Raw genomic sequence first — 115,343 nt, 5'->3', positions numbered from 1 at the left:
ACGAACTTCGCCTTCACCTTCTACGTTAGTCACACAACGACCACAAATTTCTTCGTGACCTTCAATCGTGCCAACATCAGGCGTGTGGTGCCAGCAGCGGTCACATTTCTTAGCTTCCGTTGCCGCGACTTCAACGAACAAACCTTCAACGTCTGTGCTGTGTGCAACCTCAGTTTTATCACTCAACGGCTTCACTTGTGCCTTCGACGTAAGAAGAACGAATCGTAGTTCATCTTCTAGTTTGTTGATCGTCGCAGCCAGAGTATCATCAGCAAAAATTGTTACTTCCGCTTGCAATGAACCGCCAATGGTTTTCTCTTTTCGAGCGTCTTCCAACAGCTTGTTCACACTGCCACGAACCGCTTGAATTTGAGTCCAAAACTCATTGTTTAGCTCTTCACCCTCTGCAAGGTCAAACAGACCTTCATACCACTCACCAGTGAAAACAAACTTATCACGAGCACCAGGCATTTCGTTCCAGATTTCATCCGCAGTAAATGACATGATTGGAGCCATCCAACGAACCAGCGCTTCAACAATGTAGTAAAGTGCACTTTGACAGCTACGTTGAGCGTGACCGCCCTTCTTCGCTGTGTATTGGCGATCTTTAATGACATCTAGGTAGAAAGAACCCATTTCGATAGAGCAGAACTGCATTAGACGCTGAGTTACGCCGTGCGTATTGTACTCACCGTATGCTTTAACAATCTCTTCTTGCGCCGCAAATGCGCGACCCACAGCCCAACGATCTAATGCCACCATTTCATCAGCAGGAACTAAATCGGTCTCTGGATTAAAGCCGTTTAGGTTCGCTAGGAAGAAACGTGCTGTATTACGAATACGACGGTACGCATCGGCTGAACGCTTAAGGATCTCATCAGAAACCGCAACTTCACCCGTGTAATCGGTTGAAGCAACCCATAGGCGTAAGATATCTGCGCCTAGCTTGTTGGTGACATCTTTTGGTGCGACAACGTTACCGATGGATTTAGACATCTTACGTCCATTACCATCAACAACGAAACCGTGTGTCAGCACTTCTTTGTAAGGTGCTTCGTCTTTCATCGCAATAGATGAAATCAATGAAGACTGGAACCAACCGCGGTGTTGATCTGAACCTTCTAGGTAAAGATCGGCACTATGACCGTTGTACTCTTCGCGAGAGTCCACGACCGAGTAGTGCGTCACGCCCGAGTCAAACCATACGTCTAGCGTATCCAATACCTTCTCGTATTTTTCAGCATCTTCAGCGCCCATCAACTCTGCAGGATCAACATCCCACCACGCTTGAATGCCTTTTTCTTCAACCAGCTTAGCGACTTTCTCGATAAGAGCTGGGCTCTCTGGGTGTAGTTCTGCTGTTTCTTTGTGAACAAACAGAGCAATTGGAACACCCCACGTACGCTGACGAGAAATACACCACTCAGGGCGACCTTCAATCATACCCTCAATACGGCTTTGACCCCATTCAGGCATCCACTCAACACTCTTAATCGATTCTAGTGCCTTAGCACGCAGACCCGCTTGATCCATCGAGATGAACCACTGTGGTGTTGCACGGAAAATGATTGGCGTTTTATGTCTCCAACAATGCGGGTAGCTATGCTCATACGCGTGATGGTGTAATAACGCCCCTTTCTCTTTTAGTACTTCTAAAACAGAATCGTTCGCTTTGAAAACGTGCTGGCCAGCAAACAGCTCAGTATCTGGCAGGTAAACACCATTAGAACCAACAGGGTTCGCAACTTCCAAACCGTATTTTTTACCAACAATAAAGTCTTCTTGACCATGACCAGGCGCGGTATGAACAACACCAGTACCAGAGTCTGTTGTCACGTGGTCACCAAGAATTGCCGGTACAGTAAAATCATAAAACGGGTGATTAAACTGTACTAATTCGAGTTCCTCACCTTTTGCGAAACCAAGGTTATGGAAGTGCTCAATACCCGCACGGTCCATCACATCTTTCGCAAGTTCAGATGCCACGATAATACGTTGCTCTTGCTGATCACCTTTGGCTTCAACTTGAATCAATACATACTCTAAATCGTCGCGTAAACATACTGCGCGGTTAGCAGGCAATGTCCAAGGCGTCGTTGTCCAAATAACAATCGACAGCTCACCTTGACCAGCATGACCTTCAGCTAGAGTAAACTTCTCTAGTACGGCTGCTTCATCTGCGGCAGTAAATTTAACATCGATAGATGGCGACACTTTATCTTTATATTCTACTTCGGCTTCAGCCAGTGCAGACCCACAATCAGTACACCAATGAACGGGTTTAAAACCTTTTAGCAAGTGACCGTTGTCGGCGATCTTGCCTAGTGCGCGAATGATGTTAGCTTCGGTACCAAAGTCCATTGTGCGGTAAGGTTTATCCCACTCGCCCATGATACCAAGACGCTTAAAGCTCTCTTTTTGACCTTCTACTTGCCCTGCCGCATATTTACGACATTCTTCACGGAATTCCGCTGCAGTGATCTTCTGTCCAGGCTTGCCTTTTTTCTTCTCTACCATCAATTCGATAGGAAGACCGTGACAATCCCAGCCAGGAATGTAAGGCGCATCAAAACCAGAAAGGGTTTTGGATTTAATAATAATGTCTTTAAGAATCTTGTTCAGTGCGTGGCCGATATGAATATCACCGTTCGCGTATGGAGGGCCATCATGTAAAACAAATGACTTTTTGCCTTTTTTAGCCTTACGGATTTCACCGTAAAGATCTTCTTTATACCAACGCTTCAGCATCTCTGGCTCACGATTAGCCAAATTACCGCGCATAGGAAACCCTGTTTCAGGTAGGTTCAGGGTATCTTTATACTCACTCATCGATTCTTAATTCCGTTGTATTGGGCGACAGTTAGACATTATGTTAGCGGTGGAATCTTCCACTAACCCATACACTGAAGTAGCCACACCCTTGCGACTTCAGCATCCAATTCTATTTGCTGTTTTAACAGCTGTAATGAGCCAAATTTCTTCTCATTACGTATTTTGTGAAGTAATGCGACTTCAATTTGCTTTCCGTAAAGATCGCCTTCAAAGTCAAATACATGCACTTCTAAGTCTTGCTTAGTACCATTGACGGTTGGTTTATTTCCGATGTTGGCTATGCCGCCTCGTGGTATGGAGTCGACCCCCATTACCTGCACTGCATAGACACCACTTACGGGTGAAACATGGCGTTTCAAAGAAACATTAGCCGTTGGAAACCCAAAGTCTCGGGCTAATTTTTGCCCGTGAGCAACCCGGCCCGATAAGGTATAGTTTCGCCCCAGCATTTTTGCACTTGCATCAAGTTCATCATTCGCTAATGCGTGACGAATTGCTGTACTGCTGACCCGTGCCTCACCGACACGAAAACTATGTGTATTGACAACCTCAAAGCCAAACTGCTCTCCAGCTTGCTTAAGCATGTCAAAGTTACCTAATCGGCCTTTACCAAACCGAAAGTCATCACCAATTACCAAGTATTTAACACCGAGTTTATCCACCAATAAATCACGTACGAATGATTCTGGTGATAGATCCGCAAAGTGACGATTGAAGTTAACACAAAGCAAACGGTCTATGTCCATGTGCCCTAGTAGTTCAAACTTATCACGTAAGCGTGTTAAACGTGCCGGTGCCTTATCTTTGGCAAATAACTCCATCGGTTGCGGTTCAAATGTCATTACCACAGAAGGTAAATTCAAAAGCTGTGCTTTCTTTTTTACCTGTTCGAGTACACGTTGGTGACCTAAATGTACACCATCGAAATTACCAATCGTCAACACACAGCCATGATGTTGATCTTTTAGGTTGTGGATGCCTCGAATAAGTTCCATGAAACGACTAAACCACCTGTTGAAGTTAATAATAGCAGTGTGAAACCGACGGATTATAACGAAACATTGCTAATCTGTCGCTGCTTTTAAATCCTTCACTCTAATGCCAAGTAGCAAGAGTGTAAATAGGTAGCTTGCCCCACCAAGTACAATCAACATTGTTAGCGTGGTTACGCGCTGTGGGAGCCCCCAAGATAACCACTGTTGCATGTCATCTAAACGCCATACAACCACCGCAACCATCACGATGGCGCTGAGCGCTAGTTTGGCTATAAAAATCAGCGTTTGTTTGGTTACTCGGTATACCTGTTGAATATGCAGACCTCGATACAACAGCACCATATTGACCAATGCCGATAAGGCTGTCGCCATCGCAAGACCAACATAACCATAGAAATACGCGAATATCGCGTTAAACACCATATTAGAGGCCATTGCGATAATGCCATACTTAACCGGTGTTCTCGTGTCCTGTCGCGAGAAATAGCCCGGTGCCAACACTTTAATTAACATGAAGTTGAGCAGCCCTGACGCATAAGCCAGTAAAGACATCGACGCTTGCTCGACATCATGAGGGGTAAACTCACCACGCATGAATAACACCATCAACATTGGCTTCGCAAGCACCATTAAACCGAGCATAGCGGGTAACCCAAGCAGCACGACCATTCTCACCCCCCAATCCATCGTCGACGCAAAGCCTTGGCTGTGGGCATCAACGTGTTTTCGAGATAACGCGGGAAGAATAACGGTGGCAATCGCAATCCCAAACAACCCTAACGGGAACTCTAGTAAACGATCAGAATAATACAACCAGCTGATGGAGCCAGTAGCAAGGAAGCTGGCAATAAAGGTGTCAAACAACAAATTAATTTGGCTTACCGACACACCGAATAAAGCAGGAATCATGAGGGTGCGAATTTTAACAACGCCAGGATCACGCCACCCCCATTTAGGTTTCACTAATACGCCCGCCTTCATCAGGAAAGGAATTTGAAACACAAACTGCACAAAGCCACCGAGAAAAACACCAATTGCCAAACCAATTTCAGGCTGTTCAAGACCAGGGGCTATAAACCAAGCACTACCAATAATCATCACATTGAGAAAAACAGGCGTAAACGATGACACCGCAAATTTCCCTAAGGTATTAAGAATGGCACCGGATAAGGCGACAAAAGTAATAAACCATAGATAGGGGAAAGTGATCTTCAGCATTAAGCTGGCCAGCTCAAACTTAGGCGCAGCGGGTCCATCATTAAGCCAATCTAGAAACCAACCAAAACCGAATAACGCGGTCACGACACCCGAGCCCAGGACACCAAACAATGTCACTATCGAAACGAGCACGCCCAGTGTCCCTGACGCCTTAGCGATTAGGTCTCGAGTTTTATCTTTGTCACCAGCGGCATGGTACTCTGTCAATACCGGTACAAAAGCTTGCGAAAACGCACCTTCAGCAAACAGGCGACGTAAAAAGTTAGGTATTTTATTGGCAAAAAAGAACACATCCGCACTGGCGCCAGCTCCCATTAAATTTGCCACGACCACATCGCGAACCAGTCCCAATACTCGGGACACAAGTGTCATTGCACTCACAATCATGCCTGACTTAAGAAGCCTCTTACTCACTTGAACCCCTAATTACCTTGCTAATACCTTGTCACAGAAAGGTTTCTATCGTCTTTGTTATTGAAGAGCGGATTAGTATTAGCATTGGTTGAAAAATACTGTTAGAATCCCCGCCATCTTAACCGCGAAGACCTCCAGATATCAAAACTTGTTTTATATCGTTGGGTTTTTGCACAAATCAGTTGACATTTAAGTTCAAATAGAGGATATTCCTCGCCCTTAAATTGTCACCGAACTAAGTTTTTGGGAGTTAGACCCTTGGCAAACAGTAAATCTGCTAAGAAGCGCGCTATCCAAGCTGAGAAACGTCGTCAGCACAATGCTAGCCGTCGTTCTATGATGCGCACTTACATGAAAAAAACTATCGCTGCTATTGAAGCAGGCGATAAAGAAGCAGCAACAGCGGCACTAGTTGAAGTTACACCTCTTCTAGACCGTATGGCGACTAAAGGCCTTATTCATAAGAATAAAGCAGCTCGTCATAAGTCTCGCTTCACTGCAGCAATCAAAGCTCTTTAATTAGAATTTGATTTGCATTAAAAAACCGGCCTTGGCCGGTTTTTTTGTATCTATCGTTTTTCTATTGGCTTACTCATGAAGAACTATGTTCACTTTACAATAACCCTTCACACCGCGCTGCTTTAGTCTTCTTTACAATACAAGCCATGTAATAGCTCTATCATTTGACGAACTTCGGCGCTGCTCAAGGTGTAGTATACCGTCTGAGCCTCTTTTCGAGTCGAGACCAGCCCATCCCGACGCAACCATGCCAAATGCTGTGAGAGTGCAGATTGGCTCAGCTTTAAGTCATCACATAGCTCACCAACCGATAACTCCGTATTATGCAGCATACAAAGTATTTGCAGACGACGCTCGTTGGCCATCGCTTTTAGGAGAACAACCGCTTGCGGTGCGTTTTTTTCCATCTCCTGCAAATTCATATTTAACCTCTTTATTTTCAGCGACATCAGACACGAGCTTTTGTCTTTATAGCCATGCCTTGTTGATTAATACAATTCATCACATTTTACATGGCTATAATCAAACTGCGTAACAGTTTTTAAACAAATTCATTATCCTTAACGATAGGCAACCTACTTCCGTCACTAAACATTCCGTCGCTTACTAAACATTCAGTAGCTCACTAAAGTCCGCCTCGCATACGCCTTTAACCGCAGGGTGCTGAATCATCCGCTCTGCGAAAATGACATAATATTCTTCTTTAAGGTCATCGATATCGCCAATATGCTGAAGTGGACGCCGATCGGAGATCTCAGACATGTACAAGCTCGGTGCTAAAAAAATGACATCTTCTTTGTACATGGAGAAGGCTTTCATCAAGGCGACATCATCAAATTCACCTAAAATGTTAGGCTGAATACCTTGTCGATCAAACCATTGGTGAATTTTTCGTCCCATCGATGTTCGGCTGCCAGGAATAAGCAGCTTCCTTTGTTCTAATATTTCAGGAAAGTGTCCGCTCTCAACATGACCGGAAGTAAAAAAGCTCATCCGGCTTTCTCCAAGCTTCTTACTAAACAGGCCTGGGCTTTGACTGGAGTCTACGGGGCAGTCCGACAAAATCATATCGAGCTTATGTTGAGAAAGCTGTTCCAATAACATTTCATGAGTCGACTCAAAACACCTTAAATGAATACTGTTATCATCAGGAATTGTGGTCATAAGTATTTTGCTCACTAAACGTTTTGATAACGCGTCTGCGACGCCCACATCAAAAAGAATATTCGAACGCTGACTATAATTGACAATATCGAGCATTTCATAACTCAAGCCAAACATACGATCCGCATATTTATAAACAAGTTGGCCTAACTCTGTCGGCTCTACGCTTCTTCCATTGCGCTTCGTTAACTTGCCATCCATTCTTTCTTCTAGCGCTTTAATCTGCCCGGTTACTGTTTGAGGCGTTAAAAACAGTGCATCTGCCGCCTTCGTTACTGACCCTTGTTTACACACCATCCAAAAATAGTACACGTGGTTATAATTTAAATGTGACATGACTTACCGCCTTAAAGTTATCTCCTCTTTTATAACAAAATCTCTCCAACCCATCAATTATCGATAAAACCGCAGTAAACAACAAAAGACATCGTTTTTGCCGAAGTTATAACTGTCATACTTGTCATATTCATATCGGCAAAGAACGATAAAATCGAATTTTTTCATTAAAAAACCTCTATTTATCTACTTTTCTCGATATAAATTTAACCATTAAAAATCAAATATTTAAGATTACATATTGCGATTTTTAAATTTAAAAAACAACAAATATCGCAGTAATTGATGAGTGACATAATATCGTCATATTACTGTCATAATTCAGATCTACTATCGCTGCAGATTCAACAACAGACCTACAACAAACTTATTAAGGTCACACGGAGAAAACTATGATTAACCAAGCAACGACAGCTGCAACACCTATGTCGAACTCGACACGTTGGCTACGCTGGGCTAACTTGGCATTCATGCTGTACTTACTACTTCTCGCTGTATCTATGGTAGGCAGCGGGTTTAAGATCGCAACGGGTGAACAAGCGAAAGTGTTGTTTGAGTTTGCATCTCATCCTGTCGCCGGGTTAATGATTGGTCTCGTCGCTACGGCTTTGATCCAGTCATCAAGTACCGTCACTTCAATCATTGTTGGTCTTGTTGCGGGCGGCTTGCCGGTCACCGTCGCTATTCCTATGATCATGGGCGCAAACATTGGTACCACGGTAACCAACACATTGGTTAGTCTTGGTCACGTGCGCTGTAATACTGAATTTAAACGTGCCTTTGCAAGCGCCACTATTCATGACTTCTTTAACCTATTAGCGGTACTTATTTTCTTACCATTGGAAATGATGTTTGGCATTTTCGAAAAAGTATCCCACTGGTTAGTTTCACCAATGCTTGCAACAGGTGATGTCAGCATGGGTGGTTTGAATTTCATCAAGCCAATTACCAAACCTGTTGTCTCGGCTATCCAAGATCCATTGATGCAATTTGGTAACGTAACCGGTGGTGTTCTACTGATTGTTCTTGGTATCGCAACCATCTTTGTCGCTATCACCGTGATGGGTAAGCTGATGAAGAGCCTGATGGTAGGCCGTGCTCGTGAAATTTTGAAGAATGCAATTGGTCGTGGTCCTATCCACGGTATCGTTTCTGGCTCTATCGTAACGGTCTTAGTTCAATCTTCTTCAACAACAACAAGCTTAATGGTTCCCCTAGTTGGTACTGGTACGTTGAAAGTACGCGATGTTTACCCATTTACATTGGGTGCAAATATCGGCACGTGTATTACAGGTCTACTCGCTGCAACGGCGGTTTCTGGCGAATACGCTGTTTTTGCCCTGCAGATCGCACTGGTACACTTAGTCTTTAACGTATTCTCAACCATCTTTATTTTTGGTATCCCTTTCTTAAGAGAGCTGCCAATTAAAGGGGCTGACTACCTTTCAGAGATGGCAATCAAAAACAAAGCTGTTGTTGCTGGATACTTGGCTTCGATATTTGTTGTTATTCCGGGAACAATCCTCGCGCTAACCGCTTAAACACGGTAAAAACACAACATCGCTGCACTCACGCGATAAAGAATAAACAAAGCCCAACTCGATGAGTTGGGCTTTTTCGTTACATCTGATGACGGAAGTGATGAACGCTAGTAAGCATCTTAATCATAGGCATCGTAATCATAGGCATCGTATGCGTCATAATGCTCTATCAAATCCGCCTCATCCACATAGTCCCAGTAATAGTTACGGTCATAATAATAGTCGTAATAGGGATCACCGATATAGTACGTTTTAATGCGTTTGTCGTCCGTCCAGAGATAGTAATTCGACGCATTGAGCACCGGTACTTGCAACACTTGCTGACCAACCTTAATCGTCTCGCTTGCTGCAATAACACCAACGAATGTCATTGGTTTTCCTTGCACAAACACCGACGGCTCTAAAAATCGCTCAACCTTAACAACAAAGCGCGAAGAACCTTGCTGTGTTTCATCAGGTCTACCCTTTTCATCAAGTTCAAATTGACTGATTTCTAAGATACTGGAACTTGCTGTAGGGTTGCTGATTTTCGCGATAACCCCTCCCCATCTAGCTGGTTGTCCGACAACGCTATTTGCATCACGCACAGCCGTTTGATAAGCCACTAATAACTTTTCATCCGCGACTTTTATTTCTGAGGGTGCACTACTACAACCTGCCAACATCACTAATAGTAAAACGCCAAACCATCGCATCGTATGCTCCTTCCTAAATGCTTATGTTTTCATTATGGGCGACATTGGCCATCACTCGCAAGGTTCCTCGACTATTCAGCCCGTTAATATCATCGCCCTCGGTAACGGGCAGTGATGCAAATACCCGATACAGATCAGCTAATTATCATCAACAGCAATAAACACACAGGATGCTGACTAAACGTTTACCTGTGATGGGTTATGTTTTTTTCAGCGGTTATTTACTCTACTATCAAAATCCAATAACAATGTGAATTCCTTATGAAAATCAAAACTCTCCTTCTTATCGCTATGCTTAGCTCACCTTCTTATGCCTATTACTGTGATCAAACGTCAGATGGCGCCATTGACGGCGCTGTTGATGGAGCAATTACTGGTGCCGTCGTAGGGGGCATCGTCGATGGGAGTTCGGGCGCAGCAGCTGGTGCCGCGATTGGTGGCGGTGCGGGCGCTGTAGGCGGTGCTATTGACGGCGCTTACGATGAAGAAGCCTGTGAAGTAGTAGGCGATGTCGTGGAAGAAGATGTGATTGAGGAAGAGATCGTAGAAGAAGAGATCATTGAAGACGAATACTACGACTAGCTGTTACCTATGTAACTAAAGTAACCTTGCGTTTGTTACTGACCGAAACAAGATATTTATTTTACACTCTCTGTTAATCAAAATGGGAGTAGGGTCATAATGAAAAAGATTGCTTTAGTTACTGGTGCTTACCAAGGTCTTGGGCTCGCCACATCGCAGCTATTAATGGAACAAGACTACCATGTCATTATGGCCGATGTGCAATCTTGTAGCACACTTGCCAATCAGTTTAGGCGACAAGGCTACTCAGCCTCGCATTTAAAACTTGACCTAGCGATGTCATCGATATTCCCTGCTATTGCCAACCTAATCAATGAACAATTTGGTCAGTTGGACGTGCTGATCAATAATGCTGCTATCTTAGTCGACATGGGGCAACACCCTTCGCAGCTAGATGAAGACACCTACCGAAGAGTGCTCGAAATCAACCAAATTGGTCCATTCTTATTGACGAAAGCACTCACGCCTTTGCTAAAGAACGCCAAACACGCACGCATCGTAAATGTGTCCAGCCAGGTTGGTCAACTCGCACAACTTTCGGATATGAACTCCCCCATCAAAGAGGATATTTGCGCCGCCTACCAAGCATCGAAGATTGGCATTAATGCCAACACGGTGCTGTTTGCTAAAGAGCTCGAGCCCTATGGTATTAAAGTCAATTCTTGCTGCCCTGGATGGGTTGACTCCGCAATGAATAGCGATGACTTGCCCGACTACGGCAATGACGCAAGACCAAAGACACCACGAGAAGGTGCTGATACTGCTGTTTGGCTAGCGACCCTCAACGAAGAGGGCCCAACGGCGGGGTTCTTTACCGATCGTACTCAAATTGATTGGTAATCCCTACCCTAGACACCTATAAAAATGGCCGAGCAATGCTCGGCCATTTTTATTACACAGAAAACGGATATTTTATTGGCTCATGACACTGATAGTCACGTACCTCAAAATCATCGACCGTCACCCACGTTTCTAAATCTTTTAATGATTTGATCTTTGGATTGATATGGAATGTTGCTGGAGCCAATGGCTCTCGAGTCAGTTGCACATCACGCATAAGCTCAAGTTGATCTTCATAAATATGTCCGTTAACAATTTTATGATAAGCCTTACCAGGCTTCTTACCAGTGATCTGCGCCATGATCGCTAAAAATACGTAGACCTGAACCATGTTAAAGTTAAGCCCAAGAGGGACATCACATGAACGCTGCGTACTGTTTAAGTACAACGTATCACCGAGCAGTGAGAAGTGGTGACTGTACATACACGGACGTAAACAACCCATATGGAACTCACCTGGATTATAAAAGTTTAAGATTTCACCACGATCATCCACACCGTGCGTTAAGTCATCCACTATTTTGCCAAGTTGGTCGATATGCCCACCATCGGGTTTCGCCCAGGCACGCCCTTGAACACCATACACACGTCCCATATCGTCTTCGCCCTTACGATATGAGTTCTTCAACCAAGCTTCATTAAGGTTCGCATTGGCGTCCCATGTTTTGGTACCCAGCTTACGAAAATCCTCTGCGTTATCATAACCGCGAATATAACCAAGCAATTCGGCAACCGCAGACTTCCAGAAACTTTTACGTGTCGTGACTAAAGGAAACGCATTACCAGCAACATCATAAGTAAGATCGGCGTTGATAACGGTTAAACAGCGCTTACCGGTACGTTCATTCTCAACCCACACGCCTTCATCGACGATGCGCTGACATAAATCCAAATACTGCTTCATAACAATTCCTACTACTTTGCTGTGTTATGTGTCGTGTTGCCATTGACCTTGTATGCCCATGCCACCATTAACGCACCTAGGATAACCATCGGTAACGATAAAATCTGTCCCATTGAAATAAAGCCGCCAAATAGGCCTAAATGCGCATCAGGTTCACGAACATATTCAATAAGGAACCGGAAAGACCCGTACCCTAGTAAGAACAAGCCAGATACCGCACCTTCAGGGCGTGAACGTTTGATAAACCAATTAAGAATAAGAAAGAGTACCACGCCTTCTAAGGCGAATTCATACAGCTGAGAGGGGTGCCTTGGAAGCGGACCACCGTTCGGGAATACGATCGCCCAAGGCACGTCGGTTACACGGCCCCAAAGTTCACTATTCATGAAGTTGCCAATGCGTCCCATCCCTAAGCCAAACGGCACAAGTGGCGCAATAAAATCAGCCACATTGAAGAAGGTACGACCATTTTTATGGGCATACCACAGCATAGCGGTAATCACACCAAGTAGACCACCATGAAAAGACATGCCACCTGTCCAGACTTTGAACAGATATAAAGGATCTTGTATTAACGTATCAAATCCATAAAACAACACATAACCCACACGGCCGCCAATCACTACGCCTAAAAAGCCTGCGAAAAGTAAATCTGACACCTGCTCGCGAGTCCAGCCTGAACCTGGCTTATCTGCACGCCTATTCGCCAACCACATCGCGAAAGCAAAACCAACTAAATACATCAAGCCGTACCAGCGAACTGAAATAGGGCCAATCTCAAATAAAACGGGGTCAATACTAGGAAATTCAATAAATCCCTGAGACATAAACTGCTCTCTTAAGTTTGGGTAATAAAGACTAAAACATCATTGAAAATGATACGAATACTAAGAAGACCGCGAAAATCTTTTTAAGTTTCGGAGTTGGCATTGTTGTTGCCAACTTAGCGCCAAATCGCGTCGTTAGCATCGACGTCATCGCGATAGCTAACAATGCAGGAACATACACATAACCAAGGCTATATTCTGGTAACCCATCAGCCTTAGAACCATGGAAGATGAAGCCTATCATACCTGCGATCGCAATCACACAACCACACACAGAGGATGAACCAACGGCTCGGCGCATTTCCACACCATGCTTACTTAAAAACGGCACAGACATCGAACCGCCGCCAATGCCCGCTAAGCTTGACACCATACCGATTACTGCCCCATAGCAACTGGTCACTCCTGGGGAAGGCAGTGGCCGTGAGGATGACGAAGATATAGACAAAATCATCTGTATCGCTAACGCCAATACAATCAAAGCGAAGAGTTTAGGTAGGTATTGAAACGGAATCCAATCCGCGACGAACGAGCCAACCAAGCCGCCAACAATAACACCGGGTAATAACCATTTGATAACGAAGATATCCACATTGCCAAGTTTAAGGTGATTCAGGGCTGATGAGCCGGAGGTAATAATGATAGATGCAAGTGATGTCGCCAACGCGATTTGCATCACCAGCTCCGCAGAAATGCCAAACATCGGCAATAGATAAGCGAGCGCAGGTACGACGATCAAGCCACCACCAATACCCAGCAAACCTGACATAGTACCAACAACCGCACCTAAAACGAGCAGCATCAAAAGAAGTTCAACGTTCATAATTTTTCCAATAGGCGGGCACTAAGATTTACCGGCACGAATAAAGCCAGCTAAGCCTTTTTCCTCAAAATAGTTTCGCATCTGATTATAAATAGCATCGCCATACGGTTGCAGCAATGCTTGATTGGCTAAGTGTTTCAATTCTTCCATTGTGGTTTGACGAAGAAGGTACTTCACTTTAGCGACATTCGAAGTATTCATACTCAAGGTGTCATATCCTAAACCCACTAACAATAATGCGCCTAGCGGGTCGCCGGCTAATTCGCCACAGATACAAACGGGTAATTGGTGAGACTGACACGTTTGAAAGATATGCTTCATCGCAGCTAACACTGATGGATGTAATGTCTCATAGATATCAGCAACCTGTGCATTATTTCGATCAACCGCCAGCAAATATTGTGTTAAGTCATTGGTTCCCACGGAAACAAAATCAACTTTTTCCGCCATAAATGGCAGTAGATAAAGCATGGAAGGAACTTCGATCATCACACCGATCTGCGGTGGAAGAATATCGAGCTGTAATTGAGCGACTTCATCATACGCTTGATTAATCAACGCAATCGCACCATCTAACTCCTGAACCGAAGAAACCATTGGCAACAGGATACTTAAATTGTCGAGCCCTTGACTTGCTCTTAGCATCGCTCGTAATTGAATAAGAAAAATATCAGGATGGTCAAGGGTAAATCGAATACCGCGCCACCCAAGGAATGGGTTATCCTCTTCAATCGGTAGGTATGGCAGCGCCTTATCTCCCCCGATATCCAGCGTTCGCATCACAACACGTTTGGTTGGATAAGCTTGCAATACCGCGCGATATTGCTGAACCTGCTCTTCCTCTGAAGGAAATTGCTGCTGTAACAGGAAGGATATTTCTGTTCGATACAGCCCTACACCATCAACACCTTTGTTCAATGAAATACTGGTATCAGCACTTAATCCAGCATTAAGTAACACCTGAATTCGTTGGCCATCTTTCGTTGCCGCATCTAGATCAAGCGTCTGCTCAACCATATGAGACAACTCGCTCTCTTCCGTCACGAGCTCACGGTATTCAGTCAACAGCTCTGCAGCTGGGTCTGGAAATATCTCACCGCTGTAACCATCAACAATAGAAAGCTTGCCATTTAACAGCTCAGGGTTAATGCTCACACCCATGACAGCAGGTATTCCCATCGCTCGAGATAAAATAGCCGCATGAGAATTCGCGGCCCCTTCAAGCGACACAACCGCAAGTAACTTATCTTTTGGCACCGATGCTAAGATGGATGCCGTTAACTCTCTCACAACCAAAATTATCGGTTCGGCAAAGTCATGTACTGGCTGTTCAGAATTATGGAGGAAAAATAGTAATCGCTGACCGAGTTCCCGCACATCTTGAGCTCGCTCACGAAGATAAATGTCGGACATTTTGGCAAATCGGTTTGCATAACTCTCAACGACTTGGCGAAGTGCCCAGTCAGCCCTATCCCCTTTTGCTATCTGCGCTTTCAGATCTTTTCGCAACATCGGATCATTCAGTAAATGGGTGAATAGATCGAATATCGCGAGCGCATCTTTGTTGAGCTCTAGATCCAATTTTTTACGCATTCGCTTAAAATCCGCCAAGGCGTTATCAATCGCAAGCGAAAGGAGTTCTTGTTCACGTTTGATATCTAGCGCAGAGGCGGGAAACACATCGCTCAACTCTGGCTGAGTGTTATCCCACCACATTGGACCAATGGCAACCCCAGAGGACGCTGCAATCCCCTTAACCACCGTTAGCTGATTATCGTCGAAAAAGCTAAGTCCTTGTGATTTAGCGTGAGCAATAAGTACTGCAACTTGAGCAGCAAGTGTCACTAAAAATGATTCTTCTGTTTCACTAAATTGGCGAGATTGTTTTTGTTGGATAACCAGTACCCCAAGCACCTGCTTGCGGTGAATAATCGGGGTACCTAAAAAGGCATTGTAGGTATCCTCCCCCAACTGAGGGAAAAATTTAAACGCGGAGTGCTTAGCGGCTTGCGCGATATTGATTGGTTCAGCGGTGCGCTTTACTAACCCTACCAAGCCCTCATCAAAATTGATATGAATCGTATCACCTTGAAAGGTTAGGCCTTGGGTCGCCATAAGCTCTAAGCGCTGCTGCTGCTCATTCGCCAAATAAATTGTGCAGCACTCCGTATGTATGGCTGCACAAGTCTGTTTAACTAAAATCTCGAGGGCCACATGCACGTTATCTTCTTTAGACACGTGCTCAACTATTTCCCTTAGTTGCGAAAGCATACTTACCCTCTTCGGTGTTTTCTTTTGCCTTTAAACTTACGTTCCTTAAAAGGCATTGCGAGAGAAGCAAATTCTTTCATCGCACGACGATACACATCACGCTTAAAAGAGACAACTTGCCTAACAGGATACCAATAACTTACCCAACGCCAACCATCAAACTCAGGGGTACTACCACGCTGCATATTGATTTTAGATTCATCACAATCTAAACGCAGTAAGAACCATTTCTGTTTTTGTCCAATACAAACAGGTTTCGAGTCCCAACGAACCAATCGCTTCGGTAACTTATACCTTAGCCAATGGCGGCTAACACCGACAATTTTAACATCGTCTTTTGTTAACCCGACTTCCTCGTATAATTCTCGGAACATGGCCTGCTCAGGGGATTCACCTTCGTCAATACCGCCCTGAGGAAACTGCCATGAGTGTTGCCCGTATCGTTTAGCCCAGAAGACCTGACCATGGTTGTTACAGATTACAATACCCACATTTAGTCGGTAACCATCGCCATCTATCACTGGCCAACCTCAATTAAATTTTCATTACCTTGATTTTTCCACATATCCCCAAGTTGAGCAAATGTAGACATCCGTAAATTTGAACATTTACCAGTTAATCGAACATCTATGGATAAGTTTTGCTCACTATATAACTTATCAACACAGCAATGAGACATAGACCACATTTATTCACCTTTTCTGTGAATAACCATGTGAAGAATCTTTGATCTTCTACTCTAACTCGTCAGTGCTTTCTTACTTACTGTAATATTAAAAATCACCAGTAATAAATAAAACATTTAATAACAACACCTTAAGTTTATTCCAATTAAGCGCTAGCGTTTATAGATCAGATTTTTTAAGCAAGATCTTAGATCGGTCAAAGATCGACCAAAGGCGAATTTATCCACACCACGCACGCTAACAATTTTGTCAATCACGAATAATCAAGCACTAATTTCCATAACATACCTGTTTATTCATACAGAAAATCAAGAGTAAAAGAAATATAAAATCAAGCTGTGGATAACTAATACATTGATCTAAATGGCTACTCTTGTGATCTTTTTTTGTACAGGTACTCTCCAAACTCCATGGTAAACTACACTGGTCATTTATCTTTATTACGTTCGTTACTATGAAAACAACCCCGACATCTGAAGCCGAATTAATGGCTCGAGCCCGAAATATTGCGGGCCTCACATTTGGTAAACTCGCACAAGAAGCGAAAATGAATGTTCCAGAAACGCTAAAGCGGGATAAGGGTTGGGTTGGACAATTATTAGAATGGCATCTTGGCGCCAAAGCTGGGAGCAAGCCAACCCAAGATTTTCCAGAGATCGGCATAGAGCTTAAAAGCATTCCAATTAGTTATACAGGATCACCATTAGAATCGACATTTGTCTGTGTCGCCCCACTCGTTGGTGTGCATGGATTGACATGGGAACGTAGCCATATTCGCAATAAATTATCGCGCGTGCTTTGGTTACCTGTAGAAGGCGAAAGAGAAATTCCAGTTGCAGACCGACGCGTGGGATCCCCACTCATTTGGAGCCCATCATCAGAAGAAGAGTTAATGCTAAAAAATGACTGGGAAGAGTTGATGGAACACATCACGCTTGGGCAAATCAATCAATTGACCGCTCATAATGGTGAAATTCTGCAGATACGACCGAAAGCCGCCAACAGCCGTGTAACGACTGGCGCTTATGGCGTAAACGGGCAACCTATCAAAACCTTACCGCGTGGTTTCTATCTAAGAGCCAAGTTTACCGCGTATATTCTTGAAACCTACTTTAGTCATTCAGTGTAGTTTCAGTTCAATGTCGCAATAGCGATTCATCTCACCCGCACTACCACATTCGTCGTAGGCGTTATGTAAACGAAGATAAGCCTTCTCAACGCCCAATTTTTGCAGCACCTCTTTAACAGAGTCTAGGGACTCAAAGTGAATGGGCTCATCGTCTTCCTTAATAGGTTCTAGTTTATGTTTATATTCCACTGCTAATAAATAATGTGAAATATCAGCACAACCAATTACAAAGACTTTAGGTGGGGTATAGCTGTCTTTGTGATACCCATGTAACCACCGATCGAGCTGATGTTTTTGCATATTCCACCTCCTGTAGTCATCTATGTGGACAATGCTTTATGAATTTATTAATAATTTACAGTTTAGTAAAAGAAATTAAGAAGTGTCGGAATTAAACTGAAGTTTTAAATAAAAGCGGTATAGTGAAAGAAAATCATCGTAACAAGGAAGGCTCAATGAAATATCGATTACTCCCTCATTCCTCTCTTGAAGTTAGCAAAATCGCCTTGGGTACAATGACGTTTGGTGAACAAAATACTAAAAAAGACGCATTTGACCAGCTTGATTTTGCTCTAGAGCGCGGCGTCAACTTCATCGATACTGCCGAAATGTACCCAGTTCCCCCCAAATCAGCAACACAGGGGCTAACTGAAAGCTACATCGGTGATTGGCTATCGCAATCAGATAAAAGACAAAAGGTGGTACTTGCAACGAAGGTAGCTGGTCCAAGAACCTTACCTTATATTAGAGATAATATAAGTTTAGATCGCCGTAATATCCATCAAGCTATCGATGATAGTCTCACTCGGCTCAAAACTGACTATATCGATCTCTATCAGCTTCATTGGCCTCAAAGACAAACGAATTGCTTTGGTCAATTAAATTACCCGTACCCAGATGGGAATGACGACGTCTCGCTGATCGAGACATTAGAAGCACTGAATGAATTAATTAATGCTGGAAAGATCCGCTATATTGGCGTTTCTAATGAAACCCCTTGGGGCGTAATGTCCTTATTAAAATTAGCAGAAAAGCACAACTTACCGAGAATTGTATCCATACAAAACCCTTATAACTTGCTCAATCGTAGCTTTGAAGTCGGTTTGTCTGAAATAAGCCATCATGAGGGCGTTGAACTGCTCGCTTATTCCCCTCTTGCCTTTGGATGCTTAAGCGGAAAGTACCTCAATGGTCAAAGACCAAAAGGCGCTCGTTGTAGTGAGTTCGAACGCTTTGTTCGTTATTTCACACCACTCGGTATTGAAGCGACACAAGCGTATATCGATATCGCTAATAAACATAATATTGATCCTTCACAAATGGCGCTAGCATTTGTGAATCAACGCCCTTTTGTCGCGTCAAATATTATTGGAGCTACAAACTTATCTCAACTTGAAGCCAATATTAATAGCATTAATATTACGCTTTCTGATGAACTAATGAGAGATATTCAAGAAGTAGGGACACGTTATTCTAACCCGTGCCCCTAATTGACGTTAACATTTGAACGTAAGCTCATGCTCTGTTAACCAAGCAAACGGTATTTTTAGGCGGGCAGCATAACAACCCGCCTAAGATTACGTCGCTATTGTAGATCGCAACATCCTTCGAAGATGACGAGTCTTACGTTTGGCAACAATCGCTGGCGCAACCGTCACTGTTCCTAGCGGGCGACCTTGGCTATCTAAACCAATATCTCGAAGCAAATGCTCATTATGCAGAGGAAGCTGATAAGCATTGCGGCGATAGCGACGCTTCCATTCTCTTTCTTCATGGTGAAGATCCGCTTTAATTAACCAAGTAGCAAGAGTTAGATAAACAGATGTACGCATAGTAGTGTCTCCTAATTTTACAAATATATGAGGAGAGAAATAGCGATCTAAAGAAAACTTCTGTGACTTTGGAGACTGCTATTTCCGCAGCCTCTAGAGGTACGGGTATTAAAGTTTATTGGTATCAAACATAAATGCAGGGCTGGCTGAAAACAGCGCAATATGCATCCCTTGTCGTTTCATACACTCACGTGAAAGTGCGATAGTTTTGATAGTAATGTTACGATTCATCATTTACGCCTCCACGTTAACTTAATAATCCGAAATAATTTGAATGGTTTGAGCTCGAAGTTCATGGTTAATATTCAACCAAAGCGGTGTTATTTTCAACAAATTTGTTACAAAGAAAAACAATAACATAAATTATTCTATATTCTCACGGCTTCACCACGTAAACATGAAGTAATAAATTGAATATGTAACTCTTAATAGTGATTCATTTCAAATAAACAGATAACAACCGGATCAATAAATTAATTCTCTTGTTAAAACACAGTTCACAAAAATAATGCAATCTAAAGTGAAACTGGTACCAATATCTATACGACACACTTAAAAACTGCAGGCTCGTTACAGGTTAGCACCAACTTGTAGATGGGAATAAACTTGTAGATGGGAATAAATTTGTAGGAGGGAATAAAAAGACGACTGCGCATAATCCTGAATCGTGGCCAAAAAAAACCACCGCGACAAGCAGTGGTTGATAAGCTAAACGAATAACGAGTTACGATGTTTCTTCCGTGATTAAGCTGTGCTTATTTAGCAAGCGATACATTGTCGCTCGAGATATGCCTAATTCCTTTGCTGCGAGGGTTACCTGACCATTGTGGCTGTCGAGTACCAATATTAGTGCATCTCGCTCGGAGCGCTCTCGGATGCTCTTTAAACTACGTTTGCCAGAGTATGTGCCAGGCAATTCAAAATGCTTCTTAGACAACACTTCTTCTTCTGTCATCAACACTGCTCGTTTAACCTGATTCAATAACTCTTTTACGTTACCGGGCCAATGATAGTAAGTCAGTGTCTTAAGCGCATCATCGTCAATAGATTTTACTGGGGAATTAAATTCTTTGGAAAACTGGCCAATATAATGATTCACCAAAACCCCAATATCCGTTGCCCGCTCTTTTAAACTCGGAACATTAATCCTAAGAACATTGATACAGTGGTATAATTCATCATTAAATAAGCCATCCCCTAGCGCTTTTTCTATATCAGATGAGTCAGCAGCTAACACTCGAATGTCATATTCTTTCCACCCGTTAATCGTCTCCACTTTGCCTTCTTGATAAAATTTCAATAAGTTCATTTGCTGTTTTGGCTGCAAAGTAAATATGTCTTTGAGAAGGATCGTGCCTCCCGCCGCTTGCTCAAGCAAGGAAATTTGATCCGGATTATGCAAACCGAAAAATTCATTTTCAAAACGAGCATCGGAAAAGGCTCGACAATTCAACGAGATAAAAGGTTTCTGTGAACGAGAAGAACAGCGATGAATCGCTTTCGCGACCGTTTCCTTTCCACACCCAACCTCTCCATGAATCATAATACTGACATCTGTTGGGCCAATACGTTTAATCTGGTCTCTCAGCCGTCTTACCGGTAAGGATTGCCCAACAAGACCAAGGTCGTGATTATTGCCATTATGCGGCCAAACCTTTTGTTCAAGTTTAAGCATTCCAAGTTGGTGGCCAATCGTGCCCATTAAGCGTGAATCAGGAATAGGTACCGTAAAAAAGTCGATACAGAAATTCACTATGAATTGGCATATAGTGTCTGAACTTAATTGAGATTCTCTGATAAAAGCAATCCATCTCACCTGTTTATGGGTGCTCACCAATTTCGCAATCCCATTTAGGCTAAAGTCATCTCGTGTTAAATCCACAATACCAATACAAGGACCTATTTCAGAAAATATGGCATCGGCTTTACGCAAATCAGAACATTGCGTACATCGCCAGCCCGCTTGTTCTAAAACAGATAACCATGGCTCGTAGGTTCCCCCCACTACCACTAAAGCGCCGGGGATGGAATCCATCTTAAACTCGGTTCCCATTACATCATTCCTTATTATTACTTTTAGGATTCAACTGGTTAATTCTATTGAATAGGACTATTCTCACAAGGTAACTCTTACATTATTGCCGACTTTACCTGTCTCATATTTAAGACTAGTGCACAGTTTTTTATTTTTCTACAAAAGTTATTGATTTTTCTACAACAGTTTTTGTTTTTTGGCATAAAAAAAGCCTCTCAATAGAGAGGCTTTAGGTATTTATTGATCCGCTAATTACTGCTGAGGACGCATTGCTGGGAACAAAATAACGTCACGAATAGTGTGAGTATTGGTAAACAGCATTGCTAAACGATCAATACCAATACCTTGACCAGCCGTTGGCGGTAAACCGTGCTCTAACGCAGTAATGTAATCAGCATCGTAGTACATCGCTTCATCATCACCCGCGTCTTTTGCATTCACTTGCGCTTTAAAGCGAGCATCTTGATCTTCTGCATCATTAAGCTCAGAGAAACCATTTGCCACTTCACGACCACCGATAAAGAACTCAAAGCGGTCAGTAAAGAATGGGTTGTCGTCGCTACGACGAGCCAATGGTGAGATATCTGCAGGGTAGCCAGTGATAAACGTTGGTTGCATCAACTGAGGCTCAGCCGTTTCACCAAAGATTTCTTCTAGTAGCTGACCACATGTCCAGAATGTTTCTACATCAACATGGACAGATTTTGCAATAGAGACCATAAGCTCACGGTCTTGTAAGTCAGCTTCCGTTAGCGCTTGGATCTGTGCGTGATCTGGGTTGTACTGCTTAATCGCGTCAAACATACTTAGACGAGCATACGTGCCGCCAAACTCAACCGTTTCATCACCGTATGGCATTGATGTAGAGCCCAGCACATCCATTGCTGCCGTGCTTAGCATCTCTTCAGTCAGATCCATAAGATCTTTGTAGTCGGCATACGCTTGGTAGAATTCCATCATGGTGAATTCAGGGTTATGACGCGGAGACAATCCTTCGTTACGGAAGTTACGGTTGATTTCGAATACACGATCAAAACCACCCACCACCAAACGCTTCAGGTACAACTCTGGCGCGACACGCAGATACATGTCGATATCCAGCGCGTTGTGATGAGTCACGAATGGACGAGCCGTTGCACCACCAGGGATAACATGCATCATCGGGGTTTCAACTTCCAAGTAACCTTTTGAGCTCATGAAGTTACGGATAGAAGAAACCAATTTAGAGCGAATGATAAATGCGCTACGAGAATCTTCGTTAACGATTAAGTCAACATAACGCTGACGGTAACGCATTTCTTGATCCGTTAGACCGTGGAATTTCTCAGGTAGCGGACGAAGTGCTTTGGTTAGCAGTTCAAACTTTTCCATATTCACGTAAAGATCGCCTTTACCTGACTTATGAAGTGCCCCTGTTACACCAATGATGTCACCAATATCAAGGCCTTGATATTGTTCTTTTAGGATCTTCTGAACATCTTTTGCTGCGTATGCTTGGATACGACCAGACGTCTCTTGAATCGCTAGGAACGGACCACGTTTTGCCATTACACGACCGGCAATAGACACAATATGGTTTAGCTCTTCTAGCTCTTCTTTCGATTTTTCACCGAACTCAGCTTGTAGATCGCCAGCTAAATGCTCACGACGGAAATCATTTGGGTGGCCATTCGCTTTGCAGCTTTTGCGGATGTGATCCAGCTTGCTACGACGCTCAGCAATTAACTTGTTTTCTTCTTGTAGGTTTTCATTTTGAACAGCATCAGTCATTTGGATGTACCCTGTTAAGTTGCTAAAAGCTTACAGACCTGATTTCAGGCTAGCTTCGATAAATTTGTCTAAATCACCATCAAGTACCGCCTGCGTATTGCGGTTCTCAACGCCTGTTCTTAAATCTTTGATTCGTGAGTCGTCTAATACGTATGAACGTATTTGGCTGCCCCAACCGATATCCGATTTCGCATCTTCGTTCGCTTGTTTTTCAGCGTTCTGCTTGTGGACTTCTAACTCAAACAGTTTAGCTCGAAGCTGCTTCATCGCCTGATCTTTGTTCTTATGCTGAGAACGATCGTTTTGGCACTGAACCACGGTATTAGTTGGTACGTGTGTAATACGAACCGCAGATTCTGTGGTATTGACGTGCTGACCGCCCGCGCCAGAAGCACGGTATACGTCGATGCGCAGATCAGAAGGATTGATATCAATCTGAATGTTGTCATCAATCTCAGGATAGATAAACGCAGAAGCAAAAGAGGTATGGCGTCGACCACTTGAGTCAAATGGTGATTTACGAACAAGACGATGGACACCAGTTTCTGTCCGCAGCCAGCCGTAAGCATATTCGCCGCTAATTCGGACCGTCGCGCCTTTCAAACCAGCGACATCACCGTCAGACACTTCAATGACTTCTGTCTTAAAGCCTTTCGCTTCAGCCCAGCGCAAATACATGCGCAGTAACATGGACGTCCAGTCTTGAGCTTCTGTACCGCCAGAACCAGATTGCAAATCGATATAACAATCTGATGCATCGTGATCACCGGCAAACATACGACGAAATTCTAGCTTTTCTAGCTTCGCTTCTAGCTCTACCAGTTCTGGTTCAATTTCGTCAAAGGTTTCTTGGTCTTCTTCTTCAACTGCAAGCTCAAGCAAACCAGCCACATCTTCAACACCTTGGTCAAGTATATCGATGGTCTCAACGATCGCTTCAAGAGATGAACGTTCTTTGCCCAACGCTTGTGCGCGCTCTGGCTCATTCCATACATCCGGTTGTTCTAATTCTGCGTTGACTTCTTCTAGACGCTCTTTCTTAGCATCATAGTCAAAGATACCCCCTCAGGATATTCGTGCGCTCGGTCACGTCCTGTAGGCGGTTTTTAATAGGATTGATTTCAAACATATTCGCTCAGCATTTATGAGTAGAATTTAACCGGAGAATTCTACTCAAAAATGTGATGAAGATACAGAAAAATATCGATTTAGCTTGCGGTTTTAAAAGCGTCTCTATCGAGGCTCAATATGATCCACCATGAGCTGCAGAGATTGATTTCCGCGGAACTCATTAATGTCCAATTTGTACGCGAGTGTCACCGTTTTTACTGACGCATCGGGCCAGCGACGTAAATCCACATTAAAAGCTATCGCATCCAGCATAATATTGGTGCCAAACCCTTTATGCATCGGCTCAACCATTAACTTCAGGTGCTTCTCGCCCACCAGTTTTTGATGCAGTACCTTAAACTCTCCATCAAAAATAGGCTCTGGGAAAGCTTGCCCCCACGGTCCACCAGCACGCAATGTTTCTGCGGTGTGCATGGAGAATTCTTCAGGTGATAATTCACCATCCGATAAAACCACCCCCTTTAACGCCGTTTCTCCCAGCTCATCACGTACAATCTGGTCAAAGAGCAGGCTAAACCGTTCAAAGTCTTTCTCTTGAATCGTTAAACCTGCCGCCATCGCGTGGCCGCCAAATTTCGCTATTAACCCAGGGTTTTGCGTATCGATACGATCAAGTGCGTCACGCATGTGCAATCCTGGGATTGAACGACAAGAGCCTTTAATGCTTCCCTCACCACCATCAGCAAACGCAATCACAGGGCGATGAAATTTATCTTTTATCCGTGACGCCAAAATACCTATTACGCCCTGATGCCAATCTCTTTGAAATAGTGCTAAGCCATAAGGCATGGTGGTTTTATCACTGATCTGTAGACGCTCACAAAAAGCCAATGCCTCTTGTTTCATGCCCTCTTCTATTTCTTTTCGAGTTTGGTTCAATCCGTCCAATTCACTGGCCATGCGCCTCGCCGCATGAATGTTGTCACTCATTAAGAGCTCAACACCAAATGACATATCATCAAGCCGACCAGCAGCATTAATTCTAGGGCCAAGAGCAAAACCAAAATCGGTTGCCACTAACTTTCGAGGATCTCGCTTAGCAATTTCAATCAACGCTTGAATCCCTGGCCTTGCTTTGCCGGCGCGGATGCGCTGTAAGCCCTGATGAACGAGTATTCGATTATTTTTATCCAGCGGTACCACATCAGCCACCGTGCCCAACGCGACCAGATCAATCAGCTCCATCAATTTAGGCTCAGCCATGCCTTGTGAGGCAAACCAATTTTGCTTTCTCATCGCCACGCATAGCGCCATCATCAGATAAAAAGCAACACCCACCCCCGCTAACGCCTTAGAAGGAAAGTTACATTCATTAAGATTGGGGTTAACCATTGCGTCGACTTCAGGAAGCTCACCGCCAGGAAGGTGGTGATCGGTAACAATCACTTGTAACCCTTTCTCTTTTGCGTACTTCACGCCCGAGATCGAAGAAACGCCGTTATCCACCGTCATGATGACTTCGGCACCAATATCTAACACTTGGTCAACGACTTCTGGACTCAAACCATAGCCATCTTCAAATCGGTTCGGTACTAGGTAGTCCACATTACGGCTACCCAGCATGCGCAACGCTAATACTGATAACGCCGAGCTGGTTGCACCATCAGCATCGAAATCTCCCACGACGATAATACGTTTTTGCTCGCGAATCGCTTGAAACAAAAGCTCTACAGCCTTATCAATACCAGCTAATTCAGTATAAGAATGCAAACCCTTGGCCGCTTTTTCTAATTCTTCAAGGCTAGAAATACCACGAGAAAGATATAAGCGTCTTAGGATTTCAGGGATCGTCTCCGGTAATGCAGAGACATCGACAGGATCACGGCGTTGAATTTCTATCATAAAATCAAAAGGGCCCAATAATGAGCCCATGTCCTATTTATTTTTTAATGCTATCAAGGCGTTTGAGAAGATCAGCCGGTGGTAAGTACCCTCCGACCATTTCACCATTTGGTAAGAAAATAGCCGGCGTACCGCTAATCCCTAACTCACGACCTAAATTATAATGTGTCGCGATTGTTGCTTTGCATTGCGCTAAATCCCCATCAAAGCTTGGCTGCTTGCGGTTAACCTTTGCGTCATGCATAGCGGTATTTGGATCCTCATCACACCAGATCTTTGCCATATTTTCAGCCACCTGACCATTTGCCCCTTCACGAGGGTAGGCTAAATAACGGACAGTAATGCCAAGATCATTGTAGCCCTGCATTTGACTATGTAGTCGCACACAATACCCACAAGTAATATCGGTAAAGATGGTTACCGCGTATTTCTCGTCATCCGCTTTATATTCAATCATGCTATCGCGATATTGGGTGATTTTCTCTGCATTCAGCGGGGCTTGGCGCTCGGCAATGATGTCTTTGTAATTGCCATCTTTATCTAATGCGTACAAAGTCCCTGCGATAAAGTGGTCACCATTAGGTGAGGTAAATAGAACCCCTCCTTCTGTGCGTACTTCCATCAAGCCCTGAATATCAGAGGGTACAACTTCAAGCACTTCGATGCCTATTTTGGCAAAGCGAGACACAATTTCAGTCTCATCGGCAGACACCGGTGCCGCGACTTCAACCTTCGCAGGCTGGGAGGTGGGTTGAGATTCTTCCGCACCACACGCAGTGACAAAGAAAGGAAGAGAAAAAAGAGTCAAACAGCGCATTACGCTCATTAAAGTCACCATGAATTCAAAAATATCGATTTTTATACGGTTTCCGAACGAATAAAGCGTTCAAAAAGGTAAAATTAAGCCCTTGGATGATGCTGGCTATGAATGTTTTTCAACCTTTCAGTTGCAACATGAGTATAAATTTGTGTCGTTGATAAGTCACTATGTCCTAACAACATCTGTACGACACGTAAATCGGCCCCATAGTTCAATAGGTGTGTCGCAAACGCATGTCTCAGCACATGCGGCGAGAGCAGCTCAGTATCAATACCCGCTAATACAGCATAGTACTTAATGCGATGCCAAAATGTTTGCCGCGTCATTTGTTTCGCTCGCTTACTGGGGAAAACCACATCTGAGGTTTTCTCCCCCAATAAGTCTGGTCGTCCATTTTCAATAAATTCACCAATCCAATCAATAGCATTTTCACCCATTGGCACCAATCTTTCTTTATTTCCCTTACCGACAACACGAACCACCCCTTGTCTAAGGCTGATATTCTCCATGGTAAGGCTAACCAGCTCTGTAACACGGAGACCCGTGGCGTACAGCAACTCCAGCATGGCTTTGTCACGAAGCTCAAGTGGATTATTCAGGTCAGGCGCATCGAGAAGAGCCATCACTTGATCTTCCGACAAATCTTTAGGAAGCCGTTTGGGCAGTTTAGGACTAATAAGTAGCGCGGTAGGATCATCAGCACGCACTTTTTCACGATGGATATATTGAAAGAGACGACGAATGGCTGACAGCATACGAGCTCGAGAGCTTTGATGATAGTCTTGGTCTACCAACCAAGTTTGGTATTCTTGTAAGCCCGAAAAGCTGATAAATTGCAGTTTATAATGGTGTTTATTCATCCAAACCAGCAGTTTAATGAGGTCATTTCGATACGACGACAGCGTATTCTCTGCTAACCCTCTCTCCATCCACATTGAGTCCAAAAATTGTTCGACTAACCCTTGGTCTTGGATATTGACGTCACTCACTGTAACCTCTTGTATGTTTATACAGTACTAAAAACAGAATATTCGACTTAAGGTGAGAATGCCAATAAAACTCAATAAATCCTCGATAACCGCTGCAACGCTAAGCAAATTAAAGGTAGAATCCGATACCATAGACTCACAACCATGCGAACGATTATGAAAATAGGATTATTTTACGGCTCATCGACGTGCTACACAGAGATGGCATCAGAGAAAATACGCGATATTATTGGCCCAGATATCGTTGATATATTTAATGTAAAAGATACCCCTATTTCGCAAATGAGCGACTATGATTTACTTATCTTAGGGATCTCTACATGGGATTTTGGTGAACTCCAAGAAGACTGGGGCGGGATATGGGATCAAATCGCTGGCGTACCACTAAAAGGCAAGTACGTCGCGCTGTTCGGACTCGGCGATCAAGAAGGCTATGGCGAGTGGTATCTGGATGCGATGGGAATGCTTCATGATGAACTCAAACCCACTGGCGCTAACTTTATCGGTTATTGGCCCAATGTGGGTTATGAATTCGAAGCATCCAAAGCGCTCATTGACAATAACAGTAAGTTTGTTGGCTTAGCACTCGATGAAGATTCACAATATGAACTAAGCGAAGAGCGCATTGCTGCATGGTGCGAACAGATCCTTGTTGAATATCAAGCCTCGCTGTAAACATAGTGCCTATCTAGTCCAGCTTCGGTTCAATTCTGAATTCAAGTACTGCAGGCTAGTCAAGTAAATAGAGACACAAAAAAACGGCACCCTAGGTGCCGTTTTATTCATCAATACTCATCGCGACTCAATCTCGGTTCTACATAGTCTCGATTCTACATAGTCTCGAATCTAATTAGTCTCGAGCGATGTCATAGATTCGATGATATCAATCTAAAGCCTTCCACTAAGCCGCTTCTTCAGTAAGTTCATCTGCATTACGGCCAATAAAGCCCATACAAATAATCGCCGTTGTTGTTGGCAACACCCAACCCATACCAACGCTAAACAGTGGTAAGAAATTAAAGAATGATACATCTAGACCCGCGACTTTAGCTGCATCGATTAATGCGAATGCCAACGACACTAAGATCACCACGCGGTATGCTAGCTTAGGGTTTGGTAAGAACTTGCGAACAAACGTCAACGCCACGAGGGCAATCGCAACAGGATAAAGGGCAAATAGTACCGGAACCGACAACGAAATCAGTTGAGCAAGACCAATATTAGCAACCGTTGCACAAGCTGCGCCAAGAATCACAACCCACTTTTTATAGCTTACTGAAGTAATGGTACTGAAGTAGTCAGAGCAAGCTGAAATAAGACCAATCGCGGTAGTCAAACAAGCCAGTAATACGATTACAGACAGGACAACTTGCCCATAAGGTCCGAATAAGGCTTGAACGTACTGGCTTAACACCGCACCACCATTATCCGCTCCCGCGGCAACGGTTGCGCTTGTTGCACCAAGGTAAAACAGCGAAATGTACACAAATGCTAAACCTGCAGCAGCAATGAAGGCAGCGTTAATCAAGTACTTCGTTGTTGCACTTTGCTCAGTAATACCCTTCTTACGTAACGCATCAACAATCAGCATACCAAACATCAAAGAACCAAAGGTATCCATGGTGTTATAACCTTCAAGGAATCCGGTTGTTAATGGTTGTGTCGCGTAATCACCAACAGGCGCTATCATGTCACCTTGCGGGTCAACAAATACCGCAACAGCAAGAATAATCAGACCGACAAAAAGCGCTGGCGTCAGTACTTTACCGATGACATCAATCAACTTACCTTGAGACCATGCAAAACACATGGCAACCGCAAAAAACAAAATAGAGAAAACCGTTAGGTGTATTTGCGTCGCTTCCAAAAAGAATGGACGAATCGCCATTTCATACGCTACTAGGCCGGTACGCGGCGCAGCAAATGCAGGACCAATAATGATAAAGATAAGCACTGCAATTAACATAGCTGCACGCTTTGGCAGATCTTTAGTCAGGTGCTCCCAAGAGCCCCCTGCCACCGCGACAGCAATAATGGTAATAAGAGGAAGACCTACCGCAGTGAGAAGAAAGCCTGTCATTGCAGGTAACAAGTTTTCACCCGCTAGTTGGCCCGCTAGAGGGGGAAATATAATGTTGCCCGCACCTAGAAAAAATGCAAACAGCATAAAGCCGACTGCTATAATATCTGTTGTTTTTAAGCTCTGATTCACAGATATACCCCTATAAGTTAATGTTGTGTGTTATCGAGAAAATCGTTGTTTACCCGTATAATTTAGGGCGGCATGATGACGAATAGACTTAGGATTAGCAATAGAGTCAGAAAAAAACACTATATTAATTTATACAAGCAAGCTAAAAGCAGTTTGTTTAACCAGTTTAATCAAAAAAACTGGAATATAATCTCGATCATTTATCAAAACAATATACATACAATCAGAACATACACCCATACAATTAATTAACAATAGATTAATTCACTCAATAGCAAACGATTAACCATATAATCATGACCTCTAGAACCGGTAAAATAAAAAGCTTTGCATTCAAACAGTTCAAAATCCACTCCGGTGGAGCAGGGATGCCAGTCAGCACTGATGGTGTTATGTTGGGTGCTTGGGCAACGTTCCAACATACTGACCCAATCCTTGATATTGGCGTCGGTACTGGGTTACTGACATTAATGCTGGCTCAGCGTTATCCTGATGGGGTGATCCACGCCATTGACATCGAAGACAGCGCCATCGAAGACACAAACAACAACGTTGCGCACTCACAATGGCAAAACCGAATTCATGTCTTTAAAGGGGACATTCTTAGCCATAATTTTGAACATACCTTTTCTGGCATTATCTGTAATCCCCCTTACTTTAATTCAGGCGAGCAAGCGACACTTAAGCAAAGGGCAACCGCTCGACATACCTCGAGCCTGGATCATCGCGATCTTCTGTCGCGCTGCTATCGCCTGCTCAACAACGACGGAGAAGCCAGCTTTATCCTTCCGCTGACAGAGGGGGAGCATTTCATCAAGATTGCTCAAAGTGAAGGGTGGTTTATTGGCCGGCGCTGCTTAGTTCGCCCAACACTGGCGAAACCGGTCAACCGAATTCTTTTCACATTACGTAAGCAACAAACCACGACCATCGAAGAGCAATTAGTCATTCATAGTCCTAATGGCGGCTATTCTGACGCCTTTATTCAGCTAACTGGTGACTTTTACCTTAAAATGTAAGTGCGCTTAGCGAGCGTTTGAGTATAATAGCCGCCCTACTTTTCCTGTGTCGTTTTTTTGTGCAGGTACACCCTCAGTCTTGTGGAGACACGATAGTGATCAGAACATTCGCCGAATTAGATTTAGACCCAATCCTTTTAGAAGCGATTGAAGACATGGGCTATGAACGCCCTACTCAGGTTCAGGCAGAAGCCATTCCACAAGCTTTAGAGGCGAAAGATATCCTAGCATCCGCGCCAACCGGAACGGGTAAAACCGCTTCGTTTGCGATCCCTGCTATCCAGTACCTGCTTGACTTCCCAAGAAAAAAAGCCGGCCCTGCGCGTATCCTTGTGTTAACGCCGACTCGTGAACTTGCGATGCAAGTTGCCGAACACACCAAAGCACTGGCAAAGAATACCCACTTAAAGGTTGCAACCATCACTGGTGGTGTAACGTACGACACGCACGCCGATACATTGGCACAAACACAAGACATCGTGGTCGCGACTCCAGGCCGTCTGATGGAATATATCGAAGCAGAACGCTTTGATTGCCGTGCTATTGAGTGGCTAGTCCTTGACGAAGCAGATCGCATGCTCGATATGGGCTTTGGACCAACCGTTGACCGTCTATCAGCAGAATGTCGCTGGCGTAAACAAACACTGCTATTTTCAGCGACACTGGAAGGCAGTGGTGTGGAAGGGTTCACTACCGACCTTTTAAAAAACCCAGCAGAAATTAAAGCTGAGCCGTCATTACGTGAGCGTAAAAAAATCACGCAATGGTACCACCGTGCCGACACAGCAGAGCACAAACTTACCTTGCTTAAGCATATTTTAACCGAGCAAGCTGAACGTACGATTGTCTTTTTGAAAACGCGTGAGCGTCTTGCCGATCTTCGTCAACAACTTGATAGCGCTCAAATACCTTGTGCATGGATTCAGGGTGAAATGCCCCAAGATCGCCGCAATAACGCGATAAGCCGATTCAAGGATGGCTCAGTTAACGTACTACTCGCGACGGATGTTGCGGCTCGCGGCATTGATCTTCCCGATGTATCACACGTGATTAACTATGATTTACCTCGCACCGCGGATGTGTACTTACACCGCATCGGTCGTACCGCTCGCGCAGGTAAAAAAGGCATCGCGATTTCTATTGTTGAAGCACACGACCAGCCAATGATAGAGCGCGTGGCACGTTACACGAGTGAAACGATCAAAGAGCGCTTTATCGAAGGGCTTCGTCCTACGCATAAAAAACCAACGTTCAAGAAAAAGAAGAAAGTGAAAAAAGACGACAAGAAAAAGACCGTCAAGAAAAAAGCTGCGAAAAAGAAGTAACGCGCGCTTAGAACCTTACTCTTTCAAACGAATCGTATTTTTCCAACGAACAGTACTTGTGAAAAAATGCCCCACTCTGTGAGTGGGGCATTTTTTATAATCGGACTCAACGTGGTTTAAATCACTGTTCCTCGCGCTTAAATACCAGTTCACTCGCCGTCGATTCATCTGCAACAAAATAATAGCCAGCGGTGTCAAATTGCTGCAACGCTTCCACAGAATCAATTTGGTTATCAATAATATATCGAGCCATCATTCCACGCGCTTTTTTAGCGTAAAAGCTGATCACTTTGTATTGGCCATTTTTGCAATCTTTAAACACAGGGGTGACCACCTGGCTGTTTAATTGCTTTACTTTGACAGCTTTGAAATACTCATTGGACGCTAAGTTAACTAAAATGTCACTCTCGTGATCCGCCAGAACGTCATTCAATTTATCCGTAATGAGATTCCCCCAAAACTGATATAAATTGCTACCGCGATCATTCGCAAGCTTCGTTCCCATCTCTAGGCGATAAGGCTGCATTAGATCCAAAGGTTTCAATAATCCATATAGACCCGATAGCATACGCAAGTGCTGTTGAGCGTAGTCAAAATCAGCGTCAGACATACTTTCTGCGTCTAGCCCGGTATACACATCCCCTTTAAATGCAAGAATAGCTTGGCGCGCATTCTCGGTGGTAAAGCTTGTATCCCACTCTTCAAAGCGCGCGACGTTCAGTCCCGCAATCTTGTCACTCACCTTCATCAACGCCGATACATCAGCTGGTGTCAGCTTACGACACACTTCAATCAGTTCCGCTGACTGCTCAATAAATTCAGGCTGGGTGAAACGTTCTGTTGCCAAAGGAGATTCATAGTCCAGCGTTTTGGCAGGTGAGACAACAATTAGCATAACTTTACTCTTATCATGATTATTTGTGACCAGTATAAAAAAAGCCACGCATGAACTTCAATGAAATCCTGCATGGCTTCGTCTATTTCTGAGATAGGAAGTGGCTATTGAGACTATTTAGCCTTATCAGTTCCCTCTCTATCATCCCAAATTCCTGGTTCGAGTTGAGATTTCAGTTCAGGGTAATCATTGGCATCAAAGGTTGGGACTTTACCCGCTTTTAGCTGCTGGTTGTAATCCTTAGCCAATTTGACCACGATGCCCGACAGCAGAATAATCGCAACCAAGTTAACCAGCGCCATCAAGCCCATTGAGACGTCCGCTAACGCCCAAATCATAGGTAGTGTAGCGACTGAACCAAACAGCACCATGCCTAGCACGACAAGACGGAATAGACCCAGTCCAGCTTTATGGTTGTGCTCTAGGAAAATTAGATTCGTCTCTGCATACGAATAGTTAGCAATGATTGAAGTAAACGCGAAGAAGAAAATCGCTACAGCAATGAAAATACCGCCCCAATCACCCACTTGGGAACTTAAAGCACGCTGCGTCAATTCAATCCCCGTCACTTCACCATGAGGGACGTATTCACCAGACATCAAAATAATCGCAACCGTCGCAGAACAAATAACGACAGTATCAACAAAGACACCTAGCATTTGTACGTAACCTTGCGATGCAGGATGTGGTGGATATGGCGTCGCTGATGCCGCTGCATTAGGTGCAGAACCCATACCAGCTTCGTTAGAGAACAAGCCACGTTTAATACCTTGGATCATCGCTTGTGCAATGGCATAACCTACACCACCAGCGGCCGCTTCTTGTAGACCAAACGCACTCTTAAAGATATACGCTAGGATCTCTGGCACTTTTTCGATGTTCATGAAAACAACGTATAACGCCAGTACAAGGTAAGCCAGTGCCATAATTGGGACAATCAGCTCAGCTGTGCGAGCAATCTTACGAATTCCACCAAAGATGACAAACGCAGAAATCAACGCAATGGCAATACCTACGTACAATGGCTCAAAGCCAAACGCCGTTTGCATTGCGTTGGCAATGGCGTTAGCTTGCACGGCATTGAACACTAAACCAAACGCGATGATAAGAAAGACGGAGAACAATACCCCCATCCAACGCATGCCTAGACCTTTTTCCATATAGTACGCCGGACCACCACGGTAGTTTCCGTCGTCATCGCGTGTCTTGTATAGTTGTGCCAACGTGCTCTCTGCAAATGACGTTGCCATGCCAAGCATTGCAATCAGCCACATCCAGAAAATGGCACCCGGTCCACCAAATGTCAGAGCAACGGCAACACCTGCCATGTTACCTGTTCCCACACGTGCCGCTAAACTGGTACAAAGTGCTTGAAAAGATGAGATACCAGCAGCGTCAGATTTACGACTGTTTTTCAGTACACTGAACATGTGACCGAAGTGGCGGAACTGAATAAACCCAAGGCGAACTGTAAAATAAATCCCTACGCCTACGAGCAGATAAACCAGAATCGATCCCCAAAGAAGATCGTTCATTAAACTAATAATGTCTGTCACTTTAAAACCTCTTTTATAATTAGAGCGCCGCTAGCACATCCCGTGCTCACTAAGTTACTGAGGTTATACCCATCCGTGTGGTTTTGATTAATTCACTGTTTTTCACGGCAACTTAGCTTGTATTTCCCACCTATTGGGAACGGAATACAAATCGACATATCATTTGACGCAGCGGATTCTGCAGGGATGCTCGAGAAAAATCAATACGCAACTGCACTGATAACAAAGTAATTTTTCACTATACCATCACGTTCCCTTAACACTAACCGCAACATTACCATTACTAAACATCATCAATTCCCCTTCCTATCGGTAACAACTAGTAAGCATAGCAATGAAAACTGATCGCACCATGCGACTCTCGAATAAACCTTTATTCATCAGAGGTCGAGGCACATTTATAGAATGGCATGCTTTTTAATCATTCTTGTCGAATGAGAATGTTTCTCGCACAAGCTTATATCTCTCAATTTGCCTGATAGGGGCTCGCGTTAACAAACATTGCCAAGTATTTCTTTTTCATCATTTGATTCAAACGGTTACTTTTTAATCTAACGATATCGATAAAACTGTGAGATTGAGTTCAATTTGGCATAAAACATTCATACTAAAGAAACAAATGAGAAATAAATCAAAGTTATCCTATCGAGGAGTATGGTACTTAAAAGTCTCCGCAAGGAGATAAATACTAAGAGGTAGCTTATGGATGGCTTTGAACTAAACGATATTATGGAAATGGATGCTCCCCGGACTCGAGCATCTCGATCAAAACCACTAAAACGTAAATGGCGCGAAATAGAAGCAATAAAAGACAAACGACGTTTACAAAAAGAACTCAATGATATGGACATCGGGCTGGATTTCGCTTACGAAGACATCAAGCTTTAACTCACCTAATCTTCAGAGTTGGAGGAGCCTGAATCCTTTTCTCTGAACTTGAATAGCGCCCTCAATCGAGGGCGTTACCTTATTTGACTCTCGTATCGACGCTTCGATCAGCAAAACACAGCGAATGAATGAAGCTTGTCAACGTCGTACAATTATTCGACGACTCACATCAAAAATGCCAGAATACTCGTTTCTAGCCACCGAGTAAGCACGTACTATGGTCTCCAAACGAAAGCCCATTCATCTCAATCGAGTTGAAAAAGTGGTTGAATACATCAATAACAACTTGGATAAGCCATTAACCGTCGCAGAACTTGCTAGCATTAGCTGCTGGTCTCGCTGGCAACTCCAACGCGTCTTTCAAGAACAAACAAAACAGAACATCGCTCAATACGTGCGCCAACAGAAGCTTAGCCGAGCCGCTGAACATCTTCTTTCCAACGAAAGTAAAATCACAGATATCGCATTAGAATTTGGCTTTAATTCTGAAGTCAGCTTCAGTCGCGCTTTTAAGCAACTTTTTTCGGTGTCGCCACGACAATACAAACAACAAGGTATGCTAAAAGGTATCCGTCTGCCCTTGGTCATGAGCCCTGAACTTCCGCTGGAGCAAAGCGCCAGTCAGGTAGTTCGCATCGAAACACGCACGGCCAGTACTTTTTTCGGTGTGCATGCCCCCATCGATACCCTTTACACAATTAATCCCCAATATAGTACTCAAGCGGCACGTATTTGGCGCCAATTCACCCAAGCAACGCATGGACAGCGCCAAGACTCTGAACCTGTATTTGGTGTTATTGATACTATCCACCCTCTTCCCGACACTCAGCTCATTTACTGGGCCAGCTGTGAGCACACAAACCTCGATAGCCAGCAAGTAGAGTACGCAAAGTCGCATCTAGATTGCTTGACTGTCCCTGAACAAACCTATGCCGTCATCACGCATGTCGGTCCCATTGCAAACTTCCCCAAAACATTGGAATGGGTGCTTAACCACTGGTTACCACTCTCAGGATTCTACGGCGAAGAAGGCTATGAACTGGAGCGCTACCCAAGCCACTATAATCCGTTGAGCAGCGACGCTTGTATGGAGTTCTGGCTTCCAATTCGCTCCGCAGACACCAAATAACATCACCAACTATTAGGGGTGCTATAAAAAACTTGCACCAAATTGTTAAGTATCACAAAATCATAATCAGTAGAATGAAAATGAAATTAATTATCAATCACATTCAAAACTCGTTAAATAAACTCTCTGATTATGTTAAAAACAAAAGTATCCCCAATAGCAGTAATGGTATCTATATTGTTGTCTTCAGTAAGCGCGCTGTCTTCATCAAACGTATTGGCAGCATCTAATGCTGAAGAACCATCGTCAACAGATGAACAGATGACCGTTTTAGGGAAAACGTATCGTAATACGGCAACCAAAACCTCTCTAGCGCCTGAAGAAACACCACAAACACTCAATATAATCACAAGCGAAGAAATGGAGCAACGCGGAGCTAAATCCGTAATGCAGGCATTGCGTTATGCACCTGGTGTTGCTACAGAAAACAAAGGTGGTGCCGTCGTATTCAATGACTTCGTCACAATTCGTGGTTTTGGTTCTTCTCAGAATTACTATGATGGTCTGATGCTACCTGAGTTACCGGGCTGGAATGCGAAACCGCAGATCGACCCTATTGCTATGGAGCGCTTAGAGATATTTAAAGGCCCTACATCAGTATTGTATGGCTCTATGCCTCCTGGTGGCATGGTAAACATCATTGCAAAAGCCCCCAGTTTTGAAGAAAACACTAAGGTCAATGTAGCGACAGGCTTAAACAACCTAATGGAAGCATCCATTGATAAAACGGGCGCGCTGAGCGACAACGTTTCTTACCGCTTGATCGCTCTGGGACGAAAGAAAGACAGCACAATCGATCATGTGAAAGAAGAGCGCTACGTCTTTGCGCCATCAGTGAACTGGAACGTTTCAGATAGCACACTCGTCAACTTCAATCTTTACTATCAAAATGACCCGAATCTGGGTCAAAACGTTTCAGTGCCTATCGAAGCGATTGAATCAGGAAAAATGTCTGCTTCAACCTTTGCTGGAGACACAAATTTCAACGAAATTAAACGAGAGTTTGTTGTTGCTGGCTATAAGATTAACCATGAATTCAACAACGATTGGACCTTCTTACAAAACTTCCGTTACATGGAAACTAAGTTCGATCAAAAAACCACTCAAAGTGCGGGCAGCGATGGCTTTAACGCTGAGACAGGTGAATTACAACGTACCGCTTACACAACGGATGAGCAATCCAAAGGTTTAAGTATTGATAACCAGCTTTCCGGTTTTGTGAATACCGGCAGTGTTGATCATTACCTTTTGTTTGGTATCGACTATCGCTCTGTAGAAGGTGACTCGGCGTACAACAGCTTTACTGGCGTAGACAGCATCAATCTTTACAACCCTGATAATAGTAAGCTTGATCCAAATAACTTCACACCCGGCTACTACTCTAATACGGATGTCTCTATTAAACAGCTTGGTGGTTACTTCCAAGACCAAATGTTGGTTGATAACTGGGTATTAATGGCTGGCGGCCGTTATGATTTAGTGGAATCTAGTACCGATAAATCAGAAAACGGCGGCACAACAAATAACACGACCTCTCGAGCCAGTAACTTTTCCTACCGGTTAGGCGCATTATATCAATTCGACAATGGCCTTTCTCCGTTTGCAAATTTTGCAACCAGCTTTGAACCTAACGCAAAGGTTGACGCTTCAGGCAAGAACCTTGATCCAGAAACAGGTGAGCAGATTGAAGCCGGTGTTAAGTACACATCGTTCGATTCGACAACCAGCGCTTCAGCCGCTCTATTCCATATTAAAAAGCAAAACGTAGGGGTTCGTCGAGACGGTAATGCACCGTGGGAGGCTGTCGGCGAAGTTCGCTCTCAAGGTTTAGAACTAGAAGGACACTCTGCAGTCACAGAAAGTCTCGATATCATTGCTAATTACACATATACCGATATGGAAATCACCAAAGACGATAACCAAGCCAACGTGGGACAGAAAGCGATCTATGTTCCTGACCACGCCGCAAACCTTTGGGCAAACTACACCATGCATCAAGGTGTGATGCAGGGGTTACGTGTAGGCGGTGGTGTACGCTACGTCGGAAACGCAGCACTGAATAATGGTACAACCAACCTAAACACGGGCACGGTTCCTTCCTATACCTTGGTGGATTTATCCATTGGCTACGACCTAGGTCAAGTCAGCGATAGCATGAAAGGGGCAACCGCAAACGTCATCGCCAACAACCTCTTTAACCAAGAATACTACAGTTGCTACAGCCAAAGTTATTGCTGGGTTGGACAACAACAAACGGTCGAACTCAACATCAAATTTGACCTTTAGTGTAGTGCGTCATCATTAGCTCAGTCATGCAGCGCAAGCATCGCGCTGCATGACCTTTTTATTTAAGTTCAAACGTTATGACCCATACATGTAATCTGCAAACGCTCACCAACATTACTACACAAGTTTCCCCACTGTTACGTTCGTTACCAGAAAACTCATGTGTCATTAATCCAACGATAAACACCAATAATCACATCGATACTCTCTACCAATTTTGGAAAACTACCCACCCTGAAGCGGGGCGCATTTACTGGCTCACTCGGGCTTGGACAATGCTCATTTGGCAACCTGTCACCATCGCACTGATCGCGAGTTACTACTCAGATCAAGTACCAACGCTGAGCTCCATGATACAGGGGCTGAATCGACAAACAGGTGTGGTGGGCAATTTTGATTTTCGTGAGCATCAGTGGCAGTCAGGCAATCAACATGAACGTCAACGTTTTGTCGCTCAAGAGCTCAACATACTGTTAGATGACTTGGCTAACCAATTCGACAACGTTTGCAGGATAAGCCCATCAACTCGTGAAAAACTGCTTGCTGACACCGTCATGGAAATGTTACTCCGTGGCTTAAAACAAATGGTCTTAACTCAGCAATTAACAAGAGAAAATATCGAACTCGCCTTCTCTCATGAACTCCACCATTGGCAACAAGCACTTAAACTCCCTGTTAAACGTTTTGGCCAGCTGAATGTGGCCAGTGATGGAGAGTTCTTCATACAAAAACGTGTGTGTTGCATGCACTACCGAAGATCCGATGGCAATTACTGCCAAGGCTGCCCGCAAAAAAAGTAGCCTTTTCTTCATTAAAGTTATCTTATTTCATGCACTTATTAAAATAAGCAACGAAAATCATAACGTTTTTTTACATCAAGTTGATTAAGAGATAACAAATGATAACTCATATCAATATCATTTAGACTGTATTTCTGACATGAGTTGCAATACAATAAGTGCGCTTAAAAAATAGCATAAAGGCAACAGAACATCTCTAACGCGCCGTGCTTAATGCCACAATGCAATAGGCTGATTCACTAAGCCTATAGAGGCGATTTGCCATCAGAATTCACCCCAACAACTGGTACTTTCTAGTAAAAGAAGGCTCTTGAAATGAACAAAACGCTCGTTCGCGCTGCATTGTGCACCCTCCCTCTGCTCCTTAGCAGTGGGCAGACGATCGCCAATGATCTCAACAACGCAAGAAATGTTGAGGCTCAGACCATTACCCAAGGCGCGCAAAGCCAACAGCGAATCAACAAAAGTAGTGATAAAGCGTTTGAACTGAAATCCGAGATCGCAGCACTGGAACAAGAAGTCGCAAACTTAGAAGTCTATCAGAGTCACCTGCAATCTGTGGTGGATAATCAACAGCAAGAGCTATCTAGCATCGAAACACAACTCGCTCAAATCAACGATACTCGTCAAGGTGTTGTCCCTTTAATGTATAAAATGCTCACAGGCCTTGAACAGCATATTAAGCAAGACAAACCAATTCGTATCGACGCCCGCCTCGCCCGCTTAGATGAACTCAAATCTCTGATGCCGCAAGCCGATGTCAGTGATGCTGAAAAATACCGTCGTATCTTAGAAGCTTACCAAATTGAAATGGATTACGGCATCAAGCTAGGCCGCTACCGTTCACGAATCGATGTAGGCAGTGGTATAGAAGCAGAACAGCTGTACCTTGGACGCCTATCGTTAGTCGCCCGTAGCCTAGACAGAAACCAGTATTGGTCATGGGATCACGACAAAAAAACGTGGGTGAATGTTGACGCATCGCTCTCGTCCCATATCGACCAAGCGTTTGCGATTGCAAACAAACAAACGTCACCAACCTTAATGACGCTTCCTGTTTCTCTTGCTAAGGATCCGAGCTAATGCGTTACCTAACTTTATTGATCGCCCTATTCACGGTTAGCTTCTCGCCGCTTACCCTTGCTGCAGACTCACTGACCAGCGAAGCAAAAACCGCGCAGCAACAAGAGAAACAACATAACGCCTCGCGCGAAGCTACATTTAAGCAAGAACAACAAACACTGTTGGCCAAGAAAACGCAACTTGCCGAACGTAAAGCACAGCTCGATGCATCAATTGCCTCGCTCAGCGAGCAGTTTTCAGCTAATGAAAAAACATTAGCTGAACAACAAAAGCAACTTCACCTGCAAACAGGCAGTCTAGGTGAACTTTTTGGTGTCGTCCGTCAGTCGGCTAAAGAGCTTCAAGTCGAGCTAAACAGCTCTGTAGCCAACACAGAACAAACCCAACAAAGCGCTGATATCGACACCATTGTGGCGGCGAAAACCTTACCATCCATTCAAGAGCTAACCACGTTATGGCAAGCTTTTAACGCTCAAATCCGTAGTAGTGGCACTTATGCAACGATCACGGTTCCATTTGTAACAGGCGCGGGTGAAGTCACCACTATTGACGCAGTACGACTCGGTAACTTTGCGCTACTTGCCAAGCAAGGGCCTATTAATTGGGACGGGCAACTCGCCAGCGACTTCCCTCGCCTACCTGATAATGTTTCTCGCGTTGAAGACGCCAATAGCATCGTCACGGGACAGACGGCCGTTATTATTGACCCTAGCCGTGGGGATATTTACCACCAACTGGCTGAAAACCCAACGCTTACCCAACGCTTTGAGCACGGTGGTATCGTGGGTAAGATCATTGCAGGTCTATTCCTGATTGGTCTTGTGATTGCGCTTTATCGTGCCGTAATACTCCTGCGCATTAAGCAACAAATTGGCAAGCAGTTACAAACACCTGAAACGCCAACAGATAACCCATTAGGTCGCGTACTTAGCGTATATAACCGCGATAAAAACATGAATGTTGAAGCCCTTGAGTTACGTCTTCTTGAATCGATAATGGACGAACAACAACACCTAGAGCGCGGTTTAAGTATGCTCAAATTAATTGCTGCACTCGCACCGATGCTTGGATTACTAGGTACGGTCACCGGCATGATTGAAACTTTCCAAGTTATTACACAGTTTGGTAATGCCGAACCTCGCGTCATGGCTGGAGGCATTTCCATGGCATTGGTGACAACCGTTCTCGGTTTGATTACCGCGATGCCACTACTGCTAGCCCATAACTTATTGAGTTCAAAAGCTGACGAGATTCGCAATGTTCTAGAGCGCCAAAGTGTTGGCCTAGTTGCTGAGCAAGCAGAAGTGCACTCGACCGAGCAGAGAGCGAGCTATGCTGCATAATTTAGCCCAATGGCTACCGGGCTCGGATCACCTGAGCCAGTTTATGAATCAAGGCGGGCCTATCCTTTGGTGGCTCGCCGCGGTTGTAATCGTTTTTTGGATGGTCGCGTTTGAACGCGTCCTCTACTTTTATCGTTACTTCCCGCAGCAAAGGCGTGTTTGGACACAAAAGTGGTCTCAACGTAATGACCACTTTTCATGGTACGCCCGTGCTCAACGTGACGCCATTCTTAGCGATGCTGAGAATCAATTAAAACAGAACCTTAACTTACTAAAGTGCCTATTGGCGCTGTGCCCAATGCTTGGATTACTGGGAACCGTGACCGGTATGATCACCGTATTTGATACCTTAGCAGCCCAAGGAAGCGCTCAGCCTCGCCTTATGGCTGCCGGCATTTCCATGGCAACCATTCCTACCATGGCGGGTATGGTCGCAGCACTTTCCGGAATGCTTGCTTTTTCCCGCATTCAAAAGTGGAGCAATAAGCATTTGTTCCAATTAGAACAATTACTGAGAAGTGACCAAGGCAAAGAAAGTGATTTGCATGTGGCCACAGATAATCGTATAGGAAATAAATAATGAGACTTGGCCACCGTAAAAAACAGCAAGAAGAAGCCAATATCGACATGACCTCAATGCTCGATATCGTTTTCATTATGCTGATCTTTTTTATTGTCACCAGTTCCTTCGTTCGAGAATCTGGTGTCGATGTTAATCGCCCACAAGCCAGCCACGCTGTGAGTCAAAAAGATGCGGGGATTTTTGTTGCAATCACCGCAAATAACGACGTATTTATCGATAAACGTCGTGTCGACGTTGAACGTGTACAGGCCACAATCGAAAAGCTCCTTCTCGAACAACCTAGTGCTTCCATGGTCATTCAAGCAGACAAGCATGCCTTCAACGGTACCGTTGTACAGGTGATGGACAGTGCAAAAGGAGCTGGAGTCACCAAAATCGCTTTAGCTACGGAGAGCCAATAATGGTGCGCTTTTTATTAAGCATTCCTTTTGCTATCGCTTTCGCGTTCACGCTGTTTTCTTTTATGAGCTGGATGATCGACATCGGTCCTAAATCCAAACCAGAAGAATCTGCTCGCCTTAGCTATGACTTAGTAATGATTGAGCCTGAAAGTGAGACAGCACGACGTACTCGCGTACTTCCTGAACCACCAAAAATGCCAGCAACGCCACCAGCGGCAGCCGCCGTCGAGCAGAGTTCGCAGGCCTCGTCTGTACAGACACCTAGCACACCACAACTACCGAATATTGCAATATCAACACAAGTTGCTGGTGTGGCGATGAATGCGCCAAGTGTGCCCGATATTGGGCGCAACCAACAAGTCATGCCACTTCACCGCAAAGAGCCTCGCTACCCGCGCCGTGCTATCCAGCGTAATATGGAAGGCTATGTCGTGATGTCGTTTACCATTGATGTTAATGGCCGCCCAACCGAAATTAAAGTGGTTGAAGCTCAACCCAAACGCATCTTTGAACGCGAAGCCATGGTGGCCCTCAAGCAGTGGAAATATCAGCCAATGGTTGTCAATGGCACCGCGCAACCACGAGTGGGTCAAACGGTTAAATTGGAGTTTAAATTAAACCAATGAACAAACTAATCTCGCATATTGGGTTGGTATTGGTTTGCAGCCTTTGGTTTGCGCCATCTGCCATCGCCAAACAAGAACTAGGGATGCGTACCGCAACGCAAGTCTCAAAAGCCTATTCGTTAGAGCAGGAAGACAAACTGGCGGATGCTATTGCCTTACTAGAAAAGCTCAAGCCAACAGCCAGCTATGACCAAGCCTACGTAGCAAGAATGCTCGGCATCTATTACTGGCAAGCAGAGCAAACAGAACAGGCGATTAAGCAGTTACAAATTGCCGTCAGTACTGCTGCCTTTACTGGTGAGCAAGGCTGGCAAACAGAACGCATGTTGGCTGAACTGTTATTATCGGAAGCAAAAGCTGAACAAGCATTGGTCCATTTTAACGTTCTCGGGAAATCGGCCGGCAGTCTTGATATTCCTCAAGAACAGGTAACAAACGTCTGGCTTAATACCGCTCGAAGCCATTACCTATTGCAGCAATGGAAACCATTGCTAACCGCGATTAAGCAATACCATAAGCTGGATAGCACGCCTAAGTTACAGCCACTCAGCTTACAACTCAGTGCAGAACTGCAGTTGTCTCACTTAAAAAGCGCTATCATTACCAGTCAAAAGCTACTTGCTCTTCAGCCGAAAAACACCATGTGGTGGCAGCAACTCAGTGCCCTCTATATGCAGACTAAGCAGTATAAATTGGCACTAGCGACACTGGTATCAGCGCAACGAGCAGGTATTGAAATGCCGGAGTCGATGCAAGTAAGCATGGCGCAACTGTATGCCCAACAAGGCATTCCAGAAAAATCCGCTCACCTCTACTCTGAACTGCAAGTTAATGACGCGGATATTGATACTATCATCAAACAAGCGACACATTGGCAGATGGCAAGAGAGTGGAACAGCGCCCAACGTTCATGGCAAGCTGCAGCGCGTTTGAATGCAAAATATTACGAGCAAGTGTCGCGACTTGAACTTCAGCAAGGGGCGTTTGATGCAGCCTTGATGTCACTAAGTAAAGTGAAAGGTATAAGCCTGCAAGAAAAACAGATTTTGCAAATACGAGCGTATGTTGGCTTGAAGCAATATGAAGCCGCTAAAAAGCTCGCACAAGCGGCGCACAGAGAAAAACCTAGCTCTCAGACCTCCGATTGGCTTGATTATCTCGACCAAATGACAAAGTCTCATAAGCGACTGTAAGTGATAAAAAATGGCACCATCTGGTGCCATTTTCATGAGAGTTCTACCGTCGATTACACGCTCTCATACTCATTTTGTCTGACCCTTTCAGCAAGCAGCTTGTACTGATCAGCGATGGTTTTACCAAATACAGGATCGTCATCTACTTCAGTCCACAATTCTTCGACCGCTTGCCAATCTGCCGTGGTAAATGTTTTTTCTATCAACGGCAGTACTGACTGCTCTTCAAGATCAAGGTGTTGTTTTTGATTGCGGATGAACTCGGCTAGCTTCGTGGAAAAAATCTCATGAGGCACGACCGCGTCTTGTAAAATCATGTCAACGATAGCGAGAAAATCATGGGTTTTATCCGACAAATCATGATGCTCTAATTCAAGATTTGAAATCGTACTTTGCTGACCGTAATGATCAATAAAGTAGCGATAAAGAATGTCTTCTTTTGGGTGGTGTATCTTTTCAGAATGCAGCGTCAGATAGTCTACGATCTCTTTAATAAGTGAATAATTCACTGACTCCTCACGCTCCAGCAGGTGCAACTTACGATTAAGTATCGCAAGTAAACGAACCATATAGCCATGCTCGCGCCTTATTCTTTCGATCATCATCTTCCTATCTCCCTTAAATCCCTTTTCTTTATAAGTGTATAAGAGATCTCGCAAGCGCGCTTTGACTATGCTCGAAAAACAAACAATCAATCTTCACTGCAAATAAGTGGTGGCTGCCAATCAATCGCAGGTTTAGCCATGCTCTGTAGCAGTATATTGGTTTGAGAAAAGTGCTGGCAACCAAAAAAGCCTCGCCTTGCCGAGAGAGGGGAAGGGTGTGGAGCCGTCAGCACATGATGACGTTGGCGATCAATCATCATACCTTTTTTCTGCGCATGCGCTCCCCAGAGTAGGAAGACAACACCTTCACACTGTTGGTTAAGAGTTTCGATAATATGATCAGTAAATAATTCCCAACCGGCTTTGGCATGAGAATGAGCAGCGCCTTGCTCAACGGTTAACACCGTATTTAGCAGCAGCACGCCTTGTTGTGCCCAACTATTTAAATAACCATGTGCAGGAATTTGAAACCCAGAGATATCCTCAGCCAGTTCTTTGTATATATTGACCAGCGAAGGGGGCGTTTTCACACCAGGTAACACCGAGAAACACAAACCATGAGCTTGCCCCTCTCCATGATAAGGATCTTGTCCTAATATGACGACTTTGACCTGGTTAAGCTCAGTTAGATCGAAAGCATTAAATACGTCTTCTTCAGCGGGGTAAATCACCTTTCCCGCCTGTCTTTCTTGCGCAACGAAAGATAACGTCTGCTTGAAGTACGCTTGCTGATGTTGGCTCTCTATAACATCACGCCATGTAAGTGTCGTCATTCTTATTCCCCAGAATTTAAAACTCTGGGGAGTTTATCATTCCAAAAGTCACCCTCACTACTAATTTAATGTAGCAGGCGCATACGTCGTGATTAATGACCTTTTTGTTGTGGGGTTCGAAAATGTCCCTGACCCGTCACATGACGGTTTGGAACTGGATAGCGACTTGCGCGCATGGCGCGGGGTTGGGAAGCAACAGATCGAGACATAATGGCACCTACCTATTCACACTACTTAAATTCACACTATTATTGTTGATGATTCATTTTCCAGAATCACACTTTTATGCAACGTGCATGAAACTAAGTATGAAAGAAAGATGCCAAAGATCCATGTAGTGACAAAAAAAATTAGTTTTTAATAGCAAAGTGTCTCAATTGTTGGATCTCATCTTTCCAGATTCCAGGCTCAATCGTTTCTAAAATCAATGGGATAGAATCAAATCGTTCATCTTGCATAATATACTCAAAACATGCCCAACCGATCTCACCTTGACCTAACGATTGGTGACGATCAACCCGCCCCCCTAACTCTATCTTTGAATCATTAAGGTGCATCGCGCGTAAATAGTGCATGCCAACCACGCGATCAAATTCAGAAAATGTTGAATGGCACGCGTGCTTGGTTCGCAAATCATAGCCCGCTGTAAAGGTATGACAGGTATCAAGACAAACCCCAACACGGCTTTTATCTTCTACTTTATCAATAATGTGGGCGAGGTGTTCAAAGCGCCACCCTAAGTTGGTTCCTTGACCGGCGGTATTTTCGATCACTGCAACGACGTTAGGAATACGCCTATGGGCAATATTTATCGATTCGGCTATTCGATCTAAACACTCGTCCTCTGCAATCTTTTTCAAATGACTACCGGGATGGAAGTTCAGCAGCGTTAAGCCTAACTGCTCGCAGCGTGCCATCTCATCAACAAAGGCGTCTCGAGATTTTTCCAACTTATCCAGCTCAGGTGCCCCTAAATTTATCAGATAAGAGTCATGAGGCAGTATTTGCTCAGGAAGAAAACCATATTTACGACACTCAAGCTTAAAACGGTTAATCGTTTCTTCAGTTAACGGCTTTGCCACCCACTGCCTTTGATTCTTAGTAAAAAGAGCAAAAGCATTCGCGCCAATTTCCGCCGCCCTCTGTGGCACATTATCCACTCCACCAGCCGCCGACAAGTGCGCCCCGATAAATTTATTCATACTTTAACAACCTGATCTATGTCACATACTTAAAACTGTTATTTAGCGATCTTATACTTTCAAATATAACTATTGAAGCCCTTGTTTTTCGGTCATTTCACGTCTTAAACTTTTCCAAATGTAGTTTTATTACTACATTTAGCGTTTAAAATAATTTTTAATGTATAAAATATTATTTTAAACGTCGCTTTTAAGAGGGTTTGTTGATATAGGTCAACAAATCAACCTTACAATTATTAATGCTTTTTGTTGTAATTTGATCTAAATCAATACTAGAATACCTATAATTAGGTATATATAGCTCAGCTCAACAAAATTTGAAAATTAACACCACAACAATACCGCTTTAAAGTGGTTCAGGAGATAGTGATGATTCAAGGTATCCAAATTACTCAAGCTGCAAACGACGATCTACTAAATTCAATCTGGTTGCTTGACGGTGAAAAGAACGAAGCTCGCTGTGTTGCCGCTAACACTGGTTTTGAAGCAGACCAAGTCATTGCAATCAGTGACCTTGGCGAATACGAAAGCCGTGAAGTCGCGATCGAAACAGCACCTCGCATTGAAGGTGGTCAACACCTTAACGTCAACGTTCTTAAACGTGAAACGCTAGAAGACGCAGTTGCACACCCAGAGAACTACCCACAGCTAACGATTCGTGTATCAGGTTACGCTGTACGTTTTAACTCTCTCACGGTAGAGCAGCAACGTGACGTTATCGCTCGTACCTTTACTGAGTCTCTATAATTAAAGACGCACAGTAATCGAATATTGAAAACAGACGCTGCGGCGTCTGTTTTTTTATGCCTGTAGATAAACGACTCCCAATACAAAAAAACCTCCCGAAGGAGGTTTAATAAGCACTCTGAACTAAACATTAGAGTCTTAGCAATGTCCCCCCTGCACAGGCAGGAGTGACAGGTATTAAATACCGTTGCGATTACTTCAACGTCACTCGCGCAAACTTACGTTTACCTACTTGGTAAACCGCTTGACCCGCTGCTGGCACCAATTTGGTATCTTCTACTTTTTCGCCATCGATCTTCACCGCGCCTTGACGAATCATGCGCATTGCATCTGAAGTTGACCCCACCAAGCCTGCATCTTTTAACAAGTTGTTGATCGCAATTCCTGCTTCTAGCTCAAATTCTGGCATTTCATCTGGCATCGCGCCTTTCTGAAAACGATTAATGAACTCTTGCTCAGCAGCATCTGCGTCAGCTTGTGAGTGGAAGCGTGCGATAATTTCTTTAGCTAGCAGTATCTTAACATCACGTGGGTTCTTACCCGCTTCGACATCAGCTTTAAACTGCGCAATCTCTTCTAGAGGACGGAAAGACAGTAGCTCGTAGTAGCTCCACATCAATACATCTGAAATTGACATGATTTTGCCAAACATTTCAGTTGGGACTTCACTCACACCAATGTAGTTGTGAGCTGACTTAGACATTTTCTTCTCGCCATCCAGTCCAACAAGCAGTGGCATAGTCAGCACAGCCTGTGGCTTTTGACCATGTGCTTTTTGCAGCTCACGTCCCATTAGTAGGTTGAACTTTTGATCAGTACCACCAAGCTCAACATCCGTTTCCATTGCCACTGAGTCATAGCCTTGTAGCAAAGGATACATAAATTCATGAATCGCGATCGGCTGGCCATTGTTATAACGCTTTTTAAAATCATCACGCTCAAGCATACGTGCAACCGTCTGATTTGCGGCTAAACGAATCATGCCTTCCGCGCCAAGTTCAGACAGCCACTCAGAGTTGAACTGAATTTTTGTTTTCGCTGGATCCAAAATTTTGAAGACTTGCTCTTTATACGTTTCGGCGTTGCGAAGCACATCTTCACGAGTCAGCGGTGGTCGAGTTGTGTTTTTACCCGTCGGATCACCGACCATGCCCGTAAAGTCACCAATAAGGAATGTAACGTCATGACCTAAATCTTGGAACGTACGCAGTTTGTTCAGAATTACTGTATGTCCCAAGTGGATATCCGGTGCTGTAGGATCGGCACCTAGCTTAATACGTAGAGGACGGTTCTCTTTAAGCTTTGCAATGAGCTCTTCTTCTGGAATTAGCTCATCAACACCACGTTTAATTTCAGCCAATGCTGTTTCTAGGTTCGCCATTCTTGTTCACTCCCACAGATTTGGCAAAAATATAATAGTTGAACATCTTACTTGAATAGCGATGTTTTTTGAAACCAGTTAGACTAAATGGTTCAGGAAATTTAGAAAATAATGTTGAATTAATCCTCATGGTATCTGTTTTTAAGCGCCTCCCTTGGCTTCATCGAGCTCTTATCGCTTTTTTTACGGCGCTAATTGTTGTGGCACTATTTCTGCCCGACGCCGCCGATCTCCACGACGACCCCAATAAATTGGAGGTTGGGAAATACTACCCTCTGAAAATTAAAGCGTCGGCGTTGAGTATCGTCAACGAACAACCCCCTACCGTCGTCCTCAATTGGGAAGAACATTCCGTTCGCTCGGGAGAAAGCGCAGCCATACTTTTTCAACGAGTTGGTTTGTCCGCTCGGCTGCTTTACGATCTTGTGAATACCAACAAGGATATTGAAAAACAGTTATCTCGGCTTAGACCCGGCAACAAGCTAATCTTTGGCTTTGATGAAAACAATGAGTTGCTGCAGCTAAAACGAAAGATCAGTGACTACGAAACGTTTGTTATCACTCGCACTGACAATGGCTTTCACTCTGAACTCAGCAAGAAAGAAATCGATTACCAATATAACTATGCCGAGGCAGAGATCACCTCAAACTTCTGGAATGCAGGTATGGGGGCAGGACTAACGGCCAATCAAATTATGGAGCTGGCCGGTATATTTGGTTGGGACATCGACTTCGCATTAGACATTCGCTCAGGTGATCATTTTGAGCTGCTGTATCAAGAGAAAGTGGTGGAAGGTGAAGTGATTGGGCGAGGTAAAATTATCGCCGCTGTATTTAAGAACCAAGGCGACACATTTAAAGCGATCCTCGATGACAATACTGGCAGCTACTATGATGAAAATGGACGCGCCATGAAGAAAGCCTTTTTGCGTTCTCCGCTTGATTTCCGTCGTGTGACGTCCAACTTCAACCCTACACGTCGCCATCCGGTAACAGGAAAAGTCAGGGCACACAGAGGAACGGATTACGCAGCACCAGTAGGCACACCGATTTGGGCTGCCGGAGACGGGGTGGTACAAAAGTCGAGTTATAACCAATTTAATGGCAACTACGTCTTTATTAAGCACAGCAATACCTACATCACTAAGTACCTTCACTTAACCAAGCGTACGGTGAAAACAGGACAAAGAGTTAAGCAGGGACAAACCATTGGTACACTGGGTGGCACAGGACGGGTTACTGGACCTCATTTACACTATGAGTTTTTAGTCAACGGCGTGCACAAAAACGCTAGGACAGTCAAGCTGCCTCAATCGAAATCGCTAGCAGGCAAAGCCAAGCAAACCTTCCTAGCCAATGCAGAAGTTCGCTTAAACAAGATGGAACGTTACAGTAACTTATTATTAGCTAAGCCATAATTTGGTTCTATGGTTCTATGGTTCTATGGTTCTATGGTTCTATGGTTCTATTAGATATAGATACAGATATAGAACATGACCTAATCACTCCCTGTAAGGTACAGGGGGCGTACTTTACGCACTCACTGACCCTGACATCATAAAAACAAAAAGCCCCCAGAACAGAGTTCTGAGGGCTTTTTGTTATCGACCGATTACTTGTCTTTTTTATCGTGCTTATGAGGATGATCGTTGTACATCTCTTCAATTTCGTCCTGGTAGCGATCATTGATCACTTTACGACGTAATTTTTGAGTCGGTGTTAATTCACCTTTATCCATCGAGAAGCCACGTGGCAGCAATTTGAATTTCTTCACTTGTTCAAATTTAGCCAAGCCCTTTTGCAACTCAAAAACACGCTTTTCGAACATCTCAACCACTTCGTTGTGCTTAATCAACTCAATACGATCGTGGTATTTGATATTAAGTTCCTTGGCGTATTCTTCAAGCGTATCAAAACAAGGGACAATAAGCGCAGAAACAAACTTTCTGGTATCAGCGATCACGGCGATTTGTTCAATGTAATGATCTTTACCGATAGCGCCCTCAATGGCTTGAGGAGCAATATATTTACCATTCGAGGTTTTCATCAGTTCTTTGATTCGATCAGTAATAAACAGATTACCATTATCGTCAAACTCGCCAGCATCACCGGTTTTTAAGAACCCATCGGCATCAAAGGTTTTCGCCGTTTCTTCTGGCATTTTGTAATAGCCACGCATCACCATAGGGCCACGAACTAAGATCTCGTTGTTGTCACCAATCTTTACTTCCGCTCCTGGCATCGGCATGCCAATCGAATCTGGGTTGTAACAAGTATCATCCCAGCATGAGACCGTTGCCGTGGTTTCAGTCATACCATAACCAAGCTTCACGTTAATCCCAATCGCTTGGAAAAAACGGCCAATGGTTGCATCAAGTTTCGCACCACCACATGGCATAAAGTTAATTTGACCACCGAGCAATTCACGTAGCTTATTCAGTACAATTTTATCCGCTAATGCATGGCTCTTCTTTAACATAAAGGAAGGCTGAACATTATCTTGACGGCATTGCGCCATTTTAGCGCCCATATTCACCGCCCAAGTGAACAATACCTTGCGATGAACTGGAGCCTTCGAAACACGCTCATGAATAGCCGAGAAGATTTTCTCATAGAAACGTGGAACAGCACTCATCACCGTTGGTCGGATCTCACCTAGCGCATCCCTAACTTGCATCGTATCTTGCAAATAACAGTTGGTTCCCCCTTTGTATAAAACATAGAAGGTCCAGGCACGCTCAAAGACATGAGATAACGGTAAAAAACACAACGACACATCGTCTTCTGACAGGCTCAAACGCTCATCGTGCCCTTTTAATTGAGCACCGATATTTTGGTAGTCCAACATCACGCCTTTTGGCTGCCCTGTTGTTCCTGATGTGTAGATAAGCGTCAAAAGATCATCAAAATTAGCCTGTTCAATGCGCGCTTGTAGCGTTTGCTCAAGATGTTCTGGTTGAACACTCGGCGTAGCGACAAAGTCATCCCAACGTGTCACATACGTATCATCAGTCATCTCGATGTCGTCGCTCATTGCGACAATCCACTCGAGTTGTGGGCACTCTTCATAAATAGAAAGCGCCGCGTCAAACTGTTCTTGTTCGCCTACAAATAGAATGCGCACATCGGAATTTTGAAGAATATAACTGGTTTGAGCAGGGGTATTGGTTGGGTAAATGGGTACCGTCACCGCCCGCAGTTGTAGCGAGGCGAAGTCAGCGATTGTCCATTTCGGCATATTATTGGCAATAATACCGATCTTATCTTGAGGTTGGATTCCTTTATTCAGCAAAGCGAGAGACAGCGCGTCAATACTAGCGCCAAACTCTTTCCAACTGATCCCTTGCCACACATTGTTAATTTTGTGTTTTAAGGCGATCTTGTCGCCACCTTGCGTGATCCTGTCGCGAATCTTTTTTACAATATGGAATTCTAAATTAGCCATGTTCTATCTTACCTTTAAGCGTACACATGTAAGCCTTTTCAGCGAACAAGTGTACCTATGATGATAAAAAAGGCAACTGACTCAAATCAAAGTTATTAATAAATAATGTAACGAAAAAAGCCCCTGATACTAGGCTTCAAAGCTAATATCAAGGGCTTATTCTCATTGGGTGTGAATTACGCTAGTGCGACAACTTCACCACAAATCATCATCAGTTGATCACGTAACCAGATGTGACCTTTATCTTTTTCGCTTGATTCATGCCAGCTTAGGTAGCCGCTAATCATCGCATTATCAAATGGTAATGCAATCACTTGTAACTGGTCTTTATTGACCGCGTTTTCTACCATCCAGCGCGGTGCAATTGTCACAAGCTCTGATTGTCCCACAACGTACAGAACGTTGCTTAGGCTAGTGCCTTCATAAGAGGCTTGGCAATCTAAATCTTTATAAGCATGCTCAGAGAAGCTACGAACGCCGTGTACTTTTGACAGTTTCGCGTGCTTTTCATTGCTTAATTGAGCAACGCTCACTGCGTTATGAATACGTGGGTGATTTTTCGACGCCACAACCACTAGCTCATCTTGGAAAATTTCAGTGCTTGAAAAGCCTTGCGCATCATAGCGTGCGTAATCGATAACAAAATCGATTTCTTGATAACGCATACGGTCAGCCAATTGACGGTCCGCTTCCGCATCTAAATGCAACTGTACGTATGGCGCCTGCTCACCAATATTTTTCATGATTCTTGGCGCAAAACGCATATCGCACGGAGAACATATCGCCATCTTAAATAAACGTGTCGAGGTCTCAGGCGTAAAAATTGAACTTGGTAGCTCATTACGAATCAACTGTAATGCTTGACGAACCGGACCAAACAACTGACGAGCGCGCTGAGTTGGCTGAATACCGCGACCTTGGCGCATAAACAATTCGTCATTGAACATCACTTTTAGACGCGCTACGGCGTTACTAACTGCTGGTTGTGACATTCCTAAGTTGTGCGCGGCACGAGTAATGTTCTGTTCCTGCATTACTGCGTCAAATACAGTTAATAGGTTTAGATCTACGCCACGTAATGTGCTTTCCATGCGGTAGCTAGCGATTGCGCTCATAGCATCTTTTTTGTCTAACATTTAGTAAGCCTCGTTAAATTTCAATCTCGAATATGTGGGTAAGGATTAAGCAGAAAAGAGTGTCGTTCATTTCTGTACCCTACAATGTTCCATTAATCCTCTGCATAGTTCGAGGACGAAGCAAACTATCCACTAATAATAACTTCAACACCAACTAGATTGAGAAAGAATCATCATATTTTACCGTCGTCAATACAATAACCATAAACAACAATAGCTTACATGTATTATAAAAAAAGATAAATTACATTTTTGATAAGCTTTGTTGCAAATAACCTCTAAAATGATAAATGAAAGCTATATGAGTGTAATTTAACGATAGAAACCCTGCATCGAAAAACCCTATAGGTCGGCACTCAACCTGCCATCAAAAGAGATAGATGAGGTGAATGCCAATCTCACCATTCATTCCCCCTCCAAATGACTGGCCATCATTCAGACGAAAAAAAAGCGACAATACGTCGCTTTCTCTGCTGTTCAATACCTTTAAACGAGAGGCAATACCTAATGGCTAGGTATCGAATTAGTGTCCCTACGATTCGTACTCACATTGAAACATAGCTCGGGAAGTCCACTTTCTCCCACAAGCGTTGGCGCAACGACTGACTGCAATGCCACTCCCCCGACATTAACCACTGTGCTATCTCGCTCGCAACATCCGGGTAAACCACTCGCTCTGCTTGTTGCTCATCTAACCAATCTCTAACGACAGACGCATTTAATGTATCCATACTATGAGCCAATCCAAGGCTTTCTAGTGTCGCGGCATTGCTTTGTTGTTCGAACTGCCCTTCTAAGGGCTTTACCAGTAACTTCTTGCCTAAGCTCAATGCTTCAGAAGGCAATTCGAAACCACCATTTGCAATGACACCATTACATCGATGTAAGTCAATTTGGAACGTCTGGTGACTCAATGGCTTCATCGTCAAATTTTCTATGGTCTCCATTTCAACAATATCAGGGTGATAACAAACAAATGGCTGATTAACAAAGCGCACTAAAAGATCAATGATGACATCGAGACTTTCGAACGGCAGATACACTAGAACCATCTCATCTGACGTTACCTCATGGGATTGAGTATGCACAATCGGTGGTAAAATGGGCTGATCAAAGTGGTACCAATGCAAACCTAATTGGTGATCCGAAGGCGCAAAATGTTGAATAATTTGGCTGTCCAACCAATTTGACCCTTTTTGTGGTACGTCGAAGCGAAAAGCATTCTGATGACTGATGCTCACCGTGGGCACCTTTTGACGCTTCGCCGCCCAAGCAGAGATAGGCTCAAAGTCGTTCACGACTAAATCATAGTGGCTGACATCCAACGATCGCGTTTCCTGCATGAAATGGAGTATGTTGTTGTCCGTTGCCGTTTGCAGATAATCAACCTTGCCATTTTTCGTTACGAAGCTGAATCCGCGTCGAGTCTCGTATTGACCAAATTGCTCCATCGAGAAATACTTTTCTTTGTCACGGCCAGAGAATAAAAAATCCACCTCGACGTCATGGGTGCGTAGTGCTTCACTCATGGCTCTCGCTCTGGCGATATGACCATTTCCTGTTCCTTGAACTCCATATAGAATCTTCACGCACATCCCCTCAAGCCAGTAATTCGACGTAACCCAGTACGATCGAGTTTGACGTTATATAATTTGCAGTAACCCAATTCAGTGCAAACATCGCGCACAAAACGCCTAGCACCGCCCCAATCACAACATCCGTTAAAAAGTGCACGCCGAGTAACACTCGCGACACACCAATCAAAGTCGCCCAAACCAGACAAACAAAGAAAAACTCTGGATAAAAATGGCCAATAACGGTCGCCATAAGAAATGCAGCCGCGGTATGCCCGGAAGGTAAGCTATAGCGATCGGATGGGGTGATGAAGGGCTGAACGTACTGACAAAGCTCTTGTGGACGACGGCGTTTAAAACTATTTTTCGCCACCCAATAAATAGGGAGTTCAACGGCAAAAGCGAGTAAAGCAACGGCAAGAAAGGCCTCGCCTACACGCTCATCAATACACCAAACAAAGGCTGCTATGCAGGCATAAAGAGGCCCATCACCACTTCTAGAAATTAGCCGACTCAGTTGTGCGACTTGCGCATTAAAACGGTGATCCAAACAAAATAATGAAAACGCCAGGTCGAAACGAGCAATCGGTTCAATAGTACGCATGACCTACTCCTTGTCATAGATAATCTCGTATGATCAAAAAATAGTCAGGTTGCATGACAGTTAGGTGACGAATTGTTGGAGTTATGATGAAGGTTAGTGAGGTAACGACTTACCTCACTAATTTTTACGGTCCTGCTTACGAAGGAAAGAGCGCGACTAACGGTTAAATTTCTTCGTGTTTATGTACTAGCCCCCAGTCCGCTAATATGGCGTAAGCTGATGGAATCATAAACAAAACAAGTAATGTGGAAGCAAAAATACCAAATACGATAGAGATCACTAACGGCTGAATAACCTGAGCTTGCATGCTGGTTTCCATTAGCAGTGGCAGTAACCCTGCCGCTGTTGTCATCGACGTTAGGAATACCGCTCTAAAGCGCTCTCGACTGGCTTTCACTACCGAGTCATGAACCGACTCCCCCTCATCAACGTGATGACGTATGTATTGCACCAGTAAGATGGAGTCATTAACAACAATGCCAGCTAACGACACAAACCCCATAATGCTTGGCATACTCAAGGAGTGTCCCAGTAACAAGTGCCCCCAAACCACACCAATGAAAGCGAGTGGAATGGCCAACATGACCACAAACGGCTCTAAGTAACTACGGAACTGATAGCTTAGAATACAAAACACACCAAACAGTCCGAGTAAGAACCCTTTACCCATTGAGGAACCCGTTTTTTCGGTATCTTTTGCTGACCCTTCAAAATCAAAGCGAAGTCCTGGATAAGCTTGCTTAAGGATTGGGACTTCCTCATTCTGGAATTGGCGAATGATTTCAGATGAGCTGACTTTACTACTATCGGTATCCCCAAATACACTGATGGTTCGTAGACCATCGATTCGCTGGATCCTGACATAATTACGCTGAAAATCCATAGTCGCGATGGCACCTAACGGCAATTGTGCCCCATCAGGGAGAATGATCGGGAAATTGGCCAATTGCTGAACATCAGCGATATCGTGCTTGTTGAGTTTCACCTCGATTTTAATGTTCTCGACACCAAGCTGAATTTCATCAGCCGTTTGACCAAAGAAAGCCGCTCGTAATTGATTGGCGATCAGTTGTCCATCTACCCCGTATGTCTCTGCTCCAGGACGCAACTTAACTAGAATTTCTTCTTTACCCAATCGCATGTCATCAAGAACACCATGCACACCATCAAATTCATTGAGATACTGCTGAATATCGATAGACGCGGCTTTAAGTTGCTCAAGATTGTCATGCTTAATACGAATTTCAATCGCTCGACCACCTGGCCCCATCGTTGGTTGTTTAAATACCAGCGAGATAGGATCCGCTAACTCACCAACATCTTCACGCCACGCATCGACAAAGTCATCGATGAGGGTATTTCGCTGTTCCGCCCCTAATAGATCCAGTCGAACGGTGGCAAGGTGAGGCCCTGATTCGTTGGCATCTTGATTGGTATTAAACTGGCTGGTGATCTGCTGAACTAACGTTCGTCCCCCTTCATTGTTCTCACTCCACTCGACATTTAACTTTTTAGCCGAGGCGACAACGCGATCGACCACTCTTTCTGTTTGCGCTAGCGACGCACCGGGCGGCAAAATAATACGAACTTCCGCGGTATCACCATCAAGCTCTGGAAATGGTACAAACTTCACCGCGCCACCCGCAATTAACGCAACAGAAACTAGGAGTAATGACAGCACTCCCCCCATAAAGGCATAGCGCTGCGATACGACCCGATCGACGGCATTAACTAACGTAGTATTTCTAAAGTTCTCAAAGCGCTCTAACAAAACACGCTTAAATTTAATCGGCGGTTTTTCTTTTTTCTGTTTATGTAACGAGTGAGATAGGTGGCTCGGCAGAATTAAAAATGCCTCGATGAGACTCAACGACAATACCAAAATCAGTACCTGGGGCACGGCCTTCAATACCGCTCCCATTTCGCCATCAAGGAACAACAAGCTGCCAAAAATACACACGGTGGTTAAGAATGAGGAAATCACACCGGGTAGGACTTTCTTAACGCCATTAATGACCGCGTCATCAATTTTTTGTCCACGATCAAGATGCGAGGCGATCGACTCAGCAATCACGATGGCATCATCCATCATGATCCCTATCGCCATTAACAGCCCAACTAACGACATAATATTGATGGATAACCCAAGACTCGCCATTAAGAACAAGCCACCTAAAAAGGCGACGGGCAAACCTGCCGCCACCCAAAATGAGTAACGGAAGCTAAAGAATAGCCACATGGTAGCAAATACTAAAACGATCCCTTGCCAGCCATTTTTCACCATCATGGTCAAACGATCCCACAACACAGATGAGATATCGTTGGTCATTTCTAGCGTCACGCCGTCCGGGGCTATAGCGCGTTGTTCTTCAACAAATTGCACCACATTGTCTTTAATTCGAAGTGCATCGTCTTCTTTGTTTTTGCTGATTTTAAGCACTGCCGAAGGCTTGTCATTAAACAACACTTTCTGCTCATCCAACTCAAATCTGTCGGTAATCGTCGCAACATCATTAAGACGAATCAACGCACCTGAAGAACTTGAGCCAATAACCAAAGAAGCAAGCTCTTGCGGCGATACTCGACGCTCATCAAAACGAATAAGGAAGTTTTTATCCTCTGTCTCAACATTACCACTTGGCAACTTAACGTTCTGTTTACCAATTTTAGCTGCAATATCGTTCACACTAAGCCCAAGTTGTCGCATCACTTGGGTATTGAGTTCAACACGATACTGATGATCAGAGAAGCCACTGACCTCAACCAATGACACACCGTAGTCAAGTTTCAATGTTCTCTTGAGTTGTTCGGCGTAGGCTTTGAGTTCTGGCCATCCGGTATCCGCGGTAATCGCAATATCGACCACAGGTTCGTTCCAATCTAATTCTTGGACAATCGGGGACTCGATCTCATCAGGAAAATCATTGATGGAATTAATCTGAGTCTGAACATCCACCAGCATACGACCGATATCCGCTTTCTCAGATAGCTTTAATGTCAGACGGGCTGAACCTTCAATCGCCTCACACTTGGTCTCTTCAATGTTCGCTAAGCCATCAACGGCGTCTTCCATTCGGATACATAGACTCTCTTCCACTTCTTGAGGCGAAGCGCCAGGATAGGTGATCGCCGCCATGATGTAAGGAGGACTGAACTCGGGAAACGTCTCACGTTTGATCGTCGATAATGAAGATAGACCCAGTATCACGAGGGCCAGCATCAACAAGTTGGCAGCAGTAGGGTGCTTTGCGAAGAAACGAATCATGACTCAGGTTCCTCCTGCTTCACGCTTGAATCTCTAAGCAGCATGCCCTCGATCGCAGGCAATAAGTCATTCAGGATCAGTTTCTCTCCCCCTTGAAATGCCCCTTTCACTGATACCTGATTATCACGGCGATACACAACCGTAACCGGCATGATAGCGAGACGCTGCTCTGCATCCATGAGGTAGACTTTATCACCATGTAAAGCTCGCTCTGGAATGAGCCACGCTTGCTGCGGCTTACCTTCAATGATCGCCTTAACAAACATTCCATTGACCAACAGCGGTGTATCAGACAAACCATTTCCTGTTGTCGCTTGTGGGATCTCTAAGATCACACCTGCCGTTGCTTGGTTAGGATCCACCGTTTCACTCACACGAACCACTTTTGCTGGCCATGTTGATAACAGGTTACCGCTACTTAACTCAACGACCGCGTTCAGGCTTTGTAGCGGATTTTTTTCATCGCCATTAAGCGTAGTCGCAATCAATTGAAGATCGTGTATGGATAACTGAGCTTCCACTTCCATCATGTCAGTACCGTGTGCCGTGACCATGGCTTGCTGCTGATTGACCACTTGATTGACCTCGGCATCCACTTCGGCAATTCGCAATGTCTGTGGTAAGTAAATGCGTGTTTTGGCGAGCAGTCGCTGCGCTTCTTGCTCTTTCGCGTTATTCACATTGACCACCGCAAGCGCCACCTCTCTTTCGTCCGGTAGCAACGCAAGCTGGTTTTGTAGCTCTTGCACCAGTTTTTGTTGTGACAGCATGTTTTGCTTCTGGGTATCCACATCCGACTGCGAGCTTAGGCCTCGCTTATTAAGATCGACTCGTCGCTGGTACTCATTCTTTGTTAACGTCAGGCGATTAAGCTCAATGGTTAGCGTTTGCTTTAAATTAATTTCTTCTTGATCAATACGCGCGAGCTGCGTCTGACTGGATTTCACATCGGCAATCGCCTGTGACAACCTGAGTTCGTAATCGAGTGGATCAATACGCAGTACTTCCGTACCCGCAGCAACGATGTTGCCCTTTTCTAACGCAGGGTGTTTGTACACTACTTCACCCGATACTTCTGATATAGCCTTCCATTCAAGCTTTGGCGTCACACGACCAAAACCCACCGCTAAAGGAGAAGAAGTTTTCGGCTGCATGGTAAGGATATCCACCACTCTGGCTCGATCACCAGCAGGCTTTGTTGGAATATCGGGTCTTAAATTAATCGCGGCAATCAATACGACGACCCCAACAGCAAGCGCAGGAAAAAACAGTAATTTCTTATTCATAGACTTCATCGTTAACATTCTGATTTTCATTAATTAGTACGTAGCAAGCCACGCGTAAGAAGTTGGATATTGTGGTCGAGTAACTCATCGAGAAAGGTTTCCGTTAGCTCAATACCATGCAGTTGCAACATCGCAGGGGGGGCAAGGAAAGGGAAAACCATGAGGGCAATAAAGGAGACTTTACATAACTTAGGATCCACTCCATCTCGTAAATAGCCCGCGGATTGTAATTTGCCAAAGATTAAGTCGTGATCAGGCCGACCAATATCGCTAAAGACTTTCTCAAACAGGCGTCGCTGTGTGGCCGATGGCGGCATATGCATAACTTGAGAGAGCAACCTTGGAAACTGTGGCACCTTATTCATCTCGTGATAATAGATTCGCATAAACTCAAAGATGTTTTTGTGATCATCCGAGATAAAGGTTGCTTCCATTTGTTGCTTCATCGGTTGAATCGTCTCTCGAATCATTGCCTCAAACAGCCCCTCTTTATTACCAAAATAGTAACGAATCATCGCGATATTGACACCGGCCCGCTGGGCGATAAGGCGAGTAGAAACCTTGTCATAAGGCATCACGACAAACAAATCACGAGCATGACTTAACAGTTTTTCTCTGGTGTCAGTTTGCTTACTAGGTCGTCCAACCTTTCTTTTTATCGCCACATCGCTCTCTTGCATCTCTGATCTCTGATCTCTGATCTCTGATCTCTATAATTAATCAATCGATTAATTATAGAGCAATTAGTTAACACATCGAGAGCGTTTAAATTCATCACTATTTAATCAATTGATTAAATAGTGATGACAGCATCTAATTTTCATCTTACTCCTCCGATAACTAGAAAAAAGAGAGGAAAGACTTGACGATGAACGGTGAGTGCGGTACTAATTTGTTAACCAAATTTCGTGGAATGTATAACAATGACATTACGTTTTTCTCTCCTGCTGAGCCTCCTCCTTATCGTGAACAAAACGCGCGGGTAGCCAGTGTCTGAAAAACACCACTAAGAATTTTCTTAAAGCCCGCATCGAGATGCGGGCTTTTTTATATCAATCGAACAGGACGTAAACGATTAACCTGTACAAAGAGGAAGCAAATATGAATGACCAGGTAATTATCTTTGACACCACGTTGCGTGACGGCGAGCAGGCTCTTTCAGCAAGTTTGACAGTAAAAGAAAAACTGCAGATTGCTTTTGCTCTCGAACGCTTAGGTGTGGATGTTATCGAGGCTGGCTTCCCAATTTCATCGCCAGGTGATTTTGAGTCTGTACAGGCCATTGCTAAGAACATCAAAAATAGTCGAGTTTGTGCTTTGTCTCGAGCGGTAGCCAAAGACATCGATGCGGCAGCAGAAGCCCTGAAAGTTGCCGATGCTTTTCGTATCCACACGTTTATTTCTACTTCGACGGTACACGTACAAGATAAATTGCGCCGCAGTTACGACGATGTAGTCGAAATGGCAGTAAAAGCAGTCAAACATGCCCGTAACTATACTGACGATGTCGAATTTTCTTGTGAAGATGCGGGCCGAACGCCTATCGATAACCTGTGCCGCATGGTGGAAGCCGCCATCAACGCTGGCGCAAAAACCATCAATATTCCGGACACCGTCGGCTACACCGTGCCTAATGAATTTGGTGGCATTATCCAAACCTTGTTTGACCGAGTTCCTAACATCGACAAAGCCATCATTTCTGTGCACTGCCACGATGACTTAGGCATGTCGGTTGCTAACTCGATTGCTGCCGTCCAAGCGGGCGCACGTCAAATTGAAGGCACCATTAACGGCATTGGTGAACGTGCGGGTAACTGTTCGCTAGAAGAAATTGCCATGATCATCAAAACTCGCCAAGAGTTATTGGGCGTGCAAACAGGTCTAAATCATCAAGAACTGCACCGCACCAGTAAATTGGTCAGCCAGCTTTGTAATATGCCTATTCAAGATAATAAAGCTATTGTTGGTGCCAATGCATTTAGCCACTCTTCAGGCATCCACCAAGATGGCATGATCAAAAATAAAAACACCTATGAAATCATGACTCCTGAGTCAATTGGTCTTAAAAACAAAGCGTTGAATCTTACCAGCCGTAGCGGCCGTGCGGCCGTGAAGAGCCATATGGACTCAATGGGTTACAACGAAGCTGAATATAACCTAGATGCATTGTATGACGACTTTTTGAAACTGGCGGATCGCAAAGGGCAAGTCTTTGACTACGACCTAGAAGCCTTGATGTATTTCTCAAATCTTCGCGAAGAAGACGACTTCTATAAACTCAACTACTTGAGCGTTCAGTCTGGTAGCATCATGGCAACAACCAGCATCAAAATTCAATGTGGTGATGAAGAGCGTTGCGAAGCGGCAGTAGGTAATGGCCCGGTTGACGCGCTTTATCAATGTATTTACCGTGTAACAGGGTACGACATTGTTCTAGATAAATTCGATCTGACTGCAAAAGGTGAAGGCGAGGATGGTTTAGGTCAAGCCGACATTATCGCCAACTACAAAGGACGTAAATACCACGGGACCGGTGTTTCAACTGATATTGTCGAAGCCTCTGGTCAAGCACTACTGCACGTGATCAACAGCATTCACCGTGCCAATCAAGTAGAAGAAATAAAACAGAAAAAGGTAGAGACCGTTTAAGTCTTTATCAAGCATTTTAAAAATTAACGCAAATACAACAAGTAAGGAACAGGACACCATGGCAGGCACATATAAAATTGCAGTATTACCAGGCGACGGCATTGGACCAGAAGTAATGGCTCAAGCACACAAAGTATTGGATGCAATTGAAACGAAACATGGCATCACATTTGATTGCGAAGAATTTGATGTGGGTGGTATCGCCATTGATAACCATGGTTGTCCGCTTCCAGACAGCACAGTCAAAGGCTGTGAAGACTCCAATGCGATTCTATTTGGTTCCGTTGGCGGTCCTAAATGGGAACATCTAGCACCCAATGACCAACCAGAGCGTGGCGCCCTACTTCCTTTGCGTAAACACTTCCAACTGTTTTGTAATTTGCGTCCCGCGCAGATTCACAGCGGCTTAGAAGACTTTTCTCCACTGCGCGCTGACATCTCAGCTAAAGGCTTTGACATTGTCGTGGTTCGCGAGCTGACCGGCGGCATCTATTTTGGGCAGCCGAAAGGACGTGAAGGTGAAGGTCCAACAGAAAAAGCATTTGATACCGAAGTGTATCACCGCTACGAAATTGAACGCATTGCCAAAATAGCCTTTGAGTCTGCTCGCCTGCGTAATAAGAACGTTTACTCCATCGATAAAGCTAACGTACTACAAAGCTCTATCTTATGGCGTGAAGTGGTTGAAGAAGTGGCAAAAGACTACCCAGATGTCACGCTTAACCATATGTATATCGACAATGCGACGATGCAACTGATTAAAGACCCATCTCAGTTCGATATCATGCTTTGCTCAAACATCTTCGGCGACATCATCTCTGATGAATGTGCCATGATCACGGGTTCAATGGGCATGTTGCCATCAGCAAGCCTAAATGAAAGTCAGTTTGGTTTGTATGAACCTGCAGGTGGTTCTGCGCCAGATATTGCGGGTAAGAACATTGCTAACCCTGTCGCGCAAATCCTCTCTGCGGCACTGATGCTTCGTTACAGCTTAGGTGAAGAAGCCGCGGCTCAAGATATTGAATCTGCAGTAAGTCAGGCACTGTCTGCTGGCGAACTTACTGCAGATCTATCTGGTGATAAACCTGCTCTAAGCACATCAGAGATGGGCGATAAAATTGCTAGCTATATCGCTAATAGCTAATAGCTAATAGCGATATAGCTAATAACTAATTAGCTTGCCACAAACATGGTTGGCAATTACGCGATGACACACGATGTCATCGCGACATCATAATAAGAATACTCTGCTTGCGTGATGAAATAATTCGCGCAGACCAACAGCAAGGAATTAGCAATGTCGAAAACACTGTATGAAAAAGTCTATGATGCGCACGTCGCCGTAGAAGCCGAAGGTGAAAACCCAATTCTTTATATTGACCGTCACCTCGTCCATGAAGTGACCTCTCCACAAGCGTTTGATGGTTTGCGTGAGAAAGGTCGCCCAGTTCGCCAAGTCAATAAAACTTTCGCCACCATGGATCATAACGTATCCACGACAACGAAAGACATCAATGCGTCAGGTGAGATGGCGCGTATCCAAATGGAAACGCTATCAAAAAACTGTGAAGAGTTTGGTGTCACACTGTATGACCTTAATCATAAATATCAGGGTATTGTGCACGTCATGGGACCTGAGTTAGGTATCACACTTCCAGCAATGACCATTGTATGTGGAGACTCTCACACCGCTACCCATGGCGCATTTGGTTCACTGGCTTTCGGTATCGGTACGTCTGAGGTTGAGCACGTATTAGCGACGCAAACCCTCAAACAATCTCGTGCAAAAACCATGAAGATCGAAGTAAAAGGGAAAGTGGCGCCAGGTGTAACAGCAAAAGATATCGTGCTTGCCATTATTGGTAAAACGACAGCCGCTGGCGGTACTGGCTATGTGGTTGAGTTTTGTGGTGAAGCCATCACCGATCTTTCTATGGAAGGCCGAATGACCGTGTGCAATATGGCCATCGAACTCGGTGCTAAAGCAGGTCTAATTGCACCAGATGAAACGACATTTGACTACATTAAAGGCCGTAAGTTTGCGCCGCAAGGCAGCGACTGGGATGCAGCCGTTGAGTATTGGAACACATTTAAAACCGATGCGGATGCGACATTTGATGCGGTAGTCACGCTAAATGGTGCCGACATTAAACCTCAAGTCACATGGGGCACCAACCCGGGTCAAGTCATCGCGGTAGATCAACCTATTCCAGCACCTGAAAGCTTTGCGGATCCAGTAGAGAAGATGTCTGCAGAAAAAGCGTTGGCGTACATGGGACTTGAAGCGGGTAAATCATTGACTGATTATAACGTTGATAAAGTCTTTGTCGGCTCTTGCACAAACTCTCGTATCGAAGATATGCGTGCTGCCGCTGCTGTTGCGAAAGGTCGCACCGTCGCCTCTCACGTTCAAGCATTGATTGTTCCTGGTTCTGAGCAAGTAAAAACTCAAGCAGAAGCAGAAGGTCTAGATGTGATCTTTAAGGAAGCGGGATTTGAGTGGCGCCTACCTGGCTGCTCTATGTGTTTAGCAATGAACAATGACCGACTGGGTCCTCAAGAGCGCTGTGCGTCAACCAGTAACCGTAACTTCGAAGGTCGCCAGGGTCGTGATGGCCGAACACACTTAGTCAGCCCTGCGATGGCTGCTGCCGCTGCTATTGCTGGTCATTTTGTTGATATCAGAGAATTGGACTCATAAGGAATAACACATGTCAGGATTTAAACAACACACTGGGTTAGTCGTCCCTTTAGATATCGCTAACATCGACACTGATGCAATTATTCCTAAGCAATTTTTGCAAAAAGTCACTCGCACCGGCTTTGGTCAGCACCTGTTCAATGACTGGCGCTTTCTTGATGATGCAGGCCAACAACCTAACCCTGAATTCATCATGAATGCCCCCCGTTATCAAGGCGCGAGCATTTTGCTCGCTCGTGAGAACTTTGGCTGTGGTTCTTCACGAGAGCACGCACCTTGGGCGCTGGCTGACTATGGCATTCAAGTGATGATTGCCCCGAGCTTTGCCGATATTTTTTACGGTAACTCCATTAATAACCAAATGGTGCCAGTTCGATTAACCGAACAAGAAGTCGATGAGCTATTCCACTTTGTGAATGATAATGAAGGGGCAGAAATCACCGTCAATTTAGAGTCAATGACAGTATCGGCTAATGGTAAAGAGTATTCGTTTAAAATCGATGAATTCCGTCGCCACTGCTTGCTAAACGGCTTGGATAATATCGGTCTGACACTACAACACGCCGATAAAATAGCGGCCTATGAAGCACAGATACCAAGCTTTCTAAAATAACAATTTTTGAGTAAGCTCGACCGTGCACTCACATCAATCCCGGCTCTATCGCCGGGATTTTTTATTTATCACTCACACCTACCCTATCGGGACACGAAAGCCTACCTTGCTTTCCCGCGATCAATGACAATAATTACTTCAATATGAAAGTTTATAGCGCTGACTAAGGTCTTCTAAAACTAGTCACCATCAATACGGATATTCATTATGTTTCGACTATTATCATTTATTGCCCTTTTTCTGGCGACCAACGTGTTGGCTGCCCCAAAGTCTGAGCTCTGGAATTTTTGGAATGTGAGTGACGAGTCCAATGCACAAGTGATTTCCCATCAACCTTGGCAACAGTTTCTTGACCGCTATTTGGTGAGTGAGGGAGACAATACGTTAGTTCGCTACGTTCGCGTATCGAGCGATGACAAGCAAAACTTAAAGCGTTATCTGGAACAACTTGCTACTACCGATCCAAGAACACTGAATCGAGCAGAACAGTATGCCTACTGGGTTAATCTCTATAACGCCATCACGGTGGATCTTATTCTTGACGACTATCCGATAAAGTCCATCACCAAACTTGGCGGACTATTTAGCTTTGGTCCTTGGGGGGATGATGTCATTACCATCGCAGGTCAAACATTGACGTTAAATGATATTGAGCACCGGATCTTGCGCCCAATTTGGAACGATCCACGCACACATTACGCGGTCAACTGTGCAAGCTTGGGTTGCCCTAATTTACAACCTCAAGCCTTTAATGCTCAAAATACCCATGCGCTACTCGAACAAGCGGCGGCAACATTTATTAATAGTGACAAAGGTATTGATATGCAGACAGACAAGGCAACGCTATCTTCCATTTACGACTGGTTTGCCGAGGACTTTTCTGCGCAAGGTGGGGTGATTGCGCATATCAGCCAATATCGCCCAGAAGTTGCCCAATTTAACGGGCAACTTGACTACGATTATGACTGGGCGTTGAATTCAAAATAACGCGAGCTCTGTCGATAACGTTATTGGCGTAGGATAGGATAACCGCTGAACTAAAAGCTCGATCCTGGCTGCGTCAAAAACTCAATTTCTTCCTGCGTAGACGACCGTCCTAAAATTTCATTTCGATGTGGGTAACGCCCAAAACGCGCAATAATAACTTGATGGCGCAATTCAAAATCAAGGGTCGATTCCACGCCATTATCGGTAAATAATTTGACCGCGTGCTCATGAATCACAAACGATTCACTGTGCATGAATGGCATATATAAAAAGGTTCGCTCTTGAGTATTAAGTGCGGCATCTAACTTAAGGACAATACACTCTTGCGCTAAAACCAGCGCCATGGGATCGCAAGCAAACGCACCGACTTGACCTCGATACAGGTTTCGAGAAAACTGATCCAGCACGATCACTTCGGCTAAACGCCCTTGTGCGCTTTCCCGCCATGAAGACAATTCACCCGCAGCAGCGGCAGCATGCAATTGTGTGAATCGCTCAACAATAACCTCATCAATCGACGCCCCGCCTGAAAACCAATCACTCGGCGTCAATTCATCAAACCAAAAGGTTAATACGTCCTTGTACCCAATCATTATTTAAACCCTTTTACCTTTTTAATTAAGTCATAGGCTTTTTGAATTTCCTGCGATTTTTCTTTCGCAACATTCATCATCTCAGGAGGTAATCCCTTCGCCATTAACTTATCTGGGTGGTGCTCATTCATCAATTTACGATGGGCACGCTTGAGTGTTTTCGCATCGGCCGATTCGTCCACACCTAGTACATTATAGGCATCCGACAGCTGAGAAGCACTGCTCGCTTGCTGCCAACTTCCGCCTTGACCACCTTGATACTGCCCGCCTTCGAAACCACCGTGCTGGAAACGAAACGCGGCTTCTTGCATCCGCAGTCGTTGCTCTAGTTGCTCAGCAGAAAAACCTAGCCCCTGAGCAATGCGATGTAATACATCACGCTCACTTGGGTGAATACTGCCATCAGCAAAAGCTGCGGAAATTTGCAGCTCCAAAAAAAACTGCAGCAGATCATGGCGACCACCCGACGATATTCTTACCTTGTCGAGCGTACGTTCTAAGGGGAAATCCGCTTCTTTCCCTAATCTAAATGCGTTCTGAGCTTGTTTTTTCTGCTCACCATTAAGATTCATGCGATCCATCATGATGGTTGCAAGTTGAATTTCTTCTTGAGTCACTTGGCCTTTTGCTTTGGCCACATGCCCCATGACAGCGTAAGCGGCATTCAAAAATTCTTGCTGGCGCTCTTCTTGATTAACACCGCCAAAACCTGAGCGGTTAAACCCAGCGCGATTCAAACGTCTAGCTTTATCAAACTGGTGCCCAAGGAACAATCCAAACAAGGCACCAAGAGGCCCGCCGAAGAGTATGCCAAAGAATACACCTAAAATTTTTCCTATCATTTGTATAATGTGCTCTCTATCTATGAATTTTTGCGTTGATTCGCAGTCTACTAGTGTCTGTAAGGTCAATTTCCTTTATGATAGGAACCGTCTTATATACGATTCAATATCAATCGAATTCAATAGAATGAATCAAGTTAAACAGGATAGTACAACTCGATGTCACGTTATTCACGCTCATATCTAGCAGCTTCTGTCGCTGCTGCGCTGCTCGCGTCTTACGCACACGCCGAAGATACATCGAAAAATAATGGGCAAAGTATGCCTCCAACAGACCAGTGCTCTGTTGATACTGCACAAAGTTCTGACTCCAATCAAGAGCCAATCAATATTGAAGCCGACTCATTAGAGGCGATCAATGGCCAACGTGCGACCTATAAAGGCGATGTGGTTGTCACTCAAGGCAATAAAATCATCACCGCAGATCAAGTGACACTGCACCAAGATGAGAACGTTGTTGTCGCTGAAGGCAACGTGACCTTAGATGATGGCCAGCTAAAAACCGTTTCAGACAAAATCACCAATAATCTCAATAAAGATGAAATTACCGCAGAGAACACCAGCTATAAAATGCTATGTGGGGGCGGTCGTGGTGACGCCGTTTATGTCTCTAAGACTGGTAAGTCTATGTATCAAATCGAAGATGGTTCGATTACGACTTGCCCTGAAGATGATAACTCTTGGCGATTTCTGGCAGACGACATAAAAGTTGATCAAGAAAACGAAGTGGCAAAGCTGTATGGCAGCCGAGTCGAAGTCAAAGACGTACCCATTTTTTACATGCCCTATATGAGCATGCCGACGAGTAACAAGCGAAAAACGGGTGTTCTTTTTCCGTCGCTGTCTTTGGGGTCAAAAAACGGTCTTGAGTTACAGGTTCCGGTCTATTGGAATCTAGCACCCAACTACGACCTACTGACTACGTTCCACTATATGCAGACTCGTGGACTCCAACTAAAAGGTAACCTTCGTTACCTCACCGGAACCAGTAATGGAACACTCGATGCCGAGTATTTAGCGAACGATGACAAATACCCAGAATACGGCGATCGTTGGGCTGTTCAGTATAAAAATAACAGTCGTTTTGGTGAGCATTGGAAGCTAGACCTTGATTACTCCCAAGTTAGTGACAACGACTACTTCCAAGACTTAGACTCCAGTGTCGGTAGTCGCTCTGAAGGTCAGCTATCTCAAAAAGGTAGTCTCGGTTACCGTGACAAGTATTGGGATGCGGCGCTCACCGTGCAAGATTTCCAAATCCTGGTTGACGACACTAAGCCTTACCAGTTGATGCCTCAATTTGAATTTAACTACTATCGTCCCGACATTTATAGCACCGTCAACTTTGACATGGTGAGCCATATTTCTAGGTTTGAGACAGACGATGAAGACAAACCGTCTGCGACACGTGTGCATGTGGAGCCTGGCTTCACACTGCCTTTATCAAACACCTGGGGTACATGGACCACCGAAGCGCGTTACATGCTGACTCATTATCAACAAGATCTAGAAGGTCGTGACCCTAGTATTGTCGCGGACTTAGACGAAACAGTCACTCGGTCACTTCCTGAATTTAGAACTCACGCGGGCGTGGTGCTCGAACGTGATACGGCCTTTGTAAAAGGCTATACACAAACCCTAGAACCACAAATTCAGTACCTGTATGTACCTGAGGTTGATCAAAGCAATATCTACAACTACGATACCACTTTGCTTCAAACCGATTACTACGGCCTGTTCCGTAGCCGCCGATACAGTGGGGTCGATAAGATTGCAGCAGCCAATCAGATCAGCTACGGTGCAACGTCGCGTTTTTATGATGATGGACAAAAAGAACGTCTTGCTATCTCATTTGGTCAAATTTACTACCTAGACGTGGCTAATAAAAACCCAAACACCTCTAATGATGATGCTAATTCAAACTACTCATCTTGGGCGGTAGAAACCGACTTTATCTATAATGACCGTATTTCCTATCATGGAGGGGTTCAATACGATATCGACTCTTCGGCCATATCTCTCGCCAATAGTGCAATTGAATACCGTATCCAAGATGACTTTATTCAAGCGAACTATCGTTATGTCACCAAAGAATATATCGAGAGTGTTAATAGCTATACCACGGATGAGCTTGATAAACTGACAAGAAACGGCATCAATCAAGTCGGGTTTATGGGCGGATATCAAATAAACCAACGCTGGCTCGCTACCGGGCAGTATTACTATGACATGACTGAAAAAGTCTCAGTAGAATGGCTGGCAAAGCTCGAATACCACTCTGATTGTTGGTATCTCGGTCTTGATTACAGCCGTCAATTAAGAAGCTGGGAGTCAGGCATTGTAGGAATCGGCGCGGCAAACTTTGAAGATAATGTTCGCTTTAGCTTTGGTATTACTGGATTGGGTGGCAGCTCAAAAGCACCTGAGCCACCAAACGGTAACGCCCTTAAATATGGCCGACCTTTTATACTGAATAATTAATTCCCTGATGACACGCCTCACGGAAAGAGGTCATGTTAGGAACTTTATACGCTTGTCCAACTCTTAGTTGGACAAGTTTACACTAGGAATATCGATGAAATTTATTAGCAAAATTCTCTCTACCCTATTATGCGCGACCGTCGCGCTGCATGCGTTTGCAGCACCGGTTGAACTAGATAGAGTACGTATCGTAGTTAACGATGGTGTTATTTTACAAAGCGATATTGACGCTGCGACTAAGACACTATTCGCCAACGCAAAAAAGAACAATCAAGAATTGCCATCACAAGATATCATTCAAGAACAAATTTTTGACAAGTTAATTCTAGAAAAGCTGCAACTACAAGAAGCGGAAAGAATCGGCGTTCGTATTGATGATAATCGACTTGAAGATACGCTGAAAGACATCGCGAGCAACAATCAGCAAACCGTCGCTGAACTCCGTCAAACCGTTACTGAAGAAGGCTTAGGATGGGGCGCATTTCGTGAACAAATCCGAGACGAAATCGCCGCGAGTGAAGCTCGAAATGCCATGGTTAGACAGCGTATTAACATCCTACCCGCAGAGGTTGATAACCTAGCTGAGTTACTCGCTCAAGAAAGTAATGCCACCGTCACCTATAAAATTAGCCACATTCAATTGCGCTTTAAAGAAGGCGAGGATAAAAGTGACGTTGAGAAACAAGCAAAAGACATCGTTGCCAAACTCAATGATGGCGAAGACTTCTCAACAATGGCTTACACGTATTCTAAAGGGCCAAAAGCCTTAGAAGGTGGTGATTGGGGCTGGATGAGAAAAGAAGAAATGCCTACGATTTTTGCAGACCAAATAAAAATGCAGACTAAGGGAAGCATTATCGGTCCTTTCCGCAGCGGTGTCGGATTCCATATCCTAAAAATTGATGATGTAAAAGGGTTAGAAACCGTCTCTGTTACTGAAGTGAATGCGCGTCATATCCTCGTTAAGCCTACTGTTATCTTGAGTGATGAAGGCGTGAAGCGTGCGCTCAACAGCTACATTCAGAAAATTCAATCGGGTGACGCCACCTTCGCAGAGCTCGCCGAACAATACAGTGCGGACCCAGGCTCTGCTGCTCAAGGTGGAGAGCTTGGTTACCAAACGCCAGAGTTATATGTTCCAGAGTTTAAACATCAGGTAGAAACGTTGCCGGTTGGTCAAATTAGTGCCCCATTTAAAACCGTTCATGGCTGGCACATCGTTGAAGTGTTAGACCGACGTGATGTTGATAAGACAGGTTCAGCAATGCAAAACCGGGCGTATCGTATTTTGTTCAATCGCAAGTTTAATGAAGAGGCCTCGGCATGGATGCAAGAAATCCGCGCTAGTGCATTCGTTGAAATGATCGAAGACGAAGATACTGACAATACCAGCAACTAAAGTAGCGAAGTAATCAAGTCGCTGATTAAGTAATCAAGTAACTTAACAACCAACGGAACGAGAAGATTCTATGTTACGCAAAACAAAACGAATTCTAATCACTGCTGGAGAACCTGCTGGTATTGGACCCGATTTAGTCGTCGCATTATCGCAACGAGAATGGCCGTACCAAATCGTTGTCTGCGCCGACAAGTCACTGATTGCCGAACGAGCAAAACAACTTGGCACACCATTGACGCTTATTGATTACGACAGTGCATCTCAAGATATACACCAAGCTGGGACGCTAATTATCCTTCATGAACCTTTGAGCACACCAGTGCAAGCTGGACAGCTTGATGAGTCTAATGGTCAGTACGTATTAAATACGCTAGAAAAAGCAGCAAAGGGCTGTATGAATGGGGAATTTGATGCTATTGTCACCGGCCCTGTGCATAAAGGGGTGATCAACCGTGCTGGCGTCAGCTTTAGCGGTCATACTGAGTTCTTTGCTGAGGTGTCAAATACACCACTTGTCGTAATGATGCTGGCTACCGAAGGCCTCCGTACTGCGTTGGTGACGACCCATTTGCCTTTGACAGCCGTCTCTGCCGCAATAACCAAAGAACGTGTCGCAAGTATCGTAGAGATCCTGCACCACGACCTCGTCAGTAAATTTGGCATTGATCATCCAACCATTTATGTATGTGGGCTAAACCCCCATGCAGGAGAAGATGGGGTCCTAGGTTCTGAAGAAATCGATACGATTACGCCAACACTAGAAACCCTTCGCAGGGAAAAAGGTTATAACCTTATCGGCCCACTACCTGCCGATACGATTTTTAATGACAAATACCTGCGCGATGCAGACGCTGTTTTAGGTATGTATCACGACCAAGTTCTTCCTGTATTAAAATACAAAGGCTTTGGTCGTTCAGTAAATATCACACTTGGTCTACCCTTTATAAGGACATCGGTTGATCATGGCACTGCTTTAGATCTTGCAGGCACTGGCCTGGCAGATTTTGGCAGCTTTGAGACAGCATTAGCATACGCGATAGATTTAGTAGAGAGCAGACAATGAAAAATGATGTCCACTTAGGGCACAAAGCGAAAAAGCGTTTTGGTCAAAACTTCCTTAACGATCCGTACATCATCGATGGTATCGTATCGTCTATCAATCCACGACCAGGTCAAAACCTCGTTGAGATTGGTCCAGGCCTTGGCGCGATTACAGAGCCTGTCGGCAAAGAAGTCGATAAATTCACAGTGATTGAGCTCGACCGAGATTTGGCTGCACGACTACGTAATCACCCAGACCTTGCTGATAAACTCACGATTCACGAAGGCGATGCGATGCGCTTCGACTTCAATCAATTAGTGAAGCCAAACAACAAACTGCGAATATTTGGTAATCTGCCTTACAATATTTCAACACCGTTGATGTTTCATCTTTTTGAATTTCATAAAGATATTCAAGACATGCACTTCATGCTACAAAAAGAAGTCGTCAACCGTCTCGCAGCAGGCCCTGGTAGTAAAGCCTATGGCCGATTAACCGTCATGGCACAGTACTACTGCAAGATTGTTCCCGTTCTAGAAGTCCCACCGACGGCATTTATTCCACCGCCTAAGGTCGATTCTGCCGTCGTTCGTCTAATGCCGTATGAGGTACTCCCTCACCCAGCAAAAAACATTAAGTGGCTAGAGCGAGTATGTCGTGAAGGCTTTAATCAGCGTCGTAAGACCGTACGAAACTGCTATCGCTCTCTATTGTCTATAGAGACTTTAGAAGAATTGGGGGTCAACCCAAGCATGCGACCAGAGAACCTAACGCTTCAGCAATTTGTTGCGATGGCGAACTGGCTTGAAGACAATCATACGAATTAATCCCCTAGCCTAGCACATTGTGCTGGGCTTTTTTTTAAGCAAAGGATAGAGACATGGACACTTCTTCCCCTTGTGTTAAATGCCAAGTACATACTAAATACATTGCAGAACAATCTGATCCTGATAATCAACGCTTTGTCTTTGCCTACATCATTACCATTAAAAACCTCAGTAAAGAAACGATCCAATTGCTTAGTCGCCGTTGGTTAATTACCGATGCAAATGGTAAACAAATGAGTATTGAAGGTGAAGGTGTCGTTGGGCAACAACCGGTGATTGAGGGCAATGACGAATACACTTATAGTAGCGGTACGGCAATAGAAACTCCGGTTGGAGTCATGCAAGGTCACTACGTCATGCTTGATGGAAAGGGATTAGAATTCAAAGCAGACATTGAACCATTTCGTCTTGCCGTACCAAATATACTCAATTGATATCATTCGATAGTCGTATAAATTCACCTCACACGTCATATAGTGTGGCATGCAGTAACAATTACGACTCCACTAACACTACACTTATTGACTTCCTAACGTTATAGGTACAATTTGGCCAACTATATTATCGGCGACATTCAGGGCTGCTTTGATGAGCTGACCCAATTGCTCAAATCTGTCGAGTTTGATGCCAGTGTTGATACGCTCTGGGTCGCAGGCGATCTCGTTGCTAGAGGTAATAAATCTTTAGAGACCCTTCGTTTTCTTAAGGGACTGGGAGAGGCGGCAAAGATCTGTCTAGGCAATCATGATCTTCATCTGCTGGCCGTCTCTTTGGGTGTACATCGAGTCAAAGCGAAAGATAAAACATTGCCTATCCTTGAAGCAGACGATCGTATTGAATTGTTAGAATGGCTTCGCCAACAGCCATTACTTCTCGAGCATGATGAATTTGTTGTCTGTCACGCCGGTATTTCTCCGGACTGGTCACTCTCTACGGCAAGCGCATGTGCGCGTGAGGTAGAGGCAGAGTTATCCTCAAACCGTTGGCAGCAGCTGATTACTAATATGTACAGCAATCAGCCAGACAAATGGCACACGGACTTAAGCGGGATAGACCGTTGGCGCTACACAATCAACGCGTTCACACGAATGAGATTTTGTTTCCCTGATGGGCGCCTCGACATGGCATGTAAGGTGCCTCCTGAGGAAATAAAAGACGGCCAGTTACTCCCTTGGTTCCAAGTTCCACAAAGAATCCAGTTGCAAAAAACCGTTTTATTTGGCCATTGGGCAGCATTAGGTGGATATATGAGTCATGAAGTAATCGGGTTAGATACCGGCTGCGTGTGGGGAGGAACGCTGACTATGATTCGCTGGGAAGATAAAACATTGTTTTCTCAAGCCGCGCTGTAGGACTCAAAGCGCTCAGGCTTAAAAGATTGGTGATCGACGATATTTTCTTATCGCACAATTTTCTTATCGAAGAATTTTCTTATCGAACATTGAGCGGAAGGCGTTATTCCACAGGTTGGAGTCAGCATTTCTACCAACCTATGGGTTCATCTTTAGACAATCGGCTCTACGGGTTCTCAAGCACAACAAAGTTCATATCGTATTGGTTTTTCTCATCAGCAGTAAACGCCTCACGATAGGTTTCAAGCCACTCGCTTCCCCATTCAGGAAACTGCGTGTCTCCATCTATCTTAGCCTCGATGAACGTCAAGTAGAGCTTATTTGCCATTGGTAAGCAATGTTGGTAAAACGCCCCGCCACCAATGATCATCACTTCCGCCTCATCATGCACTAACGCCAACGCGGCATCTAATGATGTTACTGTATCAACACCATTAATGGTCAGCGTCTCATCCCTAGTCACAACTATATTTCGTCTTCCCGGCAAAGCACGTCCAATAGAATCATAGGTTTTTCTTCCCATAATCACAGGTTTCCCCATGGTGCATTTTTTGAACCACATAAAATCGGCAGGAAGGTGCCAAGGCATTTGATTATCTTTGCCAATAATGCGATTACTCGCCATGGCCGCTATCATACTGATGATCATTGTTGCATTATCCTATTGAGCTATAAACCTGAAATAAAACCGTAGTGAAGCGAGCAGCAAGTAAAGTACAGACTTGTGAGCCATAATCCGCTCAATGACCCTCAGTCAAACGCCTGGTAATCACACTACTGAGCGACGACGGTAGAATAGCAGCCCCGGTATCGCTAAGCCAATAGCAAGCCCGGCGATAATAAACATCGCCTTTAAAAAATTCTCCATCAGAGTCGCGAGTAATTCAGGGGTAAAACCGAGATGATTGATCTCCACCATAGCGATCATGGCCTTAAAAGCGAATACGCCTGGTATCATAGGAATCATCGCCGCGACCGTGAATACTTTAGGATGCGCCAAAAATCTATGTGACCAGTGAACCCCAATGCACCCTACTATTGTCGCCGCAAAAAACGTTGCCCATTCTATCGGCATCCCATAGTGCATCATGAGGAAACGACCGCCATGACCAATTGCACCGCCAATCGCACAATACGCTAAAGCACCTTGGGGAACGTTAAACACCAACGCAAACCCCACTGCGGGTATCGCTGCGAAAAACATATCATTGAGCAGTGCGATAATCAGGTTGAATTCAATAAGATCCACTACTGAACCCACCCTAAGACATTCGTTACACTCATCGCACCGATTATACCAAGGCAGGTAGCGAGAGTAAGTAAGCTCGCCATAACAAAGCGAGCAATCCCCATATTTATATATCCCTTGAGCATGTCAGCCACCGCATTAATTAAGGGAAAGCCTGGTACCAACATAAGAACAGAAGATGCCATCACCAATTGAGGATGCTCTCCAATATCATGCAACACCGCTTGTGCCGAGATTAACGTGGTAATAAAAGCCGTCGCTGAAAAATTCAATAATGGATTGAAATGCCGGTGCCCAATCTCTTGTCTGACTATCATTCCAACGGAGGACGCTAAAAATGTCATCATAAATGCTGACCAATCACCACCCGCTAAGCGACAAAACGCCGCACACGAAAGGCCTATCATCACAACGACAACCCAACGGTTGTAGCGTTCAGGACTAATAGCATTCAGTTTTTTCTGCGCAAGATCATAATCGAGAATACCTTTCTCCATCATGATACATATCCGTTGTACTTGGGTTACCACTCGCATATTCAAGCCCTTATCGGGGCTTCTTCTCACCGTCGTTACACAATGCTCTTGATAGACGGTTGTGACCACTATTGAGCTTGCCGACAATGATACTTCAACCTCATCCATACCCGCCGCAATACCAATACGGTAAGTGATATGACCTACTAGAGTACTTTCCGCACCATGTGCTAATAACATTTGTCCCGATTGAGCAATTAAACGTGATACCGCACGTTGCTTAGAGTCCATTCCAATTTCACATTATTGATAGAAGATAAGAGGACTATTTTAAAGTGATTTAAGTAAGTAATATGTGAATTTTAGCCAAAATTGATCATTACTATCATCGACTTTATTATTCCTGTGACAAGTTCAAGGCGTAAATAATCAGTCGCCTTAAACTCACCAGATCTTCCATCAATTTTATATTCAGCCACAAATAACCGTGAATGCTCATCTCATCTCCCGCAATCGTCGGCATACTTTGCTTAAGTTCATTCATTAGTTTTTGAAGATCATGACCTGAAAAGTCGGAAACCAGTTCCCCCGTGATCGCAAGATTGGACAAGGATTTAATTTCAGAGTGTATTACTTTCTGACATTGGCTAAGCTCCTTTGACCAAAGCATGTTTAAATGACTGTTGCGGTCACTCCAGTAAGACGTATGCAATAGTTCAAAGGAATAGACCATATTTCTAAGATAGACTTGAGTAGCCTCGAATAATTGAGCATTCAGTTTAGACTCCTTAACTGATGGAGAGATCAAGCTTCGTAGTGTCACCATTTCTTTCATTAGATGCGTTTGATAACGCTCAATATTGGGCTTTTCTATCACGTTTGGGGAAGAGGAAAGCTGATAGATCGTCGAAAAGCTATTCAATGCAGCACCGAGTCTCATACGCCAATGTATGAATGCACGTTGAGGGTAAATAAAACAAAAGAATACAGCCAATGCACAGCCCAACGTGACATCTAAGCCTCGCCATAGTGCAACCTCAATATCATGGTTACTCGCCCCTATTGTGACAGCCAACGTGATGCCAACCAGTAAGCCTACGTAAGGCCGTTTTCCTAACGCAAAGTAAGCACTTAGGAACATCACAATACCGCACCAAAGATACATAAGTCCCAGCGACCATTGGCCTAAATATATTGCAAGCACACCTGATACAGCACCGATTAATGTACCTAAGGTCCGATGCCAAGCTCGAGGCAAAACATTACCAAGGTAAGATATGGGGCCAATGACCACCACTAATGTAATGAGAATCCAAGTACTTTCTGGTAAGTCTAGATAGGTCGTTGCGATGAGTGTAATAACGAACGCCGCTGAAATACGAATCCCGTGTACTACGCGATAGTATTTAAAGATAAACGCATCTGCTGTTGATATTTTACGGTTCAAATCCATTGATTCCGTATTCCTTATTAATGGCGAGTTTTAGTTATGAATGACTAGCATGATCCTCGCCATTGAGTTTGCCTGATAATACCCCTAACTCCAATGCTCATGACATAAAAAAGCCGCAACATTACATTGCGGCTTTTTTCATGTTTCACTGCTAACACACTTTAAGTGCGAAGCAAAGATCAGCGAGAGTTAGTCACGAACGTAGATGACATGTCCATCATCTTCTTCGTCGTCCCAGTCATCGAAATCATCACCGTCTTCGGTCACGACATCTTTACCAGCAATCGCATCTTTGTGGTAGTCATCCCACATGAAGTCAACTTTCTCTTCTTCAGAAATTTCTTCCTGAGCTCGAGGTAATGTCTCCATAAAGTCAGCCAGCTTGTAACATAGCTCTTTCGTGCCTTGCTTGTTCACTGCTGAAATCTTAAAGTGGTCGTCTTCCCAACCGAGCGCATCAATCACTTCTTGAATGATCTCGTCCGCTTCTTCTTCGGACATTAGATCAACCTTATTGAACACTAACCAACGAGGCTTACCAGCCAGTTTTTCACTGTACTGCTCAAGTTCGTCAATAATGGTGAGCGCGTTTTCAATAGGGCTAGACTGATCGATAGGCATAATATCAATCACATGCAGTAGCACTCGGCAGCGCTCTAGGTGTTTCAAGAAACGGATACCTAGACCTGCGCCATCTGCTGCACCTTCAATAAGACCAGGAATATCGGCAACAACAAAGCTTTTCTCTGGAACAACACTCACCATACCTAAGCTTGGAATAAGCGTCGTAAATGGGTAATCTGCCACTTTAGGCTTGGCAGCTGAGACTGCACGAATAAACGTCGATTTACCTGCGTTAGGTAGACCTAGCATACCCACATCAGCCAGCAACAAAAGCTCAAGTCTTAGCTCGCGTAATTCGCCTTTAGTACCCAGTGTCTTTTGACGTGGTGCACGGTTAACTGAAGATTTGAAACGAGTGTTGCCAAGACCATGCCAACCCCCTTTTGCCACCATGACTTTTTTGCCATGCTCAGCAACTTCAGCAACGATTTCATTGGTATGGATATCAACCGCGCGAGTACCTACCGGCACTTTCATCACTTTGTCTTTACCGCGTTTACCTGTACAGTTTCCGCCACGGCCATTTTGACCACGTTCTGCATCATAGAAACGCTGAAAACGGTAATCAATCAATGTGTTAAGGTTTTCATCAGCTTCGATATAAATGTCGCCGCCATCGCCGCCATCGCCACCGTCAGGGCCACCTTTAGCCACAAATTTTTCACGCCAAAAACTCACAACGCCGCTACCGCCGTCACCAGCTTGGACTTTTACTACCGCTTCATCTACGAACTTCATCTCTTACTCCGACTACTTCTTCGCGTGTATATCCTAGATATTTGATGTGTCATTCTGCGCGACTCAATACTACGTCAACGAACTACAAATAGACCCACACTCTAGGCTAAAACAATTATCACTACATTTTAGCAGATGACAGAGACGATTCCCCACTTAACCTATCCGAATTTGAGTAAGTAGAACTTCGTCTCTATCGACTGCTTATAAATAAAAAACCCTGCCGAATCGGCAGGGCTTTTGAATTCAGCTAGAAAGCTAACTTAATAATTGAGCACTAGGCCAATTATTAACCTTCGATGCTTACAAACTTACGGTTTTTAGGACCTTTAACTTCAAATTTCACTTTACCTTCAGTAAGAGCGAAAAGAGTGTGGTCTTTACCGATGCCAACGTTTGTGCCAGCGTGGAACTTAGTACCACGTTGACGAACGATGATGTTACCTGCAAGAACAGCTTCACCACCAAAACGCTTAACACCTAGGCGTTTGCTTTCTGAATCGCGGCCGTTACGAGTAGAACCACCAGCTTTTTTGTGTGCCATTGTTAAACTCTCCTAATCGATTAAGCGTTGATACCAGTGATTTTCACTTCTGTGAACCACTGACGGTGACCTTGTTGCTTACGTGAGTGCTTACGACGACGGAACTTAACGATTTTAACTTTATCGCCACGACCGTGTTGTACTACTTCAGCAACTACTTTGCCGCCCTCTACTAGAGGAGCGCCAACTTGGATCTCTTCGCCGTTAGCAACAAGAAGAACTTTATCAAATTCTACAGTTGCGCCAGTTTCAACGTCTAATTTCTCTAAACGAAGGGTTTGACCTTCGCTTACTCGGTGTTGTTTGCCACCAGATTGGAAAACAGCGTACATATTTTACTCCGCTTTTTCCGCACAGCCTTTTGATTGTTATTTGAACAATGAGGGTGTGCGCTAAACTAATCATCAATAGGGCGCAGATTCTACGCGAACCGTTAACCTATGACAAGCCATATTTTAAAAATTTTGGCGAAAAGCTAATCGCCAAAGAAAAGTGCGGCAATAATGCCTTTTAAGCATGTATTAATCAACGTTTTTTAGTGTATTATTCACCAAATTATAATGATCGACTAAGCCTTATAGGCTCTATGCTCAACCGGGTACGTAATGGATTTTAAAGCTATCCAATCACTAACAGCTAGTGACATGGTAAAAGTGAACGAAACGATTCAGGCACAATTGAACTCTGAGGTCAGCCTTATTAATCAATTGGGCTTCTACATTGTCAACAGTGGTGGAAAACGCATCAGACCACTTTTGGCTATATTGTCAGCAAAAGCCTTGGGCTATGATGGAAAAGCTCATACCACGGCGGCAGCCTTTATCGAGTTTATTCACACGGCGACTCTACTTCATGATGACGTTGTTGATGAATCCGATATGCGTCGTGGTAAGGCAACAGCGAACGCTGCCTTTGGCAATGCGGCGAGCGTCTTAGTTGGTGATTACATCTACACTCGCTCATTCCAAATGATGACCGGGTTGGGCTCACTACGCATTCTAGAATTGATGAGTGATGCGGTAAACGTTATAGCCGAAGGTGAAGTGCAACAGTTAATCAACTGTAATGATCCTAACACCACCGAAGCCAGCTATATGCAGGTCATTTATTCAAAAACCGCACGCCTTTTTGAAGCCGCCACCCAAGTTGGCGCCATCCTTAACGACGCTTCACCAGAAGTCGAAGCGGCGCTGCAAAACTATGGTAAATACCTAGGCACTGCATTCCAACTTATCGACGACGTGATGGATTACACGTCATCGGGTGATGACATGGGTAAAAATGTGGGCGATGACCTTGCAGAAGGTAAACCAACACTACCACTGATTCACGCCATGCAACACGGTGAACCAGAAGAAACCGCGATGATTCGAGAAGCCATCGAGAAATCAAACGGAATCGATAAAATCGACGCTATCCTCGCGACCATGCAACGAGTGGGCTCGCTAACCTACACTGAAGACCAAGCGTATAAAGAAGCTGACAAAGCGATTGCTGAGCTTACCGTGCTTCCTGAGAGTGTTTATAAAGACGCACTTGTCGCTTTAGCCTATATGGCGGTAAAACGCAGCGCATAATGCTTCTCCTGACTTAAATAAAAAAGCTAGACCATGAGCAAATGTTTCATTCCCTTATGGTCTAGCTTTTTCAACTCTCTGAGGTTTAGTTAGTAATATTGGTCACAGCCGTTATGAAGTTGTAGGTTTTCGTCAATCTCATCAACTGACAGTGCCCACTGCAGTTCACTGTCTGACGGCGCAACGAGTACTGAACCCGACACTTTATCTACCACCAGAATCTTCCCTACCCCATGCTGTGACTCTACCCACATACCTTGGCTAACGTCTTTAATATCCATGACTCTTCCTTTTTTTGATCGCACTTCTATATACCGACATAAATAGGGTATAGATCAAAAAAACCGATCTTTAAAAGATCGGTTTTGTATTAGTCATGCTTTCTTTAGCAAGAATGCTTATTTTGCGAATTCGATACCAAGTTCAATATCTTTATTCAACGTTTCAAGCATACCGTCAAGTGCTGCTTTTTCGTAATCGCTCAATTCGCCGTAGCTTAGGATGGCTTCCGCGCCATCTTTACCCAACTTCACTGGCTGTGCAAAGAATGGGGCATGCTCACCTTCACCTTCAACGTAAGCGCACTCAATCACGTTATCTTCACCTTGTAGGCCCTTCACTAGCGCTAGGCCGAATCGACAAGCCGCCTGTCCCATAGACAAGGTTGCTGAACCACCGCCTGCTTTAGCTTCTACGACTTCAGTACCAGCATTTTGAATACGTTTGGTCAACGCTTCCACTTCTTCTGGAGTGAATTCCACACCTTCTACTTGAGATAGTAAAGGAAGAATCGTCACGCCAGAGTGACCACCAATAACAGGTACGCGAACGTCGCCAGGATCTTTATCTTTTAAGCCCGCAACAAATGTTTCAGAGCGGATAACATCCAATGTCGTGATACCAAAGAGCTTACGCTTATTGTAAACGCCTGCTTTTTTCAGCACTTCAGCGGCAATAGGGACCGTTGTGTTAACTGGGTTAGTGATAATCCCGATGCACGCATCTGGACACACAGCGGCAATACGTTCAGCCAAAGACTTGACGATACCAGCATTCACATTAAACAGATCCGAACGATCCATTCCAGGCTTACGAGCCACACCAGCAGAAATCAATACAACGTCTGCACCTTCAAGTGCTGGCGTTGGATCTTCACCAGCATAACCCTTGATCGATACAGGAGTTGGTATGTGACTTAAATCAGCAGCAACGCCCGGTGTGACTGGTGCTATGTCGTAAAGGGCTAAATCTGAACCAGCAGGAAGGCGGTTTTTCAATAGAAGGGCTAAAGCTTGACCGATGCCACCTGCGGCACCAATGACAGCTACTTTCATGGGCGTTCTCCTTGAGAGGGATTCTCTTATTAATAGTTTTATAGGGTAATTTTTCATCAGTTAGAGAAAATCTATAATATTCACTAATCGATTACAATCAATTAACCTCAGCTTTGCGAGGTCGCGCACCTCACCAAATACGTGCTACTAAATTACCATGATAGGCAGGGAATAATAACCTTCTTTTTCCTTTGGTTTTTATTGAGTTATAGCACTTTATCTCGTTATAAATAATAGTGATATTGTCGACATAAACTATGGATTATTTGGTCAACAAACCGGTTCTGTGCAACAATAGGCGGATCACTGCAAGTCGGACCAATTTAAGAGGCGTTTATGCGCAATAATGATAAACAAGACAATCTCGTTCGCGCTTTTAAAGCACTACTAAAAGAAGAACGCTTTGGCTCACAAGGCGAGATAGTTGATGCACTAAAAATTGAAGGGTTTGAAAACATCAACCAATCAAAAGTGTCACGCATGTTAACAAAGTTCGGCGCAGTGAGAACACGAAATGCCAAAATGGAAATGGTCTATTGCTTACCCGCAGAACTCGGGGTACCCACCGTTTCTAGTTCACTACGCGAGCTCGTTCTCGATATCGATCACAACAACGCTATCGTTGTCATTCATACCGGTCCAGGCGCGGCGCAGCTCATAGCGAGACTGCTTGATTCACTTGGTAAAGCTGAAGGTATTCTTGGTGTTGTCGCCGGTGACGATACTATTTTCATCACGCCCACATTGAACATCACCACTGAGCATCTCTTTGAATCCGTTTGCGATTTATTTGAGTATGCAGGCTGATTTCAAACAGTAACATTCAGAATAATGTATCACGATACATGATGTTTCGTGATACACATCACATCTTAAATAATCAAAAATAACCACCCTAAAATACATCTAACTTATTGTTTTAATTTATTTATAACCCCAACATCAAACTCCACCACAACCTTCTAGCACAGATAAATCACCTATATTCATTAACAATATGATAATTTTCTTCCAATTTATTTGGTATGATTGCGCTACTTTTTCAACAAACGGATTGAAAAAGATGCCGTTTCCACATAGGAAACCTCTGAAGACGACTATAGTTATTCAGGGTTAGTAATGAATAAAGGAAGGGAAATTCATGGCATTGAAGAAACTTATCAAAATTGGCGCTATCGCAGCAGCAGTTATGGGCGCGGGTGCAGCTAATGCTCAAGAATTCATCACCATTGGTACTGGTTCAGTAACAGGGGTTTACTACCCAACTGGTGGTGCAATTTGTAAGCTGGTAAACAAAGGTCGTAAAGATCACAACATTCGTTGTTCTGTTGAATCCACAGGCGGTTCAATTTACAACGTGAACACGATGCGTGCCGGTGAACTTGACTTTGGTGTTGTTCAATCAGATTGGCAATATCATGGCTATAATGGTACGAGCAAATTTGAAGACCAAGGTCCGTATAAAAAACTTCGTGCTATGTTCTCTCTACATACAGAACCTTTCAATATCATTGCTCGCGCTGATTCTGGCATTGAAAATGTTAGCGATCTAAAAGGCAAGCGTGTCAACATTGGTAACCCAGGCTCTGGTGACCGTGCAACAATGGGCGTGGTAATGGATGCCATGGGTTGGACTAACAGCGACTTTAAACTGACGTCTGAGCTAAAAGGCTCTGAGCGTTCACAAGCTCTGTGTGACAACAAAATTGACGCGTTCGTTTACGTCGTAGGTCATCCAAACGGATCGATCAAAGAAGCAACAACCTCTTGTGATGCTCGTCTGATCCCTGCAACAGGTGTTGAAATCGACGAAATCGTTTCTGCCAACCCATATTACGCATACAGCTCTGTTCCTGCAGGTATGTATCGCGGCTCTGATCAAGATGTGAAGAGTTTCGGTGTGGCAGCAACAATGGTCACCACGTCAGATGTCTCTGACGAAGTGGCTTACAATGTCGCAAAAGCGGTCTTTGAAAACTTTGACACCTTCAAGCGTTTGCACCCAGCATTTGCAAACTTGAAAAAAGAAGACATGGTTAAAGCAGGGCTTTCGATCCCTCTTCATCCAGGTGCTGAAAAGTACTACAAAGAAGTCGGTCTTCTTAAGTAATACTCCAAGTAGGGAAGCATCGCTTCCCTACTGCTTTTTTGAATAACATTATTCAAAATAAATTGAACCAGATTTCTTATCTGGTTTGGCTATTTGGGCTCAACGTTCACAGCTCACTACTTTCTAGCCAAGCATACACAACAACGACCACACCTTCGCATCCTTTGACTACACTGTTAGAGGCAAGGTAGGGGTCTATACTTAAATGACTTGCAGAAACAAGTCGGCAATGCTGATTGCATCTCAATCGACATAAGAAACGATGTGATGACAATGAGCGCACCGACTCGCCATAGCTACAAGTAAAAAAGGCATAATCCGTTGTTGGGAAACATTGGACCATGAATAATAAAGGATAAAGTACATGACGCAGACATCACAACCGTCGCAAGATGTGCAAGAAATGGTCGCGCAAGCCGATACTGGAGCACGAAGCCCACAAGGAATACCAGCAAAGATCCTCTGGTTTGTCCCTTTGTGTTGGTCGCTATTTCAACTTTGGTATGCTTCTCCGCTGCCATTTATTTTTAATTTTGCCGTTCTCAATGATACTGAAGCACGTTCAATACATTTGACGTTCGCTGTGTTCTTAGCTTTCACCGCTTATCCTGCAATGAAATCTTCCCCAAGAGATCGGATTCCTGCGATAGATTGGGTATTGGCATTATTGGGCAGCTTTTCTGCCGCCTACATATTTCTATTTTATACCCAACTAGCCGAACGTTCTGGTGCACCGACTACCATGGATATTGTCGCGGCAGTCACTGGAATGGTCCTACTCCTAGAAGCAACCCGACGTGCATTGGGTCCTCCACTCATGGTTGTTGCAGCCGTATTCCTGCTGTACACCTTTGGTGGCCCTTATATGCCTGATGTCATCGCACACAAAGGGGCCAGCTTAAACAAAGCAATGTCACACCTTTGGCTTACGACTGAAGGGGTGTTCGGTGTCGCTCTAGGTGTATCCACGTCGTTTGTTTTCTTATTTGTGCTCTTTGGTGCGATGCTAGAACGAGCTGGCGCAGGCGCTTACTTCATTAAAGTGGCGTTCTCGTTACTTGGGCATATGCGCGGTGGTCCGGCAAAAGCGGCGGTTGTTGCCTCTGGTTTATCTGGGTTAGTCTCTGGCTCATCCATTGCCAACGTGGTAACAACAGGTACGTTTACCATCCCATTGATGAAGCGAGTCGGTTTTCCTGGAACAAAAGCGGGCGCCGTAGAAGTCGCCGCCTCCACTAACGGACAACTGACACCGCCTATTATGGGTGCGGCTGCATTCCTAATGGTTGAGTATGTGGGTATCTCCTATGTAGAAGTAATCAAAGCCGCATTGCTTCCCGCGCTCATTTCCTACATTGCCCTTATTTATATTGTGCACTTAGAAGCCTGTAAAGTTGGTATGACAGGACTTCCGAGACGTCACAACCCAACTCTAATACAAAGCCTTCTATCATTTACCGGTACCATTTTAGGGCTCTGTGTCATTAGTGCCGCCGTCTATTATGGAATTGGTTGGACTAAAGGTGTATTTGGTGATGCAGCCACGCCTATCGTTGGCGTAGCCTTGCTTGCTTCTTATATAGGCTTACTGAGAATTTCAGCCCGTTACGCCAAAGAAGGCGTGATGGAGATTGATGCAGAGTTAACCGAAGTCCCTGATCCAGGACCAACCATTAAATCTGGTTTGCACTTTTTACTGCCAATCGTTGTCCTAGTATGGTGTCTCACCGTTGAACGATTCTCTCCAGGGTTATCCGCATTCTGGGCAACCGTGTTCATGATTTTCATCTTGATCACTCAACGTCCGCTGATCGCGATCATGAGTAAATCGGATGATGTAGCACAACAAGCAAAAGCAGGATTTATTGATCTTGCCGAAAGCATGGTATCTGGTGCTCGTAATATGATTGGTATCGGTGTCGCGACTGCAGCTGCAGGTATTGTCGTAGGCGTCGTCACCTTAACAGGTATCGGTCTTGTCATGACCGACTTCGTAGAGTTTATTTCCGGAGGCAGCATCATTTTGATGTTGTTATTTACTGCGGTTATTAGCTTGATTCTCGGTATGGGATTACCGACTACCGCCAACTATATTGTTGTATCGACCTTGATGGCTCCGGTAATTGTCACGTTAGGTGCGGCTCATGGTCTGATTATCCCTCTTATTGCCGTCCATCTATTTGTTTTCTACTTTGGTATTTTGGCTGATGATACTCCTCCCGTGGGTCTCGCCGCTTTTGCCGCTGCCGCAATTGCCAAATCAGATCCAATTCGTACTGGTATTCAAGGTTTTACCTACGACATTCGTACCGCTATTTTACCATTCATGTTCATTTTCAATACTCAGCTCCTATTGATGGGTATTGATTCATGGTGGCACCTTGCGCTCACAGTTATTTCATCCATCATCGCGATGCTCATTTTTTCTGCGGCAACCCAAGGATGGTGGTTAACCAAAAATAAATGGTGGGAAACGGTATTACTATTAGTGCTGACGTTTACCTTTTTCCGACCAGGTTTTTGGTGGGACATGGTCTACCCGGCCAAAGTTGTTTCACCTGGGATTGAGATAGCGCAAATCACTCAAGAGCTAAATGTTGGACAATCCATCGAGTTACGAGTAGCTGGCGAAACATTTGATGGCAAAGCCGTTGCGAAGACGGTTCGTCTACCATTTGATGATAGCGCCAAGACAGCTGAAGATAGAATCGCCTCTATGGGACTCATGCTCACAGAAAATGACGGTAAGATGATTATCGACATGGTTGAGTTTGGCAGCCCTGCGGAAGCTTCCGGACTTGATTTTGATTGGGAAATCCAATCGATAATACAAGATGCGGAACGACCAATGAAAGAATGGATGTTTGTCCCAGCGCTACTCATACTCTTAGCCATGGCTATGAACCAAAAACGTCGAATTCGTAGGGAAGCGTTAAACGCGTAAGACAGATAAGGCTCCTTATAGTGGGAGCCTTAAATAAGGACAAAGCGACCTCACCTCGCGTGAACTAAGAAGAGAAATTACATGTATAAACAGATCCTTGTTCCTGTCGATCTAAATGACAAAGGCTTTTCCGATAAAGCGGTAGAAATCGCGGTTTGGCACGCCAAACATTCCAATGCGGAAATTCATCTTCTGAATGTATTACCAGGCATTCACATGTCGATGGTCGCAACATATTTTCCGAAAGATGCTGCGGCAAAAATGAAGAGTGATGTAAAAGCGCAGCTGAAGGCGTTTGCTGATCAACATATTGATGATGAAGTGATTTTTAAAGTTCACGTCGCCGAAGGTAAACCCTACGCTACTATTTTAGATTTTGCCGAACGCCTAGGGGCTGACTTAATCGTGATGCCAAGCCATAAGCGCTCAAAAATTGATAAAGTGGTCCTTGGTTCTGTGGCGAGTAAAGTGGTACAAAATTCACCAATTAACGTTTTGGTTGTCAAACCACAAACCGAAGAATCCTAAGATTTCGTCTTCATTAAAAAGGCAGTATACGCTGCCTTTTTTTATTGCTAACGAGTGATGAGGACATGCTAAGCGCTTATCTCCAGCGCCCTATCAACGATATAGACTACACAACACGATTGAGTCTTAAACCTTGTTGAAAAGCCTCTACATTCTCTACCAAAATATTACATAGCTTTTGTATTGAAGAGTCACTTCCCCATGCCACATGAGGCGTTAATAGTAATGTGGGCAAGTCATTATTCATGATCAAAGGGTTATCTTTTGGGGCTGGCTCCTGAGTAAAAACGTCAACGCCAGCTCCAGCGATTATGCCTTGATGCAACGCATCCACTAATGCGTGTTCATCGACTAAACCACCCCGTCCAGTATTAATGAGCACTGCCGTTGACTTCATTAACTCGAGTTCACGCTTAGCAATCAGATTCACCGTTGATTCTGTCAAAGGGCACAACAAACATATCGCATCAGACTCTTCAAGAACACGATCAAACGCCTGGTAACCCGCTCGAACCTCAGATGCGCCTTTTCGCTCAGCAAACACGACCTTCATCCCCACTGCTGACGCTAGCGTTGCGGTTGCTTGTCCCAGAGCACCTGAGCCGACAATTCCTAACGTTGATCCAGCCACATCTCGAATTGGATGCGTAAAGAAGCAAAACTTACCCTGTCTCTGCCATTCACCCTGAGCAATGTCATGATGATAAGCACTAATATTTCGAAACAGAGCAAACAACAACCCTATTACATGCTCGGGAACCGATTGAGTCGCATAACCCTGAATATTAGAAACGGCGATGCCCCGAGACTCACAGTAAGAAAGATCAATGTTATTAACGCCTGTCGCCGTCACAGCTATATGTTTCAGCTTACTTGCCTGCGCTAACACATCTTCACTTAATATGACTTTATTCGTCACAACGATATCCGCATCTGCAATTCGCTCTGCGATCTGCGCCGGTGCCGTTTCAGCATAACTCAACCACTGATGATCAAACGATAATGGCGCAATGTTAATATGAGGCGGGATAGTTTCTCGATCCAGAAACACGACCGTTGGTACGCTAGATTGGTTAGCATTAGGCTGATGTGAGTGTAAACCCTTTTCAGGGAGACTTTGTTTAGACAAGTCACGAGGTGTATCGGTCATAGCGCATCCTTAGCGAGTAGTGACCGATAGCCTTAACCCGGTCAAATCAACATTTTGGTAGGGTTTTATAATCCGGTAAAACAGGCGCGGGGTCAAAATGTTCAACCACCATTTGTTCAGCTTGCGGATAAAATTCGCACGGAACGAAGATTGAGCTCAACGCTAATGTTTCAGGATGATAAAAAGAGAGCTCCGTCGCGTGCAGTGCCAACGTATCGGAGTAGCACCTTGCTTCATCGTGCGCATAAAACTCATCCCCAACAATCGGATGTCCTATTGCCAGTAAGTGTACACGCAACTGATGGGATCGGCCGGTAATAGGAAACAAGCGTACAATACTGGTTTTATCGTCTTCTGACACGACCTGATAGTGCGTCTGTGATGGCTTACCATCTTGATAACAGACTTTTTGTCTTGGTCTATTCGGCCAGTCACAAATTAGAGGTTCATCAATCAACCCCTCTTTTTCCTCAAGCGTGCCCCATACTCGAGCGTAGTAAACTTTATGGGTCAGTCGATATTGAAATTGCTTCTTGATGGCACGCTCTGCTGGCTTATTTTTTGCCAGTAGCATCAACCCCGATGTTGACATGTCTAATCGATGCACCACTTGAATTTCCGGGTACTCCGCATGCAATCGGCTCCACATACTATCGTAATGCTCAACCGCTCTCCCTGGCACTGACAGCAGTCCAGAGGGCTTGTTTACCGCGAGAATATCTTCATCCTCATAGACGACATGAATCCAAGGGTCGGTGGGTGGGGTGTAGCTTAATATCGCCATAGTACTTACCGAGATATAGAGGGTTAAATACAGAAGAAAGGCCACAATTTGTGGTGTGCCTTTATCTTATACAACACGCAAAAACAAAAAATGCAGCCTACGCTGCATTTTTTAATTGTACTGCAAAGCCTTTGTTAGCATGCCAAGCTTAGTTGTGACTTACGACAATCAAGCGTAGCGAATCCAACTGCAATTGTGCGTTATTGATATAGCTATCTAACGCTTTAATCTGAGTATCAATCGCCTCGATTTCTTCATCGCGAATATTTGGGTTCACCGCTTTCAATGCCTGTAAACGCTCCAATTCACCATTAAGACTAGAGTACATGGCTTTGTGTGCTTGCTCTTTCGCCTGAGTAAGTTTCGGTTCCACGACACCGTTGCCCGCTTCAATCAAACGCACAACTTCACCTTGAACTGATGTCACAAGCTTACTCGCTAAATGGCGATTAACAGGGCTTAGTTGACGGTTGAAGCCTTCAAACTCGACCTGAGCAGACAAGTCGTTACCTCGGCCGTCAATCATCAAACGGATCGGCTCTGGTGGCAAGAATCGGCTAATTCCGCTACGCTTCGGCGCTTGTGCGTCCACCACGTACACCAACTCAAGTAAAATTGTACCCACAGGCAGCGCTTTGTTCTTCAACAAAGATACTGCACACGTGCCTACCCCTTCACTCATTAGGAGATCGATACCACCTTGAATCATTGGGTGCTCCCAACTGATAAAGTTCATATCTTCACGAGACAGCGCCGTATCACGATCGAAGGTAATAGTCGCACCCTCATAAGGCAAACCTGGGTAACTCGGTACCATCATGTGCTCAGACGGTGTCACCACCAAAGCATTTTCACCTTTGTCATCCTGGTTTAGGCCAATGGTATCAAATAAGCTTAACGCGAAGGTCACCAGATTCGTATCACCGTCGGTCGCCTTAATATCGTCCGCGATTTTCTGCGCCGCTTCGCCACCATTAGAATGCATTTCTAATAAACGGTCACGCCCTTGCTCTAAGTCGTGTTTCAGCTCTTGGTTGTATTGGCGAGAACCTTCAATCACCTCATCCAGTTCAGTCACATCACCAGAGGCCAGCATGTTCACAATTGACTCTTGATAACGATCATAGACCATTCGACCCGTTGGGCAGGTTTCAGCAAAAGCGTTCAACCCTTCATCAAACCAACGCGCTAGGATCGCCTGAGACGTCCCTTCTAGGTATGGTACATGCACGTCTATATCACGACTTTGCCCAATACGGTCCAAACGACCAATACGTTGCTCAAGCAAATCCGGGTTAAATGGCAAATCAAACATAACCAGTTGATTAGCAAACTGGAAGTTACGACCTTCAGAACCAATCTCACTACAAATCAGTACCTGAGCTCCGCCCTCTTCTTGAGCAAAATAAGCGGCCGCTTTATCACGCTCCAGAATGGACATGCCTTCATGGAACACCGTTGCTCGAATACCTTCTCGCTCACGAAGTGCCTGTTCAAGCTGCAAAGCTGTGCTTGAACGTGATGCAATAACAAGAACCTTTTCACTGCGTTTTGCTTGGATTTTTTCGATCAACCAATTCACGCGTGAATCGAACTGCCACCAGCTTGAATCTTCGCCTTCAAACTCTTGAAATATTTCTTCTGGGTAAAGCATCTTCATCGCGCGAGCTTCTGGTGCCATTTTGCCACCAATCATGCCCGATACACGCATCGACGTCGTGTATTGCTGTGGAATAGGCATCGGGACCAGATTCACATTTCGCGTTGGGAAACCTTTGATCGCCGCGCGCGTATTTCTAAACAGTACGCGTCCCGTGCCATGTCGGTCCATCAGGTTATCAATCAGCTCCTGACGTGCCGTAATTTTTTCGTCTTCATCCGCGCCACTTTCTAAGACATTAAACAAAGGCTCAACGTCTTGTTCAGAAAGCAATTCTGTAATTTGGTTTTTGGCTTCATTAGTCAATTTTTCGCCTGAAAACAGAGCCGTCACCGCGTCAGCAACCGGAGCATACTGATCTTCTTCTTTTACAAACGCATCATAATCAAAGAAACGATCAGCATCGAGCAAACGTAGACGGGCAAAATGGCTTTCACGACCGAGTTGCTCAGGCGTGGCCGTAAGCAGTAGTACGCCCGGCGTCTTATCAGCTAATGCTTCGATCACTTGATACTGGCGACTGGGTTTCTCTTGGCTCCACTCTAAATGGTGCGCCTCATCGACAACCAGTAGATCCCACTCACCCTCTAAGGCTTGCTCAAAACGCTTGCGGCTCTTACGCAAAAAGTCCAATGAACACAACACGAACTGCTGCGTATCAAATGGGTTATCCGCTTCGGCGTAAGCTTCAATACAGCGTTCTTCATCAAAGATAGAGAAGTGCATATTAAAGCGACGCATCATTTCAACTAACCATTGATGCTGCAGTGTCTCAGGAACCACAATAAGGACACGCTCAGCACGACCAGATAACACCTGCTGATGAATGATCATGCCCGCTTCAATCGTTTTACCTAGACCGACTTCATCAGCCAACAGAACGCGAGGCGCATGACGACGCCCAACTTCATGTGCAATGAAAAGTTGGTGTGGAATCAAACCAGCTCGCATACCACAAAGACCACGCATTGGGCTCTTGTGCTGCTCATGTTGATTGGTCAGTGCACGATAACGCAACACAAAATTGTCCATACGGTCAATTTGTCCGGCGAACAATTTATCTTGTGGCTTGTTAAAACGAATATGGTTGCTTAAAAAGATCTCACGCAGTGCCACGTCCGTTTCTTGGGTATCTTGGCGGGTACCAATATAAGTCAAAACCCCTTGGTCTTCCGACACATCCGCAACTTCTAAAGACCAGCCTTCTTGGCTATCTATAACATCGCCGACATTAAAAATGACTCGGGTTACCGGTGCATCACTACGTGCATAAACACGGTTTTCTTCCGATGCAGCAAACATCAATGATACTGTTCTCGCATCCAATGCGACGACCGTACCCAAACCTAAATCACTTTCCGTATCGCTAATCCAGCGCTGCCCTAAAGCAAATGTCATAGAACGAATACCTCACTCTTTTCGATATCTTTTGCGGTTGTTTGGCGGTAGCTCAGAGTCACTGTTGAGCTCACAACTCCGCCCAAATAATAGTAGATGATGACCAAAAATTGCGCATCCCTACCACTAGATGAAAGGTCGCTCATCTTACTTGAAGGCGTGATTTAGGTCACGCCAATTGCACGGAAAACCTCAGTTTTTTTTGTTTTGGTCACGTTGACATAAAACTGAAAAAAAATAGTGGCATTTGTTAACGGTAAGGTGAATTTTTTCACTTATACTCAAAGTGTAAACGTTACAAAGATGTTAACCCATCATGAACTTGTGAACGTATACAAGGATAAGCCATTCAATCTAACAAATGTTGATTGAAGCAACCAAAGTTGACTCACCGTGTACACAGACGAGCCAGCGAGTATCCAAAGCCTGATTCGTCTCAGCTGTGAGCAACTTGCCAGGACAACCGCGGAATGCGGCAAGGAGACTCTATGGGCGACACCGACCGTAAAATTTTTGTTCTCGATACCAATATCCTTCTTCACGAACCCTTCGCTATCTATTCATTTAAAGAACACGACGTCGTCATTCCAATGACGGTACTAGAAGAGCTCGACCGTATAAAAGACAGTAAACGCGACGTCGCGCGTGACGCGCGTGTCGCGATTCGGGCACTTGAAAATCTGTTTAAAGACGCCACGCCTGATGAAATATCCGAAGGAATCCCCTTTTCCCATGAGCAACAAGCAACAGGCACAATCTCCATACTGGCTGACTATATGCTGCACGAAACCTTCAAAGCATTTGCCGACAAGGAAGGCGATAACCGTATTCTAAACGCCGTTCTATACTTGCAAAACAAACGCGCGCCGCGTGATATCATCCTCGTCACCAAAGACATCAATATGAGGCTGCGAGCGAAGGGTGCTGGTGTGTTGTTTGTCGAAGACTATCGTACCGATCAACTCATTGACGATGTGGAATACCTATCCAAAGGCTTTCAAAAAATACCCGGTGATTTTTGGGAGGGGATCGACAACGTTGAGACCAGCGTTCTGGGCAGTAATACCTTTCACACTTTCAATCGGGAAACCATCGCGCCTTCGTATGTAAATCAGTATCTGGTTGATGAAGAAAGTGACTTCGCCGGTAGAGTTGCGGATATTCACGAAGATGACATCACGATTAAAGATCTCAGTCATGAACGCTTGCTGTCTCGCCAAGCTTGGGGAATACGACCGAAAAACACCTATCAAGGAATGGCAATGGATGCCTTACTCGATCCAGATATTGACCTTGTTATTTTAACGGGTGCCGCGGGGAGCGGTAAAACGCTGCTCGCGATGGCAGCAGCCCTTGAAATGACGATTGAAAAAAACATGTTTGATAAAATCATCGTGACACGTAACACACCAGATATCGGTGAATCGATTGGTTTTCTTCCTGGTAGCGAAGAAGAGAAAATGATGCCATGGTTAGCGGCGATTACGGATACGTTAGAAGCGCTACATAAGCATGACCACTGTACTGAAGGGTCATTAAAATACATTTGCGACAAAGCTAACATTCAATTTAAATCGATTAACTTTATGCGAGGGCGCTCGATACAAAATGCGTTTGTCTTGCTCGACGAATGCCAAAACCTTACCGCATCGCAAATTAAAACCATCATCACACGTTGTGGTGAAGGAACGAAAATTGTCTGTTCAGGCAACCTAGCACAAATAGACTCTCATTATCTTACTCCGGTCACATCAGGGCTTACCTATATGGTAGAGCGATTCAAAAACTTTTCGGGAAGCGCCAATATTCATTTAAATGGCGTAGTACGAAGCCGATTGGCTGAATATGCGGAAGAGAATTTGTAGATAGGTCCTGGGTCCTGGGTCCTGGGTCCTGGGTCCTGGGTCCTGGGTCCTGGGTCCTGCAGGATAATGCCTAGTATTAAAACGACTTCAATAAAAATCGCGGCATGTTGCCGCGATTTTAAACATTCTCTACTAAGCGCCCAAAGGCGATGGCAGAAATTTAGTCTGTACCACCGACGGTAAGTGCATCGATTTTCAGACTTGGCTGACCCACACCGACTGGGACGCTTTGACCCGCTTTACCACACACGCCAACGCCTCTGTCTAGGCTAAGATCATTACCCACCATTGACACCTGTTGCATTGCCTCAATGCCAGAACCAATCAACGTTGCCCCTTTCACTGGAGTGGTAATTTTCCCATCTTCAATCAAGTATGCCTCAGAGGCTGAGAAAACAAACTTACCCGATGTAATATCAACCTGACCACCACCAAAGTTAGGCGCATATAAGCCTTTCTTCACCGTCGAGATAATTTCTTCCGGTGTATGTTGCCCAGGCAACATGTAAGTATTCGTCATGCGCGGCATAGGTAAATGAGCGTAAGATTCTCGGCGTGCATTACCTGTAGGGTTCACACCCATTAAGCGTGCATTCAACTTATCTTGCATGTAACCCTTTAACACACCATTTTCTATCAAGGTGTTATATTGGCCATGTACCCCTTCATCATCCACATTGAGTGACCCACGCAGATCTTTAAGCGTGCCATCATCAACAATGGTGCAAAGCTTAGAGGTCACTTGCTGACCCAGTTTACCTGAGAACACCGACGACTCTTTACGGTTAAAGTCGCCTTCTAAACCATGACCCACCGCTTCATGTAATAAGACACCAGGCCAACCTGAACCCAAGACGACTGGCATTGTACCGGCTGGAGCATCAATCGCTTCTAGGTTAACCAGCGCCTGACGGATCGCTTCATCGGCATAGTGATAAGCCACCTGTCTGCCATTCTCGTCAGAGATAAAAAAGTCGTAACCATAACGACCACCGCCACCAGCACTCCCACGCTCTCGACGATCGCCTTTCTGAGCCAACACGCTGATAGATAAGCGAACCAAAGGTCTAACGTCCCCTGCTAATGTCCCATCCGTTGCCGCAACCAACATCTGCTCATAGACACCACTTAAACTCACCGATACTTCACTAACAAGAGGCTCTTTGGTACGGATGTAAGCATCTAGCTCTTTTAACAGCTCAGTTTTTTGCTGTTTTTCCCAGCTTTCTAGCGGGTTAACAGCAGCGTAATACACTTGATTATCGCGACGAGTCAACGCCTTAACTGAAGCGCTCTTTCCTTGCTGAGCAATACCACGTGCCGCCATCGCACTTTGCTTTAAGCCATCGAGGGTCAATTGGTCAGAATAAGCGAAGCCGGTTTTTTCACCAGTAACTGCACGAACACCAACACCGCGGTCGATATTAAACGAACCATCTTTAATAATGCTGTCTTCGAGGACAAGAGATTCATGCCAGCTAGACTGAAAGTAAATATCCGCATAGTCGATCTGGCGAGTCGCAATGCTGGCTAGTGTAGCTTCGATATCTTGCTCTGTAAGACCGGTTGGCCCAAGTAGCGCATCTTCTATGCGTTCCATATTCATACTCTTATTATGGTAATGAGTGTAGGTGTTGTTCAAAGCGAATATGTTTCGCCACAGGCATGGTTTGCCTGACTTCATGAACAACATCAAAATTTAAATCGGCAATGATGGTGCCAACCTGACCTTCAAGTTGACCTTGCACTTCTCCCCATGGAGAAATCACCATCGAGTGACCCCATGTTTCGCGGCCACAAGGGTGTGTACCACACTGATTCGCCGCTACAATCCAACACTGGTTTTCTATTGCTCGCGCTCGCAGCAAGACTTCCCAGTGAGCCTGACCCGTCACCGCAGTAAAGGCGGCGGGGACGACAATAACAGTGGCACCTTGAGCTCGCAATGCGCTATAGAGATGAGGAAAGCGTAAGTCATAGCAAATGGTCAGACCGATCGCACCAAAATTCACTGGCACCATGGCCATGCTGTTACCGGGTTTGAATGTCTCGGACTCTCTATATCGCTGGAATCCATCATCAACATCGACATCAAACATGTGCAGCTTATCATAGTGATTTAATCGCTGCCCGTTACCGTCAAACACGAGTGTCGTGGTCGTCACCTCTGACGCTGAACGTCGAATGGGGAAGCTTCCCACAATTAGATTCACGTTATTTGCTTTCGCGATTACCGCTAGTCGCTGTTGTAACTCCCCTTCTCCCAGCGGTTCTGCATGGTGGTGATACTCTTCTTTTTTACCGAAGACCAATGCGTTTTCCGGCGTGAGAATCCAAGTCGCACCTTGATGCGCAAGAAACTGAACCTGCTTGTCGATAAAGGCTAAGTTCTGTTTAGGATCTGGGCCAGAAGTCATTTGGATAATACCGAAGCGTTCCTTGCTCATGGATTACTTTTGCTCCTTTTTTAAATTATCAGGGAGTGTGTATTCCCCCTTACTTCTCGATATTTCACTCACGACGGGCGAGTCGAGTTTGCCTTTCACTGAGTAATTAACCCGAGTGACCACTTCAACCACAGGGGAAATGACCGTGGTTACCGCCAATACGACTAAGGCCGTTTGTGGCGTTACGGCAAACGCGGTAATAATCGGGATACCTGACGTCATATCAGGGGTAAAGTTAACTTCAGCATCCACCGTTTGAGCCGATAAATCGGCTAAGCCCTTTATTTTCATCTCCCCGGCAACGGCATCCATTTCAATGTCGTTAGTAACAAAGATACCATCGCGTATCTTGCCACTACCGGTAATGGAGTTAAACGCCATGCCTTTATCAAACACATCAGTAAAGTCTAGCTGCATCTTACGAATAATAGAGTCCAAACTAAATAACCCTAATAAACGTGCCGCGCCACTGACATCCGAAATCACCCCTTTGCCCAACTTCGTTTTAATCTCGCCATTCACGGTATCCACTCGCATCGACCAAGGAGCGCCGTCCCATGACAAGGTAGAGCTTAATTCAAAAGGCGCTCGTTGAATCCCAGAGGTAATACCAAAGCGTTCCATCAGATCGCTATTATTCTCACCCTCAACACTCAGGTTGACGTGACTTCTGCTTTGCTGTCCAGCCACCATCCAGTCACCGTCTATATTGACGGTATTCGTGCCACTACTTAGGTTGAGCTTATTCCAAACTAACTTGTTCCCCTGGCGAGATACGTCCATATCGACCTTGCCCACTTTATAACCCTGGAACCAAAAATCGTCTATTTTAAGCTTACTGTCAGGCAGCGAATTAAAGAAACTGCGATCAAATTCACTCACTAATGGCGCGGTTAAGTCCTCTTGCAATATGAGCGATTCATTTTTATCTGACGTTTCATTGAGCGACGGTAAGTAAATGTGTAATCGCTTTAACGCCACATAAAGCTCATTATCGTCACTGTAATTCGCCTGACCTTTGGCTTCTTGACTATCCAATTCAAACTGCCATCCGCCTTGCTTATGACGGGCATTAAAGTCGACGTCATGCCATTCAATACCAGCAAGCGTAAGCTCTTTCGCTTCAATATAAACACGCGTAGGTAGCGGAATGGTTGGCGTATTCAAGTCATCCAATATCGCCTTTTTGGCGCTTGGGGGTTGCTTCGCAAGCGCACTCCACTCATCAAAACTGAATCGGTCTGAGCGAACTTGAAAGTCATGACCAACAATCGGACTAATTTTGAAACCACCTTTACCCAGCACCAAGTTGGTCGCTTTCAATATTGGCGTTTCTTTTGTTATATCAATTTCAGTTTGATACTTCACAGAAGGGAGCTGTAATCGCGCCGAGATAGCCTGTTGGTTACCAGAAGCCTGTAATCTTGCTTTCCCTGCCTCACCAAATGCTTTCTGTAGTGGGTACGGGTAGTCACTGGCGAGCGTAACCAAATTGGCATTTAAATCTAACTGATAGGTAAAGCCAACATCATTAAGCTGTAGGTCTACATCCAAGCTCCAAGGCGTATGCCCTTTTAGACCACTGACAAAGCGCTCACCTACATAAGGCTCTAACGGCGCCATCGTCCAATCACCAATAGCATCAATATTAACGCCATACCCTTTACCTGAATTTTGACCATCAAAATCAAGAGTTATGGGTTGATCGAGTAGCGTCGCGGATAGCCCTTTGGCATTCACTACATCGTTATCGAAAGCGATTTTTCCCGACACTTTTTCTAGTGTCATTGGCGGGGCATCTATCTCAACATGGTTATCTTTAAGTTTGGCAAAACCCCACGCTCTAGAGGGAGTGGTGTCACCTGAAAACGGAATATACAACTGAAAATCAGCATCAACTTGCCCACTGACTTGAACGGCGGTCAATGCCGCACCAACGGACCCAACTAATGGTGTCGCCATCATATAGTCACGAACCGCGCTGCCGCTACCCGCCGCTTTCGCTTCAATCTCTAAATGTCCGTCACCGCGAAGTTCGGGGATACGACCTGTAATCCGCTTACCTTTGACCCCCATGAGCGTCGCCGCTTTCGAGTCAATGTGCATGGCTTCATTTTGAAATAACAAATCCAATTGAAGATCAGTCAGTGGTGGCCAATTAGTATCGAAACTGAACTTAGCATCACGCAAACCAACCCACGCCTGAAACATGCCATTATTATCGTTATACGGAAAATCAGACAATTGACCGTACCAGAGCAGCTTCGCGGTATTAACACGCCCCGCCTGAATAGCAGCAGACAAATAATCCGTTAAACTCTGGCCAAGCGCCAACGTAGGTAGATAGCGCCAGGTCTCTCCTGCATTATAGAGATCTGCCTCGGCATAAAATGATAGAAACGGGCTGCTATCTTTAGGAAAATCGAGTCGAAATGCGCCTAAAACTTGAATATCAGCAGTAGCAGCAGTGACTTTATCTGACCATAGTGACCAGCCCTTTTCGCCATGATTTTCCCAATGAATATCCACTAAGCCCTGCTTGATATTCAATGGGGCTTGAAACACGTCGCCATAAGGGAATTTATCATCAATGACCATTACCGTCGCTTTGGCTTTAGTCAAGTTGCCCGCCACACTGCCAGAGACATGAGAAAAGCCTGGTAGTAATGCCCATTGCGATAATGACATTTGCTCAAAGCTTGCCGAGTATTGAAGTGATTCTGGGCCATTTTGCTGCGAGATACGAATATCGTCGATTCGTCCGCCGGGGTTTAGCTTATCTAGCCATTCGGTGACCGTTGTATCCGGTGATAATGAAGCAAGCGGCTTTAGAGCGTCAATGTCTAACTGAGACAGATTCACCTGCCATTGATTTTGACGGTTCCAATCAAATGCAACATCCAATTCGGGCCAAGGAGTGTCATTAGTTCTTGCGGTAATTTCATGAGCATTGATTTGCCAACCCGTTTCAGAAGGAAGCAGGTGAAGCAGAGCCGATTCAAGCAGCAACTGGTTTTCAACGCCATTCTTCTCCCACATTAACTCGGAAGGCAATACTTCAATATATGCTTCTTTTGCGGTGCTTTTATCAAGAGTTAACCACGCTCTTAGGCTAGTATCCCCGCCCGTTATCCCTGTTTTCTTAGCGACTTCCTCGGTCAGCCATGGCGACACCGACATATTATCTAATGTGACGTAAAATGAACCCGTGACATCACTTAAACTGCCGTTATCAATAAAGTCCGCACGTACTTCTAATGAGTCTAGATTGGCATCAGCAATGGATACCGTCCCTTGTGCAAGGTGGCGATCGTTTTCATTTCGCCACTGCAGGTTGGTAATATCCAGCTCGCGAGGCTCTCCTGAGATGGCTTGATAAAAAATCGTTGATTCAGCGACCGAGAAGCGGTCAAGTTGTCGCAGTAAAATATTATCAAGTCGATTAATAATATCTTCGGCATTTTTAGCTGGCTCATTGCTAGCCGGTGGCTTCAGCTCGCTTTTATTGCTCGTCGCTTTAAGTAGATCAACAGTACGAATATCTAAAATCATACCGTTAATCGACATATCCGCAATAACAGGCTGACGCTGTATCACCGTTTGAACTAGGTCAAACTCAAGTTCCAAGTTGGCAACTTCGAACTTACTTTCTTCGTTTTTAGGTAGACCAACCACGACGCCCTGCAAGGAGATCGAAGGATGGGTATTGCGCCAAAAACCGCGAACATCGCTGATTGACACATCAAATCCCGTTCCTTGGTTTATCCAGGAAACAATCTCGGGCTGAACACGATTAAGCTGCGGTAAAGTAACGCGCAACACTGTGACCGTGGTAGCAAGCAACACTAACACGGTCAACAATATCCAAAGGAAAAAACGTACTAATTGATTAACGCGAGGACTCACACACTACTCATCACATCATAACAACATCAAATTGTTCTTGAATATACAAAGGTTCCGCTTGAATACGAACCTGTTTACCAATGAAGACTTCAAGTTCAGCCAACGCATGGGACTCATCCCCCTCTAGCGCTTCGGCAACCGCTGGAGATGCGTAAGCGACAAACTTGTCAGCATCATAAGCTCGGTTAACACGAGTAATCTCACGAAGGATTTCATAGCAAACCGTTTCTACCGTCTTCACCGAACCACGGCTTTCACACGTTGGACAACCACTACAGAGTACATGTTCAATACTTTCACGAGTTCTTTTACGTGTCATCTCAACTAAACCAAGCTGAGTAAAGCCATTGATGTTTGTTTTCACTCGATCCTTAGCTAAGGCAGCATCAAGTGAAGTGAGCACTCGCTGGCGATGCTCTTCAATCGTCATGTCGATAAAATCGATAATGATAATACCGCCTAGATTGCGCAGTCTTAACTGCCGAGCGATCGCTTGGGTTGCTTCTACATTGGTATTAAATATGGTTTCTTCTAGATTTCGACGTCCAACAAAGGCACCGGTATTGATATCAACCGTTGTCATTGCTTCCGTTTGATCAATGATCAAGTAACCACCGGATTTGAGATTCACCTTACGCTCTAAGGAGCGTTGAATTTCATTTTCCGTGTCGTACATGTCAAAAATCGGCTTGTCTCCTTCATAGAGCTCTAATAGACACTCCATCTCTGGTACAAACTCACGCGTAAACTCTTTCAGGCTTTCATAGATAAGGCGAGAGTCGACTTGAATGCGGGTCAATTCAGTGCCAACAAAATCACGTAAGATTCGGTGGGCTAAACCAAGCTCACCATATAAGGTTGAGCGTGTTTTATACTTGGTGCGTCGCTCATTGATTTTTAACCATAAGCGCTTAAGAAATTGAGCGTCTTGGGCCAGTTCTTTTTCATTCGCACCTTCTGCTGCAGTACGAATAATAAAGCCGCCATTCTCATCGCAATACTCTGCTACCACTCGCTTGAGTCGGTTTCTTTCTTTTTCACTTTCAATGCGTTGAGAAACACCGACATGGCTTGCGCCGGGCATAAAGACGAGATAACGAGAAGGTAAAGTGATATCCGTTGTTAAGCGAGCACCCTTGGTACCTAGTGGGTCTTTCACCACCTGGACAACGATGTCTTGTCCTTGACGGACTAGCTCAGAAATATCTCTAACTTGAAACTGTTTTTTTTCATTTTCAGCCACGCATTCCGTGTGAGGAACAATATCTGAAGCGTGTAAAAATGCGGCTTTTTCTAACCCTATGTCCACAAAAGCAGCTTGCATCCCCGGCAATACTCGGCTGACTTTCCCTTTATAGATATTCCCGACAATACCACGCTTGGCTTCGCGTTCAATGTGGACTTCCTGAAGAATTCCACCTTCAATCATTGCGACTCTTGTTTCACTTGGAGTCACATTTATCAACAGCTCTGCACTCATGAGCGCACCTCAATTTTTTAATTATTTATAAATTCTTGCAAGAGCTGGTCAGTTTCATAGAGTGGCAATCCGACTACCGCGTAGTAGCTTCCTTCGATACGAGAGACAAAGCGCCCTCCGAGTCCTTGAATTCCATAACTGCCAGCTTTATCTTGTGGTTCACCACTTAACCAGTATTGTTGTATTTCATTGTCAGTTAGTGGTTTGAACCAAACGTCCGTCTTCACAACGACAGACGCTTGCTTGTTTGTAGATACGACACTTACCGCCGTCATCACTTGGTGCTGATTATTCGCCAATAATTGCAACATTCGTTGCGCGTCATCAAAGTCGACTGGCTTTTCTAGGACCTTTCCGTTTTGGACAACAACGGTATCCGACCCAATCACGACAGCATCATTATTATCATCGCCTTCACTGGCATTTAAGCCAGCCAGTGCTTTTTCAAGCGACAAACGCTCAACATAGGCTTCCGCGCTCTCTTGTTCGCCTTTCAACTCTTCAATATCAGGACTGATGGTTGAAAATTCATAGCCTAACTGGTCAAGCAGTTCTTTACGTCGCGGCGAGGTTGAAGCGAGTACTATCTTATATTTCATCACGTTATGTTCTTCTGATTTACCTGACATGCCAATGCCTTCTAATGCGACGCAGTAACATAAACAGCCATGGCCAAAGTATACAGTTAATCAGCCCACTCCACAGCGACATCGGATTAAAAGTCACGTCTTGGATCAAATACTCGCCGAAAAATATTGCAACCTCTAGCCCCATCGACAGTAAGCCAATCACGGTTGCCTGCTGCCACAACGCCATATTTCTTAAAACAAGAAAATTGAGTGCCACCATATAAACAATGATGGACATCATCATGCCACGAATACCAAGTGTAGACCCCACAAGTAGGTCCCACACTAATCCAACAAACAATGCGGTACCCACATTGATACGATGCGGTAATGCAAGCACCCAATAACACATGACTAACAGCAACCATGACGGTCGAATAAAATCGAGCACGCCCGGCCAAGGTATCGTTTGTAGGGTAAGTGCCACCAGCAATGAAAATCCAATTACTAGCTGACTGCGGAATCCACGATTAGTCATAGTCTATTTCTATCTCTTATTGCGCATTCAGCGTCGCTTCCACTTCTTGCTGCTGCCTATCTTGATTCGGCCAAATCAGCAATAAGTAACGCAAACGGTCAAAATCAACCACCGGTTCTGCGATGATGCTAGCAAACTCTCTACGATTATCGCGCTGCACTTGTTTAACATGCGCCACCGGATAACCTTCAGGGTAAATGCCACCTAACCCCGACGTCACAAGCAAATCATCTTGCTGAATGTCAGTGCTGGTTGGTATGTGTTCTAGTTGGATTTCATCAATCGCGCCGTTACCGGATGCAATAACACGAATGTCATTACGGATAACTTGAACAGGAATAGCACTATTTGAATCCGTGAGCAGCATAATTCGGCTATTATGAGCGCCGACGAATGTTACTTGCCCAACAATGCCGTTTTCGTTAATCACTGGCTGCCCTTCGTAAACACCATCAATTCTACCTTTATCAATCACAACTTGGTGACGATAAGGAGAGGTGTCGACCGCCATGACCTCAGTCACAACTTTCTTTTCATCTCGGACAAACGATGAACCCAATAATTCACGAAATCGTTGGTTTTCTTCTCGATACTGATCCAACAAAATCAAATCGCTCTTTAAGCGTAAGACTTCTCGCTTAAGATTAATATTTTGCTCAGCTAGACCCTGCCGTGTGTTAAATCGCTCATACACGCCATCAAACATGCTTCTAGGCAAGTTAGCAGTGTACTGAATGGGCGCAACGGCACTATTGAGTAAGTAACGGAATTGAGAGAATGTATCTAAACGACTATCAGCCAGCATTAAGCCGGCTGATAGGGATACCGCAAGAAATAGGCGAAGTTGTAAGGAAGGACCTCGACCAAATATTGGTTTCATGTACTCATTATCCTAATGTGGACTCTGGTCTCAGTGCCACACTAACACCAGAGTGAAACCATTATTCTTCAGTAAACAAATCGCCACCGTGCATGTCGATCATTTCTAATGCTTTACCGCCACCACGAGCCACACACGTTAGTGGATCTTCAGCGATAACCACTGGAATACCAGTTTCTTCTGTAATCAAGCGATCAAGATCGCGAAGCAGTGCACCGCCACCCGTCAATACCATGCCGTTCTCAGAAATGTCAGACGCAAGCTCTGGTGGACATTGCTCTAGCGCAACCATGACAGCGGAAACGATACCCGTAAGTGGCTCTTGAAGCGCCTCTAGAATCTCATTTGAGTTTAGACTAAAGCTACGTGGCACACCTTCAGCAAGGTTACGGCCGCGGACTTCAATTTCTTCAACCGTATCACCCGGATAAGCAGAGCCAATTTCATGTTTAATTTTTTCAGCCGTCGCTTCACCAATTAAGCTGCCGTAGTTACGACGAACATAATTAATAATCGCTTCATCGAAACGGTCACCACCGATTCGCACCGATGAAGAGTAAACCACACCGTTAAGTGAAATCACTGCGACTTCAGTTGTACCGCCACCGATATCAATAACCATTGAGCCCGTTGGTTCTGAAACACGAAGACCTGCGCCAATTGCTGCTGCCATTGGCTCATCGATCAAATACACTTCACGAGCACCTGCACCCAGTGCTGACTCACGAATCGCACGACGCTCTACTTGAGTCGAACCGCAAGGAACACAAACCAATACGCGTGGGCTTGGTTTTAATACGCTATTGTCATGCACTTGCTTGATAAAGTGCTGAAGCATTTTTTCAGTCACATAAAAGTCAGCGATCACGCCATCTTTCATTGGACGAATAGCCGAAATGTTACCCGGAGTACGACCTAGCATTTGCTTAGCAGCATGTCCTACTGCAGCCACGCTTTTCGCCGAACCAGCACGATCTTGACGGATAGCAACTACAGAAGGCTCGTCTAGGACAATACCTTGGCCTTTTACATAAATCAGTGTGTTGGCAGTACCTAGATCTATCGATAGGTCGTTAGAAAACATGCCACGCAGTTTTTTAAACATATTCTTCGCTCGTCCTGCAAGAATGAGAAGACAAAAATTGCACTAAATGTACCAATGCCTTGCCATATCAGCAAGGCATTGGAGCAGAAACATGGGCTGAAAACCTCATTTTCTTACAGTTTCCTTACTTAACGCAAAAAATTGACAATAATTCGTCACTAGACAGGCCCGTTTATTGGGAAAAAGGCTGACGTTCTAAGTCGACAGTGATTTTCCAACAACACAAGAAACAGCGCATCATGGGAAAAATGGAGACAAAGTCGCACGAAGCGTACTCATCGAATTCATCATGGTTTATTGATACAAGTACACGATACGAGTACACCAAAGGTTAGACAGGTGCCCTCATAAAAGAAGGCACTTTCATTCACAGAAGGAATACTCCAAACACCTCATTAACAACACGACGTCGTTATGTCTTGCGCCAGCGGTTTCGGCGACCCGGTTTAATTGCAGCCACTCTCTTGCTTGCTTCTGGTAACAACTGAACCTCAGGGGCAAAATAACGCCCCTGGCCACCGCTGACACCAAGATCAATCAAAGTATGCCACTCTTTCTTCGTTTCTACGCCAACGGCAACAACCTTCGTCGTCGAATCACCACAAGCACCGACCATACTGCGGACAAACAGTTGGTTCTCATCACGCTGATCAATTTTCTTAATTAAGCTACGATGCAGTTTTAAATAGTCAACCTTCAAGTCTTTAATGTAGTGGGTACTCACAATCGAGCGCCCAGCTTGACCAATAATGACGGTACAACCCAATCCTGACAGCATCCTAATGACCGGACGAATATAATCTAAATGTTGGATGACTTTCGCTTCTGAAAACTCAAACGCCAACTGTTGTCTCTGTGCGATAGGCAACTGAAGCAGCTCATCTCTAAACCATTTAAAGTGGCGTTTATGAGCAAATGGCACCACATATAAATTGATCGAAATTGGCAGTATGGCTTTTCCTTGCTTGATGTTACGAATCACTTTGTTCAAGACTGAGCGATCCAAGTTGGATTCATAACCAACTTGAATAAGCGCAGAGTGAAAACGTGATGCTTTCACTACACCGCGTTCAGGATCCTCAATTCGAGCAAATAATTCACGATGCAGGATGTGAAGATCTTTCCCTTTTTCATAGAGATAACAAGGCTGAGAAAAGATCAGTAAGTTTTCCGGCAATAACGCTTTATCGAATAAGGTTCGCCAACGCACACTGCCACGTTCATCCATTGTTTGTGTTTGTTTACTGTAACGGCTCCAATTATTGGCCTTCTGAAGCTGGGCACTTTTTAATGCCGTCTCAGCCTCTTCCATAATTCGGCCTTGGCGCTCAGATTCCGCATACATGCTAACCCCTATATGGCACCAATTGTCTTCATCCAGAGGCAAAGGCGGCGTCACCTTGGCAAGCTGACGTAGACACTGATTAGCAAGCGTCGCGACATCTTTTGCACTTTGGTGTGGAATAAACACCGCGAAGTCGGCATCAAAGTAACGAGAGAAAATGGCGTCAGGGTATTTTTGTACCGCATTAGACAATACCTCACCGACCTCAATTAAGAAGTCATCGGAAATCGCCTTACTATTGTGCTCAGTCACCTGATCCCAATCCTCGATACGAAACAGCATGACACCACCTTGCGCGCCACTTTCGAGCAGTGCTGACTCAAGCTTGCTGTCGAAAAGCATCCTGTTGGCACTGCCAGTCAAAGGATCAAGGAACGTTTGCGTTCGAATAAACGTATCGAAGCGACTGCGCTCTTGTCTCGCATCTTGCAATTCTTCAATCAGAATATCGAGCGCTTCGCTCGCGGTATACGGCCACTCCCGTAAGTCTCCCTTCGCGTATTGCTCTACGCGTCCCCCTAAGATCATTCGACCACGCTCTTCTAGCAGTTCAGAGCCAATTAGCTGCAGTCTCAACCACTTCACACCTTGCATCAAACAAAAGACGATCAGTCCAAATGCTAGCGTCACCGACCACATCGCCTCTATGGAATAGCGAACCCCAAGGTAAGGAGGCAGAGCGGTAAAGCTAATGGTGTAGCCGTTATTACGTTCTAACGTGTAGGTTTTTTGGTAGATAATGGTGCGATCAATCATAGGAGAGGTATTTTTATAGCGATAAACCACGCCGGCAGATGAAGAAAGCTGCATCTCAATAATGTTGCTTGCCTGCAGCATTTTTGGCATCCATCGTTGCATCATGTAAGCCGCATCAGGGTCTTCAAGCTCTTTGTCTATCACTTTAACAATGCCCGACAAATGGTGATTAAGGTACTCTTGTCCCATTTTTTTTATCGACAATGTGCCACCGACAAACAAAATAAAAACCGCACTGAGTACAATTACAGTTACAAAGGCAACCAAGCGAGTGCTTAATTTAAGGGTGGGAGTTTGTCTCATAAATGTTCAAGTCCTTTTTGACCCATTTATCTTCTCTTAATCATAAGAGAAATATGCGCGTTATCCATCAATTATCACTTGGGAACCTGGATAAACAACTGAGCACGCTAACTGATTGTTATATCAAATTTACTTAACAGGGTTAAGCTTCATCCAATGCCCAGACTCTAATAATTGCTCTAACTCTAAATAAACGAAAAAAACCGCGATTACTCGCGGTTTTTTTAATTCGAGCAGCAAGTAGAATAACTACTCACAAGAACGGCCGATTTAAAATGGTTCTGGTGACCTTACTGACCGACCGACAGAGTTAAGTGTCTATTTAAATTGAATTTAAACACTAAATCACTTAAGAACGTAAAGTTTCCTGTAAAGAATTGACCTCAATCTACCCAATTCTTTACAAAAAAACCAAAGAAGCTTCCGCGTTTTCCGCCTAACTGTGAGCTACTAGTAGTCTAAACTAGTAGTCTAGATCTAGCAAAATAGCGGAGCTGATTATGGGATGGGCATTGTATGATTCACGAACAGACCTCTATGACGGCGTCTATACTGAACTGCCAGATGCGAGGTTTTACAGAATGGTTAGCACCGTTTGTTGGAAAGATAGTATCTGGGAAATAGTCGAGATGGCTAGCTTCCCCCACGATCGATTTCATGGTGATCACCAAGATCTACTAACAGCAACTTACGGAACCAGACAAAACAAACTCTTAGCTCGTCTTCAGGCGAAGAATCTATCTTTCACGAATTTATATTGGATAGAGGGCATACTCGTTTTTGAGACTGTTCGCCCCCCGAATAACCCATGATATGACCTTTTAGACTCAATTAATTAGCTAATAGAGGCAACCCCTACAGAAAATTTCAATCACTCATCTCAGTCTATAGCGAAAACATGCCGACCCTACCGACACAGCAATAATCAAATAAATTCAAAAACTTCACTTATAAACCAAACTAAAAAAAGCACCAAAGCAAATATTGCCGGGCAAAAAAATTAACTCGTCGGGCAGATTCTTATTGATCTGCCGACTAAGATGACTATAATGCCCGGCAAATCAACAAATACATCAATAGGCATGTCGCTATGATAAAAGGTACCGTACATTTATTCGGGATTGACACCAGTGCAGAGAGTACTAAGGAACCCTCGCGTGAATGCCATTGTCAGCTTGCTTCTTTCGCTAGAATCGGCGATTTAATTGGTTTTTTACCTGACTGTTTCCTAACAAGTCCACTGTTAAAACGCCGAGAGAAAAGCTTTAATAAAACATTCTCTCAACGTTCAAATACTGACTTTTTTCAACCAGAGAATGTCATCTACATAGGCCTGAGCGACTTCGCTTTTCATTGGTCTGATAACACGTCTGGCGAACTAAGTTTTTCCCCGTCACATATTCGTCATGTGCGAGGACTGAAAGACGTGGAATTTGCTGTCAAGAAACGTGGCCGTGATCTGAATGATGAGATATCGATCATCTTCAATGTTGTGACAGAACACGCCGGATTGATACAGGTATGTGAGGAAATTGACACTCAAATGCTAATTAGAAATTATTAAGGTACACAAATGGACGTTATACGTAGAAATCAGGGCACTGGTATGAATCAGCTGTACTGCATGACATCTCAAACTGAATTGTGCAAAACTTACGCGGCTTCAACATTTGTTGATGCAACGTCACTAATAAACTACTGCTCAATGCAAGCCCTCCCTCCCGAATTAGAAAAACTCTACGGTCTTGTGCAGCGAGTAACTAGCACAAAACGTGCAGATGCTTTCGAGGATTATCTAGCTAAACATCTACTAAATGACATTGATGTCGCGGGTTTTGTACCACCAGTCACAGTCGCACTAAGACGCTACCAACTAACACGAAATGAGGATGTACTGGGATTTGATCTTCTTCAATTCAAAACTGTCGATACATTTCTTGTCGACGGGCTAGGTCGCATTAGCACAATAATGCGCATTATTGGTGATTATCCAAATAAAATCAGCCTGAGAGGTGCACATTTTTCGGCTGGAAACAAACGCAGAATCAAAGTCAGAGAAAAAATCAAGGACCTAATTCGCAACAAAGATCTTGCAGTAACGTTTGTGTTGCATGCCTTTAAAGAAGAAATGAGTATAGGTGATATTGGACAAATTTTCTCTGACATAAATTTCAACCAAGAGAAGGTTCAAGGGCAGCACGCTATGCGTCTATCACAAGCAGACCTACTAGTTAATTATGCTCGTGACATTGGTGAACTGCCCGTCTTTGAGCAGTTTGGTGGTATGTCTGAAACTAAACCATCAGTAACCGCAAAGTCCAAGTACATAGTAACGCTGTCTGCAATTGTTCGATTGATACAGGGTGCATTGGGAGGAGCCCAACTACAGGTAAAAAATGCGCAAGCCCGACAATTGCCTGATGGGCGAGAAATCGATTCGCAACTTATCGACAACCATCGTCTAAAAATCAACACCTTCCTCACAACTTGGGTAGATGCTCAGGGGGATACATTTGGTCAGGAACGCAATGGTTATCAAACCAACTCATCGCTCTTACAGGCCATGGGGCTTGTTTACTATTCGATTTGTAAAGCTCATGCTAATAAAAATGATGATGAGCTAATAGAAATCCTAAAATCGTCTGCCCTGACACTGAGTCGGTTAGACTATGGCAGATTTGGCAAACACTGGGAGAACTGTCAAGTTATGTCCATGAAAAAACTTGGGTATTCAAACAACACCGGAGGGGGTAGAACGTTCAGAGAGGGGTTAGCTGCATACCTATGCTCCAAGATCGGTTTATCTGGCAACCAAGATATGATTAACTAATTGGATTAATTTATCATCTTAAGCGGCATGTCAATGTTCGATATTCATTGAACTTAGCCCAGTTCAATGCAACTTGAAAACGAATACCTCAATCAGCGCAACCTCATGCTGGTTGAGGTTCAGTTTTATATGCCTATGAGGTGCATTGCAGTACAAAACCTGTACCCTACTAGTTTTTGCGCTTGTATTGTTGCCGCAGGTTGGTAACGGTTGTTTTTAAAGATATCATCCGATAGTGATTTGAATCTAAAGGGCGACTGTTAATTTCTTTGTCATTAGTGACTGCTCTCCTAAGTGCTTTGAACAATTCACCCTGACAAGCCGCCCAGCCAAACCTTTGAATTTAATGAGAAATAGTCGTCAAATCTTTAACTCCTCTTGTGAGTTTTCTCATTGTGATACCATACTAGGTGATATTTTAAAAGGCTTGAGATTCATAACTCCACCTACCATGTCGGACACCAGCTAGTTTGTTAAGCCCTAACTTATATGAGGCAGACTCAAGGCTCTCATCGCCTATGGGTTGTCAGCCTCTACGTAACTGACAACTCACCTCTCAAAGCTCTCTTGGGATAAAATTGGGGGGGATTAAAAGCGATTACTGTTTTTCACGAAGTCGTAGAGGCAAACCAGCTTACAGAAATTACTGGACAAGCTTGGAACACTCATTGCGTTATCAATATGCTTTTTCAGTATCTTCAATAATTCATCAAGATCTCTTTTAATCAAACCAGTGTCCATATAGGGCATCATTCTTAAGAACAAACCAAACTCATGGGCGATGTAGAGCTCATTTACCCCAACTTTAATTTCGGAGATATTTTCAGAGCGCTGTTTGTCTCCCCCTTGCGATTGAAAGTTTTCTGGGTTGATGTCAAATCGGCATAACACACCATCTACTAGTTCCACTCCAGCCTTTAAATCTCCATTAATTTCTAGCAGTCCAGCTTGTTTTAAGAAGTGAAAAACTGGGATTCGACTATTACCTTTGCATATCTTAGGGAGCGCACCATTAACGACTTGAACCCAGTCGTAGTCACCGTTTTCAAAGACGATTTCACGAATCAAGTCGACTCTTTCTAGCCCAACCAAGCCTTTTGCAGCCATAGACTCTGATTTCTTAACCATTGAGATAGCGCCATATCCAACAACAAACTCCGTTGTATTGACATCTTCCTCAACTTTTTCAGAGTCTCTTACGTACAATTTGCCTTTGGGGTCATCGGTTAGCACTAGCTCATAGAGTTCATCTTTAATCGTTCTGAACAAATGAGCAGGAATCCGCTTTTTCGTTTCGCATAATACCTCAAAGATCTCTTTATATGATGGCGCTTGGACATATTTGACTGGTATCTTTTTATGTATAACGGAATCGCTAATATCTGCTTCAGGTAACTCTGGTTTCCATTCTACAAACAATAGCTTGTTCTGAAGGAAGTCTAGGCTCGCATTTGGAAAGCAGCTGACAATATCTTCTAAAATTTCAGCTATGTGCTGATCAGTTAGAGAATAGCCCAAGAAGATGACTGGTCTCTCAATAAACATCGTCAACAGTTTCGAAGAAAGATACGGATTCTTCTTGCGATATTTATCATAATCGCTGGATGTCAATATCAATGAGTTTGGCTCAGAGCAACAGCCATGAATTTTATAGATTTCAGCAATGCCATGACTACGACCTGTAATCAAGCCGTCTTGACCTATGAAAG

General features: G+C 44.5%; 98 protein-coding genes (2 of these 98 running past the window's edge). 40 read left to right on the top strand and 58 right to left on the bottom strand.

Features of this window, described 5'->3' with window-relative positions; all coding sequences use genetic code 11:
* The 3 genes from ileS to murJ form a co-directional block, all read right to left on the bottom strand.
* On the bottom strand, window positions 1-2,829 hold the 5' portion of the coding sequence (ileS, locus tag M9196_RS10720; RefSeq protein WP_250617530.1) for an isoleucine--tRNA ligase. The gene continues 12 nt to the left of window position 1, outside the view; the window shows 2,829 of its 2,841 coding nt (coding positions 1-2,829); it begins with the start codon at window positions 2,827-2,829; the stop codon falls past the left edge of the window.
* Window positions 2,830-2,891: 62 nt separating this feature from the next.
* The gene (ribF, locus tag M9196_RS10715) at window positions 2,892-3,827 is read right to left on the bottom strand and encodes a bifunctional riboflavin kinase/FAD synthetase (protein ID WP_250617529.1); all 936 of its coding nucleotides are present in this window, start codon (window positions 3,825-3,827) and stop codon (window positions 2,892-2,894) included.
* 69 nt (window positions 3,828-3,896) lie between these two features.
* A complete protein-coding gene (gene murJ / locus M9196_RS10710; protein WP_319946336.1) occupies window positions 3,897-5,459 on the bottom strand; it encodes a murein biosynthesis integral membrane protein MurJ in 1,563 nt (520 codons plus the stop codon).
* Window positions 5,460-5,717: 258 nt separating this feature from the next.
* Here murJ and rpsT point away from each other — a divergent pair, with 258 nt between their 5' ends.
* Entirely contained in the window at window positions 5,718-5,978 is a 261-nt protein-coding gene (rpsT, locus tag M9196_RS10705; protein WP_102469934.1) for a 30S ribosomal protein S20, read from the top strand.
* A gap of 122 nt (window positions 5,979-6,100) precedes the next feature.
* On the opposite strand, the gene M9196_RS10700 is transcribed toward rpsT, so the two are convergent.
* Both M9196_RS10700 and nhaR read right to left on the bottom strand, forming a co-directional pair.
* Entirely contained in the window at window positions 6,101-6,400 is a 300-nt protein-coding gene (locus M9196_RS10700; RefSeq protein ID WP_250617528.1) for an ArsR/SmtB family transcription factor, read from the bottom strand.
* Window positions 6,401-6,584: 184 nt separating this feature from the next.
* Complete coding sequence (nhaR, locus tag M9196_RS10695; protein WP_250617527.1) at window positions 6,585-7,478, bottom strand: transcriptional activator NhaR; 894 nt, start codon at window positions 7,476-7,478, stop codon at window positions 6,585-6,587.
* 395 nt (window positions 7,479-7,873) lie between these two features.
* Here nhaR and M9196_RS10690 point away from each other — a divergent pair, with 395 nt between their 5' ends.
* The gene (locus M9196_RS10690) at window positions 7,874-9,019 is read left to right on the top strand and encodes a Na/Pi symporter (RefSeq protein ID WP_250617567.1); all 1,146 of its coding nucleotides are present in this window, start codon (window positions 7,874-7,876) and stop codon (window positions 9,017-9,019) included.
* A 119-nt stretch (window positions 9,020-9,138) separates the two neighbouring features.
* Here M9196_RS10690 and M9196_RS10685 read toward each other — a convergent pair whose 3' ends face one another.
* Window positions 9,139-9,714 (bottom strand): Slp family lipoprotein, encoded by a 576-nt coding sequence (locus M9196_RS10685; RefSeq protein ID WP_250617526.1) that lies wholly within the window; start codon window positions 9,712-9,714, stop codon window positions 9,139-9,141.
* 261 nt (window positions 9,715-9,975) lie between these two features.
* Here M9196_RS10685 and M9196_RS10680 point away from each other — a divergent pair, with 261 nt between their 5' ends.
* Window positions 9,976-10,296: a glycine zipper domain-containing protein gene (locus M9196_RS10680; RefSeq protein ID WP_250617525.1), complete on the top strand. Its 321-nt coding sequence runs from the start codon at window positions 9,976-9,978 to the stop codon at window positions 10,294-10,296.
* Between the two features lie 99 nt (window positions 10,297-10,395).
* Window positions 10,396-11,136 (top strand): SDR family NAD(P)-dependent oxidoreductase, encoded by a 741-nt coding sequence (locus M9196_RS10675; protein ID WP_250617524.1) that lies wholly within the window; start codon window positions 10,396-10,398, stop codon window positions 11,134-11,136.
* Between the two features lie 52 nt (window positions 11,137-11,188).
* On the opposite strand, the gene M9196_RS10670 is transcribed toward M9196_RS10675, so the two are convergent.
* The 5 genes from M9196_RS10670 to rppH are packed head-to-tail and all read right to left on the bottom strand — an operon-like array spanning window position 11,189 to window position 16,482.
* Complete coding sequence (locus tag M9196_RS10670; protein ID WP_250617523.1) at window positions 11,189-12,040, bottom strand: thymidylate synthase; 852 nt, start codon at window positions 12,038-12,040, stop codon at window positions 11,189-11,191.
* 11 nt (window positions 12,041-12,051) lie between these two features.
* On the bottom strand, window positions 12,052-12,867 hold the full coding sequence (gene lgt, locus M9196_RS10665) for a prolipoprotein diacylglyceryl transferase (RefSeq protein WP_250617522.1): 816 nt from the start codon (window positions 12,865-12,867) through the stop codon (window positions 12,052-12,054).
* Window positions 12,868-12,898: 31 nt separating this feature from the next.
* A complete protein-coding gene (locus M9196_RS10660) occupies window positions 12,899-13,690 on the bottom strand; it encodes a sulfite exporter TauE/SafE family protein (RefSeq protein WP_250617521.1) in 792 nt (263 codons plus the stop codon).
* A 21-nt stretch (window positions 13,691-13,711) separates the two neighbouring features.
* Window positions 13,712-15,961 (bottom strand): phosphoenolpyruvate--protein phosphotransferase, encoded by a 2,250-nt coding sequence (gene ptsP, locus M9196_RS10655; RefSeq protein ID WP_250617520.1) that lies wholly within the window; start codon window positions 15,959-15,961, stop codon window positions 13,712-13,714.
* Between the two features lie 2 nt (window positions 15,962-15,963).
* Window positions 15,964-16,482: an RNA pyrophosphohydrolase gene (gene rppH, locus M9196_RS10650; RefSeq protein ID WP_250617519.1), complete on the bottom strand. Its 519-nt coding sequence runs from the start codon at window positions 16,480-16,482 to the stop codon at window positions 15,964-15,966.
* 619 nt (window positions 16,483-17,101) lie between these two features.
* Here rppH and mutH point away from each other — a divergent pair.
* Complete coding sequence (gene mutH / locus M9196_RS10645) at window positions 17,102-17,776, top strand: DNA mismatch repair endonuclease MutH (protein WP_250617518.1); 675 nt, start codon at window positions 17,102-17,104, stop codon at window positions 17,774-17,776.
* On the opposite strand, the gene M9196_RS10640 is transcribed toward mutH, so the two are convergent.
* Entirely contained in the window at window positions 17,768-18,076 is a 309-nt protein-coding gene (locus M9196_RS10640) for a DUF6482 family protein (protein WP_250617517.1), read from the bottom strand. The two genes, mutH and M9196_RS10640, sit on opposite strands and share 9 nt — an antisense overlap.
* A 155-nt stretch (window positions 18,077-18,231) precedes the next feature.
* On the opposite strand from M9196_RS10640, the gene M9196_RS10635 reads away from it, so the two are divergent.
* Window positions 18,232-19,266, top strand: a complete 1,035-nt coding sequence (locus M9196_RS10635; RefSeq protein ID WP_250617516.1) for an NADP(H)-dependent aldo-keto reductase — start codon at window positions 18,232-18,234, stop codon at window positions 19,264-19,266.
* 87 nt (window positions 19,267-19,353) lie between these two features.
* Here the strand turns inward: M9196_RS10635 and M9196_RS10630 are convergent, their stop codons facing one another.
* The 8 genes from M9196_RS10630 to xerD all read right to left on the bottom strand — a co-directional run bounded on the left by M9196_RS10630 (window position 19,354) and on the right by xerD (window position 28,195).
* Window positions 19,354-19,608, bottom strand: coding sequence for a DUF1127 domain-containing protein (locus tag M9196_RS10630; RefSeq protein WP_250617515.1), 255 nt, complete (start codon window positions 19,606-19,608; stop codon window positions 19,354-19,356).
* Between the two features lie 108 nt (window positions 19,609-19,716).
* A complete protein-coding gene (locus M9196_RS23520; protein WP_284677155.1) occupies window positions 19,717-19,842 on the bottom strand; it encodes a hypothetical protein in 126 nt (41 codons plus the stop codon).
* A 490-nt stretch (window positions 19,843-20,332) separates the two neighbouring features.
* A complete protein-coding gene (locus tag M9196_RS10625; RefSeq protein WP_250617514.1) occupies window positions 20,333-21,661 on the bottom strand; it encodes a sigma-54-dependent transcriptional regulator in 1,329 nt (442 codons plus the stop codon).
* A 234-nt stretch (window positions 21,662-21,895) separates the two neighbouring features.
* A complete protein-coding gene (lysS, locus tag M9196_RS10620) occupies window positions 21,896-23,413 on the bottom strand; it encodes a lysine--tRNA ligase (RefSeq protein WP_250617513.1) in 1,518 nt (505 codons plus the stop codon).
* A 30-nt stretch (window positions 23,414-23,443) separates the two neighbouring features.
* Window positions 23,444-24,542 (bottom strand): peptide chain release factor 2 gene (gene prfB, locus M9196_RS10615; protein ID WP_250617512.1). Its coding sequence is split into 2 segments (ribosomal slippage): window positions 23,444-24,466 and window positions 24,468-24,542, totalling 1,098 coding nucleotides; the frame shifts between segments, so codons are not numbered across the junction.
* Window positions 24,543-24,646: 104 nt separating this feature from the next.
* Entirely contained in the window at window positions 24,647-26,386 is a 1,740-nt protein-coding gene (gene recJ, locus M9196_RS10610; RefSeq protein ID WP_250617566.1) for a single-stranded-DNA-specific exonuclease RecJ, read from the bottom strand.
* Between the two features lie 37 nt (window positions 26,387-26,423).
* Window positions 26,424-27,212, bottom strand: a complete 789-nt coding sequence (gene dsbC / locus M9196_RS10605; protein ID WP_250617511.1) for a bifunctional protein-disulfide isomerase/oxidoreductase DsbC — start codon at window positions 27,210-27,212, stop codon at window positions 26,424-26,426.
* Between the two features lie 74 nt (window positions 27,213-27,286).
* The gene (xerD, locus tag M9196_RS10600) at window positions 27,287-28,195 is read right to left on the bottom strand and encodes a site-specific tyrosine recombinase XerD (RefSeq protein WP_406707669.1); all 909 of its coding nucleotides are present in this window, start codon (window positions 28,193-28,195) and stop codon (window positions 27,287-27,289) included.
* Between the two features lie 156 nt (window positions 28,196-28,351).
* Here xerD and fldB point away from each other — a divergent pair, with 156 nt between their 5' ends.
* On the top strand, window positions 28,352-28,870 hold the full coding sequence (gene fldB / locus M9196_RS10595; protein ID WP_250617510.1) for a flavodoxin FldB: 519 nt from the start codon (window positions 28,352-28,354) through the stop codon (window positions 28,868-28,870).
* 226 nt (window positions 28,871-29,096) lie between these two features.
* Here the strand turns inward: fldB and brnQ are convergent, their stop codons facing one another.
* On the bottom strand, window positions 29,097-30,407 hold the full coding sequence (gene brnQ, locus M9196_RS10590; protein ID WP_250617509.1) for a branched-chain amino acid transport system II carrier protein: 1,311 nt from the start codon (window positions 30,405-30,407) through the stop codon (window positions 29,097-29,099).
* Between the two features lie 296 nt (window positions 30,408-30,703).
* Here brnQ and M9196_RS10585 point away from each other — a divergent pair, with 296 nt between their 5' ends.
* Together M9196_RS10585 and srmB are read left to right on the top strand one after the other, a co-directional pair.
* A complete protein-coding gene (locus tag M9196_RS10585) occupies window positions 30,704-31,426 on the top strand; it encodes a tRNA1(Val) (adenine(37)-N6)-methyltransferase (RefSeq protein ID WP_250617508.1) in 723 nt (240 codons plus the stop codon).
* Between the two features lie 95 nt (window positions 31,427-31,521).
* Window positions 31,522-32,751, top strand: coding sequence for an ATP-dependent RNA helicase SrmB (gene srmB, locus M9196_RS10580; RefSeq protein ID WP_250617507.1), 1,230 nt, complete (start codon window positions 31,522-31,524; stop codon window positions 32,749-32,751).
* 121 nt (window positions 32,752-32,872) lie between these two features.
* On the opposite strand, the gene yaaA is transcribed toward srmB, so the two are convergent.
* Both yaaA and M9196_RS10570 read right to left on the bottom strand, forming a co-directional pair.
* Window positions 32,873-33,646 (bottom strand): peroxide stress protein YaaA, encoded by a 774-nt coding sequence (yaaA, locus tag M9196_RS10575; protein ID WP_250617506.1) that lies wholly within the window; start codon window positions 33,644-33,646, stop codon window positions 32,873-32,875.
* Between the two features lie 113 nt (window positions 33,647-33,759).
* A complete protein-coding gene (locus M9196_RS10570; protein ID WP_250617505.1) occupies window positions 33,760-35,202 on the bottom strand; it encodes an alanine/glycine:cation symporter family protein in 1,443 nt (480 codons plus the stop codon).
* A 702-nt stretch (window positions 35,203-35,904) separates the two neighbouring features.
* Here M9196_RS10570 and M9196_RS10565 point away from each other — a divergent pair.
* From M9196_RS10565 to M9196_RS10520, 10 genes are all read left to right on the top strand, one after another.
* Window positions 35,905-36,090 carry a DUF3545 family protein gene (locus tag M9196_RS10565; protein ID WP_250617504.1) on the top strand — a complete coding sequence of 62 codons (186 nt, stop codon included), beginning with the start codon at window positions 35,905-35,907 and terminating at the stop codon, window positions 36,088-36,090.
* Window positions 36,091-36,307: 217 nt separating this feature from the next.
* A complete protein-coding gene (locus M9196_RS10560) occupies window positions 36,308-37,219 on the top strand; it encodes a helix-turn-helix domain-containing protein (protein WP_250617503.1) in 912 nt (303 codons plus the stop codon).
* Window positions 37,220-37,384: 165 nt separating this feature from the next.
* Window positions 37,385-39,505, top strand: a complete 2,121-nt coding sequence (locus M9196_RS10555; RefSeq protein ID WP_406707677.1) for a TonB-dependent siderophore receptor — start codon at window positions 37,385-37,387, stop codon at window positions 39,503-39,505.
* A 77-nt stretch (window positions 39,506-39,582) separates the two neighbouring features.
* Window positions 39,583-40,305 carry a siderophore ferric iron reductase gene (locus M9196_RS10550; RefSeq protein WP_250617501.1) on the top strand — a complete coding sequence of 241 codons (723 nt, stop codon included), beginning with the start codon at window positions 39,583-39,585 and terminating at the stop codon, window positions 40,303-40,305.
* A 315-nt stretch (window positions 40,306-40,620) separates the two neighbouring features.
* The gene (locus M9196_RS10545; protein WP_250617500.1) at window positions 40,621-41,388 is read left to right on the top strand and encodes a DUF3450 domain-containing protein; all 768 of its coding nucleotides are present in this window, start codon (window positions 40,621-40,623) and stop codon (window positions 41,386-41,388) included.
* The gene (locus M9196_RS10540; RefSeq protein WP_250617499.1) at window positions 41,388-42,731 is read left to right on the top strand and encodes a MotA/TolQ/ExbB proton channel family protein; all 1,344 of its coding nucleotides are present in this window, start codon (window positions 41,388-41,390) and stop codon (window positions 42,729-42,731) included. The genes M9196_RS10545 and M9196_RS10540 overlap by 1 nt, the downstream gene beginning before the upstream one ends.
* Entirely contained in the window at window positions 42,721-43,311 is a 591-nt protein-coding gene (locus tag M9196_RS10535; protein WP_250617498.1) for a MotA/TolQ/ExbB proton channel family protein, read from the top strand. Before M9196_RS10540 ends, M9196_RS10535 begins: the two co-directional genes overlap by 11 nt.
* Entirely contained in the window at window positions 43,311-43,715 is a 405-nt protein-coding gene (locus tag M9196_RS10530) for an ExbD/TolR family protein (protein WP_250617497.1), read from the top strand. Before M9196_RS10535 ends, M9196_RS10530 begins: the two co-directional genes overlap by 1 nt.
* Window positions 43,715-44,341, top strand: coding sequence for an energy transducer TonB (locus tag M9196_RS10525; RefSeq protein ID WP_250617496.1), 627 nt, complete (start codon window positions 43,715-43,717; stop codon window positions 44,339-44,341). Before M9196_RS10530 ends, M9196_RS10525 begins: the two co-directional genes overlap by 1 nt.
* Window positions 44,338-45,534 (top strand): tetratricopeptide repeat protein, encoded by a 1,197-nt coding sequence (locus M9196_RS10520; protein ID WP_250617495.1) that lies wholly within the window; start codon window positions 44,338-44,340, stop codon window positions 45,532-45,534. The genes M9196_RS10525 and M9196_RS10520 overlap by 4 nt, the downstream gene beginning before the upstream one ends.
* Before the next feature lie 53 nt (window positions 45,535-45,587).
* Here the strand turns inward: M9196_RS10520 and M9196_RS10515 are convergent, their stop codons facing one another.
* The 3 genes from M9196_RS10515 to nfo form a co-directional block, all read right to left on the bottom strand.
* Window positions 45,588-46,139 carry a hemerythrin domain-containing protein gene (locus tag M9196_RS10515; RefSeq protein ID WP_250617494.1) on the bottom strand — a complete coding sequence of 184 codons (552 nt, stop codon included), beginning with the start codon at window positions 46,137-46,139 and terminating at the stop codon, window positions 45,588-45,590.
* A gap of 86 nt (window positions 46,140-46,225) precedes the next feature.
* The gene (gene ung, locus M9196_RS10510; protein ID WP_250617493.1) at window positions 46,226-46,912 is read right to left on the bottom strand and encodes a uracil-DNA glycosylase; all 687 of its coding nucleotides are present in this window, start codon (window positions 46,910-46,912) and stop codon (window positions 46,226-46,228) included.
* Window positions 46,913-47,262: 350 nt separating this feature from the next.
* Complete coding sequence (nfo, locus tag M9196_RS10505; protein WP_250617492.1) at window positions 47,263-48,114, bottom strand: deoxyribonuclease IV; 852 nt, start codon at window positions 48,112-48,114, stop codon at window positions 47,263-47,265.
* Window positions 48,115-48,483: 369 nt separating this feature from the next.
* Here nfo and grcA point away from each other — a divergent pair, with 369 nt between their 5' ends.
* Window positions 48,484-48,861: an autonomous glycyl radical cofactor GrcA gene (gene grcA, locus M9196_RS10500; RefSeq protein ID WP_250617491.1), complete on the top strand. Its 378-nt coding sequence runs from the start codon at window positions 48,484-48,486 to the stop codon at window positions 48,859-48,861.
* A 193-nt stretch (window positions 48,862-49,054) separates the two neighbouring features.
* Here grcA and tyrS read toward each other — a convergent pair whose 3' ends face one another.
* The gene (tyrS, locus tag M9196_RS10495; RefSeq protein ID WP_250617490.1) at window positions 49,055-50,242 is read right to left on the bottom strand and encodes a tyrosine--tRNA ligase; all 1,188 of its coding nucleotides are present in this window, start codon (window positions 50,240-50,242) and stop codon (window positions 49,055-49,057) included.
* Window positions 50,243-50,370: 128 nt separating this feature from the next.
* On the opposite strand from tyrS, the gene M9196_RS10490 reads away from it, so the two are divergent.
* The gene (locus tag M9196_RS10490; RefSeq protein ID WP_250617564.1) at window positions 50,371-51,660 is read left to right on the top strand and encodes a peptidoglycan DD-metalloendopeptidase family protein; all 1,290 of its coding nucleotides are present in this window, start codon (window positions 50,371-50,373) and stop codon (window positions 51,658-51,660) included.
* A gap of 194 nt (window positions 51,661-51,854) precedes the next feature.
* Here the strand turns inward: M9196_RS10490 and M9196_RS10485 are convergent, their stop codons facing one another.
* The 7 genes from M9196_RS10485 to M9196_RS10455 form a co-directional block, all read right to left on the bottom strand.
* Complete coding sequence (locus tag M9196_RS10485; RefSeq protein WP_250617489.1) at window positions 51,855-53,687, bottom strand: AMP-dependent synthetase/ligase; 1,833 nt, start codon at window positions 53,685-53,687, stop codon at window positions 51,855-51,857.
* Between the two features lie 176 nt (window positions 53,688-53,863).
* On the bottom strand, window positions 53,864-54,823 hold the full coding sequence (leuO, locus tag M9196_RS10480; RefSeq protein ID WP_250617488.1) for a transcriptional regulator LeuO: 960 nt from the start codon (window positions 54,821-54,823) through the stop codon (window positions 53,864-53,866).
* A gap of 545 nt (window positions 54,824-55,368) precedes the next feature.
* Window positions 55,369-56,412 (bottom strand): MJ1255/VC2487 family glycosyltransferase, encoded by a 1,044-nt coding sequence (locus M9196_RS10475; protein WP_250617487.1) that lies wholly within the window; start codon window positions 56,410-56,412, stop codon window positions 55,369-55,371.
* A 10-nt stretch (window positions 56,413-56,422) separates the two neighbouring features.
* Entirely contained in the window at window positions 56,423-57,001 is a 579-nt protein-coding gene (locus M9196_RS10470) for a phosphatase PAP2 family protein (protein ID WP_250617486.1), read from the bottom strand.
* A gap of 163 nt (window positions 57,002-57,164) precedes the next feature.
* Window positions 57,165-60,266 (bottom strand): efflux RND transporter permease subunit, encoded by a 3,102-nt coding sequence (locus M9196_RS10465; protein ID WP_250617485.1) that lies wholly within the window; start codon window positions 60,264-60,266, stop codon window positions 57,165-57,167.
* On the bottom strand, window positions 60,263-61,561 hold the full coding sequence (locus M9196_RS10460) for an efflux RND transporter periplasmic adaptor subunit (RefSeq protein WP_250617563.1): 1,299 nt from the start codon (window positions 61,559-61,561) through the stop codon (window positions 60,263-60,265). Before M9196_RS10460 ends, M9196_RS10465 begins: the two co-directional genes overlap by 4 nt.
* Before the next feature lie 20 nt (window positions 61,562-61,581).
* Complete coding sequence (locus M9196_RS10455) at window positions 61,582-62,232, bottom strand: TetR/AcrR family transcriptional regulator (protein ID WP_250617484.1); 651 nt, start codon at window positions 62,230-62,232, stop codon at window positions 61,582-61,584.
* Window positions 62,233-62,653: 421 nt separating this feature from the next.
* Here M9196_RS10455 and leuA point away from each other — a divergent pair, with 421 nt between their 5' ends.
* From leuA to M9196_RS10430, 5 genes are all read left to right on the top strand, one after another.
* The gene (leuA, locus tag M9196_RS10450; RefSeq protein WP_250617483.1) at window positions 62,654-64,201 is read left to right on the top strand and encodes a 2-isopropylmalate synthase; all 1,548 of its coding nucleotides are present in this window, start codon (window positions 62,654-62,656) and stop codon (window positions 64,199-64,201) included.
* A gap of 58 nt (window positions 64,202-64,259) precedes the next feature.
* Complete coding sequence (gene leuB / locus M9196_RS10445; RefSeq protein ID WP_250617482.1) at window positions 64,260-65,348, top strand: 3-isopropylmalate dehydrogenase; 1,089 nt, start codon at window positions 64,260-64,262, stop codon at window positions 65,346-65,348.
* Between the two features lie 153 nt (window positions 65,349-65,501).
* The gene (gene leuC / locus M9196_RS10440) at window positions 65,502-66,905 is read left to right on the top strand and encodes a 3-isopropylmalate dehydratase large subunit (protein ID WP_250617481.1); all 1,404 of its coding nucleotides are present in this window, start codon (window positions 65,502-65,504) and stop codon (window positions 66,903-66,905) included.
* A gap of 10 nt (window positions 66,906-66,915) precedes the next feature.
* Window positions 66,916-67,518 carry a 3-isopropylmalate dehydratase small subunit gene (gene leuD, locus M9196_RS10435; protein ID WP_250617480.1) on the top strand — a complete coding sequence of 201 codons (603 nt, stop codon included), beginning with the start codon at window positions 66,916-66,918 and terminating at the stop codon, window positions 67,516-67,518.
* Window positions 67,519-67,725: 207 nt separating this feature from the next.
* Window positions 67,726-68,505, top strand: a complete 780-nt coding sequence (locus M9196_RS10430) for a DUF547 domain-containing protein (protein WP_250617479.1) — start codon at window positions 67,726-67,728, stop codon at window positions 68,503-68,505.
* Between the two features lie 50 nt (window positions 68,506-68,555).
* On the opposite strand, the gene M9196_RS10425 is transcribed toward M9196_RS10430, so the two are convergent.
* Both M9196_RS10425 and djlA read right to left on the bottom strand, forming a co-directional pair.
* On the bottom strand, window positions 68,556-69,101 hold the full coding sequence (locus tag M9196_RS10425) for a DUF924 family protein (RefSeq protein ID WP_250617562.1): 546 nt from the start codon (window positions 69,099-69,101) through the stop codon (window positions 68,556-68,558).
* Window positions 69,098-69,946 (bottom strand): co-chaperone DjlA, encoded by an 849-nt coding sequence (gene djlA / locus M9196_RS10420; protein WP_250617561.1) that lies wholly within the window; start codon window positions 69,944-69,946, stop codon window positions 69,098-69,100. Before djlA ends, M9196_RS10425 begins: the two co-directional genes overlap by 4 nt.
* A 153-nt stretch (window positions 69,947-70,099) precedes the next feature.
* On the opposite strand from djlA, the gene lptD reads away from it, so the two are divergent.
* The 6 genes from lptD (at window position 70,100) to M9196_RS10390 (ending at window position 77,041) form a co-directional block, all read left to right on the top strand.
* The gene (gene lptD, locus M9196_RS10415; RefSeq protein WP_250617478.1) at window positions 70,100-72,421 is read left to right on the top strand and encodes an LPS assembly protein LptD; all 2,322 of its coding nucleotides are present in this window, start codon (window positions 70,100-70,102) and stop codon (window positions 72,419-72,421) included.
* A 94-nt stretch (window positions 72,422-72,515) separates the two neighbouring features.
* The gene (gene surA / locus M9196_RS10410) at window positions 72,516-73,820 is read left to right on the top strand and encodes a peptidylprolyl isomerase SurA (protein ID WP_250617477.1); all 1,305 of its coding nucleotides are present in this window, start codon (window positions 72,516-72,518) and stop codon (window positions 73,818-73,820) included.
* A 70-nt stretch (window positions 73,821-73,890) separates the two neighbouring features.
* Entirely contained in the window at window positions 73,891-74,883 is a 993-nt protein-coding gene (gene pdxA, locus M9196_RS10405; RefSeq protein WP_250617476.1) for a 4-hydroxythreonine-4-phosphate dehydrogenase PdxA, read from the top strand.
* The gene (gene rsmA / locus M9196_RS10400) at window positions 74,880-75,689 is read left to right on the top strand and encodes a 16S rRNA (adenine(1518)-N(6)/adenine(1519)-N(6))-dimethyltransferase RsmA (protein ID WP_250617475.1); all 810 of its coding nucleotides are present in this window, start codon (window positions 74,880-74,882) and stop codon (window positions 75,687-75,689) included. Before pdxA ends, rsmA begins: the two co-directional genes overlap by 4 nt.
* 53 nt (window positions 75,690-75,742) lie before the next feature.
* Window positions 75,743-76,123, top strand: coding sequence for a Co2+/Mg2+ efflux protein ApaG (gene apaG / locus M9196_RS10395; RefSeq protein WP_250617474.1), 381 nt, complete (start codon window positions 75,743-75,745; stop codon window positions 76,121-76,123).
* A 114-nt stretch (window positions 76,124-76,237) separates the two neighbouring features.
* Window positions 76,238-77,041, top strand: a complete 804-nt coding sequence (locus M9196_RS10390; RefSeq protein ID WP_250617473.1) for a symmetrical bis(5'-nucleosyl)-tetraphosphatase — start codon at window positions 76,238-76,240, stop codon at window positions 77,039-77,041.
* Window positions 77,042-77,207: 166 nt separating this feature from the next.
* Here M9196_RS10390 and folA read toward each other — a convergent pair whose 3' ends face one another.
* The 7 genes from folA to rplU form a co-directional block, all read right to left on the bottom strand.
* Window positions 77,208-77,690: a type 3 dihydrofolate reductase gene (gene folA / locus M9196_RS10385; protein ID WP_250617472.1), complete on the bottom strand. Its 483-nt coding sequence runs from the start codon at window positions 77,688-77,690 to the stop codon at window positions 77,208-77,210.
* Window positions 77,691-77,810: 120 nt separating this feature from the next.
* Complete coding sequence (locus M9196_RS10380) at window positions 77,811-78,245, bottom strand: threonine/serine exporter family protein (protein WP_250617560.1); 435 nt, start codon at window positions 78,243-78,245, stop codon at window positions 77,811-77,813.
* A 44-nt stretch (window positions 78,246-78,289) separates the two neighbouring features.
* Window positions 78,290-79,057 (bottom strand): threonine/serine exporter family protein, encoded by a 768-nt coding sequence (locus tag M9196_RS10375; protein WP_250617471.1) that lies wholly within the window; start codon window positions 79,055-79,057, stop codon window positions 78,290-78,292.
* 106 nt (window positions 79,058-79,163) lie between these two features.
* Window positions 79,164-80,219 (bottom strand): FUSC family protein, encoded by a 1,056-nt coding sequence (locus M9196_RS10370; RefSeq protein ID WP_250617470.1) that lies wholly within the window; start codon window positions 80,217-80,219, stop codon window positions 79,164-79,166.
* Window positions 80,220-80,408: 189 nt separating this feature from the next.
* Complete coding sequence (gene cgtA / locus M9196_RS10365; protein ID WP_250617469.1) at window positions 80,409-81,581, bottom strand: Obg family GTPase CgtA; 1,173 nt, start codon at window positions 81,579-81,581, stop codon at window positions 80,409-80,411.
* A 289-nt stretch (window positions 81,582-81,870) separates the two neighbouring features.
* The gene (rpmA, locus tag M9196_RS10360) at window positions 81,871-82,125 is read right to left on the bottom strand and encodes a 50S ribosomal protein L27 (protein ID WP_250617468.1); all 255 of its coding nucleotides are present in this window, start codon (window positions 82,123-82,125) and stop codon (window positions 81,871-81,873) included.
* A gap of 20 nt (window positions 82,126-82,145) precedes the next feature.
* Window positions 82,146-82,457, bottom strand: coding sequence for a 50S ribosomal protein L21 (rplU, locus tag M9196_RS10355; protein ID WP_005437376.1), 312 nt, complete (start codon window positions 82,455-82,457; stop codon window positions 82,146-82,148).
* A 273-nt stretch (window positions 82,458-82,730) separates the two neighbouring features.
* On the opposite strand from rplU, the gene ispB reads away from it, so the two are divergent.
* On the top strand, window positions 82,731-83,702 hold the full coding sequence (ispB, locus tag M9196_RS10350) for an octaprenyl diphosphate synthase (protein WP_250617467.1): 972 nt from the start codon (window positions 82,731-82,733) through the stop codon (window positions 83,700-83,702).
* Window positions 83,703-83,791: 89 nt separating this feature from the next.
* On the opposite strand, the gene M9196_RS10345 is transcribed toward ispB, so the two are convergent.
* Complete coding sequence (locus tag M9196_RS10345) at window positions 83,792-83,983, bottom strand: hypothetical protein (protein ID WP_250617466.1); 192 nt, start codon at window positions 83,981-83,983, stop codon at window positions 83,792-83,794.
* Window positions 83,984-84,100: 117 nt separating this feature from the next.
* On the bottom strand, window positions 84,101-85,036 hold the full coding sequence (gene mdh / locus M9196_RS10340; protein ID WP_250617465.1) for a malate dehydrogenase: 936 nt from the start codon (window positions 85,034-85,036) through the stop codon (window positions 84,101-84,103).
* Window positions 85,037-85,372: 336 nt separating this feature from the next.
* Here mdh and argR point away from each other — a divergent pair, with 336 nt between their 5' ends.
* The 4 genes from argR (at window position 85,373) to M9196_RS10320 (ending at window position 90,618) form a co-directional block, all read left to right on the top strand.
* Window positions 85,373-85,843 carry a transcriptional regulator ArgR gene (gene argR, locus M9196_RS10335; protein ID WP_250617464.1) on the top strand — a complete coding sequence of 157 codons (471 nt, stop codon included), beginning with the start codon at window positions 85,373-85,375 and terminating at the stop codon, window positions 85,841-85,843.
* Between the two features lie 334 nt (window positions 85,844-86,177).
* Window positions 86,178-87,146 carry a TAXI family TRAP transporter solute-binding subunit gene (locus M9196_RS10330; protein WP_250617463.1) on the top strand — a complete coding sequence of 323 codons (969 nt, stop codon included), beginning with the start codon at window positions 86,178-86,180 and terminating at the stop codon, window positions 87,144-87,146.
* Window positions 87,147-87,510: 364 nt separating this feature from the next.
* Window positions 87,511-90,090, top strand: coding sequence for a TRAP transporter permease (locus tag M9196_RS10325; protein ID WP_250617462.1), 2,580 nt, complete (start codon window positions 87,511-87,513; stop codon window positions 90,088-90,090).
* Window positions 90,091-90,171: 81 nt separating this feature from the next.
* Window positions 90,172-90,618 carry a universal stress protein gene (locus M9196_RS10320; protein WP_250617461.1) on the top strand — a complete coding sequence of 149 codons (447 nt, stop codon included), beginning with the start codon at window positions 90,172-90,174 and terminating at the stop codon, window positions 90,616-90,618.
* A 106-nt stretch (window positions 90,619-90,724) separates the two neighbouring features.
* On the opposite strand, the gene M9196_RS10315 is transcribed toward M9196_RS10320, so the two are convergent.
* The 3 genes from M9196_RS10315 to rapA form a co-directional block, all read right to left on the bottom strand.
* Entirely contained in the window at window positions 90,725-91,768 is a 1,044-nt protein-coding gene (locus M9196_RS10315; protein WP_250617460.1) for a D-2-hydroxyacid dehydrogenase, read from the bottom strand.
* Between the two features lie 46 nt (window positions 91,769-91,814).
* A complete protein-coding gene (gene rluA / locus M9196_RS10310; protein WP_250617459.1) occupies window positions 91,815-92,552 on the bottom strand; it encodes a bifunctional tRNA pseudouridine(32) synthase/23S rRNA pseudouridine(746) synthase RluA in 738 nt (245 codons plus the stop codon).
* Window positions 92,553-92,700: 148 nt separating this feature from the next.
* Window positions 92,701-95,610 carry an RNA polymerase-associated protein RapA gene (gene rapA / locus M9196_RS10305; protein ID WP_250617458.1) on the bottom strand — a complete coding sequence of 970 codons (2,910 nt, stop codon included), beginning with the start codon at window positions 95,608-95,610 and terminating at the stop codon, window positions 92,701-92,703.
* A gap of 488 nt (window positions 95,611-96,098) precedes the next feature.
* Here rapA and M9196_RS10300 point away from each other — a divergent pair, with 488 nt between their 5' ends.
* On the top strand, window positions 96,099-97,475 hold the full coding sequence (locus M9196_RS10300; protein WP_250617457.1) for a PhoH family protein: 1,377 nt from the start codon (window positions 96,099-96,101) through the stop codon (window positions 97,473-97,475).
* Between the two features lie 160 nt (window positions 97,476-97,635).
* Here M9196_RS10300 and tldD read toward each other — a convergent pair whose 3' ends face one another.
* From tldD to csrD, 9 genes are all read right to left on the bottom strand, one after another.
* Complete coding sequence (tldD, locus tag M9196_RS10295; protein WP_250617456.1) at window positions 97,636-99,081, bottom strand: metalloprotease TldD; 1,446 nt, start codon at window positions 99,079-99,081, stop codon at window positions 97,636-97,638.
* A 7-nt stretch (window positions 99,082-99,088) separates the two neighbouring features.
* Window positions 99,089-99,922 carry a carbon-nitrogen hydrolase family protein gene (locus M9196_RS10290; protein ID WP_250617455.1) on the bottom strand — a complete coding sequence of 278 codons (834 nt, stop codon included), beginning with the start codon at window positions 99,920-99,922 and terminating at the stop codon, window positions 99,089-99,091.
* Between the two features lie 3 nt (window positions 99,923-99,925).
* Window positions 99,926-103,828 carry a YhdP family protein gene (locus tag M9196_RS10285; protein WP_250617454.1) on the bottom strand — a complete coding sequence of 1,301 codons (3,903 nt, stop codon included), beginning with the start codon at window positions 103,826-103,828 and terminating at the stop codon, window positions 99,926-99,928.
* Window positions 103,829-103,838: 10 nt separating this feature from the next.
* Window positions 103,839-105,308 (bottom strand): ribonuclease G, encoded by a 1,470-nt coding sequence (gene rng, locus M9196_RS10280; protein ID WP_250617453.1) that lies wholly within the window; start codon window positions 105,306-105,308, stop codon window positions 103,839-103,841.
* A gap of 17 nt (window positions 105,309-105,325) precedes the next feature.
* A complete protein-coding gene (locus M9196_RS10275) occupies window positions 105,326-105,937 on the bottom strand; it encodes a Maf family protein (RefSeq protein ID WP_250617452.1) in 612 nt (203 codons plus the stop codon).
* Window positions 105,927-106,415, bottom strand: a complete 489-nt coding sequence (gene mreD / locus M9196_RS10270; RefSeq protein ID WP_250617451.1) for a rod shape-determining protein MreD — start codon at window positions 106,413-106,415, stop codon at window positions 105,927-105,929. The genes M9196_RS10275 and mreD overlap by 11 nt, the downstream gene beginning before the upstream one ends.
* Window positions 106,416-106,431: 16 nt before the next feature.
* Window positions 106,432-107,295: a rod shape-determining protein MreC gene (gene mreC, locus M9196_RS10265; RefSeq protein WP_250617450.1), complete on the bottom strand. Its 864-nt coding sequence runs from the start codon at window positions 107,293-107,295 to the stop codon at window positions 106,432-106,434.
* Between the two features lie 61 nt (window positions 107,296-107,356).
* Window positions 107,357-108,400, bottom strand: a complete 1,044-nt coding sequence (locus tag M9196_RS10260) for a rod shape-determining protein (RefSeq protein ID WP_250617449.1) — start codon at window positions 108,398-108,400, stop codon at window positions 107,357-107,359.
* A 412-nt stretch (window positions 108,401-108,812) separates the two neighbouring features.
* Complete coding sequence (gene csrD / locus M9196_RS10255) at window positions 108,813-110,804, bottom strand: RNase E specificity factor CsrD (RefSeq protein WP_250617448.1); 1,992 nt, start codon at window positions 110,802-110,804, stop codon at window positions 108,813-108,815.
* A 1,090-nt stretch (window positions 110,805-111,894) separates the two neighbouring features.
* Here csrD and M9196_RS10250 point away from each other — a divergent pair.
* On the top strand, window positions 111,895-112,368 hold the full coding sequence (locus M9196_RS10250) for a hypothetical protein (RefSeq protein WP_250617447.1): 474 nt from the start codon (window positions 111,895-111,897) through the stop codon (window positions 112,366-112,368).
* A gap of 9 nt (window positions 112,369-112,377) precedes the next feature.
* Window positions 112,378-113,634: a DNA sulfur modification protein DndB gene (locus M9196_RS10245; RefSeq protein WP_250617446.1), complete on the top strand. Its 1,257-nt coding sequence runs from the start codon at window positions 112,378-112,380 to the stop codon at window positions 113,632-113,634.
* Between the two features lie 588 nt (window positions 113,635-114,222).
* Here the strand turns inward: M9196_RS10245 and M9196_RS10240 are convergent.
* Window positions 114,223-115,343 carry the 3' portion of an SIR2 family protein gene (locus tag M9196_RS10240; RefSeq protein WP_250617445.1) on the bottom strand. 463 nt of this gene lie beyond the right edge of the window, so only the last 1,121 of its 1,584 coding nucleotides appear in the window; the start codon falls outside the window, past its right edge — the gene reads right to left on this strand; it ends in the stop codon at window positions 114,223-114,225.

Source organism: Vibrio methylphosphonaticus (assembly GCF_023634655.1).
GTDB classification, from domain to species: Bacteria; Pseudomonadota; Gammaproteobacteria; order Enterobacterales; family Vibrionaceae; genus Vibrio; species Vibrio methylphosphonaticus.
Note: the sequence above shows the minus strand (reverse complement) of the source record. Positions and strands in the feature narration are given on the sequence as shown.

Excerpts from the sequence above, each read along its gene's own strand:
- ribF (WP_250617529.1), bottom strand. The coding sequence starts at position 3,827 with ATGGAACTTATTCGAGGCATCCACAACCTAAAAGATCAACATCATGGC.
- M9196_RS10700 (WP_250617528.1), bottom strand. The coding sequence starts at position 6,400 with ATGAATTTGCAGGAGATGGAAAAAAACGCACCGCAAGCGGTTGTTCTC.
- nhaR (WP_250617527.1), bottom strand. The coding sequence starts at position 7,478 with ATGTCACATTTAAATTATAACCACGTGTACTATTTTTGGATGGTGTGT.
- M9196_RS10685 (WP_250617526.1), bottom strand. The coding sequence starts at position 9,714 with ATGCGATGGTTTGGCGTTTTACTATTAGTGATGTTGGCAGGTTGTAGT.
- M9196_RS10680 (WP_250617525.1), top strand. The coding sequence starts at position 9,976 with ATGAAAATCAAAACTCTCCTTCTTATCGCTATGCTTAGCTCACCTTCT.
- M9196_RS10675 (WP_250617524.1), top strand. The coding sequence starts at position 10,396 with ATGAAAAAGATTGCTTTAGTTACTGGTGCTTACCAAGGTCTTGGGCTC.
- M9196_RS10670 (WP_250617523.1), bottom strand. The coding sequence starts at position 12,040 with ATGAAGCAGTATTTGGATTTATGTCAGCGCATCGTCGATGAAGGCGTG.
- lgt (WP_250617522.1), bottom strand. The coding sequence starts at position 12,867 with ATGTCTCAGGGATTTATTGAATTTCCTAGTATTGACCCCGTTTTATTT.
- M9196_RS10660 (WP_250617521.1), bottom strand. The coding sequence starts at position 13,690 with ATGAACGTTGAACTTCTTTTGATGCTGCTCGTTTTAGGTGCGGTTGTT.
- ptsP (WP_250617520.1), bottom strand. The coding sequence starts at position 15,961 with ATGCTTTCGCAACTAAGGGAAATAGTTGAGCACGTGTCTAAAGAAGAT.
- mutH (WP_250617518.1), top strand. The coding sequence starts at position 17,102 with ATGAAAACAACCCCGACATCTGAAGCCGAATTAATGGCTCGAGCCCGA.
- M9196_RS10640 (WP_250617517.1), bottom strand. The coding sequence starts at position 18,076 with ATGCAAAAACATCAGCTCGATCGGTGGTTACATGGGTATCACAAAGAC.
- M9196_RS10635 (WP_250617516.1), top strand. The coding sequence starts at position 18,232 with ATGAAATATCGATTACTCCCTCATTCCTCTCTTGAAGTTAGCAAAATC.
- M9196_RS10630 (WP_250617515.1), bottom strand. The coding sequence starts at position 19,608 with ATGCGTACATCTGTTTATCTAACTCTTGCTACTTGGTTAATTAAAGCG.
- M9196_RS23520 (WP_284677155.1), bottom strand. The coding sequence starts at position 19,842 with ATGATGAATCGTAACATTACTATCAAAACTATCGCACTTTCACGTGAG.
- M9196_RS10625 (WP_250617514.1), bottom strand. The coding sequence starts at position 21,661 with ATGGGAACCGAGTTTAAGATGGATTCCATCCCCGGCGCTTTAGTGGTA.
- lysS (WP_250617513.1), bottom strand. The coding sequence starts at position 23,413 with ATGACTGATGCTGTTCAAAATGAAAACCTACAAGAAGAAAACAAGTTA.
- recJ (WP_250617566.1), bottom strand. The coding sequence starts at position 26,386 with ATGATAGAAATTCAACGCCGTGATCCTGTCGATGTCTCTGCATTACCG.
- dsbC (WP_250617511.1), bottom strand. The coding sequence starts at position 27,212 with ATGAGCGTAATGCGCTGTTTGACTCTTTTTTCTCTTCCTTTCTTTGTC.
- fldB (WP_250617510.1), top strand. The coding sequence starts at position 28,352 with ATGAAAATAGGATTATTTTACGGCTCATCGACGTGCTACACAGAGATG.
- M9196_RS10585 (WP_250617508.1), top strand. The coding sequence starts at position 30,704 with ATGACCTCTAGAACCGGTAAAATAAAAAGCTTTGCATTCAAACAGTTC.
- yaaA (WP_250617506.1), bottom strand. The coding sequence starts at position 33,646 with ATGCTAATTGTTGTCTCACCTGCCAAAACGCTGGACTATGAATCTCCT.
- M9196_RS10565 (WP_250617504.1), top strand. The coding sequence starts at position 35,905 with ATGGATGGCTTTGAACTAAACGATATTATGGAAATGGATGCTCCCCGG.
- M9196_RS10560 (WP_250617503.1), top strand. The coding sequence starts at position 36,308 with ATGGTCTCCAAACGAAAGCCCATTCATCTCAATCGAGTTGAAAAAGTG.
- M9196_RS10555 (WP_406707677.1), top strand. The coding sequence starts at position 37,385 with ATGGTATCTATATTGTTGTCTTCAGTAAGCGCGCTGTCTTCATCAAAC.
- M9196_RS10550 (WP_250617501.1), top strand. The coding sequence starts at position 39,583 with ATGACCCATACATGTAATCTGCAAACGCTCACCAACATTACTACACAA.
- M9196_RS10545 (WP_250617500.1), top strand. The coding sequence starts at position 40,621 with ATGAACAAAACGCTCGTTCGCGCTGCATTGTGCACCCTCCCTCTGCTC.
- M9196_RS10540 (WP_250617499.1), top strand. The coding sequence starts at position 41,388 with ATGCGTTACCTAACTTTATTGATCGCCCTATTCACGGTTAGCTTCTCG.
- M9196_RS10535 (WP_250617498.1), top strand. The coding sequence starts at position 42,721 with ATGCTGCATAATTTAGCCCAATGGCTACCGGGCTCGGATCACCTGAGC.
- M9196_RS10530 (WP_250617497.1), top strand. The coding sequence starts at position 43,311 with ATGAGACTTGGCCACCGTAAAAAACAGCAAGAAGAAGCCAATATCGAC.
- M9196_RS10525 (WP_250617496.1), top strand. The coding sequence starts at position 43,715 with ATGGTGCGCTTTTTATTAAGCATTCCTTTTGCTATCGCTTTCGCGTTC.
- M9196_RS10520 (WP_250617495.1), top strand. The coding sequence starts at position 44,338 with ATGAACAAACTAATCTCGCATATTGGGTTGGTATTGGTTTGCAGCCTT.
- M9196_RS10515 (WP_250617494.1), bottom strand. The coding sequence starts at position 46,139 with ATGATGATCGAAAGAATAAGGCGCGAGCATGGCTATATGGTTCGTTTA.
- ung (WP_250617493.1), bottom strand. The coding sequence starts at position 46,912 with ATGACGACACTTACATGGCGTGATGTTATAGAGAGCCAACATCAGCAA.
- nfo (WP_250617492.1), bottom strand. The coding sequence starts at position 48,114 with ATGAATAAATTTATCGGGGCGCACTTGTCGGCGGCTGGTGGAGTGGAT.
- grcA (WP_250617491.1), top strand. The coding sequence starts at position 48,484 with ATGATTCAAGGTATCCAAATTACTCAAGCTGCAAACGACGATCTACTA.
- tyrS (WP_250617490.1), bottom strand. The coding sequence starts at position 50,242 with ATGGCGAACCTAGAAACAGCATTGGCTGAAATTAAACGTGGTGTTGAT.
- M9196_RS10490 (WP_250617564.1), top strand. The coding sequence starts at position 50,371 with ATGGTATCTGTTTTTAAGCGCCTCCCTTGGCTTCATCGAGCTCTTATC.
- M9196_RS10485 (WP_250617489.1), bottom strand. The coding sequence starts at position 53,687 with ATGGCTAATTTAGAATTCCATATTGTAAAAAAGATTCGCGACAGGATC.
- leuO (WP_250617488.1), bottom strand. The coding sequence starts at position 54,823 with ATGTTAGACAAAAAAGATGCTATGAGCGCAATCGCTAGCTACCGCATG.
- M9196_RS10470 (WP_250617486.1), bottom strand. The coding sequence starts at position 57,001 with ATGCGTACTATTGAACCGATTGCTCGTTTCGACCTGGCGTTTTCATTA.
- M9196_RS10465 (WP_250617485.1), bottom strand. The coding sequence starts at position 60,266 with ATGATTCGTTTCTTCGCAAAGCACCCTACTGCTGCCAACTTGTTGATG.
- M9196_RS10460 (WP_250617563.1), bottom strand. The coding sequence starts at position 61,561 with ATGAAGTCTATGAATAAGAAATTACTGTTTTTTCCTGCGCTTGCTGTT.
- M9196_RS10455 (WP_250617484.1), bottom strand. The coding sequence starts at position 62,232 with ATGCAAGAGAGCGATGTGGCGATAAAAAGAAAGGTTGGACGACCTAGT.
- leuA (WP_250617483.1), top strand. The coding sequence starts at position 62,654 with ATGAATGACCAGGTAATTATCTTTGACACCACGTTGCGTGACGGCGAG.
- leuB (WP_250617482.1), top strand. The coding sequence starts at position 64,260 with ATGGCAGGCACATATAAAATTGCAGTATTACCAGGCGACGGCATTGGA.
- leuC (WP_250617481.1), top strand. The coding sequence starts at position 65,502 with ATGTCGAAAACACTGTATGAAAAAGTCTATGATGCGCACGTCGCCGTA.
- leuD (WP_250617480.1), top strand. The coding sequence starts at position 66,916 with ATGTCAGGATTTAAACAACACACTGGGTTAGTCGTCCCTTTAGATATC.
- M9196_RS10430 (WP_250617479.1), top strand. The coding sequence starts at position 67,726 with ATGTTTCGACTATTATCATTTATTGCCCTTTTTCTGGCGACCAACGTG.
- lptD (WP_250617478.1), top strand. The coding sequence starts at position 70,100 with ATGTCACGTTATTCACGCTCATATCTAGCAGCTTCTGTCGCTGCTGCG.
- surA (WP_250617477.1), top strand. The coding sequence starts at position 72,516 with ATGAAATTTATTAGCAAAATTCTCTCTACCCTATTATGCGCGACCGTC.
- pdxA (WP_250617476.1), top strand. The coding sequence starts at position 73,891 with ATGTTACGCAAAACAAAACGAATTCTAATCACTGCTGGAGAACCTGCT.
- rsmA (WP_250617475.1), top strand. The coding sequence starts at position 74,880 with ATGAAAAATGATGTCCACTTAGGGCACAAAGCGAAAAAGCGTTTTGGT.
- apaG (WP_250617474.1), top strand. The coding sequence starts at position 75,743 with ATGGACACTTCTTCCCCTTGTGTTAAATGCCAAGTACATACTAAATAC.
- folA (WP_250617472.1), bottom strand. The coding sequence starts at position 77,690 with ATGATCATCAGTATGATAGCGGCCATGGCGAGTAATCGCATTATTGGC.
- M9196_RS10380 (WP_250617560.1), bottom strand. The coding sequence starts at position 78,245 with ATGTTTTTCGCAGCGATACCCGCAGTGGGGTTTGCGTTGGTGTTTAAC.
- M9196_RS10375 (WP_250617471.1), bottom strand. The coding sequence starts at position 79,057 with ATGGACTCTAAGCAACGTGCGGTATCACGTTTAATTGCTCAATCGGGA.
- M9196_RS10370 (WP_250617470.1), bottom strand. The coding sequence starts at position 80,219 with ATGGATTTGAACCGTAAAATATCAACAGCAGATGCGTTTATCTTTAAA.
- cgtA (WP_250617469.1), bottom strand. The coding sequence starts at position 81,581 with ATGAAGTTCGTAGATGAAGCGGTAGTAAAAGTCCAAGCTGGTGACGGC.
- rpmA (WP_250617468.1), bottom strand. The coding sequence starts at position 82,125 with ATGGCACACAAAAAAGCTGGTGGTTCTACTCGTAACGGCCGCGATTCA.
- rplU (WP_005437376.1), bottom strand. The coding sequence starts at position 82,457 with ATGTACGCTGTTTTCCAATCTGGTGGCAAACAACACCGAGTAAGCGAA.
- ispB (WP_250617467.1), top strand. The coding sequence starts at position 82,731 with ATGGATTTTAAAGCTATCCAATCACTAACAGCTAGTGACATGGTAAAA.
- M9196_RS10345 (WP_250617466.1), bottom strand. The coding sequence starts at position 83,983 with ATGGATATTAAAGACGTTAGCCAAGGTATGTGGGTAGAGTCACAGCAT.
- mdh (WP_250617465.1), bottom strand. The coding sequence starts at position 85,036 with ATGAAAGTAGCTGTCATTGGTGCCGCAGGTGGCATCGGTCAAGCTTTA.
- argR (WP_250617464.1), top strand. The coding sequence starts at position 85,373 with ATGCGCAATAATGATAAACAAGACAATCTCGTTCGCGCTTTTAAAGCA.
- M9196_RS10330 (WP_250617463.1), top strand. The coding sequence starts at position 86,178 with ATGGCATTGAAGAAACTTATCAAAATTGGCGCTATCGCAGCAGCAGTT.
- M9196_RS10325 (WP_250617462.1), top strand. The coding sequence starts at position 87,511 with ATGACGCAGACATCACAACCGTCGCAAGATGTGCAAGAAATGGTCGCG.
- M9196_RS10320 (WP_250617461.1), top strand. The coding sequence starts at position 90,172 with ATGTATAAACAGATCCTTGTTCCTGTCGATCTAAATGACAAAGGCTTT.
- M9196_RS10315 (WP_250617460.1), bottom strand. The coding sequence starts at position 91,768 with ATGACCGATACACCTCGTGACTTGTCTAAACAAAGTCTCCCTGAAAAG.
- rluA (WP_250617459.1), bottom strand. The coding sequence starts at position 92,552 with ATGGCGATATTAAGCTACACCCCACCCACCGACCCTTGGATTCATGTC.
- rapA (WP_250617458.1), bottom strand. The coding sequence starts at position 95,610 with ATGACATTTGCTTTAGGGCAGCGCTGGATTAGCGATACGGAAAGTGAT.
- M9196_RS10300 (WP_250617457.1), top strand. The coding sequence starts at position 96,099 with ATGGGCGACACCGACCGTAAAATTTTTGTTCTCGATACCAATATCCTT.
- tldD (WP_250617456.1), bottom strand. The coding sequence starts at position 99,081 with ATGAATATGGAACGCATAGAAGATGCGCTACTTGGGCCAACCGGTCTT.
- M9196_RS10290 (WP_250617455.1), bottom strand. The coding sequence starts at position 99,922 with ATGAGCAAGGAACGCTTCGGTATTATCCAAATGACTTCTGGCCCAGAT.
- rng (WP_250617453.1), bottom strand. The coding sequence starts at position 105,308 with ATGAGTGCAGAGCTGTTGATAAATGTGACTCCAAGTGAAACAAGAGTC.
- M9196_RS10275 (WP_250617452.1), bottom strand. The coding sequence starts at position 105,937 with ATGTCAGGTAAATCAGAAGAACATAACGTGATGAAATATAAGATAGTA.
- mreD (WP_250617451.1), bottom strand. The coding sequence starts at position 106,415 with ATGACTAATCGTGGATTCCGCAGTCAGCTAGTAATTGGATTTTCATTG.
- mreC (WP_250617450.1), bottom strand. The coding sequence starts at position 107,295 with ATGAAACCAATATTTGGTCGAGGTCCTTCCTTACAACTTCGCCTATTT.
- M9196_RS10260 (WP_250617449.1), bottom strand. The coding sequence starts at position 108,400 with ATGTTTAAAAAACTGCGTGGCATGTTTTCTAACGACCTATCGATAGAT.
- csrD (WP_250617448.1), bottom strand. The coding sequence starts at position 110,804 with ATGAGACAAACTCCCACCCTTAAATTAAGCACTCGCTTGGTTGCCTTT.
- M9196_RS10250 (WP_250617447.1), top strand. The coding sequence starts at position 111,895 with ATGATAAAAGGTACCGTACATTTATTCGGGATTGACACCAGTGCAGAG.
- M9196_RS10245 (WP_250617446.1), top strand. The coding sequence starts at position 112,378 with ATGGACGTTATACGTAGAAATCAGGGCACTGGTATGAATCAGCTGTAC.